Origin of the sequence: Arthrobacter sp. Edens01, assembly GCF_001307035.1 — a bacterium.
In the GTDB taxonomy this organism is placed as follows: Bacteria; Actinomycetota; Actinomycetes; order Actinomycetales; family Micrococcaceae; genus Arthrobacter_B.
In genome coordinates this window covers 79664-195006 of the sequence record NZ_LKIU01000005.1, presented here as the reverse complement: position 1 = coordinate 195006, position 115343 = coordinate 79664, and the positions used below count along the sequence as shown (strand labels likewise).

The following is a 115343-nucleotide window of genomic DNA, read 5'->3' as shown; positions in this document are numbered from 1 at the left end:
ACACTGCGCAGGAGGCTGTCGCCGGCGCCGAGACCCCCTACGCCCAGGCGCTGGCCCTGCAGTCCTATCTGCGCGGCGCCCAGTTTGACTACTCCCTCGAGGCCCCGGTCGAGGGCGGCTACGACGGCAATGGCATCGACGTCCTGGCGAGGTTCCTTGAACAGCGCTCGGGGTACTGCATCCACTTCGCGTCGGCCATGGCTGTGATGGCCCGCGAGGTAGGGATCCCCAGCCGCATGGGGCTGGGCTACGCGCCCGGCCGGGCAACGGGCGAGACTATCGAGTCGGAAGACGGCACCGAACTCAACGAGTTCGCGGTGGATGCGCGGGACGCGCATGCCTGGCCCGAGCTCTATTTCGAAGGCGTGGGCTGGGTCCGGTTCGAACCCACCCCGTCCCGCGGCGTGGTGCCGGCCTACGCCGTCCAACGGCAGCAGAACGCCGCCTCCGCGGCACAGGCCGACGCCGATCCGCGTGAACTGCAGAATCCCCTGCCCGCTGTGCCGCCGGCGGCTTCACCCGCACCGGGTTCGCAAACCGAGGCGCTGAACCCGGAAGAGACCGCCGGGGCACCGTGGGCCGGCGTCGGAATCGGTGTGCTGGTGGCCGCAGCGGCTGTGCTGGCGCCGTGGGCGGTACGGCGCCGCCGGAGCTCCCTGCGTCGGCTGGAGAGTACCCGTTCAGGCAGCGCGGCACCGGCGTGGGCGGAGGTCACTGATCTGGCCCAGGACTTTGGTTACCGTGCCCGTACGGCTGACAGCCCCCGCTCCTACTCAGACCGCCTTGCCGTCCAGGCTGCCTTCCCGCCGCCCGCTGCGGCTGCGCTGGCCCGTCTGCGGGCCGCTTATGAGACCGAAGCGTACGCCGGCCCTGCCTCCCCTGATCGGAATGGTCCTGGCCGGAACCCCGCAGACTGGGCGGACGTGGACACGCTCCACCGCGCCCTGCGATCCTCTGTGTCCACCGGAGTCCGGCTGCGTGCCCGGTTTTTCCCGGCTTCATTCCTGCCCTCTTCGCGGAGGCAGGCCGACGCCGCATCACCGGCAGCTTAAAGCAGCGGGTCCCGTGCAGGGAGACTGTGCTCCCCGGACGGGACCCGCTGTCAGCTATGCAGTTACGCTGTGGGGTCAGCGATGCCGATGTACTGCGTGTACAGGTACTCTTCGATGCCTTCGTCGCCGCCTTCACGGCCCAGGCCGGACTGCTTGACGCCGCCGAACGGAGCGGCCGCGTTGGAAACGACGCCGGCGTTCAGGCCCAGCATGCCAGTCTCGAGCTTTTCGCCGATCCGCAGGCCGCGGTTCAGGTCTTCGGTGAAGACGTAGGCGATCAGACCGTATTCAGAGGCGTTGGCCAGTTTCACGGCCTCCGCTTCGGTGGAGAAGGTAATTACGGGAGCCACGGGCCCGAAGATCTCTTCCTTCAGGATCCGGGCGCCTGCGGGAACGTTCTTCAACACGGTGGGAGCGTAGAAGTAGCCCGGACCATCCACCGGTGAGCCGCCAACAACGGCGGTGGCACCGGCGTCGATCGCGTCTTCGACGAGGGAGTGCACCTTGTCACGGGACTTGGCATCGATCAGCGGGCCGATCTTGGATTCGTCTTCGGTGCCGCGTGCGGTGGTCATGGCGCTGACCTTGGCAGCGAACTTCTCGGAGAACTCGTCCGCAATGTCCTCGTGGACAATGAAGCGGTTCGCAGCCGTGCAGGCCTCGCCCATGTTGCGCAGCTTCGCGGCCATGGCGCCCTCAACGGCCTTGTCGATGTCCGCATCTTCGAAGACGAGGAACGGGGCGTTGCCGCCCAGTTCCATGGAAGTACGCAGGACCTTGTCTGCGGCGTCCCGGATGAGGCCCTGGCCCACGGGTGTGGAACCGGTGAAGGAAACCTTGCGCAGTCGGTCATCCTGCATGATCGGACCTGTGACTTCGCCTGCCTTCGTGGTCGAGACGACGTTCAGGACGCCAGCGGGGAGGCCGGCTTCCATCATGACGGCTGCGAACAGCTGCGAGGTCAGCGGAGTGAGCTTCGCCGGCTTGAGCACCATGGTGCAGCCTGCGGCGACCGCGGGAGCGATCTTGCGGGTGGCCATGGCCAGCGGGAAGTTCCACGGCGTGATCAGCAGGCAGGGACCAACCGGCTTCTTGGTGACCATGATGCGGGATTTGCCGTCCGGAGCAGTTCCGTAGCGGCCGGTTACGCGGACAGCTTCTTCCGAGAACCAGCGCAGGAACTCGGCACCGTAGGCCACTTCGCCGCGGGCTTCGGCCAGTGGCTTGCCCATTTCCAGCGTCATCAGCAGTGCGAAGTCCTCCGCACGGGCGGTGACAAGCTCGAACGCACGGCGCAGGATTTCGCCGCGGACACGCGGCGGGGTGGCTGCCCAGGACTCCTGGGCTGCGGCGGCTGCGTCCATGGCAGCGGCGCCGTCTTCTGTGCTCGCGTCGGCGATGCTCAGCAGGACCTTGCCTGTTGCCGGATCCTCGACTTCGAAGGTCTTGCCGCCGGCGGCCTCGCGCCACTCTCCGTCGATCAGCAGTCCGGTGGGAACCTGCGCCAGCAGTTCGGCTTCGCGTTCAGCGCTAACAGCCATGGGTGTGCCTCCAAAGTGTGCGGGTTTTCCGGATCACAATCAGCCCGGTGCTGAATTCACCGTAAAGGCAGCGCCGACCAGTGTAAATGCACCGCTGCACAATGACATGCACCATCCCCTGTGCACTTGGCCAGGGCCCGCGAAAGCTACTTGCTGCCGCGGGCCGCGAGGACTGCAGCGTAAAGCTCCCGCTTGCTGATGCGGGCGTCACTGGCCACTGTTGCTACGGCGTCCTTCAGGCGGGAGCCCTGCGCGATCAGCTCGTTGACAGCGCCAACGTGGTCTTCCGGAGCCTCCGGAGCCGCTTCGCCGGCACCTCCGACCACCACGGCAATCTCGCCGCGCACTTCGCTTGCCTCAGCCCATTCCAGCAGCTCGCGCAGCGGCGCACGCAGCACCTGTTCATGCAGCTTGGTGAGTTCACGGGCGACGGCGGCTGGCCGGTCCCCTCCGAACGCCGTGTCCAATGCACGGAGCATCGCTTCAAGCCGGTGCGGGGCTTCGAAGAAGACCATCGTGCGCTGTTCCCCCGCCAGCTCAGACAGCCGTGATGCCCGTTCGCCGGACTTGCGGGGAAGGAACCCCTCAAAGCAGAAACGGTCCGTTGGCAGGCCGGAAAGGGCCAGGGCCGTCAGGACGGCCGAGGGTCCGGGCGCTGCCGTCACGGCGATGCCCTCTGCGGCTGCCGCCTCAACCAGCCGGTACCCGGGGTCCGAGACCGAAGGCATGCCGGCATCGGTGACCATCAGCAGGGTGGCTCCGCCGCGCACCAGTTCCAGCAGTTCCGGGGTGCGGGACTGTTCGTTGTGTTCGTGGTAGCTCATGATCCGGCCGGTGGTGCTGATCTTCAGCGCACTGACCAGGCGGTGCAGCCGCCGGGTGTCTTCGGCAGCAATGACATCGGCGTGCTGCAGCAGGTCAATCAGGCGGACCGTCGCGTCACCCATGTTCCCGATGGGCGTCGCCGCCAGAACGATCTGCCCTGCTCCGGCCCCCCGCCCCGAGTCCGCGCGGTCAGCACTGGTGGGTTCCGGGGAGTCGTTATTGCTGAAGTTCACCCTTCAACCCTACGCGACAGGCTATAGAGTTGAGCGCGTGACCGTGTCCCTGCCTTCTGCCCCGGCCCCCGAGAGGGCAGCCCGGGTTCAGGCACCGGCACAGGCTTTCACCGAACAGTCCCTTCGTGAGCGGCTCCTGGGTGCCGCACTTCCGTCGCGCTACTGGGCCTGGGGCGCGGCACTCGGTGCGGCCCTGCTGGCCGGCGTCCTGCGCTTTGTCCGGCTGGATGAGCCGGGCACTCTGGTCTTCGACGAAACCTATTACGTCAAGGACGCCTATTCCTATCTGGTCTCCGGCTATGAACGGGCCTGGCCCGACGGCGCCAACGAATCCTTCACCTCCGGCCGGCAGGACGTACTGCTGGAAGGCCCCGAATATGTAGTGCATCCTCCGGTGGGCAAATGGATGATCGCCTTCGGCATGGCCCTGTTTGGCAGCGATTCAAGCTTCGGCTGGCGGTTTTCAGCGGCCCTGACCGGCACCCTGACAGTCCTCCTGCTGGCGCTGATCGCCTACCGGTTGTTTAAGTCGCCGCTGCTTGGCGGAGTGGCCGGGCTGCTGCTCGCCGTCGACGGTCACCATCTTGTCCTCTCCCGCACCTCCCTGCTGGATATCTTCCTGACGTTCTGGCTGCTGGCTGCCTTCGGTGCCCTGCTGCTGGACCGCGACGACGGCAGACGCAGACTGGCGCGGAAGCTGGCCCGGCCCCCGGGCAGCATCCCCGATGCAGCGGTGCTGCGGACCGGCCCATGGCTGCTTTGGCGGCCCTGGCGGCTCGTTGCGGCAGTTTGCCTGGGGCTTGCAGTCGGCACCAAATGGTCGGCACTGGCCTTTGTGGCCGTCTTCGGCCTGATGACTGTGCTCTGGGACGTCAGCGCCCGGCGGACCGCGGGAATCCGGAACTGGCCCGCAGGGCTGCTCAAGGACGGCGTCCCTGCCTTCTTCACCCTCATTCCGCTGGCAGCATGCACTTATGTGGCCACCTGGACCGGCTGGCTTGTCTCCAGCGGGGGCTACGGGAGGCAATGGGCGGAATCCAACCCGGCAGGGGCGCTGGGCTGGGTCCCGGATCCCCTCCGGTCACTGGCCGAATACCACCGCAGCGCCTACAGCTTCCACAATTCGCTGAGCTCGGAACACAACTATGAGGCCAGTGCCTGGACCTGGCTGTTCCTGGGCCGCCCTACGTCCTTCTTCTATGAGAGTCCGGACGGCGCCGTCTGCGGCGCGGACACCTGCACCTCCGCCATCACGTCTGTGGGCAACCCCCTGATCTGGTGGGCTGCTCTGCTCTGCCTGGGTGTGCTGCTGGCCTACTGGCTGGGCCGCCGGGACTGGCGTGCCGGCGCGGTACTGTCCGGCATTGCTGCCGGCTACCTCCCATGGTTCGCTTTTCCGGACCGGACCATGTTCTACTTCTATGCCGTCTCTTTCCTGCCGTTCCTGGTCCTGGCGCTGACTTTCACCCTGGGCCTCGTTCTGGGCCGGGCAGCTGATCCACCGCTGCGGAGGCGTCGCGGGGCACTTATCACAGCGCTGTTCCTGCTGGCTGTGGTTCTTGTCTCGGCTTTCTTCTATCCAGTCTGGACGGCGGAAATCATCCCCTATTCTGATTGGCGGCTCCGCATCTGGATGCCGAGCTGGATCTAGGTCTCAACGCAATGTGCTCGCACAGAAAGGGAGGTCCCGTGCGCGAATCCTCCACCGGATTATTCGTGGAGCTCCCGGAAGACTCCAATATCACCGATCTGCTTCTGGCTACGGCTGCCCGGACCCCGGATCTGGCGCTGTATGCCAGGAAGAACGGTGCCGAATGGGAAGACGTACGCGCGGCCGATTTCCTGGCGCAGGTCACCGAGACCGCCAAGGGCCTCATCGCCCAGGGCGTCCGTCCCGGTGACACCGTCGCGGTTATGTCCGGAACCCGGTACGAATGGACCGTTGTGGATCTGGCCATCTGGTTCGCCGGTGCCGTGACGGTTCCCATTTACGAGACGTCCTCCCCCAGCCAGGTCCAGTGGATCCTGTCCGACTCCGGCGCGCGGATCGTCTTCGCCGGTGACGGGAACAAGGCCGCCGTTGTTGCTGCCGGTGCTGCGGCTGCCGAGCGTTCGGTGCAGGTCTGGATGCTCACGGGCGGAAACAGCACCGATTCGCTTTCGGCTCTGGCGGCCTCCGGTACCGGAGTAACGGATGCGGAACTCGAAGCGGTCCGTTCCTCCCGGCGCCTGAGCGACACCGCGTCCCTGGTCTACACCTCCGGGACCACCGGCAGGCCCAAGGGATGCGGCATCACCCATGGCAACTTCGCCCTGTTCGCCGTCAATGTCATTGAGCTGCTGCCGGAAATGCTGAAACGCCCGGGTGCCCGGACACTCATGTTCCTGCCCCTGGCCCATGTCCTGGCCCGCGCAGTGCAGGTTGGCTGCCTCGCCGCCGGAGTGACGGTGGGCCACAGCTCCGGAGCCGCTGCCCTGGCCGAGGATATGCGTACCTTCCGGCCGACGTTCCTGCTCGCGGTGCCGCGGGTCTTCGAGAAAATCTATGCCGGAGCCGAAGAGAAGGCCCAGGCCGCAGGAAAGGGCAAGCTGTTTGAGTCTGCCGCTGCCACTGCCGTTGCGTACTCGCGCGCACTGGACAGTGAAGCGCGCGGCGGCCGCGGCCCGTCCCTGGCCCTGAGGCTGCGCCACACTGCCTTCGACCGCCTCCTGTATCCCAAGGTCCGCGCCGCTTTCGGCGGACAGATGGACATTGCCATTTCCGGAGCCAGTCCGCTGAGCCCCCAGCTCTCACACTTCTTCCGGGGTGCCGGGATAGCCGTCCTGGAAGGCTACGGCCTGACGGAAACCACCGCCCCGGCATCGGTGAACACAATTCCCCTCACCCGTGTGGGTTCCGTGGGCCTGCCGATGCCGGGCAACGCAGTCCGCATCGCGGAGGACGGAGAAGTCCTGGTCAGCGGTGTCGGAGTCTTCAGCGGTTATCACCGCAATCCCGACGCCACGGCTGCCGCTTTCAGCGGTGAGTGGTTCCACACCGGGGACATCGGGGAGCTCGACGGCGACGGGTTCCTCACCATCACGGGCCGCAAGAAGGACCTTCTGGTCACGGCGGGCGGCAAGAACGTTGCCCCCGGCCCGCTGGAGGAGAAAGTCCGGGAACACCGGCTGGTCTCCCAGGTTGTGGTGGTCGGTGAAGGCCGCCCGTTCGTGGGTGCCCTGGTAACCCTCGACGACGAGGCTCTGGCCGCGTGGTCGCGTGAAAACGGCGTCGACCCGGCTAAGACCCCGCCGGCGGACCACCCCCTGGTCCTGGCCCAGGTCCAGGAAGCCGTTGATGCCGCCAACGCGACGGTGTCCCGCGCCGAACAGATCCGCCGGTTCACCGTCCTGCCGCAGGACTTCTCCCTGGCAGGAGGACACGTCACGGCCACCCTGAAGCTCCGGCGCCAGGCTGTCATCGCCGATTTCAGCGCTGAGGTGGAGAAGCTCTACACGAAGTAGCACCCCCGCCCAAAACAGGCAGGGCCTGTATTCGGTCGAATACAGGCCCTGCTTGTTTTGTGTCTTGTACTGGTTGTTTGTGTCTTGTACTCGGCAGTTTTGCGCTGCGCCGGCTAGATCCCCTCGAGTGACTCGAGGTATCGGCGCCGGGCCTCTTCGCGCGCCAGGCGGGAACGCTCCCGGCGTTTCCTGGTGGGCCAGGTAAAGATCATGACCAGCACACACACCAGCAGCACAATGCCTGCAATGGCGCCTCCGGCGTCCATCCAGAACTGTGCCGGGAAAAGCCGGATCAGCGTGTCATCGAGCCGGAAGGTCCAGTTGCCCTGCGAGAAGAAGATGGTGTGCACCATGGTGAAGAACTCTTCCCAGGCCAGCACAGCGGCCACGAGCAGTCCTGCGATGAGCGCCAGCGTGGCGACGGCGCCGGCAAACAGCGCACGGCGGATGCCGCCCGGGCAGCGGCGGGCCAGGTACACCCCGCCTGCAAGGCTGAGCAGGGCCATGCCCAGCGCTGTGACAAAAGCGATGGTCAGCACGGTCTTGACGTCGGCCATGTGGGAGACCTCGCTGGCGAGGTACAGCGGATCGCCGTCGGGCGTTACAAGGTCGCCCAGGTACCGCGGTGAGGCGAAGTTCAGCAGGTAATCCACGGCGTAGGAGCCGTACGTCAGGCGGTCCTCGGAGCTGAAACCGAAGCTGTCCACCGGGAAACCGGGCCGGTTGTACTCAACCCAGAGGAAGAGCGGGGTAGCGACGGCACGGATGGCTGCGGCAAGGAGCATGACCGGGAAGAAGACGGCGATAGCCACCTGGATAACCCTGCCCAAAACCGGCTTGGCTGTGGCAGCGCGTTCCCGCTCGGCACTGCGGCGTGCAGCTTCCTCAGTCGAAATGGCGGGATCCTCTGCAACCGGGTCCGCGGCAGGGGCTTTCGGCGCGGCAGCTTCAGCGGCGTCGCCGGGACCGTACCACGGGCCTCCCGCTGCCTCTGTGGGATGCGGGGCTGGCTGAGTGTGTTCTGCTTCCGGTTCCGGCGTGCTCCCGACGGCGTCAGACTTATCCTCGCCCTTGAACCGGTTGAGGTCCGGCATGGTGCTTGCCGCCCGCATGGGCAGGGTGCTGCGCTGCGGAAGGGACGGATGTCCGCCGGGGACTTCGTCGCGTTTGGAGCCGGGTTTGGCTGCGGTGGCTCCTTCGCCCGTGCCGGTCTCGGCAAGTGGCTCGGGCTCAGCTGCCCGCCGGCGGGCACCGGCGTCGGCCATATCCTTGCCCGCGGCGGCCATGCCGCCGGCTGAGCCTTCTGCACCTTCCAAATCACCGGCTACCGGCTTTCCGGCCGCTTCTTCAGCCGGAGCTTCGGAACCGGCCGCGGCTTTGGATTGGTCCGGAGCTTCGGAACCGGCCGCGGCTTTGGAATCTTCCGGGGCAGCGCCGGCCAGGCCTGCGAACTCCGCATCCCAGTCGTCGTGCTGGGCCGGATCCTGGGGGCCGCCGGTCGTGGCGGCGGCATGGCTGCCGCTGACTATCGTCTCGCTGGCGTCGGACGGGCCTGTGCCGCGCCCGTCCGGCGTCTCGCCCGTGGAGGCGCCTTCCGTGGTGGGGTCATGGTCCTGGCTTGCCACTGCTTCGTCTCTCATCCCAATCCTGTTTGAAGTCACCGGGTGTGGTGGGGGTGTGTCCGGTTTCGTCCTTCATAGACACTACCGGCCACCGGTCCCTGAGCCGAAGGAGTACCCGGCGAGTCCTGCCAACTGCTTTCTGTTCGCCAGGCGCCCTAGGCTGACCGGACGGTGGCTTCGCCGGCGTCCCGGGCCAGCAGGTCGCCCCGGTGGCCGGCCTGGTAGGCGCGTTTTCCCAGGATCAGCGTGTACGCCCAGTACGCGGCAAGGACCAGTGCACCGATGCTGATGCGCAGCCAGGCGGGCAGTGCGCTGGGGGTCACGAAACCCTCCACGAGTCCCGAGATGAACAGGACCACCACCAGGCCCAGGGCCACCGTCATCAGAGACCGGCCCTCCTGGGCCAGTGCCGAGATCCTGGTGCGCGGCCCGGGGGCAATCATGGCCCAGAAGATCTGCAGGCCGGCGGCGGCAGCGATGAAGATGGCCGTCAGCTCCATAAAGCCATGCGGAAGGATGTAGGTGAAGAACACACCCAGCTGGTCAAAGGACGCCATGGTTCCCGCGGCGGTGCCCACCCCTACGGCGTTTTGGTACAGGATGTAGGGTCCCCAGATGCCGGTGACGCCGAAGGCCACCGCCTGAAGCGCAATCCAGGCGTTGTTGGTCCACACCATGCCGGCAAAGGACGCCGCAGGGTTCTCGGAGTAGTAGCTGACGAAGTCGGATTCAACGTACTGGCGCAGCTGGGCGTCGGTGCCCATGGCGGCCAGCACGCCGGGGGTATTCACCACCCAGAGCGCGCTCAGGACCGTGACGAGGATGAACACGGCTCCAATCACCACGGTCATGATCCGGACACGGTAGAACGCAGCCGGAAGTGAATAGACGAAGAAGCCGGCCAGGTCCTCGAAGAAGTTCGAACGGGCACCGGTGAACCTTGTCCTGGCCCGGGACAACCGCATTGAAAGGGCGGCAGAAAGCGCACCTTCCGGCGCCACGGAGCGGATCACGGACAGGTGTGTGGAGGCACGCTGATATAGCTGAAGCAACTCATCTGCTTCGGCTCCGCTGAGGCGGCGCCGGGCAATCAGTTCATCAAGCCGCTTCCAGTCCTGGCTGTGTACGGCGGCGAAGGCATCCAAGTCCACGCTTCCACCCTAACCGGAGCGGCCGCTGCTGGTGGGTGCCTGGCCGGCCGCGGCGTCGTCCGGTGCGCATGGGTAAAGTGGGTCCGGACAGATGCAGGGTGGTACCGGAGCGGGAGCAGGACAGGCATGAGCACGGTAGTGACTGGTGAGGCCGTTGTCCTGGAGCTGCGCCCTGCGTCGTTTGCGGCCCGTGCGCTGAGCGTCCTGATCGACGTCGTTTCGCAGGTCCTGGTGCTGCTTCTACTGTTTTTCCTGGTACTCGGCAATGCCTTGGAGGGCGCACTGGATCCGGCGCTGAGCCGGGCGCTGCTGCTGGTTTCCGTGGTGCTCCTGATCCTGGTGATCCCGGTGACCGTGGAGACGCTGACCCGCGGCAAGTCGCTGGGCAGGTGGATCATGGGCCTGCGGATCGTGCGGGACGACGGCGGCGCGATTCGGTTCCGGCAGGCCTTCACGCGTGGAATCCTGGCCGTGCTGGAAATCTACATGCTGGCTGGTTCGCTGGCTTTTGTGGTTGCCGTCTTCAATGAGAAGTCCAAGCGGCTGGGTGACATGCTGGCCGGAACGTATGCCATGCGGGAACGGGTCAAGGCTCCGCCTCCCCCAACGGTTTCAATGCCAGCGGAGCTGGAGCCGTGGGCCGGCCTGGCAGACATTGGACGCCTGCCCGACCCGCTGTCCCGCCGGGTCTCGCGCTTCCTGGCCCAGTCCGGACGGATGGCTCCCCAGGCCCGCGCCTCAATGGCTGCTTCCCTGGCTACCGAGGTCTCCGCCTTTGTTTCCCCGCCGCCTCCTGCCGGCACCCTCCCAGAAACCTATCTGCGCGCCGTCGTCTCCCAGCGGAGGGAACGCGACTACGTCCGCCTGAGCACCCAGCACCGGCGGACCGACCAGCTGGGACAGCGGCTGCACCGCCTGCCGTTCACCGATGAAGGCTAGGCCCGGCGGCCGCCAGCCCCGGCCCGGCAGGACAAACCCCTAAACAAAACAGCCGCGCCGTCTCCCTGCAGGGAGACGGCGCGGCTGTTTCGGTCTTAGTACCGGTAGTGGTCCGGCTTATACGGCCCGGCCACGTCCACACCGAGGTACTCGGCCTGGCTCTTGGTCAGTTCGCTCAGCTCGACGCCGAGTGCGCCCAGATGCAGGCGGGCAACCTTCTCGTCCAGGATCTTGGGCAGCACGTACACCTGGTTGGCATACTCCGGCGTTCCGTCTTCCTTGTTCTGCCCGTATTTGGTGAACAGCTCAATCTGCGCGATGGTCTGGTTCGCGAAGGAGTTGGACATAACGAAGGAGGGGTGGCCGGTGGCGTTGCCCAGGTTCAGCAGTCGGCCCTCGGAGAGCACAATGATGCTGCGCTGGGTGTCCTTGCCTTCGTCGAAGATCCATTCGTGGACCTGCGGCTTGATTTCAACCTTGCGGATCCCCGGCACACGGGCAAGGCCTGCCATGTCGATCTCGTTGTCGAAGTGGCCAACGTTGCCGACGATCGCCTGGTGCTTCATCTGTGCCATGTGGGAGGCCATGATGATGTCCTTGTTCCCGGTGGTGGTGATGAAGATGTCTCCCTGGCCCACCACTGATTCCAGGCGGGCAACCTGGTAGCCGTCCATCGCCGCCTGCAGCGCGCAGATCGGGTCGATCTCCGTGACGATCACCCGTGCACCCTGGCCGCGGAGAGCTTCGGCTGCGCCCTTGCCCACGTCACCGTAGCCGCAGACGACGGCGACCTTGCCGCCAATCAGTGTGTCCGTGGCACGATTCAGGCCGTCGGGCAGCGAGTGGCGGATGCCGTACTTGTTGTCGAACTTGGACTTGGTGACCGAGTCGTTCACGTTGATCGCGGGGAAGAGCAGCTGGCCGTCTGCGGCAAGCTGGTAGAGCCGGAGCACGCCCGTGGTGGTCTCCTCGGTGACGCCGCGGATGCCCTTGGCGATTTCGGTCCACTTCCCCGGCGCCTCGGCCAGTGACCGGCGAAGGGTGTCCAGGATGACCGTGTACTCGTAGGCGTAGTCCGGGTCGTCTTCATCCGGGTTTGCCGGGACAGCACCTGCAGCCTCAAATTCAACGCCCTTGTGCAGCAGCAGGGTGGCGTCTCCGCCGTCGTCCAGGATCATGTTCGGTCCGCCGGAGCCTTCGGGCCAGGTGAGGATCTGCTCTGCAGTCCACCAGTATTCCTCGAGGGTTTCGTTCTTCCAGGCGAAGACGGGCACACCCTGCGGGTCCTCAGGGGTACCTGAGCCCACCACAACGGCGGCGGCGGCTTCGTCCTGTGTGGAGAAAATGTTGCAGGAAGCCCACCGGACCTCAGCGCCGAGCGCGGTCAGCGTCTCGATCAGAACAGCGGTCTGCACCGTCATGTGCAGGGAACCGGCAATGCGGGCACCGGCGAGGGGCTGGCTGGGACCGAACTCCCGCCGCAGTGCCATAAGCCCGGGCATCTCGTGCTCAGCCAGGCGGATCTGGTGGCGGCCGGCTTCGGCCAGGGACAGGTCAGCTACTTTGAAGTCGATGCTCACTGGATTTGGATCCTCAGTTCGGTGTGTTCTCGGCCGTGGTCCCTGCAGCCGGCAGCAGCACCGGAATGCCTTCCTCAATGGCGTAGCGCACCGGCTTGCCATCGGGGCCCGGAGCAGAGGAAACGAGTTCGTTTCCCTCCTGCAAGAGGCGGGAGTGGGTCTGCGGGCAGCGCAGGGTGTCCAAAAGATCTGCGGTCAGGTTAGCCATGGCTACGGCACTTCCTTGCGAAACGGTTGACGGGTCAGGCCGCGGTTCGTCCCCGGCTGATTCCTCCAGCCTATAGCGTGCGAAGCCGTGAGCCGCAGGTCAGCTGGGTTCGCTGACTTCTTCGCGCAGCACGCGCAGGTGGGAACGGCGGCTGCCGGCCAGGTCTGCGGGTGGTTCCAGGGCGTGTTTCCCGCTGCGCCGGGCGGGTTCTTCGGCAGGGGCCTGTTCCTCGGCTTCCCGCACGGCGTCCACCAGGGCGGAGAGCTCATCGGGGCCGGGGCTGCGGGGAAGCGTGCCGAGATCCAGGCGGAGGACTTCCCATCCGCGGGGAGCGGTAAGCCGCTGGGCGTGCAGCTCGCACAAATCGTAACAATGCGGTTCGGCGTAGGTGGCCAGCGGGCCGAGTACGGCGGTGGAATCGGCGTAAACGTACGTCAAAGTAGCGACGGCGGCCTGCCGGCACGCTGAACGTGAACAAAGACGTAAGGATCCCACGGAGCAATACTCTACCCCGCTGCCCTCTCCTCCCACCGCAGCCACGCCGGGGCCCTTGGCGACCTGCGGGACGGGCTCCCCGTGGCGGACGGTGCGGGCTAGAGTAGGTGCCATGCCTCCAGGATCTTCCTATCGGATAAGGCTCGACGGCGGGTCCGGCGCAGGTGAGCCGGACCCTGCTGCAGCGCGCCCCTTCCGCAGGCGACGGCGCAACCGGCACGGACGCGGACTGCGCGGAGAACTGCTGCCGGCACACCTGGCAGGTTCCCGGACGCGGGCCGAGCGGTTCGATGACTGGGTCATGGAATCTGCTCAGCGGCTGGAAAGGCTGTGGGGAGAGGACATCCAGTCTTACCAGTTCGTTGTGCAGGAGATCCCGGACGGGCTGGAAGACCTGGTCCGGCGCGGCGGCAACGTTCCCCTCGCAGCCTCGGCTCCGGGCAACGGCCCCAAGCCCCCCGTCATCACCATCTACCGGCGACCCGTTGAGTCAACGGCCCGGGGATTGGTTCCGGTAAACGAACTCATCCACGACGTCGTGGTAGAACAGCTGGCGTCCCTCATGGGACTGGATCCGGAGTCGATCGACCCTACTTACGGCCGTTTCCGCCCGCTCTAGCGCATTTGTGCCGGGGCTGCGGCTAGTAACCGATGCCAACCTGGACCGAGCGGGTTCCGGATGCCCCGTCCGGAAGCGGCAGCACAGAGATGCCGGGGCCTTCGCCGGTCACCAGCTGGGCACCGTAAACAGCTTCTCCGGCGGCACTCACCAGCACGGCTGCGAGCTCTCCCTTGCCGATGTCCCCGCGCTGCAGCGTGAGCGTCCGGCCCTCGGGGACCTGCACGGTCCTGGCTTCCTGGATTGTCCCGTTCATTCCTATTCCGCGGACACTGACCTCTGCAGCCCCGTCCGGGGCGGTGAAGACCAGCGAGGAATCTCCCCCGGGAACGGCCACCGCCAGGTGTTCACTTCCCAGTCTGGTATCCGCGGAGGCCACAGCGAGTTCCACACGTTCGCCCGGTTCGGTGCCCCGGCTGAACACAGCCGCAGCTGCAACAGCCACGTCGGCTGAGAGGTCCAGGGAATAGGTTCCTTCGGGCAGCTCTGCCAGCGGGATCTTCCCGACTGTCCCTGCCGGAACGCTGAAGATTCCCCCGCCGGGGAGCTCCACCTCTCCCTTGGGGCCAAAGACCCGCAGGTGAACCGATGCGTCCGAGGTTCCTGGAACCGCAACATTCAGCACCGGCGAAACAGAGCTGTAGCCGTCCTGCTCCGCGAGTTTGCGTGTGTCCTCAGCCTTCTGGAGCGCGACGCCGGTGATCACCTGGCGCGGGGACGGCGCGGCGGTCGGTTCGATAATTTCGACGCCGCCGGCGGTGAGTCCCCGGAGAATTGTCTGTTCGATGAAGGCGCTGACCGGGCCGCCGGAGCTGCGCACACGCACGGCCGCGGATTCCTGGTTCGAGGCCAGGCCCGCCAGGATGATGGACCGGGTCTCACCGGGCGCAACCACGATTCCGCGGCTGCCGCCGGTCTCCACCCGGCCGTCGGCTCCGTAGATCTCCAGGTCCACGGTTGCAGCCGTGCCGGACGGATTGTTGAGCCGCAGGACGGCCGTTGCACCGACAGTCGTCCTGGCCCCAACGAGCCACATGTCATTAGCCGGTGTCTGGCAGTTCGCGGCAGCCAGCCCGGCCAGATCGCCGTCGTTCGCGGTGTAGCCCATAACCGCATTGGCGGTCGCCTGCTGCCCGCCGCTGGGGGCAGCTTCGAAGGCCGTCACTTTGGTAACCGCTTGTTTGGCCAGGACCCCGGCGAGGCGCGCTCCTGCGAGCGGTACGTCGGCTCCGGGTTCCAGGGCCGCAACGGACTCCCCTCCCCCAAGGACGGAGAGTTCCGCAGCAGGCAGCGCTGCTCCGGTTCCGCCCACCACGGCGGTGGTAACGGCGGTGGCTGCTGATTCCGAAACCGGGCTGAACTCGGCGTCGGTTCCGTCACCGCTACCGGAAAGGAGACGCAGGGGTTCGGGACATACTCCGGTGAGGACTCCGGCCGGCACTTCTGTCCGCGGAGGCGGCACAGACAGGTCCGAACGCTCCGGAGCCGCAATGGCGGACGCGGCTACGAGCCCTCCGGCGACGCCGAGCAGCACAGTGCCGGAGAAAACGGTGTAAGCCGCCTTCCGGCCGGCGGACCGGCGGATCCGGTTACCGGCACGCGTGGCCTCGTTGGCTTCGGCCATCAGCGCACTCCTTCAGACGAGTTCTTGGCGGCAGGCACGCCCGGGGTTCCGGACTTACTCTCCGACGAGGCCCGGGACCGGGTCCGGCCGCGGGATGGCTTGTCCCGGCGTGCCCGGGCCCCGGTGCGTCCGTCCCTGGTCAGGGCAGGTTCAGTCTTCGTTTTGCCGGTGCCTGAGCCCGGGTCCTTGTCCGGTTCACCGTCATGGTTCCCGGCGGGAGCCGGTGAACGGACCGGCCCCTGCCTGCCCGGGAGCCGGATGATGCCGGAGCGGGCCGGCGTCGGGATGGCCAGGAGGAGCGTCAGGCCGAACACGACAACCTGCACGATCCCGGTCCAGGGTCCCCAGGCGCTGCCATAGCTGACCGTGACGTTCCCGCCCTCGGGCGGAAGGTCGAAAGCCTGTGCCCAGCCGTCGGTCGCCGGGCTGAGCCGGTTCCCGTTCAGGCTGGCCTGCCAGCCGGTATCGGCACGCTCAGCCAGGACGAGGCGCCGCCCTTCGGGGCCCTCCGGGATCTCCGCGTCAACGCCGGAAGCCCGGGACGGAACCAGCGCCAGCGTCCGGCCATCCCCGTCCACGATCCGTACGCGGGCTGTCTGCCCCTCAACCGTTTCGGTTCCCTGATCGTCGAGTGCACCGGTGACCCTCCACAGCCAGCCGGACCCGGTTTCGCCCACAGCGGTCAGGCCCGGAACAGCGTCCAGCCGGTCCGCCAGCAGTTCGGCCGCGGTGTCCGAGGACTGCAGGACTACGAATCCAACGCCCAGGCGGGCCAGGTCCTCCCGCGGGTCGACCCCTGTGCCTGCAGTAATCACGGCAACAGCGTTCCGGAGCGCTGCGGTGGCTTCGTCGTCAGCACCCAGTGTCTCGCTTCCGGGCTCACCCTGGACCGATCGGGCGGCATAGGCGGCGTTCAGGCCGTCAAGGGTGCTGCCGCCCGAGCGCATAAGGGTCGCCGTTACATCATCTTCGGGACCAGCGGAGAGGACCAGCGAACGGGTCTGGTCGGGGCTGTTGCCCCGGTCTGCGGCCGTAGCCGGAAGAACACGGGGTTCCGTGGCGCGCACGGCGAGCTGCCGGCCGGGCTGCGCTCCCCCGCTTCCCTCAGCCGTTGCTGCCCCGGTTGCCTGCGGAATCGTCCAGGCAGCCAGGCTCGCAGCGGGGCCTGCTCCCAGCAGGACCGCGAGGGTCACGACGGCGGCGGTAACCGGCCGGCGCTGCTGGCCTGAGTCCGATGTGCGTGCAGAAAGAAGTGTGTCCAGCGCCGGCAGGGCGGCACATACCAGTGCAAACACGGCCGCGGACACCAGCGGGCCGGGGAACGGAGTCACCAGTGCTGCTGCTGCGCTGCCGGTAGCCAGGTAACCCGAAGCTGCGGCAAGGGCCAGCGCGGCGATGGCAATGAGCCAGGCCAGGCGCGCTGTTCCGCTGCGCCGGGAAAGGAACAGGCCGGCTGCTGAAAGAGCCACCAGCGGGCCGCCGACGATCACGGCCAGGACCAGTGCCCACGGTCCGCCTGCCGGGAGGAAATCCAGCCCGGCAACGGGATCACTGATTCCGAAGGCTGACGGGTAGCCGAGCAGCTGCTGCCACAGGGCTGCCGGTTCAAAGGCCAGCGGTACGCCCGGGTCAGCGGCAACGGCACGGAGGTTTTGGGATGCAGAGAGCACCACGGGAAGCAGCAGTGCCGCGGGTGCCAGCAACGACCACCAGAGGGTGCGCGCGCGGGTTCCCATCCGAAGTGACAGGACCAGGACCAGCAGCACGCCCAGGACCAGCAGCGCAGGGGCGCTGGCGGTGAGCACGGCGAGGAGCAAACCCGCTGCAGCGGCGGCGGTCCAGCTGGGGACACCGTGCACGCCGGGTTTGCGAGGTGCGTTCGAGGGGTCTGTGGCCGCCCGTTCCGCGGAGGCAGGTGCTCCGGCGCCGACAGCGCGTGCCATGGCCAGCACCGTCAGCGGCAGCACCACATGGGCTATCAGCGCGCCGAGGCGTCCTTCGCCCAGGGAGACCTGGAGCGCAGGCAGCGAGCCCCAGACCATGGCTGCCCAGAACCGGGGGCCTTGCCGCCGGGTAAGCGCACCCGAGGCGAACCACGCTGCAAGTCCCGCCAGAGGCATCGCCAGGAGGACCAGCACCACCACCGCAGCGTTGGCATTTCCAAAACCGGCGGCACCGAGCAGCCACAGAACGTAGTCGAAGGGGTCTCCATGTCCGGGATATCCGGCGCCCACCTCAGCCCACCAGCCAGTGGCGCTGGCCCAGACTTCGCCAAGCGTGCCGGATACGGGCAGCAGTGCCCCTCCGGTCAATGCAGGCGCTCCGACGAGCCGGTGGAGCCCGGCCAGGGACGCGGCTGCCAGAATCAGGGCGGCGGCCAGCGCTCCGGCACCGGACCATGTCCGCCCGGGACCGGAAAGGGCTGTGAAATCGTCGTGGGAGTCGCCGCTTGGCTCATAGGAGGGTCCGGAGGACGGCACGTCGGTCCGGTAGGCGTTAGCCGCGGCATCGGATTCGTGGACCGAGCGGCGGTGCTCTCGAACCTCACGGGGACTGGTGACCAGCCCGCGGACTGTGCTGCGCGGGAGCTTCCGGGTAGCCGCAGCCCGGCGGCGGGACCGGTAGAGGTCCACCGGCCGAAGCACGGCAGCGATGCTCGAGACCAGCGAACCCGCGGCGTAGCCCGGATCCTTGGCGAGCATGCCGAGGAAGAACCTGCCGAAACCGCCCAGCACGGCGCCCAGCGCCAGGAACGGCACCTGCCATCCGGGGGCATGTTTCAGGCGCAGGAAGACTTCGGCCTTCCGCGCGGCCCGTGCGGTGGCCGCGGAGTTGGGGCGGCTTCCGGCGTGCCTGATTCGCGCGGACGGCACCACCACCACCCTGTGGCCCGCAAGCCGGTTGCGCCAGCAAAGGTCAATGTCGTCGCCGGTGCCGGGAAGCGCGGGGTCGAATCCGCCCAGGGCGTCCCAGGCATCGCGGCGAATCAGCATGCCCGCCGAGTTGACCGCGAAGATGTCGCTGCGGGAGTCGTACTGGCCCTGGTCCAGCTCGTCGACGTCGATCATGGTCAGCCGTTCAGCCCAGCGGCTCACGGAGACTCCAACGTCAATCAGTTTGCGCGGGTTCTCCCATTCGACCTGCTTGGTGCCGGCTACCGTCACCGAGGGTGCAAGCTCAACGGCGCGGAGAAGCTGGGCCAGAGCCTCCGGATCCGGAGCGGAATCGTCGTGGAGCAGCCAGAGCCATTCCTGGGCCGCTTCGTCCGGCTCAGTGCGGCGGGGCAGCTGCTCGAGGCCGGCCTTGACCGCGGCACCAAATCCGGAGCGGGCGGGCGCACCGGTAACAGGGCTTCCCACCGGAAGGCCCAGCTGCAGCAGGGATGCGGAGGCGTCGGTGGAACCCGCGTCAACGCCGACGCAGAAGTCCGCCGGACGAGTCTGTGCCGCCAGTGCGGAGAGTGTTTCGGGGAGGTACTCGGCGCCGTTGTGTGCGACCACAACGGCAATAACTCGGACGTGCGAAAGAATTAGACTGCCTGCTTTCGAAGCCGCCGGCGTTCCCGCTCGGACAGTCCGCCCCAGATACCGAACCGCTCGTCATTGGCGAGTGCGTATTCGAGGCACTGGGAGCGTACGGTGCATGCTGCGCAGACCTTCTTCGCATCGCGGGTGGAGCCGCCCTTCTCCGGGAAGAACGCTTCCGGGTCGGTCTGGGCGCAGAGGGCGTCGGCCTGCCAGCCGAGTTCACTCTCGTCTGCGTAGCCGTCTCCGATCCCGGGCAGTCCGATCCAGACGGGACGCTGCTCGGACTCGGCGGGGGCAGGGAACAGCGAAACCGGAGGATCAAGGAGTTCGTCCCCGCGCTGCTCCTCGCCGCCGGCAAGGGCTTCATGCGCTGCAAGGAAGGCGGTAGCCGCATCTTCCAGGCTCCCTGCGCCTTCCCGGAAGCGGTCCGCAGCTTCGGGATCAGCGGGATCGACGTACCAGTCACCGGGCACACCGCGCGAGCCGTAGCTCTTGGAGGCCTGCGCCTGGATGTCCGGCCGGCCCTGCTTCTTCTCTGCTTGCCCCATGGAGTCCTCCCGGTGTAAATGCTCCAGCAGCGGATATCTGGCTTCACACAGGCGACAATCAGCCTGCTGTGAACGCATGTAGGTCATGGTTTGCTGGAACAAATCCGTTCCCTAATTACACGCGTGTAATACGGTCACGTCAAGCTGTTTCGGCATCCTATAGAGTCGGAACCGTTCCACGGCGCCGCGCCACGCCGTGAATTTTGCTCCCGACGCGCCGGCGTTGCCCGCCAAGGCACGATCCATTTCCAAGCGAAAGCGAATTCCATGACGGAAAACCCAGTTCCCAACATACTGTCCACGCTGCGCAGCGAGCAGGCAACCTCGCCTGCCCTGATCTGGTACGGTCCCGGGTCCGAACGGGTCGAGCTCTCAGGCAAGGTGCTGGACAACTGGGTTGCCAAGACTTCCAACTATCTGACCGAAGAACTTGATGCCGAACCGGGAACCATAGTGCAGCTGGATCTTCCAGCGCACTGGAAAACCCTGGTGTGGGCCCTGGCCGTCTGGCAGTCCGGCTGCACACTTGCCCTATCGGCTGTGCCGGGGGTGGATGTAAGGGTAACGGCCGAAAACCCTGAGCCGCAGGGCGCAGAGCTGGTTGCGGCAGTAGCGCTGCCGGCACTTGCGATGGCGTGGCCTGGTGCGCTGCCCGCCGGGACGAGCGACTACTCCGCCGAGGTCCGATCCTTCGCTGACACCTGGGCAGGGCCGCTCTACCGCAGCGAACCGGCGCAGCCCGTGGCGGGGGACGCCGGGGTCCTTGGGTTCGGTCTTGATGCCGGGGAGGCACCGGAGACCGGACGGCAGGTTGTGCTGCTCCCGGCTGAAGCAGGAACTGCGGGGATCCTGGCGAAGGCGCTTTCGGTCTGGGCAGGCGGCGGGGCGGTTGTACTCACCGGAGACGGGGTGGAGCCCACTGAGCGGATGCTGCAGGCAGAAAGGGTTACTGCCCGGCTTGAGGCCTGACCGGTTTCGCCGGGGCCTCCCCCGCAGCGGGTTCCGGGACGGCCGTATGCGCCGGGTCCACGGTGAGCTCCATGGCACGTTCGTCAGCTTCAGCCTCGCTGGCTGAGTTGTTGAAGACCCAGTACCGGTAGGCAAAGAACCGGACCACGGTGGCCACACCGATGCCTATGACACCGGCCATGAACAGAGTTCCGTTGTCCGTGATACCCATCGGATAGCGGGCAATCCAGGTGAAGCCGGTGGAAATGACGATCCCGATGCCGTTGATGAGGATGAACTGCCCGAATTCGCGGGCCACGTTCGACTGCCTGCGGTGGCGGAAGGTCCACCACCGGTTTGCAACCCAGGAAAAGAGGGTAGCGATGGTGGCGCCCGCGAAACGTGCCTTGGCCGGGCTTCCTTCCATGACCGAGTGCATGAAGATCCAGGTCAGGCCGTTGTCCACCACAAAAGCGACGGCACCTACAGTGCCGAACTTGGCTACCTCGCGCCAAAAGGCAGACGCCAGTCCCCTGAGCCAGGAAATAAATGTTCTGATCATGACCCTCCGCGGCCAATCGTGTACGCACGGGGATCCCCGCCGGACGAAGTCGCTGCCGCGCGATGGCGCGGCAGAAAGAACCTACTTTACCTGCCAATCTTGGGAATTACCCCGGGGGCGGCCGCTTCCGCGGGCGACACACGGCAGGAAGTTCCCGCGGTTTCGGTAACCTGTACTCGTGAGATTTCCTATTATCGGCGTTGTCGGCGGCGGCCAGCTGGCCCGGATGATGGCCCCGGCGGCCACCGAACTCGGGTTCGAGCTGCGTGTCCTGGCAGAAAACCCGGACGTATCCGCAGTTTCAGCCGTAGCCCACGCCGCAGTCGGCGACTACACCGACTATGAGACGCTGCTCGCGTTTGCCCGCGGCGTGGACGTGCTGACCTTTGACCACGAGCATGTACCCGGTGAGCACCTCAAGGCGCTTCAAGCTGAGGGCATTAACGTGCAGCCGGGCCCTGATGCCCTCCTGCACGCCCAGGACAAGCTGGTCATGCGCGCTGCCGTCGATCGCCTGGGCCTGCCGAACCCCCGCTGGGCGGCTGTGGCTTCGGTCGCCGACCTCGTTGATTTTGGCAAGGCGGCCGGCTGGCCCGTGGTCCTGAAAACGCCGCGCGGCGGCTACGACGGCAAGGGCGTGCGCATTATTGACGACGCCGAAGCTGCCGCCGCCGCTGCCGACTGGTTCACCGGTTCCCCGCTGCTGGCCGAAGAGAAGGTCCCCTTCACGCGCGAGCTCTCCGCTTTGGTCGCCAGGACTCCTGCGGGCGAGTCCGTGGCGTGGCCGGTGGTGCACTCAATCCAGGTGGACGGTGTCTGTGACGAGGTAATCGCCCCGGCACAGGACCTCGCTCCCGAAACTGCATCGGCCGCAGCCGATGCAGCACTGCGAATCGCCGCCGAACTAGGGGTCACCGGCGTTATGGCTGCGGAGCTCTTCGAAACCCCGGGCCGCGGGCCTGGTTTCCTCATCAATGAACTGGCCATGCGCCCCCACAACTCGGGGCACTGGACCATGGACGGATCCGTCACCGGGCAGTTCGAGCAGCACCTCCGCGCAGTTCTGGGACTGCCGCTTGGCGGCACGGGCGTGCTGGGAGGCGTTGTGGTCATGAAGAACTTCCTTGGCGCTGACAACACTGATCTTTACCGCGGCACCCGGCTGGCAATGGCTGCTGAACCCAGCGCCAAGGTCCATAATTACGGCAAGGCAGTACGCCCGGGGCGCAAGGTCGGCCACGTCAACGTCGTCGGAACGGACACGGCAGACCTGCCGGCCGTCCGGCGCAGTGCCGAACGCGCAGCAGCGATCATCCGCGATGGCCGCGAACCTAATGAGGAGAAGGCATGAGCACTGCCAAAACGCCGCTGGTCGGAATCGTGATGGGTTCCGATTCGGACTGGCCCGTCATGGACGCAGCCGCAGCAGCACTGGCCGAGTTCGGCATCCCCTACGAGGCCGACGTTGTCTCAGCCCACCGCATGCCCGCCGAGATGATTTCGTACGGCCAGGAGGCCCACCGCCGCGGACTCCGTGTGATCATTGCCGGCGCGGGCGGGGCTGCGCATCTGCCCGGCATGCTTGCCTCAGTGACCCCGCTGCCTGTCATCGGGGTTCCCGTTCCGCTCAAGTACCTGGACGGCATGGATTCGCTGCTTTCGATCGTGCAGATGCCGGCCGGCGTTCCGGTAGCAACAGTGTCTATTGGAGGCGCCCGCAATGCCGGCCTGCTCGCCGTGCGCATGCTTGCTGCCGGCACCGATCCCCTTGCCGCGGGCCTGCAGCAGAAACTGATCGACTTCGCGGGCGAACTGCGCCAGACCGCCATGGCCAAGGGCGCCCGGCTGCGCACTTCGGTACCGGAAAGCGCATAGGCCCCGGATGAGCAGGACAGCGGCTTCAGCAGCGGGTTCCGTGTACACCGACCCGGTCCGCTACCCCCAGTCCGCATCGCCGCGGCTGCGCAACAGGCGCGCTTTCCTGCTGCTCTTCCTAACCCTGGTACTGCCCGGGTCAGCACAGATTGTGGCTGGGGACCGGCGGCTGGGCCGCACGGCCCTGCGCGTTACTTTCCTGGTCTGGGCGGCAGTCATTGCCGTGGCTGTCCTGGCGCTGACCAACAGGATCCTGCTGGTGAATATCTTCACCAACAACTGGGGCTCCTTCCTGATCATGGCAGTCCTGGCCCTGCTGGCCGTGGGCTGGGCGCTGCTTTTCCTCAACACTTTCCGCATCATCCGCCCGCCCCTGCTGGAACGGAACGTGCGTCCGGCAGTGGCAGCCGCCATGGTCGTGCTGATGGCACTCACCAGCGGCGGGCTGGGTTACGGAGCCTGGCTGCTGAACGTCAGCCGGCAGACCTTCGACAGCATCTTCGCTTCCGGGCCCGCCTTTGACCCGGTGGACGGCCGCTACAACTTCCTGCTCCTCGGCGGAGACGCCGGCGCCGACCGCACAGGCCTCCGGCCGGACAGCATGTCCGTGTTCAGCGTCGACGCGGACACCGGGCAGATCGTCACCTTTGGCCTTCCGCGGAACTTCCAGAACGCCCGGTTCACGCAGGACTCCCCGCTCTGGCAGGTCTTTCCCGACGGTTACAGCTGCGGCGACGAGTGCATCCTGAACAGCCTCTACCCCGTAGTGACCGAGCAGTACCCGGACCTTTACCCGGGTTCGGAGGATCCTGGAGCGGAAGCAATGATGGATGCCGCCGGCGGCATCCTGGGGCTTGAAATCCAGTCCTATGTGATCGTGGACATGGAGGGCTTCTCCTCCCTGATTGATGCCATGGGCGGCGTGAAGATCGACGTCGGAGGATGGGTTCCCATCACCGCCGCTGAAATCCCGGGCACCAACCGGCACTATCCGCCGGACGGATGGATTGCCCCCGGCCTGCAGACCATGGACGGCTACACGGCGCTTTGGTATGCCCGTTCGCGCGAGTTCGTCACTGACTACCACCGCATCGCCCGGCAGCAGTGTGTGCAGCAGGCGATGGTTGCACAGCTGGACCCGGCGACGCTGCTCACCCGTTTCCAGGCAATTGCCTCCGCCGGTGAGCAGGTAGTCCATACAGACATCCCGCAGGACCAGCTGGGCAGCTTTGTTGACCTCGCCCTGAAGTCCAAGAACCACGAGGTGGAACGGATGACCATCGGTCCTCCCGACTTCGGCACCGCAGCGGACAACTTTGTCACCTATCCCGACTTCGCCCTCATTCACGCCAGGGTGCAGGAAATGCTCGCCGAGACCGACGCCGCGGCCGAAGCCACAGCCGAGCAGGAGGCCCCGGCCCCCGTCGAGGACGGTGCAATCGGACAGGACAGCCCGGAGAACCCCGACAGCCAGCAGGCTCCCGCGGAACCTGAGGTCCCCGAGCCGGCGGCGCCGGCCCAGCCGGAAATCACCGAAGAGTATCTTCAGGAACTCGCCACTATTGGGGACACGGCTACGCTGAGCATGCTGCTGGACAACAACGGCGTCTGCAGCGCAGGCTGACCAGGACGACCTCCTCCAAAAGCTGCGGGCCCAGGTAACCGGTCCGCAGCTTGAACGGCACCGAAGAGAGAAACATGTACCTGCTTTCCGGCACCCTCCGCCCCTATGCCTGGGGATCCCGTACAGCCATGGCTGAGCTCTTCGGCCGCGACCCCAGCGGCGAACCGGAAGCCGAGCTCTGGTTCGGTGCCCACCCCGCAGCTCCCTCTCCCGTCCTCACCAAAGGCGGGGAGGCGGCCACCCTGGATGAGCTCATTGCCAGGGATCCGGAGCTGATGCTGGGCCGTGAAACGGTGGCAGTCCACGGCCCTGCCCTGCCGTTCCTTGCCAAGGTCCTCGCCGCCGGCTCGCCGCTCTCGCTCCAGGTTCATCCCACACGCGAACAGGCCGCGGCAGGATTCGCGGCCGAGGAGGCCGCCGGCGTCGACCGCTCTGCACCGGACCGGAACTACAAGGATGAGAACCACAAGCCGGAGATGATCTTCGCGCTCACTGATTTCGAGGCCCTCTGCGGTTTCCGGGAGCCGGACGATTCGGCCCGGCTGTTCCGCTCCGTGGCGCGGCTGGTGGACGCAGCCGGCCAGCCGGTACCCGCGCTCTTCAGCGAAACAGCCTCGGACCTCGAGTCCGGACGTCCGGAAGCCGAACGGCTGGAGGGGGTTTTCCGCCGCCTCATCAGCGGTGGTGACGACGTGCGTGAAGCGGTTGCGGCCGCCGCGGACGCAGTGCGCAGTCTCGACGCCGCGGAGAGATCCGAGCTGGACCCCGCAATCGCTGAGCTGGATGAACTTCACGGCTACTACCCCGGTGATCCCGGCGTGCTGATTTCCCTGCTGCTGAACAGGGCTTCCCTCTCCCCCGGCGAAGCGATCTACCTTCCCGCGGGAAACGTCCACGCCTACCTGCGCGGCCTGGGCGTAGAGGTCATGGCTTCCTCGGACAATGTGCTGCGCGGCGGCCTGACGCCCAAGCACATTGACCTGCCTGAGCTGCTGAAAACCATCGACTTCCAGGCGCTGGGCGTCCCCCGCCTTCAGGCACAGCGCACAGGCCTGGGCCAGGAAATCTACCGTCCGCCGTTCTCAGAGTTCTCACTGCAGCGCCTTGAACTCGCACAAAGCGCGGAGCCCGGCAGCATGTCAGCCGCGGATGTGCCCCTGCTGCAGAACGGGCCCACCCTCGTCATGGCACTGCGCGGCTCGCTGGTGCTGGACTCCCCAAAACAGGATCTCATCCTCAATCCGGGCGACTGCGCATTTATCGGCGCCGATGAGGCGCCGGTGATCGCCAAACTCGCGTCCCACTCAGCCCAGCACGACGACGGCGCGCTGGCTTTCGCCGTTACTGCCGGTTCGCTTGCCCCGGCAGCGGATCCGGACGCGCCGACCCTGCAGCTTTAGCGCGTCTCCCAGCCGGGCGGTTACGCCCGGCCGGGAGACGCGGCGGCCGGGATACGCGGCGGCCGGGATGTGCCGGAGCTGGAATCTACCGGCCCAGCCGTTCCCGGACACCGGCAACAGCTCCGCGAACCTTGCGCAGCGCCGTCTTGGCCAGCGGGAGGGCGGAGTTGTACAGCGGATAGAGCGGGGAGAGCGGCTTGTCCCAGGTTCCTGCCAGCAGGTCCTCGTGCTGGGCCCAGCCCATCTTGAACTTGGATACCCCGTCGTTGAGCAGGCCGTTGAAGTCGTAGCGGGTAATACCGCGTTCCTTCATCTCGCGGATGGCCAGCCACTTCAGCGCGTAATTGGCGCGCAGGCGTTCGCCTTCCTCGCTCATGCCGCCGTACAGTTCGAATGCGGTGAAGCCGCTGGCCGAAAGCCAGAGGAAAGCCACCACGTCATCGCCCTTGAAGGCTGCGTAGACGGGCGAATCAGCACCGAGGTTGTCGAAGATGTCCAGGTAGTAGCCGTCTTCGTGGATACCGAAGCCGGCCCGCTCAGCGGTCTGCTTGTACACCGCCAGGCACTGCGGGATTTCTTCCCGGCGCACCGCGCGGTACTCCAGCGCTTCCCTGCCGGATTTCCGGATGTACTGGCGGTGCTTCTTGCTCATCGCGGCCAGCAGATCCTCCTCGCTGAGGCGAAGGTCCAGGATCAGCGTGCGCGGGATCAGGATGGTGTTCGTGCTCTGCCGGAAACCGGCGGCGGGGAGCAGGCCGGCAGCGTCGGAGGAAGCTTCCCAGTCCGGTTCGGTGGTCAGCGCCACGGCATGATGCTTGTCCCTGGCATAGCCGGCGACGGCGTCAAGCAGCTGCGTTTCGCGTCCGGGTTCCCCCTGCGGCCCGCGCGGGATGTACGCCAGTGCGCGGAACGGGAAAGGCAGGCGCCGGAGAAGCAGCTGCGCCGTTCCAACCACCTGCCCGCCGTCGGAAAGCAGGAGCCGCTCCGCGCTCCAGCCGTGTTCCGCCTTGGTCTTGCCCCAGCCCCACAGCTGCTGCGGGTGCCCGTTGAACTGGTTAACGAAGCCGTTCCAGCGGGACGGATCGGTGCAGGGAGTAACGCTCAATGTCATATCAACTAGCCTACGTGGAAGCCGGCACCGCCTCCGAACGCACGGGATCTCGCACGGATGTTATAGAGCCGAAACCCACGGACCGGAAAATACCCGGGAAATTAGTAAGCAGGCTTTGTTACGCTCGAATATGGCTACTTCGACTCCCAACACATCCAGTCATTCGCCTGCGGATCCGGCGGTCGCGGGTTCCTATCAGCGCAGCGACCTGGCCCGGCAGCTGACGGTCACAGTCTCCTTCATCGTCTGCATCATCGGATCGGTGATCGGCGTCGGGGTCTTCGGCGGCACCCGCATCGCCGAAGCCGCCGGCGGGGCGCTGAGCGCTGACGCCACCTACCTTGCCCCTGCCAGCCCGGCGTTCTCCATCTGGTCCGTGATCTACACCGGCCTGGGCGCCTACACCATTTACCAGTGGTTCCCCTCCCAGCGGGCTACGCCCCGCCAGCGCAGCCTGGGCTGGCTGGTGGCCGCGTCCCTGATCCTGAACGCGGCCTGGATCCTGAGTGTGCAGGCAGGATCCGTCCCCCTCTCCGTTGTGGTGATCGCGGCACTGCTGGTGGTTCTGGCGATCATTTTCAAGCGCTACTCCCGCAGCCGTCCGGACAGCCTGCTGGGCGCCGTCGTTGTGGACGGCACGCTGGGGCTGTACCTCGGCTGGGTCTGCGTGGCGATCTGCGCCAACATTGCTTCAGCACTGACCTCCGGCGGTTTCAACGGATTCGGCCTGGACCCGGTTATCTGGGCCTTCATTGTGCTGGCCGCAGCGGCAGCCGTGGGTGTTGGGCTGGCCCTCTACGGCCGAGGACGCCTTGCTCCCGCGGCGGCTCTGGCCTGGGGCCTGTCCTGGATCGCTGTTTCCCGGGTAAACGGCGAACTGCTCTCCACTCCCACCGCAGTCGCGGCGGCAGCGGCAGCCGCCATCGTAGTGATCGCGACGGCCGGCGCTCGAGTGGCAGCAATCCGCCGGGGCTGAGCCGTGGCTGATCACTGATAACTCCGGGCAGGAGGCAAACGAAAGGGAGGGTCCGGATGCCGGACCCTCCCTTTGCTTATGCCTTAGGGGCGAATTCCCGCCTAGCGAAGCCGGGCGTAGGACTCCCACTTGTGTGACTGGTGCTCGCCGTCAACCATGCGGATGGTCCCGGACTTGGAACGCATCACGATGGACTGGGTGAGCACCCGGTCCTTCTTGTAGCGGACGCCGCGCACCAGGTCGCCGTCGGTGATGCCGGTAGCTGCGAAGTAGCAGTTGTCGCTGGTAACCAGGTCGTTGGTGGAGAGCACCCGGTCCAGGTCGTGGCCGGCGTCGATGGCCTTCTGCTTTTCCTCGTCCGAGGTCGGCCACAGGCGGCCCTGGATGACTCCGCCAAGGGTCTTGACCGCGCAGGCGGTGATAATGCCCTCAGGCGTGCCGCCAATACCCATCAGGGCGTCGACGTCGGTACCCTCGCGGGCTGCTGCAATGCCGCCGGCGACGTCGCCGTCCATCAGCATCCGGGTACGCGCACCGGCATCGCGGATTTCCTGGACCAGCGGCTTGTGCCGGTCGCGCTCAAGGATCATGACGTTGAGCTGGTTGATCTTCTTGCCCTTGGCCTTGGCGATCAGGTGCAGGTTCTGCTTGACCGGCAGGCGGAGGTCCACCATGTCTGCGGCTTCGGGCCCGGTGACCAGCTTCTCCATGTAGAACACTGCGGAGGGATCGAACATGGTTCCGCGTTCGGCGACTGCCAGTACGGCCAGGGCATTGTTGATACCCAGGGCGGTCAGGCGGGTGCCGTCGATCGGGTCCACTGCCACGTCGCAGAGCGCCCCGGTTCCGTCGCCAACGTGCTCGCCGTTGTAAAGCATGGGCGCTTCATCCTTCTCGCCCTCACCGATGACCACAACGCCGTTGAAGTGGACGGTGGAGATCAGCGAACGCATGGCGTCCACTGCCGCGCCGTCAGCGGCGTTCTTGTCGCCGAAGCCAACCCAGTGTCCGCCTGCAATGGCGGCGGCTTCAGTTACGCGGACAAGTTCCAGCGCGAGGTTGCGGTCCGGCTCGTCGTCGCCGACTGCCAGCGCGGGTGAAAGAGTTGAATACTGGGCACCTTGGGACACGTCTAACCTCATCTTTGAAATTCGGGCAGAACTCTCCGGAACTGGGTCCCGAACAGTACGCCGCCTGCTGTTCCTTGATCTGATCATAGTCGCCAAGTGGCCGGCGCCACTGCTGGCACCGGGCAATTTGGAATTCACAGGGCCCCATGCGCCGCCGGTGTCCCGTTGTGCGCGAATAGGACTTGCCGCCCCGGATAGGCGATCATGGAAGAGTGAGTGAGCAGCAGCAGCCCGAAGAGCCCGTTACCCCTACCCTGACCGCAAAGCAGGCCAAGCGCGCCAACGCGACGGTCATTGGAATGCTTATCGCCACCGGAATCACGCTGGCGATCGTACTGGTGCCGGTGCTGCTGAACCCGTACCAGAAGATGCAGCCGCGCAACGTGGATGTCCAGGCAATTGCCTCGGAAGCAGCCGACGACGCCGGGTACCCGCCGCTGGCTCCGGATCTGCCCGAGGGCTGGACCGCCAATTACGCCCGCTGGGATTCCGGCGTCAACACCGGAGTCCCGACCTGGGAAGTGGGATATCTCACTCCGGACACCCAGTTCATCCGGCTGACCCAGACCAATACAGCCAACCCCACATGGATCTCCCAGACCACCAAGGATTCACTGGTGGCAGGTGAGCGCACCGCAGGCGGTGCCACCTGGCAGCTGCGGGACAGCGCCAACGGAGAAGGCCACCTAGTCACCGAGGTCAACGGCATGACCGTGATCCTCAGTTCCGAAGCGGACCTGGCAACTGTGGACGAACTGGCCGAAGCAGTGCTGGCCGACATCAATACCCAGCAGCAGTAGCAGGGACTCCCGCCGCGGGTGGAACTCCGGCGGTAACACAAGCAGTGCAGGAACGGTTCGGCTCCCAATGCGCCGTATTCTTGAACAGTGACCGAATTGAACAGCCCCCTTACTGCTCCCCTGACGCCGGCCGAAGCATGGCAGCGGCTCCGAGAAGGAAACGAGCGTTTTGTCTCCGGCGCTTCACGGCATCCAAACCAGGATGCCCCGCGCCGCAGTTCCCTGGTCAACGAGCAGAATCCCTTCGCGGTCATATTTGGCTGCTCGGACTCCCGGCTGGCCGCTGAAATCATCTTCGACCTTGGGCTGGGCGACGTTTTTGTGGTCCGCACCGCCGGGCAGGTCACCGACGACGCCGTCCTGGGCTCGCTCGAGTACAGCGTCGGCGTCCTGGGCGTTCCGCTGATCGTAATCCTGGGCCATGACAGCTGCGGTGCGGTGACGGCCGCCAAGCACACGGTGGACACCGGTTCAATGCCGTCGGGCTACGTGCGCAACCTGGTTGAGCGGATTACCCCGTCCGTCCTCGCTGCGCGCCGGAACGGCCTCGAGGATGTCAACGACATGGTTGTGGAGCACACGCGGCAGACAGCTGAGCGCCTGGTGGAAAGTTCGCGCCTGATTTCCGACGCCGTCGCTTCCGGGTCGACCGCCGTCGTCGGGCTCTCCTACCGGCTGGCTGAAGGCCGGGCGGACCTGGTGTCCAGCATCGGCCAGCTGGAAGCCGGCGCTCCGGACCTCGCAGCCGGATAGCAGGGCCAGGCTGCCCGCCCCAATCCGACACGCGTTTCAGCGCCGGCGGGCGCGCCGACTAGGCTGGTAGCCATGACTTCCAACTCCGCTGAATACCGCATTGAACATGACACGATGGGTGAGGTCCGCGTCCCGGTAAACGCCCTTTACCGCGCCCAGACCCAGCGCGCCGTCGAGAACTTCCCGATCTCCGGCAAGCCGCTGGATGACGCGCACATCGAAGCCCTGGCCCGCATCAAGAAGGCTGCCGCAACCGCCAACGCAGAACTGGGAGTGCTCGACGACGAGCGCGCCAAGGCGATCGCTGCTGCTGCTGACGAAGTGGCAGCAGGCAAGCACAACGGCCAGTTCCCGATCGACGTGTTCCAGACCGGTTCCGGCACGTCCTCGAACATGAACACCAACGAGGTCCTGGCGGAGCTCGCCACCCGTGCCCTGAAGGCTGCCGGCAGCGAGACCTCTGTTCACCCGAACGACCACGTCAACGCCTCGCAGTCCTCGAACGACGTCTTCCCGACCTCCGTGCATGTTGCCGCCACCTCCGCCCTGATCAACAACCTGATCCCGGCACTGGAGCACCTGGCTGCCTCCCTGGAGCGCAAGGCCGAAGAGTTCAAGGACGTCGTCAAGTCCGGCCGCACGCACCTCATGGACGCCACCCCGGTGACCCTGGGCCAGGAATTCGGCGGCTACGCCGCACAGGTCCGCTACGGCATCGAGCGCATCCAGGCCTCCCTGCCCCGCGTTGCCGAGGTTCCCCTGGGCGGCACCGCCGTCGGCACCGGCATCAACACCCCGGCCGGCTTCCCGCAGCGTGTGATCGAACTGCTCGCTGCCGACACCGGCCTGCCGCTGACCGAAGCCCGGGACCACTTCGAATCCCAGGCCAACCGCGACGCCCTCGTTGAGGTCTCCGGCATGCTGCGCACCATTGCAGTGTCCTTCTCCAAGATCGCCAACGACCTGCGCTGGATGGGCTCCGGCCCCAACACCGGCCTGGGCGAAATTGCCATCCCCGACCTGCAGCCGGGCTCCTCGATCATGCCGGGCAAGGTCAACCCGGTCATCTCCGAGGCCGTTATGCAGGTTGCCGCACAGGTTGTGGGCAACGACGCCGCCATCGCCTGGGCCGGTACGTTCGGCTACTTCGAGCTGAATGTCGGCATCCCCGTCATCGCCTCGAACCTGCTCGAGTCCATCCGCCTGCTGGCCAACTCCTCCGTGATCATGGCGGACAAGATGATCGACGGCATCGAAGCCAACGTGGAGCGTGCCCGCTACCTCGCCGAGGCCTCCCCTTCGATCGTTACTCCGCTGAACAAGTACATCGGCTACGAGAACGCCGCCAAGATCGCCAAGTTCGCGGTCAAGGAAGGCAAGACCATCCGCCAGGCCGTCGTCGAACTCGGTTTCGTCGAGCGCGGCGAGGTCACCGAGGAACAGCTCGACGCCGCTCTGGACGTCCTCTCCATGACCAAGCCCCCGCAGGCTTAGTCTTTCGGATTCAATGAGGGGCCGCCGGGTTGCCGGCGGCCCCTTTTTGCTGCCAGTTTTTACGGCATCGATGACCTGTTTGCACTAAGCTCCGCAGCGTGCAAAAGTTTACTTCGTGAAGAATAGTGCAGCTTTTGACGGCGGGCTCCGGGAGCGCAAACGGGCTGCCACCCACAGTGCCATCACCAGCGCAGCACGGGCCCTCACCGCCGAACACGGGCTGGCAGGCTTCACGGTGGAGGAACTGTGCGACCAGGTGGGCATTTCCCGCCGCACCTTTTTCAACTATTTCCCGGCCAAGGAAGACGCCGTACTTGGTGCCCCCGCCACCCTGCCAGAGGAACTTACCGGTCCGTTTGTCGCCGCGGGGTCCGCGGATCACGGACTTACACCAACCCTGCTCCAGGACCTGGTGGACCTCTCCGTGGCCTACATGGAGTCGATGGCCGTTTCCCGGGCAGAGCTTGCCCAGCTCAAGGACGCACTGTCCACCGAACCGCGGCTCGTCCTGAAACTTATGCAGGGCACGCGGGAAGCGGACGAGCGCCTGCGCGGGCTTATTGCCCGGCGCGAGCACCTTGATCCCGGCGATCCCCAGGTCACTGCAGTCGCCACCGTCTTTTCCGCACTCATCCAGCGGGCCGGACCGGAGTTCTTCGATCCGGAGAACAAGCTCAGCTACCGGGCGGTGCTCACCTCCGCCGTCGAGTCAGCCCGTGCCGCGTTCTCTTCCTTCTCTCCCGTCACTTCCAGCAAGGACCAGTCATGACCACCACCGCCGCGCGCTCCTCCGGACCGCTGCTGCTGACCCAGAAACGCATCTGGATCATTTTCTCCGCCCTCATTGCGGGCATGCTCCTCTCCAGCCTGGACCAAACCATCGTCTCGACGGCCATGCCGACCATCGTCGGTGAACTCGGCGGCGTAGAGCACCAGACCTGGATCACCACCGCCTACCTGCTTGCCACGACCATCGTGATGCCGATCTACGGCAAATTCGGTGACGTGCTGGGCCGGCGCAACCTCTTCCTCTTTGCCATTGCACTGTTTACCCTCGCATCGGTCGGCTGTGCCTTTGCCACCGACTTCTGGATGTTCGTGCTCTTCCGCGCCATTCAGGGCCTGGGCGGCGGCGGCCTGATGATCCTCTCCCAGGCGATCATCGCGGACATTGTTCCGGCCAATGAACGCGGCAAGTACATGGGCCCGCTGGGCGGCATCTTCGGCCTCTCCGCTGTGGCCGGTCCGCTGCTGGGCGGCTTCTTCGTGGACCACATGACCTGGCAGTGGGCGTTCTACATCAACATCCCCATCGGCATTGCGGCCTTCCTGATCGCGTTCTTCACCCTGACCCTGCCCACCAAGAAAGCAGAAAAGCGGATCGACCTTCCCGGCGTCGTCCTGCTCTCCATCGCCACCACCTGCCTGATCTTCTTCACCGACTTTGGCGGAGACGCCGACCGCGGCTGGACCGACCCGCTGACGCTGGCGTTCGGGGCAGGCCTGCTGACAGCTGCCTTCGCCTTCGTGCTGGCCGAGCGCCGGGCCGAAGACCCGATCATTCCGCTGAGCCTGTTCAGGAACCCCATCTTCGTGAACAGCACCGCAATCGGCTTCACCCTCGGCATGGGCATGTTCGCTGCCCTGGCCTTCCTGCCCACCTTCCTGCAGATGTCCACCGGCACCTCCGCGGCCGAATCCGGCCTGCTGATGCTGCCCATGATGGTGGGCATGATGGGCACGTCCATCTGGTCCGGACTGGCCATCACCAAGACCGGCAGGTACAAGAAGTACCCGATCTCCGGCGGCATCCTGGTCCTCGCTGCGCTGCTCTGGATGACCGCCCTCACCGCAGAGACTCCGGTCTGGGTGATCTGCTCCCAGCTCTTCGTCTTCGGTGCCGGCCTTGGCCTGATCATGCAGGTGGTTGTCCTGGTGGTGCAGAACTCCGTGCCGGTGGACCAGATTGGTACGGCAACCTCATCCAACAACTACTTCCGCGAAGTCGGCGCCTCACTGGGTGTGGCCATCTTCGGAGCCATGTTCACCACCCGCCTCTCCGAGAACCTCATGGGTGTCTTCGAAGGTGCCGGGTTCGATGCCGCTGCCGCCGGTGAAGCGACTGCCACACTGCAGCCCGCCGCGATGGCAGCCCTGCCCGAGCCCGTCCGCGACGGAATCGTCAACGCCTACGCCGAGTCACTGGCACCTGTCTTCTGGTACCTGGTGCCGTTCCTTGCACTGGCCCTGATCCTCGCCTTCTTCCTCAAGGAGATTCCGCTCTCCGACGTTGCCGGCATGGTGGCACGCGGTGAGGCCATCGGCGGCGAGGAGGCAAATCGCCTCGAAGCCGAGCGCCTGGCCGGGCAGCAGGGATCGTCCGTGGAAGGCGGACCCGGTGCCGGTGAGGCGGATGCAGCCCGCCCCGGTGCCGTGGCCTCTGACGAGGACCCCATGCCTGACCAGCGGCCCTAACAGGGGCTCCAACAGGCGCCCGGGCTAAGGAACGCCCGGCAGGAGGGTGCACCGCCGGCAGGTGGTGCACCCTCCTGCCTTATCCAGGCGTCGAAGACCCTAGACCTCGAAAACCGGCACACCGGTGGACGTGCGGGCCAGCTCGATGAGCATCCGGTGCCGGGCGTTCAGCTCCGGAAGCCCGTCCAGTGCGAACCAGCCCACCTCGGAGGACTCGTCGTCGTTCACCCGCGCGGTACCGGAAACCCAGGCGCACCGGAACGCCAGGTTCAGGAACTGGCAGCGGTCCTGGTTGGGAAACATGATCGGGTCAGTGGTGCCCACGTGGATGAGGTGCTCGAGCTTCGCCCGCACACCGGTCTCCTCTTCGACCTCCCGCAGCAGGCCGGGACCGGGCTCTTCTCCCGGTTCAAGAATGCCCGTGATGATGGTCCAGCGGCCGTTGTCCGCGCGGCGGCCCAGCAGCACTTCGCCTGCCGGATTGAAGACGACGGCGGCAACCCCGGGAAGCCACAGCAGGTCGTGGCCCACTTTTTCGCGCAGGGAAAGGATGAAGTCTGGTGTGGGCATGGCACTACTCTAGGCCAGGGACCGCGAGCGCCAGGGCCGTTCCTGCGAGCATAAACGGGCCAAAGGGGATACGGGTCTTGCCGGTCCCCTTCCCGGTCAGGACCAGCCCCAGCCCCCACAGGCCACCCAGCACGAACCCCGCCGCTGCACCTGCCAGCACATGGCTCCACCCCGCAAAACCGAGATAAAGGCCCAGCACACCGGCAAGCTTGACGTCTCCCAGCCCCAGCCCGGACGGCGACAGGACCCGCAGCAGGAAGTAACCGGCGAGCAGCAGGAATCCGCCGCCCGCCATACCGGCCAGGCGCCCGGCGTCGCCGCCTACCAGGGCCGCGGATCCCAGCAGCACCGCGGCGGCAGGATAGGCAGGCAGCACCAGGCGGTCCGGCAGCCGCCTGCTTTGGATGTCCGTCCGCGCCAGTTTCCAGGCCAGCACGGCAAAGTAGCCAAGTGCCACCAGCACCAGCCACGCGGCCAGACGGGATTGGTCCCAGTACTCCCCCACGATCCCCCACATGCGCCCTACGGTACGCCACGGGTTGTCCCGGCGTACCGCAGGGCACGGTGCCTGTGGACGAACTAGCCGATCGCGCCCTCTTCCAGGAGATCCGTTACCAGCGCGGCGATTGGGGAGCGTTCGGAGCGTGTGAGCGTCATGTGGCCGAAGAGCGGATGGCCCTTAAGCGTCTCCACAACGGCAGCAATCCCGTCATGCCTGCCCACCCGCAGGTTGTCCCGCTGCGCGACGTCGTGCGTCAGGACAACCTTGGAGTTCTGCCCGATCCGGGAGAGGACCGTAAGAAGCACGTTCTTTTCAAGCGACTGCGCTTCATCCACAATGACGAATGAATCATGCAGTGACCGTCCCCTGATGTGGGTCAGCGGCAGCACCTCGAGCATCCCGCGGTCCAGGACTTCCTCCACGACTTCCTTGGAAACCAGCGCCTCCAGCGTGTCGAACACTGCCTGGCCCCACGGCCCCATCTTGTCCGCTTCGCTGCCGGGAAGGTAGCCCAGCTCCTGGCCGCCGACGGCGTAGAGCGGCCGGAAGACCACCACCTTCCGGTGCTCCCTGCGCTCCAGGACGGCCTCGAGTCCGGCGCACAGGGCCAGGGCGGATTTACCTGTCCCGGCGCGTCCGCCGAGCGAGACAATCCCGACCTCCGGGTCCATCAGCATGTCGATTGCCAGCCGCTGTTCGGCCGAGCGTCCGTGCAGCCCAAAGACATCCCGGTCCCCGCGCACCAGCCGGACCTGTTTGTCCGCACCCAGGCGTCCGAGCGCCGAGGAGCGTCCGGCCAGCAGCACCAGCCCGGTGTTGACCGGCAGTTCGGCCGCTTCAGGAACGAACACGGGCTGGTGGTCGTACAGGGAACTGACGTCGGCGTCGCCCACCTCCAGCTCCACCATCCCGGTCCAGCCCGTGTCCCGGACCAGCTCGTTGCGGTATTCATCGGCGGTCAGCCCCACTGCAGCGGCCTTCACACGCAGGGGCAAATCCTTGGACACCACGGTGATGGTCCGGCCTTCGTCGGCGAGGTTCCGGGCCACTGCGAGGATACGGTTGTCATTCTCGGATCCCCGGATGCCCAGCGGCAGCACCTCGAGCGAAACATGGTTCAGCTCCACCCGCAGTGTCCCGCCGGCATCGCCGATCGGCACCGGCTTATCCAGACCGCCGTGCTGGACCCTCAGGTCGTCGAGCAGGCGCAGGGCCGCCCTGGCGAAGTAGCCCAGCTCCGGGTCACTGCGCTTGCTTTCGAGTTCGCTGATGACCACCAGCGGCAGGATCACTTCATGTTCGGCGAAGCGCAGGATTGCCTTCGGATCGGAGAGCAGGACGGAAGTGTCCAGCACGAACCCCTGAGGTTTCCCGGAGGTACCGGTATGTGCTGGCACGGATTTCTTGGTTACGGCCACTTAGAACTCCAGTCAGGGACCGAAGGCCCCGAATAGCTAGAAGTGTGGTTGTCCGCAGTCCGGCGCGGGGTGCCGGACTGCGGCCTCCCTGCGAGCACACAGTGTGTGAGCATCCGGCCTCCGGTTCCATCAGCATGGGGCTGATCGATACGTACAAGCTACGCCCGAGCCTGCGTTGCAGGACACAGGGACACGACGGTGTTTGGATTGTTCACACACTATTTACGGGCCCGTTCGACGGCGGTGTGCCCTTCAGCCGTTCACATGGCCCGGGTGCCCCCATGAGGCGGCGGCCGCGGACAGCAGCGCGACGATGGCCGGCCCAAGTGCGGCCAGGCCCAGCAGCAGATAGCCGGCACCTCCACAGAGTGAGCCAAGGGTCAGGGCACACCACAGCAGGAGGTACCGGTGCCAGCCGTTACCCCGCTCACCGAACAGCGCTGCCGTGACTTTCTGGCCGAGTTTGACCAGGGTCCCGGTCATGTACGTAATGCCGATTGAAACCTCGCCGCCGCGTTCGAAGACGGCATTGAGCAGCCCCATGGAAGCCGCCAGCGCCGGTGCCAGGACTCCTTCGGCGCCCGGCACAGCCGTGCTGGCCCAGGCAGCGCCCAAAACCGCGCCGGACAGGAGGCAGATGGCTGGGCGCCGGTGCCGGGAAAGGGTGCGGCGCAGTGTGGATGCCGCAACGACGCCGATGAAGAAAGCCGCAATCAGTCCAAAGGCCTGCAGGAAGCCGCTCAGCGAAGCGTCGGCAACCGAGGCCCCTGCCCGCGTTGAATTGCCCGTCATGAAGGAAACGAAGTACCCGCCCAGGTGAAGGAAACCAACTGCGTCCACATAGCCGGCCGTCCAGGCCAGGCCGGAGGCCAGGGCAATTTCCGAGCGGGTGTGCGTCAGCATGGGACTTCGAGCCGGCTAGGATCCGAACCGGCGCTGGCGGCTGGCGTAGTCCCGCAGGGCCCGCAGGAAGTCGACCCGGCGGAAGTCGGGCCACAGGGCCTCGCAGAAATAGAACTCGCTGTAGGCGCTCTGCCACATGAGGAAGCCGGACAGCCGCTGCTCTCCGGACGTTCGAATCACCAGTTCCGGATCCGGCTGGCCCCGGGTGTAGAGGTACTCGGAGATCTGGGCATCGCAGAGTTCGCTGGTGATTTCCTCTATCGCCTTGCCCTGGGCGTGGGCATCGCGCAGGAGTTCCTTCACCGCATCGACAATCTCCCGGCGGCCTCCGTAGCCAATGGCCACGTTTACATGCAGTCCCGTTGCCGACGCCGTTGCCTCACCCAGGCGTGCAAGCTGTCCGGAGAGTTCCGGCGGAAGGATGTCCAGGGCACCGACCGGCTGGACCTGCAGGTCCCCCTTTTCGCCCAGGCGGTCGAGTGTGTTGGCGATGATCCCCAGGAGGGGCTCAAGCTCATCGGGGTCCCGGTTGAGGTTGTCCGTGGACAGCATGTAGAGCGTCACTACGCGGACACCCAGTTCCTCGCACCAGCCCAGGAACTCCAGGATTTTGTCGGCCCCGGCCTGGTGTCCGTCCGAGGTCGGTGCCCCTGCCAGCTTGGCCCAGCGGCGGTTGCCGTCCACCATCACACCGATGTGCTCGGGGATCCGGTCGTTCACCAGGCTGCGCCGCAGCCGGCGTTCGTAATAGGCGTAAACCACACCGGGAAACCGCACGGGTGACTCACCTGCCTTTAATGGAAACGGGGTTCCGCGGAACGCTGGAACTTCTCACCACAAGGCTACCGCGCAGCAGCGCAGCTCCCGTGCAGATCGTTCACCGAGCCGCGCTTACCCGCGGGTAACTTACCGGGTCGTAAGTTAGGATTGCAGCATGAATTCTTCCCGAGTACCGGCACAGCGGGACCCTGAATCCCGCCAGCAGCCGGGGCCGCTGGAATCCGCTGTGGAGACCGCGGCCGACATCCTGGACATCAAGCCCCGCCTGCGCGGCTGGCTCCATGCCGGAGCTGCACCGCTGGCCCTGGCCGCCGGTATAGTCCTGGTGGTCCTGGCCCCAACCACCGGCACCCGGATCGCCTCCGCCGTGTACGCCCTCACCGGAATCCTCCTGTTTGGCGTCTCAGCGGTGTACCACCGCGGCAACTGGAGCCCCAGGGTCAAGACAGTCCTGAAGCGGCTGGACCACACCAACATCATGCTGGTCATCGCCGGTTCCTACACTCCCCTGGCCTGGTCGCTGCTGCCCCGGGACAGGGCGATTGTGCTGCTGGTCATTATCTGGAGCGGTGCCCTGGCAGGAATCGCGTTCCGCCTGCTTTGGCTGCACGCGCCCCGCTGGCTGTATACCCCCGTCTACATCGCCCTGGGCTGCGCGGCTGTTTTCTATATCCCGGAGTTCTGGTCCGTGAACATGCCTGCAGCGGTCCTGGTGATCGCCGGCGGCGTCGCCTACATTGCCGGCGCCGTCATCTACGCGATGAAGCGTCCGAATCCGTCAGTGGACTGGTTTGGCTTCCATGAGATCTTCCATGCCTTCACGCTGGCCGGCTTCACCTGCCACTTCATCGCCATCATGCTGGCCGTACTGTCCGTCCCGGCTTAGTCCGCCTGGCCTGCCGCCAGTTCGGCACGCAGCTCGTCCGCTGTTGCCACCGGGCGGCGGCACACCATCCCGCGGCATACGTAGGCAAGAGCAGGTTCGTCCGTCTCACGGCCCTCAAGCAGCGGAACACCGCCGGCCGGGCCATGGGCGATAACCAGTCCTGGCCCCCCGGCCCCGCGGGCGGCGGCCAGCAGGCGGGCCACAGCCCCCGGGTCCGTTCCCGTGACGGCGAGTTCCCGCGGCCCGTCCAGGATGGACTGCTGGACGGACATGGCCCAGCCAACGGCCTGGGGAATAGCGGGAGCCGCACGCTGGACGTGCGCCACCAGGGCCTCAGCCAGTTCCCGGTGCCGCCCAGGGCCGCCGTAGGACGCTGAAGTCAGCAGCACGCCGGCAAAGAGCGCCGTGCCGCTGGGCACCGCGTCGTCCAGGGGGTTGGCAGCTGACTGCCCGCCCTGGGCCTGCCTGATCTGTTCCGGTTCGAGCGCGGTGTCCGAGAGCCCGTCCGGGCCCAGGAAACGTTCGACGGCGGTGGCTGTGAGCTGCTGTGCGTCCCGGTGCCAGCGTGGATCGCCGGTTGCCGCGTACAGCGCGAAGAGCCCCTCCGCTGCCCCGGCATAGTCCTCCAGCAGTCCCTCGATACCCTGTGCTGCGCCTTCGTTGGAGACCCGGCGGAGGATCCGCCCGTCCCAGTGCACATCCATGAGGTAGCCTGCGGCAGCCTCTGCGGCAGGGAGCATCCAGTCCTCGGGCATTCCGGCGTCGGCCAGGGCAAGCGCCGCGTCGGCCAGCGCAGCGACGGCCAGCCCGTTCCAGCCGGCAACCACTTTCCCGTCCCGTTCCGGTTGCGGCCGGTGGGAACGGACAGCTGCCAGACGGCTTCTCGCGGCTTCCCAGACCGCGGCCTGGGCTTCGTCCGGAACGGATTTGAGCCGCAGGGTGCTGCCCGTCAGACGGTGGGAGGCACCGTCGTCGGCATCAACATCAAGCAGATCCAGCGCCGGCGAACCTGCGCCCAGAATGTCGCTGAGCTCTGCCCGGGTAAAGACGTAGGTTGCCCCTTCTACACGGTGCCCGTCCACCATCGTGTCGGCGTCCAGTGAGGACGCGAAGGCGCCGCCGGGCACGCCCAGCTCATCGGCCATCCACCGGGCGGTTTCCCTCGTGACCCGCAGTGCCAGTGCCTGCAGGTCGCCGTCGGCTTCCTGCCGGGAAAAGTGTGCGTAGACGCGCAGGAGCTGGACGTTGTCGTAGAGCATCTTTTCGAAGTGCGGCACCTGCCAGCGCCTGTCCACCGTGTAACGGGCGAACCCTCCGCCAACCTGGTCATACAGTCCGCCCAGGGCCATCACGGTGAGCGTGCGCCTGGCCAGCGCTGCTGCTGTTTCCGCAGTGGGCGCACCGCTGCGGGCGTGGGCGAGCAGGAACCTCAGCAGCGGGGACGGCGGGAACTTCGGGGCACCGCCAAACCCCCCGTACTCGGTGTCCTCGGCCGCGGCAAGGGCCGTGACGGCAGCCTCGAGTGCTTCCGCGGCGCCGCTCCCTGCACCGGGTGCCGGATGCACCGCGGAGAGGTCCCCGAGCAGGTTCCGGTTGGCGACCTGGTTCGAGGCGAGGTGGGCCGCTATCTGGGCGGCGCTTTGTTCTACCTCGCTGCGCCGGTCCCGCCATGCGGACGCTACCGCCTCCAGCACCTGGCGGAAGGACGGTGTTCCCTGCAGCTGCCGGGGCGGGAAATAGGTGCCGGCAAAGTACGGCCGGCCGTCGGGAAGGGTGAAGACGCTCATGGGCCACCCGCCCTGGCCGGTCAGCGCCTGTGTTGCCGCCATATAGGCGGAGTCGACGTCGGGCCGCTCCTCGCGGTCCACTTTGATGCTGACAAAGTCCCGGTTGAGGATCTGCGCGGTTTCCGGGTCCTCAAAGGACTCATGTGCCATGACATGGCACCAGTGGCAGGCCGCATAGCCCACCGAAACAAAAACGGGAACATCCCGGCGGCGGGCTTCGTCGAATGCCTCGTCGCCAAAGGGCCACCAGTCAACCGGATTTCCGGCATGCTGGCGCAGGTAAGCGGAGGCCTGGTCCTTCAAGCGCTCCGCCATGTCTTATCCCGCCGGGTTGGTGCCGGAGGGCCTGGGCGCCGGGTCGGGAGCCGCCTCGGTTTCGGCAGCGTCAAGCGCTGCATCTTCGGTGGCTTCGTCGGCTGCTTCGTCTCCGTCGCGCCGGATCGGAATGCCAGTGCCCTCGCCGTCGAACTCTCCCGCCATGCGGGAACGGTAACGGACCCGGCGGATCCGCTTCACCATGTCACGGATCAGGAAGACCACGCACAGCGCCAGGAACAGGGTTGCCAGGAAGCCCAGCAGGCCAGGGGTGATGTCACCTTCCTCGAGGCCGGGCTTCAGGTCCCCCTCGATGGGTGAGGTGACAGTCAGGGGCAGGCTGTACAGCAGGTTCACAAAGTTTCTCTCTCTTGGCAGAAGGCGGCGCACTCAGGCGCCGGATCTACCCTCTATCGTATGCCAGCGAAGAGGTCGGTTTCAGGTACCTGCGCCGGTACGCGGGATTCAATCAGCGAATAGTCTTCCCACGGCCAGACCTGGCTCTGCATGTCCGTGCTGACCGCAAAGAAGAAACCTTCAGGATCCACCTGCGTGCGGTGGGCCTTCAGCGCGGCGTCGCGCACCGGGAAGTACCCGCCGCAGTCCACCTGTGTGGTGGTGGGGTGCACCGGTGCGGGAGGCTGGTGGCCTTCGGTGTCCGCTTCAAGCCAGGCTGCCAGCCGCTCGGCGTAGGGCGATTCCAGCCCGGCCTCAATCAACGCCTCGTGCAGGGCGCGGAAGCGTTCCGGATTGAATCCGCGGTCATAGTAGAGCTTCAGCGGCTCCCAGGGGTCCCCGGTGCCGGGGTACTTTTCGGCGTCGCCGGCACTGTGGAACGCCTCCACAGCGACCTTGTGCGCCATGATGTGGTCCGGGTGGGGATAGCCGCCGTTTTCGTCATAGCTGATGATCACGTGCGGGCGGAATTCACGTACCAGCTTCACAAGCGGAGCTGCGGCCGTCTCGAGGGGACGCAGGGCGAAGCAGCCGGCTGGAAGGTCCGGCAGCGGGTCACCTTCGGGCAGGCCGGAGTCCATGAACCCCAGCCAGCGGTGCTCGATGCCCAGGGCGGCCTGGGATGCTGCCATTTCAGTCCGGCGCAGGCCTGCCAGGTCCCGCTTGGCTGCGGGAATGCCTGCGGCCGCAGGGTTGAGCACGTCGCCGCGTTCCCCTCCGGTGCAGGTGGCTACCATCACGCGGACTCCCTCAGCGGCATACTTCGCCATGGTCGCAGCACCCTTGCTGGCCTCGTCGTCGGGGTGGGCATGAACGGCCAGCAGGCGCAGTTCGCCGGGCACGGAACTCGTTTCGGTGGACAACGCGGTTACTCCTGACAGCCGGCGGAAAGCGCCGACGAGAATGTTCGATAAAATGAAACGGTGAGCACTGAGGAGAATACTGCCGGCACACCGGCTCCCGAGCGCCCCGCGGACGGTTTGTCATCCACGACAAGATTAGCCAATCGCTACGGTGCCCCCAAGCCAGGCCTCAGCCGCCGCGCCAAGATCATCCTTGGGTCCCTCGCCGGAGCCGCAGCGGTCGGTGCAGTGGTGTACATGGCCGTCCCGTCCGGAACAGGGACCCTGACTTCGAAGGACGTCGGGTTCACCATCCCGGATGCGACTACCGCCGTCGTCGATTTTAATGTCACCAAACCTGTTGACACCACCGTTGACTGCGCTGTTCAGGTCCTGAACGAAAGCTATGCAGTGGTGGGTTGGAAGACCGTCCGGATTCCTCCGGCGGAGACCCAAACCGTGTCCTTGAGCACCACGGTCCGGACCGACTCTCTTGGGGTCACCGGCGGTGTCAACGCGTGCTGGATCGTTGAGCCGGAGTCCTGATCCTGCCTAGCTGCGCTAAACGCTTGCAGAGAAACCCTGCCGCGCGTCTTGGGTTTGTGCCGGTCCCTGATTAGTATGGAGGCTACGTTACGCCCCGCCCAGGTGATCACCGGATCAAAATCCGAGCCAACCGGTCACCGTCCGGCGGGGTCTTTGCTTGTCAGGCCATCCGGCCCCAGGCAATTTCAGCCAAGCCGAATCTGTGTTCATGAATTCGGATGTCACATAAGGAGAGACCCGTGTCTACCAACAGCGCATCTGTCGCCTGGCTCACGCAAGAGTCTTACGACCGCCTGAAGGCGGAGCTGGAACACCTTTCCGGCCCCGGCCGGAGCGAGATCGTTGCACGAATCGAGCAGGCACGGTCCGAAGGCGACCTGAAGGAGAACGGCGGCTACCACGCGGCCAAGGAGGAACAGGGCAAGGCTGAGGCCCGTATCCGCCAGCTGACGCAGCTGCTCGAAAACGCGCACGTCGGCGAAGCTCCCGCTGATGACGGAGTCGTCGAACCGGGAATGCTCGTGGAAGCCAGGATTGCCGGCGACCTGGAGCGGTTCCTGCTGGGAAGCCGCGAAATCGCCGGGGACAGCGACATTGACGTCTACAGCGAAAAGTCGCCCCTGGGCTCGGCCATCTCCGGTCTGCGTGCAGGTGAATCCACCTCGTACACGGCTCCGAACGGCAAGAGCATCTCCGTTGAGATCGTTTCAGCCACCCCGTACGCCGGGTAACCAGCCATAAGTGTGGTTTAGGAGCGGGTCCGCCTGATGGCGGGCCCGCTCCTGTTTTCCGGGCCGTTTCCGCGGCGGCGCAGCAGGATCGCTGCGGCCACTCCGCCGGCGGCGCCGAACAGGTGGGACTGCCAGGACACGCCCGCTGCGGTGGGCAGGACGCCCCAGAGCAGGGAGCCGTAGATCAGGAACAGCACGCCGCCCAGAAGGATCTGCATCAGGTCCCGGTTGTAGAAGCCGCGGACCATCAGGTAGGCGAACAGCCCAAACACGACGCCGGATACGCCGATGGTCAGTCCCCCGCCAAAAATCCACACGCCGATGCCGGAGGCAAGCCAGCAGATCGCCAGCACAGCGGCGAACCGCCGCAGGCCTTCGAGCAGCACCAGGAATGCGAACGCCAGCAGCGGCAGCGAGTTGCTGATCAGGTGGCCGGTTCCGGCGTGCAGGAGCGGGGCAAACGCAATTCCGTCCAGTCCCTGCAGCTGGCGCGGAATAATGCCCAGGCCGGGAAGCAGCGTGGCCTGGAACGGCAGGGTCAGGAAGTAGATGATCCACAGGCAGGCGGTGAAGCCGGCCGCAACAACCAGTGCGCTCTTTGCCCGCTGCCTCATGGCTTATCCGTGCAGGACTACGGGGTGGAAGCCTTCGGCACGGAGGTTCTGCAGCACCTTTTCACAGTGATCGTGCCCCTTGGTCTCCATGTTGATGGTGATGGCAACATCTCCCATGCTGATCGATCCTCCAACCCTGGTGTGGTCCACCCCGGTGACGTTGGCATCCGATTCGGCGATGATCCGCGAAATCGTGGCCAGCGAGCCCGGACGGTCATCCAGCAGCATCCGCACTACCAGGTAGCGCCCTGCGGCTGCGAGGCCGCGCTGGATTACCTTCAGCATAAGCATCGGGTCGATGTTTCCGCCCGAGAGGATCACTGCAGTGTTGCCCGGGTTCTCGATTTTCCCGTCCAGCAGTGCCGCCACGCCCACCGCACCGGCGGGTTCGACCACAAGCTTGGCCCGTTCCAGCAGGAAAATCAGTGCCCGTGCCAGCGAGTCTTCGCTGACCGTGACAACGTCGTCCACCAGTTCCTTGATGATGGAGAACGGCAGCTGGCCCGGCCGGCCGACGGCAATGCCGTCAGCAATCGTGGAGACCTTGCTCAGCGGCACCAGGGCGTCAGCAGCAAGGGAGGGCGGGTAGGCTGCGGCGTTCTCGGCCTGGACGCCAATGATGCGCACTTCCCGGCCCAGCTCCCTGGCACGTTCCTTGATGGCGACGGCGACGCCGGCGAGCAGGCCTCCCCCGCCCACGCCCATCAGCACGGTGTCCAGCTCCGGGATCTGGTCCAGCAGTTCCAGGCCAAGCGTTCCCTGCCCGGCGACGATGTCCACATTGTCAAAGGGGTGGACAAAGACGGCACCGGTTTCATCCGCGAAGCGCTGCGCCTCCGCCAGGGCCTCATCCACGTTGTGGCCGTGGAGAACCACTTCCGCGCCGTGGCCCTGGGTGGCGGCCAGCTTGGGCAGTGCCACACCCAGGGGCATGAAGATCCGGGCCTTGATTCCCAGCCGGGCAGCCGCGACGGCCACGCCCTGGGCATGGTTTCCAGCCGAAGCCGCCACTACGCCGCGGGCCTTCTGCTCCTCGCTCAGTTTGGCCATCCGCACGTAGGCGCCCCGGACCTTGAAGGAACCGGCCCGCTGCAGGTTCTCGCACTTGAGGTAGACGTTGGACCCGGTGAGCCGGCCCAGTGCCCTGGACTGCTCAATGGGAGTGTGTGCAATTACCCCGTCCAGCAGCTTCGCAGCTGCCTGGATGTCGTCAAGGGTTACTGGCAGGTGGGGCAGATCGGTCAACGTAGGTTCTCTTCTGTGGTGTCGGTGTCGCCGTCCGGGCCTGCGCCCGTACGGATGGTTTCAAGGTCTTCGGCATCGTCCCCGTCATCCGGGTCCGGCGGCGGGGCGCCCGGCGGACCGAACTCGCTGTCCCGGCTGAGCATCGGGTCCTGTTCCCATTTCCTTCCGGCTATATACCGGACGGTCGCGTTCAGGATTGCCATCAGCGGAACAGCGAACAGTGCCCCGGCAATACCTGCCACCAGGGTGCCGCCGGTGACGCCCAGGATCACCGCGAGTGGATGCAGGGAGACGGCCTTGCCCATGATGAGGGGCTGGAGAATGTGGGATTCGATCTGCTGGACCGCCAGGACGATTCCGAGCATGACGACGGCGTTGATCCAGCCGTTGGCGACAAGCGCCAGCAGCACCGCGATCCCGCCCGTGACAAAGGCGCCAATGAGCGGAATGAAGGAGCCCAGGAACACCAGGACGGAGAGCGGCAGGGCCAGCGGCACACCGATGATCGCAGCGCCGCCGCCGATACCGACGGCGTCGATGAAGGCCACCACCAGCTGCACCCGGACGTAGTTGGTCATGGACTCCCAGCCGCGGATGCCGGCGCCAAAGGCTGCGGCCCGGGCACGCTGGGGCATCAGCCCTACGGTGAAGCGCCAGATCCTGCGCCCATCGAGCAGGAAAAAGACCAGGGCGAACAGTGCCAGCAGGACGCCCGCGGCGAAATGCCCGGCGCTGGTGCCAACGCTGACTGCGCCGGAGAGGATGCTGGCGGAATTGTTCTGAAGCGCGGAGGTGGCTTCGTTGAGGAGGCTGTCGATCTGGGTGGAGGTCACCCGGAGCGGGCCGTCAGCCAGCCAGCCCTGGACCTGGTCGAAGCCGCTGATGACCTCGTCCCACAGGTCGCGGAAGCCCAGTGCAAGCTGTCTGCCGACCAGGGTCAGTGCAGCGACAATCAGGCCGAGGAAAGAGACGATTGTGACGGCGACGGCCAGTCCGGACGGCACCTTGTTCCGGCGGAGCCAGGAGCTGACCGGAGCGAGCAGCCCGGCCAGCAGGGCAGCGACCATCAGCGGAATGATCAGCAGGGAGAAGTGTCCCAGCAGCCACACCAGTCCGCCGCCGACCACCAGGACGATTCCCAGCCGCCAGGCCCAGGAGGCGCTCACCCTCAGGGCATAGGGAACGTCATCGCCGGCCCGGCTGGATCGTACCGCAGCTGCCTGCATCGCTTTGGGCGCGGCGACCTTACGGGCATGTGGTCTCATGGCCTCATCTTTCCATATTCTGCTGGTCGTTCCCTGACCTTTACGCCGCTCGGTAACCTGCCGGCCAAGGACATTAGAGGTCCGCGAGGATGCCCCATTCGGCGCCGAACTTCCCGCCCGGTTCGAGCCAGCGAAGCCCTTCCCCTGAATTGAAGCAGTCCGCCGGCGCGGTCATGGGTTCAAGGGCCACGGCACAGCTCCGGCCGGGGAACTTGTCAGTGACGAAGACGTGCACATATTCGAAGCCGGGCTCCGCCCAAAGCTGCACGCTGCGGCCGTCTGCCGCCGTGAGGACGTGCCGGTAGGCACCGTCCCGCACAGTGAGGCCGGTAAAGGCTGCATCCAGGTCCAGTCCGCCCACCCGTTTCCCGGAACTCAGGTCGTCAGCGCCTTCAGCGGGCACGCGTCCGTTCGGAATCATTGCCCCATCCGTAGTCAGCTTCTCCGCGGCGTCGACCCGGAGGACCAGGTCCTCGCTGGGCACCTCGCCGAGGCGAAGGAACGGGTGTGCTCCGAGCGCGAAGGGTGCCCTTCGGGCGGAGAGGTTGGCCAGTTCCTGGCGCACCCGCAGTCCGCCGTCATTGTCCAGGCTGTAACGGACCTCGTGCACAAGGTGGAAGGGATAGCCGTGCTGCGGAAAAATCTCCGCTGCCAGGGTTACCGAGGCCGCAGAGCTTTCCCGCGCGGTATACCCGGTGTTCCTCAGCAGCCCGTGGATGGCATTGCCTAGCTGGGGCTCGGTGATATCGAGCTGCTGTTTGGTGCCGTCCAGGGTCCACTGCCCGCCGGCAATCCGGTTTGCCCACGGTGCCAGCAGAATGCCCGAAGCCGACGGCGGGATACTGCTGTCAGGGTAGGTCTCAACGAGTTCGGTCCCGCCCACCGTGTAGCTGCGCAGGGCTCCACCCAGCGAAGCGATGACGGCGGAAGAGTTCCCACGTGAGAGGCGGTATTGCCGCCCGGTTGCCGGCATGGCCGCGTCCTTGGTCCCAGAAGTCATCCTCTAAGCGTAGACCCGGGATGCCTCCGGCTGGGCGGCCGCCGCTGTCATTCCTCGAAGTGTGTACTGACCCGGTCGCTGACCGCGGCTACCACTCCGGCTGCGACCGTCCGGATCTTGATGTTCCGCGTGTTGGAGACACTGCGGAGGATCTCTACGGCCGCCTCCTGGCTGCAGCTGTTCTGCGCCATGATGATCCCCACCGCTATGTCCACCACTGTCCGGGATTCAAGTGCCGCCTGCAGGTTGTGTGCCCGGTTCATGTGGTTGTCTATCCGAAGGGCCAGGCGCAGCGTGCGGGACGCTTCCGCCGCTGTCCGCTCCACCAGCCGCAGTACCCGGGGCTGGAACAGATGCGGCCTTGGCGAGAAGGCGCACAGCGCTCCGCGTGCCGTCCCCTCCAGGCTCAGCGGCACGGACGCAAGGGACCGGATACCTTCCGCTGCGGCGGCGCCCGGGAAACCATGCCAGCGCCGCTCGTTCCAGGCATCCGTTACCACCACGGATTCTCCGCCGGAGAGGCCAACGGCACCGGGTCCCTCCGGGGCGAAGACAGCCTTTGCCATTCGGGCAGTGCGGGCATCACTGTGGGCCTCGGCACGGGTCCGCCTGGGACGGTCAATGAGGATCGAACAGCCCAGCACCTGGCTCGCGCCAAGGAGGGTGACCGCCACTACGGCCAGCTCGGACAAATACGGCTGCAGTTCCTCCGCGCCCAGTAAAAGGTCCTGGAAGACGGCAGCTGGCTCGGGATGTACCTCGGTCACAATTCCCCCTAGATCTGTGAAAGCACGATGCTACGGGTGGTCCGTGAATGGCATAAGGGGGCACGGCTTAAAGAACGGCGGGACCGCAGCTTCGCAGCTGCGGTCCCGCCTGTGGCTACGGGCCCGGGGCCCATGCCGTTTTGTCCCTAGTCGTCGCCGCGCAGGATGGCGAGGATACGGATGATTTCCACGTAGAGCCAGACCAGCGTTACGGTCAGGCCGAAGGCTGCAGTCCAGGAGTAACGCTGCGGCGCACCGGCCTTGACGCCCTGCTCGATGGAGGTGAAGTCCATGATCAGGGAGAAGGCCGCGAGGCCGACTGCCAGGAGGCCAATGATGACGCCCAGCGGGATACCGGCGATTTGGAAGCCCCGCACGCCCCACGGATCGTCAACGACACCGAAGAGCATGAGGCCCACGTTCACCAGGGAAAAGACCGCGTAGCCGATCAGGGCGATCATGAAGAAGCGCATCGCCTTCGGCGTGGCACGTACCTTGCCGCTCTTGAACAGGAGCAGGGTCACGGCGAACACAGAGAGCGTGCCCACTACGGCCTGCAGGCCGATGCCCGGGTACAGCGCATCCAGGATCTGGGTCAGTGCGCCGAGGAACATGCCTTCGAGCACCGCGTATCCCAGGATGAGCGCCGGAACCGGCTCGCGCTTGAACGAGTTGACGAGGCCCAGGACGAAGCCGCCGAGCGCGCCCACGATCATGAGCAGGCCGGCCGCGCCGGGAAGCACGAACACGGGGATCGCAGCACCGAGGAGGACAACTGCCAGGCAGCCAAGGGTCTTCATGATGACGTCGTCATACGTCATCCGTCCGGTCTCGCGCGGGCCGGCCGCCGGTGCTGAGTAGAGGTTCTGCAGATCCTGCGGGCTCATTGGATCCTGACCCGCAAAGGGGCCGCCTGCAGGAACGGTGGGCGCTCCGCCGCGGGTCTGGGAACGGAAATTCTTTCCGTTGAAAACCGGGTTGCCGCCTAGTGCCATGAAAGTGTCCTCCGTCTTGGGGGGCTTGGTTTAAAGTTCAGCCTACCAATGGGAACGTTCGGGCGGGGCGGATGATTCCGCTCGGGCCCATGGGTTTGGTAACGGTTTGGTACCCAGGGGGCCCAAATCCGCCTCCGGACTTCCATAATGAAGCACCCGGCGGAGTCGTTACCTGATCGCGACACAACCTCGCACATTGTGTCACCCCACCGAAACAAACGCCGGGTAGCATGATCACCATTCGTGACGGACATCACAAGGTCACATATAAAATGCGCCGACACCCGGCGCATATATACCCCCGGCGGAGGTAATTCACTTTGGGAAGAATATCGGCACTCGCCCGGTATATGGGGATGCTCGTGGCGGTGGCTGGCATATTTGCCGGCCTGCTGCTTGCCGCCCCAGCCGTGCATGCAACGACAGCTCCACCCCCGGCGTCGGAATCCCCGGCACCGGAGAGCAGTACCGAAGCAACAGCGCAGGACTCCGGCAGTGCAGGAGAGGGCGAAGTGACCGACGGCGCGGAGTACCAGGACCGAATCAGCGGCGTCCTGCGGAACGCCGGCTCCCCGGTTTCGGGCGTGAGAATCAAGGCGAGCGCCAACGGCTACGAAGCCGAAACGGAAACCGCCGAGAACGGATCCTGGTCCATCGGAGTTCCCGAGCAGGGCGCTTATGAGGTTGAGCTGGATGAGTCCTCCCTGCCCGAAGGCGTAGCCCTGGCCGAGGGCCAGCAGAACCCGCGCACCGTGACTTTCGCCGGAACCTCGAACATCACCACTCTCTTTCTCCTGGGTGAAGGCATTGTGCTCCAGGGGGACAGCTTCGGCACCAAGCTCATCGAACGTGCCGTTGCAGGCCTGAGCTTCGGGCTGCTGCTGGCGCTCAGCGCCGTCGGGCTTTCCCTGATCTTCGGCACCACGGGGCTGACCAACTTCGCCCACGGTGAGATGGTCACCTTCGGAGCCGTGCTGGCCTTTGGTTTCGCCTCGCTGGGCCTGCCCCTGTGGCTGGCACTGATACTGGCGGTGGTCGGCGGCGCCGGCCTTGGCTATGTGCAGGACGCGGGGCTTTGGAAACCGCTGCGGATGCGTGGAACCGGACTGGTCCCCATGATGATCGTGAGCATCGGCCTGGCACTTGCCCTCCGCTACACCATCCTCTTCTTCTTCGGCGGGGCAACGCAGCAGCTCCCTAACTCGCAGAGTCCCATGCTGGAGCTGGGACCTATCTCGATCTCGCGGAACAACCTGGTATCCCTGGCAGTTTCGCTGGTCGTCATCCTGATCGTGGCTGCCCTCCTGCTGCGGACCCGGATCGGCAAGGCCACCCGCGCAGTCGCGGACAATCCGCCGCTGGCAGCGGCCTCGGGCATCGATGTCGACCGCGTGATCCGCATTGTCTGGATGGCTGGCGGCGCACTGGCCGCCCTGGGCGGCATCCTGTGGGCGTACTACAGGCCGGGTGTCTCCTTCAACATGGGCCAGCAGATTCTCCTGCTGATCTTCGCCTCCGTGACCCTGGGCGGACTCGGCACGGTCTTCGGTGCCTTGATCGGCTCAATCATTGTGGGACTCTTCGTGGAAATCTCCACGCTCTGGCTCGAGGCGGACCTGAAGTACGTCGGCGCGCTGCTCATCATGATTCTCGTCCTCCTGGTTCGGCCGCAGGGTATCCTCGGCCGCCGAGAGCGCATAGGTTAGGGGCCTCGACATGGACTTTGGAAACATCCTGCTGGGTGCAGTCAACGAATTCTTCACACCCACTACTGCGGCCTATGCACTGGCAGCCCTCGGGCTCGCCGTGCACTTCGGCTACACCGGCCTGTTGAACTTCGGCCAGGCCGGCTTCATGGCGATCGGAGCCTACGGCTTCGCCATACCTACGCTGAGCTTCAACGCTCCGCTGCCGGTGGCGCTGCTGATTGCAATGCTCGCCTCCGTGGCCTTCGCTGTGATTCTCGGGCTGCCAACCCTCCGCCTCAGGGCGGACTACCTGGCAATCGTCACGATCGCCGCGGCGGAAATCGTCCGGTACATCGTCACCACCAACGGCCTCACCGAGGTAACCGGTTCAGCAAACGGCCTGGCTGCCTTCGAAGGCGGGTTCTATTCGCTCAACCCGTTCGCACCCGGGGTCTACAATCTGGGCCCGTTTAGCCTTAACGAACGCGACCTGTGGATCCGCGTGGTCGCGTGGACCGTCGTCGCGCTGGCCTGTGTGGTCATCTGGCTGCTGGTCCGCAGCCCCTGGGGCCGTGTGGTCAAGGGCATCCGCGAGGATGAGAACGCGGTGCGGTCCCTCGGCAAGAACGTCTATGCCTACAAGATGCAGGCACTGATCATCGGCGGCATGCTTGGTTCGCTGGCCGGCATCATCTTCACCCTCCCCCGCGGAGCGGTGCAGCCGGCCAACTACGGCACCGAGCTGACGTTCTTCCTGTACACGGCGCTGCTGCTGGGCGGTATGTCCACTGTGCTTGGCCCGGTGATCGGCGCCATGATCTTCTGGGCAGTTCTCTCCCTGACCCAGGGCCTGCTCTACGGGGCCATTGAATCCGGAGCCATCACGTTCCTGAACACTACCCAGGCCGGGCAGCTGCGCTACATCCTTGTTGGTGTGGCACTGATGCTGCTGATGATCTTCCGGCCGCAGGGCGTGCTGGGCAATAAGAAGGAGCTGTCATTCGCATGAGCCATCAAGCACAAAGCCCGCAGCCGGGGCGCCGGCCCGGAGCCCACGCTGCTGAACCGGCACCGGAAACAGCTGTTGAGAGCGTTCCTTCCAGCCACGAAGAGAGCTGGGCCGCGAACAAGTACATGACCGACGACCGGCCGATTGCAGCAGATACGGCTGCTCCCGGCTGCAGGAAACGGGATCCAATCCTGATCGCCTCCAATGTGACGCGCACCTACGGCGGAATCAACGCCGTCGACGTCGAGCATGTGGAGATCCCGCGCAACAAGATCACAGCGCTCATCGGCCCGAACGGTGCCGGCAAGACCACGCTGTTCAATCTCCTCACGGGCTTCGATACTCCGCAGTCCGGAGAATGGAGGTTCGAAGACCGTGACCTGGCAGGCGTTTCTGCCTACAAGGTGGCTCGTCTGGGCATGGTCCGGACGTTCCAGCTCACCAAGGTAATGGGCAAGCTGACGGTACTGGAGAACATGCGGCTGGGTGCCAATGAGCAGCCGGGTGAAGCGCTGCGGCGGGCACTGTTCCGTCCGCTGTGGAAGAAGCGTGAAAACGAAATTACTGAACAGGCCGATGCCCTTCTGGCCAAGTTCAAGCTGGATACCAAGCGCAGTGACTACGCGGCGTCGCTTTCCGGCGGCCAGCGCAAGCTCCTGGAAATGGCCCGGGCACTGATGGTCAATCCGAAGCTGGTCATGCTCGACGAACCGATGGCTGGCGTCAACCCCGCGCTGACCCAGTCCCTGCTGGACCACATCAAGAACCTGAAGGCCGAGGGCATGACCGTCCTGTTCGTGGAACACGACATGCATATGGTGCGGCACATCGCCGACTGGGTGATCGTGATGGCCGAGGGCAAGGTTGTGGCCGAAGGTCCCCCGGGCGAGGTGATGAAGGACCAGGCGGTGATCGATGCGTACCTTGGTGCCCACCACGACGTCGATCTCGGCGACTCCGAGGGCTTCGAGAAGCTCGAGGCGGTTCTGGAGAAGGATCCGGAATCAGATATTCAGGGCGGCGAGAGCCTTGCCCCCGTGATCATCGAAGAACGTAAGGACACGGCATGACCGCTGAGAATTTTGAGGGCGACTCGGTCGTCAAGGTCACCGATCTGGTGGCCGGCTACATCCCCGGCGTGAACATCCTCAACGGCTGTTCGATTGAGGCCCGCCGGGGCGAACTGATCGGCATCATCGGTCCCAACGGCGCGGGCAAGTCAACGCTGCTCAAGGCCATGTTCGGGCTGGTCAAGGTCCATTCCGGCACCGTCATGGTGCGCGGCCAGGACCTTACCGGCCTGAAGGCCAACAAGCTGGTGACCCGTGGCGTGGGATTCGTTCCGCAGAACAACAACGTGTTCTCCACGCTCACCATTGAAGAGAACCTGCAGATGGGGCTCTACCAGCAGCCAAAGCACTTCAAGGAACGCTTCGAGTTCGTGGCGGACCTCTTTCCGGAGCTCAAGAAGCGCCGCAGCCAGCGCGCAGGTTCCCTGTCCGGCGGTGAGCGCCAGATGGTGGCCATGGGCCGGGCCCTGATGATGGAACCGGCTGTGCTGCTGCTGGATGAGCCTTCGGCAGGCCTCTCCCCCGTGAAGCAGGACGAGACCTTCCTGCGCGTCCATGAGATCAACCGGGCGGGTGTCTCGGTGATCATGGTGGAGCAGAACGCCCGCCGCTGCCTGCAGATCTGCGACCGCGCCTACGTCCTGGACCAGGGCAAGGACGCGTACACCGGGACCGGGCGTGAGCTGATGAAGGATCCCAAGGTCATCCAGCTGTACCTGGGCACACTCGCCGATACGGCGTAACTGTCCCGGGGCTTCCCCGCGCTGGCCGAACAGGTGCCGTCCGGATTCCGATCCGGACGGCACTGGCTTTTAAGCGGCGGGCGGCAGTTTCTAAGCGCCGAGCGACGGCGCCGCCTGTCACCGGCCGGCGCCGTTTAGCGGTGTGCTCGAAGGGGTCCGTGCAGGGACACCCGGCTGCGCCCCCGCACCCGTAGAGCGCCCCGCACCCGTAAGGCGCCCCGCGCACGCGGGAACGATAATCCATGTGCTCGGGGCTCAGCGATGCAGCAGGGACTCGTCAGCCGGGCCCGGGTTCTGCAGCCGCAGGCAGTCCGATGCCCTGGCAACACCAAAGGGCCCCTGCCATGGCGGGGGCCCTTCGAGTGGTGCGGTGGTGATGAGGAGCGGTTAGAGCTTGCCCACCTCGGAGCGGCTCGGAACCGGCTTGTTGTCGGCGTCGAACTGGTAGATACCGATGAAGGCTTCGGTCGGGTCACCGTTTTCATCAAAGGTGATCGGTCCGGAGTAGCCGTCGTAGTCGATGTCTCCGCCTTCACGCAGGATGGTCACGCAGCCTGCGTAGTCGAAGCACTTCTCGCCGTCGCTGGAGACTCCCTGCAGTTCCGCGGCCATTGCTGCGCCGTCGGTGCTGCCGGCTGCCTCAGCGGCCAGGGCCAGCAAGGTCACTGCATCGTAGCTTTCACCGGCGTAGGCCCAGTCCTTCAGGGCCGGGTCGATTTCCAGCAGCGCGTTCTTGAAGTTCTCCGAAGCGAACGGACCGGGGATTGTTCCCTGGGCGCCTTCGAGTGTTCCGGCTTCAAGATCGCCGCTGTAGTCGGAGGTGTTGCCGTCAACGAAGAAGATCTGCGACGGGTCAACGCCCTTGCCGGTCAGCAGCGGTGCGATGCTCTTGGCCTGGTCGAAGCTGATCACCACAATGGCATCCGGGTTGGCGCTGGTAACGGCGTCGACCTGGCTGCTGAACTGGGAATCGCCTTCGTTGAACATCGGCTCAGCAACAACCTGGCCGCCCGCGGCCTCTACGGAGCTCTTGATGTTCTGCTGCAGGCCGGTGCCGTAGGCGTCGTTAAGGACGATCATGCCGACGGTCTGGGCACCGCACTCCATGATGTAGTTGCCCAGGGTGCGGCCCTGGAGTACATCGGAGGGAGCAGTACGCCAGTAGAGTCCGTTGTCGTCCCAGTCAGTGAAGTCCGGGGACGTGTTGGCCGGGGAGAACTGAATCACGCCGGCGCCGGTGATCTGGTTGATGACCGTCTTGGAGACACCCGAGGAAGCGGCACCGATGACGGCGCTGACGTCCTGTCCGAGCAGGTCCGTCACGGACTGCGTGGCGATGTCGGTGGTGGTGTCTCCGGAGTCCCGGTGGACAATCTCAATGGGCTGTCCCAGGACGCCGCCGGCGTCGTTGACTTCCTGCGCGGCCAGATCCACGCCGGCAATTTCCGGCGGGCCGAGGAAGGCAAGTGCGCCGGTGGTCGGCAGCAGGGTGCCGAGCTTGAGCGGGGCGTCCGTGGTTCCGGTGGAGGCCGGAACCGCTGAGGCGTCGCCCTTCTCTCCGGGGTCCTCGCCTGTGCCGCCTTGGCTGGGCGGGCAGGCCAGGACCGAACTGTTAGCTGCGGGCGAAGAAGAATCCTCGGACGGTGAGGAGTCGGTTCCGGAGTCGCCGCCGCTGGCGCAGGCTGAAGCGAAGAGGGCTATGCCCACGCCCAGTGCTGCCATCTTTGCTGCGCGGCCGTACCCGTCCCCGAGGCCAAGCGGCCCGGTCTTGCGAAGTGCAGTCATGTAGTTTTTCTCCCCGATCGAAAGGCGGGTGCCTTTGATGCTGTTATCAGGTGTTCCTGATTAGAAGAAAAGCTAGTTGAATAATGTGTCGAAGATAAGAGGTTCCGGTTACAGCCTTGTAACACTCGTCACACCTCTGTGACCAGTGTTGCAGGATGCGCAGAAGCATGCTTTCGAACCGCTCACTTTGTACCCCAGGTGGGACTCGAACCCACAACACACAGATTTTAAGTCCGCTGCCTCTGCCATTGGGCTACTGGGGCCCGCGCACACCAACGACGGCGGCAAGCCGGGTTCGAAGCGCATAGACCAGCCTACTTGAGCGGCGCACAAGCACAGAAACTGCCCAGCGCCCAGCCCGTCAAAGAGCCTGCTTAAACCGCCAGCGGCGGCCGCCGGAGATATCCGGTCGGCCGCCGCTGTATGGCAGTTTCGCTGGTGTTACTTTGCAGCAGGCTTCTTGGCCGGCGTTGCAGCCTCCACGAATGCCTGGCGCGGGTTCTTCAGGTGCAGCAGCTGCGTGAAGTCGCGGCCGAACCAGAAGTTGGCAGCCCAACCGGAGACCACGCGGAATTTGCGCTCGAACATCGGCATGGCCATGCCGTGGTAGCCGCGGTGGGCCAGCCAGGCCGGAAGGCCCTTCATGCCGAAGCCCATGATGTTCGCAACACCCTTGTACTGGCCCATACCGGCAACTGCACCGAGGTTCTTGTGGCGGTATTCCTCCACCTGGCCGATGCCGTAGCGGTCAGCGAGCAGGTTCTTGGCGAGGCGCTTGGCCTGGCGGACAGCGTGCTGTGCGTTCGGAACGCAGAACCCGCCGACGCCGCCGCCGGTGAGGTCGGGAACAGCAGACACGTCGCCGGCAGCCCAGGCACCTTCGAGGGGGCCGTCGTCGCCGGTGATCCGCAGTTCGGCGTTGGCGCGGACACGGCCGCGGTCGTCGATCGGGAAGTCGGTGGCACGGACCATGGGGTTGGCCTGCACACCGGCAGTCCAGATGAGCGTGTCAGCTTCGAATTCGCCGGCCGGGGACTTGTCAGCCATGTTGATCAGCTTCAGCAGGCCGCCTTCGGCGCTGGCCAGCGAGGTGTTCAGCAGGACTTCAATGCCGCGCTCACGCATGGAGGAGACAACCCACTCGGCCTGGTCCGGCTTAACCTCGGGCATAACGCGGCCCATGGCTTCGATCATGACGAAGCGCAGGTCTTCCCGCTTCAGGCGGTTGTTCTCGCGCACGGCGCCGCGGGCCATGTCTTCGATTTCGGTGATGGTCTCGATGCCGGCGAAGCCGCCGCCGACGACGACGAAGGTCAGTGCGCGGGCACGTGCAGCCTGGTCGGTCATCAGGGAAGCTGTCTCGATGCGCTCGAGTACCTTGTTCCGCATTTCAACGGCTTCTTCAATGGTCTTCATGCCGATGCCGACCTCTGCGAGGCCCGGGATCGGGAAGGTGCGGGTAACCGAACCGGCGGACACGACGACGTCGCGGTAGCTCAGTTCGAAGGGGGCGCCGCCGTCTGCGGGCTCCACCGTTGCGGTGTGCGTAGCGTGGTTGATGCCCACTACCTTGCCGGAGATCAGCTCGGTGTCCTTCAGGTGCATCCGGTGTGAAACAACGGCGTTGCGCGCGTTGATGGTTCCGGCTGCGACCTCGGGGAGGAAGGGCTGGTAGGTCATGTACGGCAGCGGATCCACCACCGTAACGATCCCGCCGTTGGCCTTAACCTGCTTTTGGAGGTTCTTGGCTACGTACAGACCGACGTAGCCACCGCCAACCACCAGAACGCGGGGACGATCAGAGAATTGTGTTTGCGATGCCATAGGCAACATCGTACCTGACTTGTGAAAGTCTTCACTAAGTCACGCAATCTAAATGTCTTTGATTTCACGGCCGAGGTTGACGCAGCCCGGGGCGGGGCGCCGGCACGTCACATATCGTCCCCGCCTAGGGCTGCGGAGCCCGCTCGAGTTCCTCGTCAGCAGCGGTTTCCGGACCCGCGGTTTCAGCATCTTCGGTTTGGGCGGAACGCCTGACACGGCGTACGGCAAATGCCCCGCCCGCGCCCACAAGCAGAATCAGTCCCCCGAACCCAAACACCAGCATCGCCGGAAGCGGATCGTCCCCGGTGCGGGGATCGGCAGCTTCGGGCACCTGCGGTTCCGGGATATCCGGAAGGGACTGTCCCGGTGCAGGAGCGATGGTTTCGCTGGCCGGAGTTTCTCCGCGGCGGTGGATGCGGATCCATTCTTCGATGGTGCCAAGCGGGTTGCCCGCGACCGCCGGGACATCGGCGTTCAGCGCAGCGTTGGCATCCAGGATTCCGTAGCCGTACAGGGTGTCCCGCCCGGGGGCCCCGCTGTCCCTGGCCGTGGTGATGATCCGGTTAATGACCTGCGCAGCAGTGAGTTCCGGATAGGCAGACCGGATCAGTGCCGCGACGCCGGATACCAGCGGTGCAGCGCCGGAGGTGCCGGACCATCTGGCATAGCGTGAGGCGTCGCCCTCGGGCAGTCCGCCCAGGAGCTCTTCCGCGGGAGCCGCAACTCCAATGCTGATGCCTTCCGAGGATGAGTCCCAGCTGGCGCGGCCGTCACGGTCCAGCCCGGCGACAGTCAGGACTCCGGGAATCGTGGCGGGTGCGCCAACCTGCGTCATCCCGACTCCGCGGTTCCCGGCTGCAGCCACAACCACGACGTCGTTCTGTTCCGCGTACAGGAAGGCTTCGTCCCAGCTCTCGGGCCAGGAAGTCGAAGATGAGCCGAGGGACATGTTGATGACCTTGGCGCCGCTGTCCACAGCCCACCGCACGGCGTTGGGCAGCTGCTCGTCAATCGGGATGCCGCCGGGGTTCGCCTCGCCGATCCAGGCTGACACGGCCAGCAGTTCGGCTTTGGGCGCTACGCCGATGATGCCGTCCGGCCCGTTTCCGGGGCCGTCGTACTCCTTGGCGTCCTTGTCCTTATCCTTGGCATCCTTGGCGTCTTCGTCCTTGGAGTCCTTATCTTCGCTTTCGGCGGTGTGGCCCCGGCCGGCCAGCAGTGTGGCGACCAGGGTTCCGTGTGAAGGGTTGACGCCGATTCCCCGGGTACCCGCGGGGTCCCCGGCACCGGAGACGTCGGTGCCGCCGGTTACTGCGCCTGCCAGGTCCGGATGGGTGGAGTCGATGCCGGTGTCGATAACCGCCACCTTGACACCTTCGCCCTGTGACTTCTTCCAGGCTTCGGTAATGCCGTAGTCGCCGAGCCAGTATTCCCGCTCCCGCCACTCGTCGGCATGGGCTGCCGCCGGTGCAGAAAGCTGGAAGAGCATCACGGCTGTGAGTGAGAAGGCACCGGCGACGGCGGCACGTTTGAACGCGGCGCCCTTCCGGCGCCACTTTGCTTCCGGGCTCACCGCAGCGTGCTCAGGGCTATGCCGTCAAGGATGTCGTGCTCCGAGGTGACGGCGGTTTCCACGCGTCCGTCGGTCAGCTCCGACATCCGGTCCACGATCGTCTGCCAGATCAGCGCGCCTGCACCGATCACGTCCACGCGTCCGGGATGCATGTACGGCAGTGCTGCGCGCTCGCTCCGGCTCATGTGGATCAGGGACGACGACGCGTGGTCCACCGCTTCAACGCTCAGTTCGGTGCCGTGGATGGCTTCGGAGGAGTACTCCGGCAGTTTCAGCGCGTGTGCTGTAACTGTGGTGATGGTTCCGGCAACGCCTACCAGCTGGTCAGCAGTGGCCAGCGGAACAGTCTGGAGGACCTGGGCAATCATGTCCAGGATGTCCCCGCGGGCCATCGCGATTTCTGCATCGGTGGGGGGATCGGAAACCAGGTGGCGCTCAGTGAACCGGACACAGCCCATGTCTGTGCTCCTGGCGGCCAGGACCTCGGAGTCGATGCCCAGGACGAACTCAGTCGAGCCGCCGCCCAGATCCACCACAAGCGTGCGCGCACCCTTGTCACCGGCCAGGACGCTGGAGGCTCCCGCGAAGGAAAGCCCTGCTTCTTCATCCCCGGAGATGACCTCCGGTTCCACGCCCAGCCGGGCACGGATGCCCTTGGTGAAGTCTTTGCGGTTCTCGGCGTCACGGGTGGCCGATGTCGCAACGAAGCGGACCTTCTCTGCCCCGTGTTCCTTGATCAGCGCAGCGTATTCGTCAGTGGCTTCGAATGTCCGTTCCAGCGCGGCGTCGGACAGGCGCCCGGTGGCGTCCACGCCCTCCCCCAGGCGGACAATGCGCATCAGCCGTACGACGTCGGTGAGGCGGGTTACGCCGTTCTCCGTCCGTGCGTCGGCGATCAGGAGGCGGATCGAATTGGTGCCGCAGTCCACGGCGGCCACCCGGACGGTGTCGCCTGCAGTGCCTTCTGCGTTCTCTTCCATGGTGCCCTCCTGCTCGCGCGCCTGCTGTTCCTCAGCCTGCAGCGCCGCACGCCGGGCAGCCCTTTTCCGGTCCAGTTCCTCTGCCGAGAGGCCCTGGGTCTTCGTGTGGCGGCTCAGGTCACGGTCGGGTGCAGGACTGTTTGTGTCCCATGCGCCCTCACAATAGCAGCGGTCGCGGGTCCACCACTCGGCAATTGCATCCAGGGCTTCGTCTCCCAGCGGGTTGACCCCGGGGCCGGCGGCGAGGGAGTGTCCCACCAGGACGTGAAGGCATTTCACGCGGGTGGGCATACCTCCGGCAGAAACGCCATCGATCTCGGGGACAGGGCCCGTACCCGTGCGCTCACCTATTTCGTTGCGTACCTGAAGGTAGGCTTCGTGCGCCTGCCGGTAGCGTTCGGCCAGTTCGGGGTCCTGCTCGAGGCGGGCGGTCATCTCTGCCATGAGCCCGGCGGCTTCGAGCCGGGAGACGGCAGCAGTGATGACCGGGTGCGTCAGGTAGTACGTGGTCGGGAACGGAATTCCGTTTCCGAGCCGCGGCGCGGTGGTGGCGACCAGCGGGTTGCCGCAGACGCAGCGGGCGCCGATTTCGACGACGTCGCGGACCGGCCGTCCGAGCTGGCGGCTCAGGGTCTCCAGGTCTTCCTGGGTCGGGGTGAGCTGCTCTGGGGTCATGCCGGAGGGTCCTTCCTGGGGCCCGTAACGGACCCGAACTGATGATGTCTCAATGCACCAGCCTACTGTGCCCCGGAGCAGGGTTAAGGTGCTGTGGCGGACCGCACTACTGAATCCCAGAGCGCGTCAACCCATTCAAGGTCGGCGGGACCGTCGGCGGCGGCCTCTTCCTCGACGTCGTTTACGCCGTTTTCACCCTTTACCAGGTACCGGGTTTCACCGGGCATCACGAGGAAGATGCGCTCCCTGGCCTGCGCCTTGATGTAAGCGGGGTCTTCCCAGCGGTCCAGCGTCTGTTCAAGTTCCTGGCCAGTCTTCTGCTCTTCGGCTATCTCCGCTTCCAGTGCCGCAATCTCGGAGCGCTGCTGCAGGAACGTCCGGACGGAAGGCGCGAGCAGCACAGTGATCACCACCATCACGATGCCCAGGGCAAGCAGCCGTCCGGAGAATGACTTGGCGGGGACAGGCTTGAGCGCCGGTTCGGTACGGGGTTTACCTTCGGCGGATTCTGCCTGGGGAACATCCCTGCGGATTTCTGCCGCGAGCTCCTGCCGGGCCGCCGCCCGGGCAGCCGACGGATCTGCCGGCTTCGCAGGCTTTGCCGGTTTGGTTTTGGCCGGCCTGGCGCTTTTGCCGCCGCCGGCAGGCCTCGGCTGGGAGGGCTTGCGGCCTGCATGGCCGGTCCCCGCCGTGTCAGATCCACCCGTGTCAGATCCGGTCTTGGCAGATCCCGTCTTGCCGGATTCTGGCTTACCGTCTACTGGCTTACGGGACCCTGTGGGCTGCAGCCGGGCGCCCCTGGCCTGCGGTTCTTCCGTACCCGGGTGGCTGGATGCCGGCCTGGTGTCCGGGGCGCTGGAAGCACGCCGTTGTGTCCCGCCGGGCAGGCCTGAGGGTTTGGGGACCTTCGGGCGACGGGTGGACATGCTGCTCCTCATCTGGCTGGTTCATCGGCGCCGGCGGCCGTGCTTACGCCCTGCGGCGGAAACAGCACCGGTGGGCACCCTCTTAGTCGAGGGTACCCACCGGCGGCGGAGTTGCTAGGCCGTGAAACGCGGGAAAGCGCTGCGGCCTGCGTAGCGTGCGGCGTCGTCGAGCTCTTCTTCGATGCGCAGCAGCTGGTTGTACTTCGCGACGCGCTCGGAGCGGGCCGGGGCACCGGTCTTGATCTGGCCGGCATTGGTGGCAACGCAGATGTCGGCGATGGTGGTGTCCTCGGTTTCACCGGAACGGTGCGAGGTGATGGTGGTGTAGCCGGCACGCTGGGCCATGGTGATGGCGTCCAGGGTTTCGGACAGGGTGCCGATCTGGTTGACCTTCACCAGCAGGGAGTTGGCGGCGTTCTGCTTGATGCCGGTCTCCAGGCGGGCCGGGTTGGTGACGAACAGGTCGTCGCCAACCAGCTGGACCTTGTCGCCGAGGCGGGCGGTCAGTGCACTCCAGCCATCCCAGTCGTTCTCATCCAGCGGATCCTCGATGGAAACCAGCGGGTAGTCGCGCACCAGTTCCTCGTAGTACGCGGACATTTCCTCGGCGCTGCGGTTCTGGCCTTCGAAGACGTACGCGCCGTCCTTGAAGAACTCGGAGGAGGCAACGTCCAGGGCCAGGGCAATGTCGCGGCCGGGCTCGTAGCCCGCACGCTGGATCGCTTCCAGGATCAGGTCAAGGGCTGCGCGGTTGGAGGGCAGGTTCGGGGCGAAGCCGCCCTCGTCGCCGAGGCCGGTGGAGAGACCCTGTTCCTTCAGCACGGACTTGAGGTTGTGGTACACCTCGACGCCCCAGCGCAGGCCCTCCGAGTAGGTTTCGGCGCCCAGGGGAACGATCATGAATTCCTGGATGTCGACGTCGGAGTCTGCGTGCGAGCCGCCGTTGAGGATGTTCATCAGCGGGACCGGCAGGATGTGTGCGTTCGGGCCGCCCAGGTAACGGTAGAGCGGCAGGGCAGCGGATTCCGCGGCTGCGCGGGCGACTGCGAGGGAGACGCCCAGGATGGCGTTGGCGCCCAGCCCGGACTTGTTCTCGGTGCCGTCCAGGTCGATCATGGCCTGGTCGATGGCGCGCTGGTCAGCGGCGTCGAAGCCGAGCAGGGCGGGCTGGATCTGGTCGATCACTGCCTCGACTGCCTGGAGCACACCCTTGCCCTGGTAGCGGTCCTTCTCCCCGTCACGGCGTTCATTGGCCTCAAAGGCTCCGGTGGAAGCACCGGAGGGCACAGCGGCCCGGCCGAAGGTGTCGTCGTCGAGCAGTACCTCGACCTCTACGGTCGGATTTCCGCGGGAATCGAGGATCTCGCGGGCGTGAATGGCATCAATGATGGCCATGGGAATGCTCCTGTTCATTGGAACTTGGGTTGGTAACTACAGCCAGGCCTATGACGGGGACCACGCTGTCTGCTCCAAGCCTAGTGGAATCCGGCTTCGGAGTAAGGACTAACGCCGTCAATCGGCAGTACCGGGGCCTTGTGCCGTAAAACGGCGCACCGCTCCGCGCAGGGCTGCTTCCGGGTCGATGCCCCGTTCAGCAGCCTGGCGCACAGCTTCGAAGAGCAGGTCCCCCAGCTCATCCCGACCCTCGAATGCCGGCAGCGTTTCCGGCTTCGCCGGGACCGGCACGCCTGCCCGGCGGGCCCGCTCCTGTGTCTTGGCGGCAAGCGCCAGCGCAGGAAGGGACGCGGGAATGCCTTCGAACGGGTTGCTGCGCCGGGGGTTTTCGGTCTTCTTGGCGGCGTCCCAGGCCCGCTCGATCTCCGCTGTGTCCTCGGTGGTGTCCTCGGTCAGCGATCCGTCCGGACGGAATACATGGGGGTTGCGCCGGATCATTTTCCCGGTGAGACCGGAAACGACGTCATTGATCGAGAAGTTGCCGGTCTCTTCCTGGAGCCGCGCGTGCAGCAGCACCTGAAAGAGCAGGTCCCCCAGCTCGCCGCTGAGCTCACGGGAGTCTTCGGCGCCGGTATGGCCTGCTTCGACCGCCTCGATCACCTCGTAGCTTTCCTCCAGCAGGTATTCGAGGAGGGATTCGTGGGTGAGGGCACGTGTCCAGGGGCAGCGTTCGCGCAGCTGCGCAACGACCTGGGCCAGACGGACAAACGCCGGGCCCAGGTCACTGCTACCGGGCTGGGGATTAGCCACGTGCGTTGTTGAACCCATCGGTGATGTACTCGGCCAGCACAGCACGCTCTTCCAGCGGCAGGAACGCTGCGTTGGCGGCGTTGAGCGTCAGTTCCAGCAGGTCGTCCAGGTCGTAGCCGAAGGTCTCTACCAGCAGTTCCAGCTCATCGGTGAGGCTGACGCCGCTCATCAGCCGGTTGTCGGTGTTCACGGTCACCACGAAGCCGGTCTGGAAGAGCAGGTCGATCGGGTGGGACTCAATGTCGCCGCCGAAGGACTCCACTGCTCCGGTCTGCAGGTTCGAGGACGGGCAGATTTCAAGGGCGATGCCCCGGTCGCGGACCCAGGCGGCAACGTCGCCCAGGGTGACCATGCCTACGGAAGTGTCTTCGCCGGCGTCGGGCGCTTCTTCGTCTTCGAAGTCAACCTCAATGTCCTCGGCAATCCGCACGCCGTGGCCCAGGCGCAGCGCGCGGCCGTGGACCAGGGCATCGCTGATGCTCTCAACGCCGGCAGCTTCGCCGGCATGGACGGTGACGGGGAACATCTGCTCGGCGAGGTAGGTGAACGCGTCCTTGAAACGCGAGGGCGGGAATCCGTCTTCGGCTCCGGCAATGTCGAAGCCCACGGCTCCGCGGTCACGGTGCCGGACGGCGAGTTCGGCGATTTCCATACCGCGGTCGCCGTGGCGCATGGCGGTGATCAGCTGGCCCACCTGGATCAGGCGGCCGTTGGCTTCGGCGTCAGCAACGCCTGCCTCCAGTCCTGCCTGCACTGCCTCTACTGCTTCGTCCAGGGTGAGGCCGCCGGCAAGGTGCTGCTCCGGCGCCCAGCGGATTTCTGCGTAGACCACGCCGTCTTCAACGAGGTCCTCAACGAACTCGCGGGCAACCCGGCTCAGGCCTTCGCGCGTCTGCATGACTGCGATGGTGTGGTCGAAGGTCTCAAGATAGCGCACGAGCGAACCGGAGTTTGCGGACTCACGGAACCACTCCCCCAGCGCTACGGGATCGGTGGAGGGCAGCGTATGGCCCACGGTCTCGGCAAGTTCCACGATCGTGGACGGGCGAAGGCCGCCGTCAAGGTGGTCGTGCAGCGAAACCTTGGGCAGGACGCGGACGTCGAAGCTGGAAAGGGCAGCGGGATTCGTTATCGGCTCAGTCACATGCCAACTCTACGTGAGGCCTAGCCGGAGCGCTTAAGGCTCCGAGTCGACCCGTTCCTCGAGCGGCAGGCGGGTGCGGATGGGAGTTGGTCCGCGCAGTTTTGCGATGATCCGGTCGATGATCAAGCCCAGGACCAGTGCAACAGCGATAGCCACTACGACGGCGAGCAGGTGGTTCTCCTTGAACCAGGCGCCGGCCAGGGCCCCAATAGCTACGGAGTAGGCGGCCCAGAGCAGGGCAGACATGCCCGTCAGTGCCACGAACATCCGCCGCGGGAACCTTGTAGCCCCGGCGGTCAGGTTGACCACGACCCTGCCTACCGGAATGAACCGGGCAATCAGGATCAGGGACACGGCACGCTTCTCGAGTTCACGCCCGGCCCAGACGAATCCGCGCTGCATCCGTGGTCCGCGCATCCACCGGTACCGGTCAGTGCGGAGCGTCCGTCCCAGGGCATAGGCAATGTTGTCGCCCACGAATGCGCCCGCCGCGGCCGAAAGGAAGATCAGCCAGGCGTTCGGGCCTCCGTCCAGGAAGACCAGTGCCGCGAGGCCAACCACCAGGGATTCACTGGGGATAGGAGGAAAGAACCCGTCCAGCAGGCAGCAGGCGAAGAGCACCAGGTAAACCCATGGGGCGCCTGAATACGTCAGGACGAAGTTGTTGATGGTGTCCATTACGGCGTTTAGGACGTCCAATGGGCGGCACTCCTCGGGTCGGTATCAGTAACTACAACGATGCCACCTCCGTATGAGTGCCCGGCACCCGGAATGTCCCCGGGAACACCCTGAGTGAGCCCTCGGGCGACCCTGAGTGCCCCTTCCGGCCCACCCGCCGGACCAAACAGAACTGCCCGCATGAAAGCTCATGCGGGCAGTTCTGTTCTGTTTCTGCGAAAGGTAAGCCCCGGCTAGCTGATCCGGTCAATGATCAGCGGCTGGATTGCCGTGGCCTCCGGGGAAATCACGGCGGCGCCTTCCAATGCTTCCTTGGCGCGGTCGAACTTCTCCGGGGTATCGGTCAGCAGCGTCATCAGCGGCTGGCCGGCCTTGACTGTGTCTCCCGGCTTGGCGTGCAGGCGCACGCCCGCGCCCGCCTGCACGGCGTCTTCCTTCCGCGCCCGTCCGGCGCCGAGGCGCCAGGCTGCGACGCCAACGGAAAGGGCATCCAGCTCAGTGAGCACACCGTCGGCGGAGGCCACGATGGTCTCCGCTTCCTTCGCCACCGGCAGCTCGGCCTCGGGATCTCCGCCCTGGGCGGAAATCATCCGCCGCCACACGTCCATCGCACGGCCGTCCTTCAGGGCTGCCGCGGGATCGGCGTCGGGCCGGCCCGCCGCGGCGAGCATCTCCTTGGCCAGGGCCACGGTCAGCTCCACGACGTCGGATGGACCGCCGCCGGCGAGCACCTCCACGGACTCCTGGACCTCGATCGCATTTCCGGCGGTCAGGCCCAGCGGGGTGGACATGTTCGTGAGGAACGCCACAGTGTTCACGCCTGCGTCTTTACCAAGTGTGACCATGGTCCGGGCCAGCTCGCGGGCGTCGTCCACGTTCTTCATAAACGCGCCGGAGCCCACCTTCACGTCCAGGACCAGCGAGCCGGTCCCCTCCGCAATCTTCTTGCTCATGATCGAGGAGGCAATCAGCGGAATCGCTTCCACCGTGGCGGTCACGTCGCGCAGGGCGTAGAGCTTCTTGTCTGCCGGAGCCAGGCCTGCCCCGGCAGCGCAGATAACTGCTCCGACGTCGGCGAGCTGCGCCATCATCTCATCGTTGCTGAGCGCAGCACGCCAGCCGGGAATGGCCTCGAGCTTGTCCAGGGTGCCGCCGGTGTGGCCCAGACCGCGCCCGGAGAGCTGCGGCACGGCGACCCCGAAAACGGCAACCAGCGGTGCCAGCGGCAGGGTGATCTTGTCCCCCACACCGCCGGTGGAGTGCTTGTCGGACGTGGGCTTACCCAGGGAGGAGAAGTCCATCCGCTCGCCGGAGGCGATCATCGCAGCGGTCCAGCGGGAGATTTCCTCCCGGTTCATGCCGTTGAGCAGGATCGCCATGTTCAGGGCGGCCATCTGCTCGTCGGCAATCACGCCGCGGGTATAGGCGTCGATCGTCCAGTCGATCTGCTCCGGGCTCAGTGTGCCGCGGTCCCGCTTCACGCGGATGATGTCAACGGTGTCAAAACGCTCGCTCATTTGCCTGCCTGTCCTTCCAGGTGCTGCGGTCCGAAAGCATCGGGCAGCACTTCGTCCATGGTCCGGATTCCGCTGACGGTCAGCAGCTGCATGCCCGGTGCCCGGAATTCGTAGAGCAGCTGGCGGCAGCGCCCGCACGGCATGAGGATTTCGCCCTCACCGTCCACGCAGGTGAAGGCGACCAGGTGTCCGCCGCCGGTCATGTTCAGCTGGCTGATCATGGAGCACTCGGCGCACAGGGTCAGTCCGTAGCTGGCGTTCTCGATGTTGCAGCCGGAGACAATCCGGCCGTCGTCGGTCAGTGCGGCTGCTCCCACGGGGTACCGGGAGTAGGGAACGTAGGCGTGGGCCATGGCAGCCCTGGCCGCGTCCTGCAAAGCGTCCCAGTCGATTTCGTGCGCAGGGGTAACTGCGTTCATCTTCTGTCCTTTTTTGTCCTGGTCGGGAAGGGGATCAGCTCTTGATGTATGGAATGCCGCTGGCTGCCGGCCCGCGGGACTTACCTACTACACCGGCGACGGCGAAGATGGTCACCACGTAGGGCAGCATGGCCAGGAACTGGTTCGGCACCGGGGTGCCGAGCAGGCTGAGCACGGACTGCAGGTTGGACGCGAAGCCGAACAGCAGTGCTGCGAACAGCGCACCAATCGGGTTCCAGCGGCCCAGGATGAGCGCTGCGAGGGCAATGTAGCCCTGGCCGGATGTCATGTCCCGGTTGAAGGAGGACACTGCGACCAGGGTGAAGAACGCGCCGCCGACGCCGGCAACGGCACCGGCTAGCAGGACGTTCCAGAACCGCATGCGGTTCACATTGATGCCCACGGTGTCCGCGGCCTTCGGGTGCTCGCCCACGGCACGGGTACGCAGGCCCCACTTGGTGTGGAAGAGCCCGAAGTAGATCGCGGCCACGGCGATGTACATCAGGTAGCCGATCACCGACTGGTCAAACAGGATCGGGCCCAGGATCGGAATGTCAGAGAGCAGCGGGATAGCGATCTTGTCCAGGCGCGGGGGCGAGTTCCACTTCGCCGAGTCCGCGCTGAGCACGGTGGAGAAGAGGAATCCGGTCAGGCCGGAGACCAGCACGTTCAGCACGACGCCGACGATCACCTGGTTCACGATGTATTTGATGCTGAACACGGCAAGCACGAGAGAAACCAGCACACCGGCGATGGCCGCTGCGAACAGGCCCACGAAGGCGTTGCCGGACAGGGAACCCGCCACGGCTGCGGCGAAGGCGCCGAAGAGCAGCTGCCCTTCGATGGCAATGTTGACGACGCCGGAGCGTTCACACAGCACGCCCGAGAGCGAGCCGAAGATCAGCGGGAACGCCAGCGTGAACGATCCTGCCAGCAGGCCGTACAGAGCCACGCTGGGGCTGCGGGCGCTGCCCACCGCCCAGGTCAGGAAAGCGGCAATGAAGAACACCGCGAAGATGGCGATCAGCCATCCCGGCACATGCTGGTAGCGGTTGACCAGGATGAAGGCGTAGGCGGCGGAGGCCAGCAGCACAACGCTGGCGATCCAGCCCAGGACGGGCGCTGACACCACGATGTTGGGCAGCTGGATGGCTGCGTCGGCGTCCGTCAGGCGGAACGTCACCTCGCTGGACGGCGAGCCCAGTCCGAACATGATGAAGCCAAGGATTGCCAGGACACCCAGGATCACCGGAGTTTTCCAGCTGCGGATGGCTTTCACATCTGCCGGCTGGCCCTTGGAGGCGAGAGTTGTTGCGGTGCTCATGCTGCTCCTTGCGCTGCATCGGCTTTTTTGGTGGTGCGCTTGCCGGAGGTCTTGAACGCTCCGGGCGGCGGAATCCGGAACAGGGACCGGACCAGCGGAGGTGCGGCGATGAACAGGACGATCAGCGACTGGACAACCAGCACAATGTCGATGTTGGTTCCGGTGCTGGTCTGCATGGTGACGCCGCCTGCGCGGAACGCACCGAAGAGCAGACCGGCTGCGAAGGTTCCCCAGGGTGAGGAGCGGCCCAGCAGCGCCACGGTGATGGCGTCAAAGCCGAAGCTGGCAGCGACACCGGAGGTGAGTACCTTTTCGGTACCCGATACCTGCGCCACGCCGGCCAGGCCGGCCAGTGCACCGGCGATGAGCATCACGATGACGTAGCCCTTGGTGGTGTTGATGCCGGCGTTGCGGGCAGCCGCGGGGTTGGCGCCGACTGCGCGGAGCTCAAAGCCAACTGTGGACCGGTTCAGCAGCCACCAGATGAACACCGTGGCGGCAATCGCCATGATGAATCCCCAGTGCAGGCGGAACCCGGAGCCGAACAGCGGCGGGAACATGGCAGTTTCATCCAGCTGCGGGCTGATCGGGTTGGTGGAACCCGGGCGCTGGAATCCGGGCGTGGTGAGCAGGAATAGCACCAGCTGGATCGCGATGTAGTTCAGCATGATCGTGACGATCACTTCATGCGCGCCGGTCCGTGCCTTCAGCAGGCCGGCAATGCCGCCCCAGAGCGCACCGCCGACAGCACCGGCAATAATCACGATCAGCAGGTGCAGGCCCACGGGCAGGTGCCAGCTGAAGCCGACCCAGGCTGCCAGTGTGGCGCCGATCAGGATCTGGCCCTGCGCACCGATGTTGAACAGGCCGGCGCGGAAAGCGAGGGCGACGCCGAGGCCGGCACAGATCAGCGGGGTCGCCACTGTCAGGGTCTGGGTCAGCGGGTAGATCATCCGGGAGAAGGTGTCGGCCTCGAAGTTGAAGACCGAGCCCTGGAAGAGGGCCACGTAGGCACCCGATGCCGCGGACCAGGCAGCGCCCAGCATGTCCCCGGGCTTGTTGAAGAAGTAGCCCGCGGCGTCCGCGACCTCTTCGTCTGTCAGGGCAATGAGCAGCCCGCCGACAACCAGGGCCATCAGCACGGACAGCACTGAAACCAGCGCGTTGCCGGTGACGATGCGGCGCAGCACGGACTCGTTGCCGGTTTCCGGGTGGAGTTCGGATTCCGGCACGGGTACGGCCGGCGGCGGAAGTGCCCCGCCTGCGGTTTCGGCAGCGGACAGCAGCCGCGTTTCGTCAGCGGCCGCTTCCTCTTTCCGGTGGGCTGGATCGCCCTGCTGCCTGTTTGCTTCCTCCGGGCTCACTGCGCCCCTCCCTCGTTCTCGCTCTGGTGCGAAAGTGCATCTTCAGCGCTCATGCCGGCCATCATCAGGCCCAGCACATCGCGCGAGGTGTTGCCCGGGACAATGCCCATGACCCTGCCGCTGTACAGCACGGCTATCCGGTCTGCCAGTTCCAGGACCTCGTCCAGTTCCGTGGACACGATCATCACCGGGGTTCCGCCGTCGCGTTCTGCAACGATCCGCCTGTGCAGGAACTCAATGGAGCCGACGTCGACGCCGCGGGTGGGCTGCGAGGCAATGAACAGGGACAGGGGCCGGGACAGTTCCCGGGCCATAACGACCTTCTGCTGGTTGCCGCCGGACAGGGTGCCGGCTGCGGCTTCGGCCGACTGCGTGCGGATGTCGAACTCGTCAATCTTCTCCGCGGCGTTGGCTGCAACCACGGCCGGACGCATGGACAGGCCCTTGGCGAACGGCGTCTTGTTGTAGCGGTTCAGGACCAGGTTCTCCGCGACGGTGAACGTACCCACGAGCCCGTCCACACTGCGGTCTTCGGGCACAAAGCCCACACCTGCGTCGATGATCTGGGCCACGCGCTTCCCGATCAGTTCTTCGCCGTCGAGCTTGATCGATCCCGTGACGTGTTCCTGCAGGCCCATGATGGCCTCAGTCAGTTCAGTCTGGCCGTTGCCCTGGACACCGGCGACGGCGAGGATCTCGCCCTTGGCGATTTCGAAGCTGATGTGGTCCACAACGGCCTGGCCGGTGTCGGAGAGCACCACCAGGTCGCGGACCTGGAAGGTGGCCTCGCCGAGCTTGGCCGGTTCCTTCTGCAGGTTCAGGCTGACCGAACGGCCCACCATCATGGAAGCAAGCTCAGTGGTCGAAGCACTCGGCGGTGCATCTCCCACCACCTTGCCGCGGCGGATCACGGTAATGACGTCGGAGACGGCCTTGACCTCGCGCAGCTTGTGGGAGATGAAGACGACGGATTTGCCGTCGTCACACAGCTGGCGCATGATCGCCAGCAGCTCATCGGTCTCCCTTGGAGTCAGCACGGCAGTGGGCTCATCCAGGATCAGGACTTCAGCGTCCCGGATCAGGGCCTTGATGATTTCCACCCGCTGCTGCACGCCAACCGGAAGATCTTCCACGACGGCGTCGGGATCGACGTCGAACCCGTACTGTTCGGAGATCTGCCGGATGCGTGCCCGTGTGGTCTCAAGGTTCAGGGATCCGCCGGCGCGGGTCGTTTCGTTGCCCAGCGCCACGTTCTCCGCAACGGTGAACACGGGAACCAGCATGAAGTGCTGGTGCACCATGCCGATTCCTGCTGCCATGGCATCACCGGGACCTGAGAAGACAACGGGTTTGCCGTTGATCAGGATTTGGCCCTCTGTGGGTTCGTAGAGGCCGTACAGGACGTTCATCAGCGTTGACTTGCCCGCCCCGTTCTCCCCGAGAAGGCTGTGCACCTGTCCCGGTTCGATCACCAGGTCTATGTGGTCGTTGGCTACCAGAGTGCCGAAGCGCTTAGTGATGCCTTTGAGTTCGAGTTTCACAACCCCAACCAATCTGTTTGTGTCTGAGTGTTTGGGTACTCCCAAAGGAAGATTACCCGGAACAGAACGAACCGCCGTCCGCCCGGTGGTAGTGCATCCGGACGGACGACGGTTCAGGGTTGCTGCTTGCCCTGCTTACTTGGGGCTGGCAGCGGATTCTACGGTGATTTCACCGGAGATGATCTTGGCCTTGATCTCATCCACGGCGGTCTTCACGTCGGCCGGAACAGCGTCTTCCTGGTCGTGGTACGGAGCCAGGGTTACGCCGCCGTTCTCCAGGGTGCCGATGTACGGGCTGGCGTCGAAGTTGCCGTCGACGTCCTCGGAGATAACTTCTTCAACGGCTTCGCCCATGAGCTTCATGACGGAGGTCAGGATGTATTCCTTGCCGTTGCCTGCGGTCTCAAAGCCATCGGAGTCAACCCAGATGACCTTGTTGGTGCCGCCGCCGGCATTCGCCTCTACAACAGCGTCGAGGGTGCCGGTGCCAACCGGACCGGCGACCGGCATGATGATGTCGGCGCCTTCGTTGATGAAGTTTTCAGTAGTGGTCTTGCCTGCACCGGTGTCGGTGAAGTTGCCGATGAAGGAACCGGTCTGGTCAGCCTTGTTCCAGCCCAGGACCTCGACGTTGGCGCCGTTCTCTTCGTTGTAGTAGGCAACGCCGTCGGCGAAGCCGTCCATGAAGATGGTGACGGTGGGGATGTTGATGCCGCCGTAGGTGGCAACCTTGCCGGTCTCGGACGTGCCTGCAGCTACGTAGCCGGCCAGGAATGCAGCCTGGGCCGTGTCGTAGATGATGGGCTTGACGTTGTCCAGCTCAATGGAGTTGTCATCGATGATGGCGAAGTGGCTCTCCGGGTTCGCCTCGGCCACTTCCTGGGTTGCATCGGCCAGGAGGAAGCCGACGGTGACGGTGATGTTGCAGCCGTTCTGGACAACCATGGAGTCCAGGTTCGGGCCGAAGTCGGTCTCGGACTGGGACTCAGCGGTCTTGATCTCGATGCCCAGATCGGTTTCCGCGGCCTTCAGGCCTTCGAAGCCGGACTGGTTGAACGAGCGGTCATCGAATCCGCCGGAGTCCGAAACCATGCAGGCCAGGAAGTCGCCGTTGGCGCTTGCCTCACCGCTGGATGCGGAATCTTCTTCCGGGGCGGCACCGCAGCCGGCCAGCAGAAGCGCCGATGCGCCCAGCATGGCGGCGGATACACCGGCATTGCGCTTGAAGCCGCGCGGGAAATTCTTCAATGTTCCTCCAGAAAAGAAATGGGTTCCACCGCATGATGTCTGCCGCGTGGCCCTCCGGACGGGTGGGCCTTTCGCTCAGGCGCGTGTGGTGCGCGCTCCTTCCCTCATGGAGCGCAGCAGACCTAACCTTAGTGGCACGGAGCACTATCCATGGCACAAACAGGTGACCTAGGGAACATTGTTTACATGTTGTTATCAATACCGGCCGGTAGGCGCGTCTTAATGGGGTAGTGGAGTCAGCGCCGCAGACCGCGCGCAGCACGGAGCGCTGCGGCCGCCATAACCGAAACGCCGCAGCTGATCGCCAGCTCGTCCGGGTTGTAATCCCCCCGGTGCAGGTCGAAGGTCTCCCCGCCCGGCGTGCGGGTTCCCAGACGCATCATTGCTCCGGGGATGGCCTGGGTCATCCAGGCAAAGTCCTCCCCGCCCATGGACTGCGGCGTGAGGACTACGGACTCCTCCCCCAGCTCCGCGCGGGCCGAGGCCTCAATGAGTCCGGTCTCGGCTTCAGAGTTGATGACGGGAGGAACGCCCCGGGTATGTTCAAGTGCCACTTTCACGCCGTAGGGCGCAGCGACTTCCCGCACCACGTCATCGAGCAGCTCACCGGCGGCGTGCCATGCCTCGGCATCGAGGCAGCGCATCGTTCCCGCCATAAAACCGTGGCCCGGAATCGCGTTGGGTGCGGATCCGGCGTGGATCTGTCCCCAGACCACTGAGACGCCGCTGCGGACATCAATCCGGCGGGAGAGGATGGCCGGAACGCTGACGGCAATCTGGCTCAGGGCAAAGACGAGGTCCTGGGTCAGGTGCGGCCGGGAGGTGTGCCCGCCCTGCCCGGAGAGTTCAATCCGGATGGTGTCCGAGGCGGAGGTAATCGCACCGATGCGGGTGCCTACCTGTCCGACGTCGACGCGCGGGTCACAGTGCAGCGCAAGGATCCGCGGGACGCCGGAAAGGACACCCTGCTCGATCACCGACAGTGCACCGCCGGGCATCACTTCTTCGGCCGGCTGGAAAATTACCCGGATCCGTCCGCCAAGTGTTCCCTCGGCGTCGAGCCTGGCCAGTACCCGGGCCGCGCCAAGCATGACGGTGGTGTGGATGTCGTGGCCGCACGAGTGCGCGATCCCGGTGTTCACCGAGGCGTAGGGCAGGCCGGTTTCTTCCAGGACGGGCAGTGCGTCGATGTCTGCGCGCAGCGCCAGCGCGATGGGGCCGTCGCCAATGTCCACGTACGCGCCGGTGTTTTCAAGCCGCTTGGGCTGGAGACCGGCCGCTTCGAGCGCCTCAACGATCCGGTCGGTGGTGCGGAATTCCTTGTGGGAGAGCTCAGGGTGGGAGTGCAGGTCCCGCCGGAAGTCAATCAGCTCACCCAAAATGGGAGCAACACTGCCCCGTATAGAAGGTACCGGTGAGCTGCTAAGTGGGGTTGTCTGCACGTATTCAAGGTTAGCCAACCTCAGCTTGCTTGCGGGAACTGGATGACTTTAAGACTTCCCACATCCCGATTGCGTGACGAAGGACGCTCAACGGGATCCCTTATAAACTGGGTTCCCTTATATAGGGAACCCAGCCGGCTGCACGCGTCCTGCGGCGGCCCTCGGCAACGCGGTACGGCCTAAAGGACGTCCGTGTCCCCGCTGGCTTTGAGGTGCTCCACGGCCTTCTTGACTTCCTGGGCGTGATCCTTTGTGGTGACGAGCAGGGCGTCGGGGGTGTCGACAATCACTACATCCTCGATGCCAATCAGTGCAATCACGCGTTTGGTATCGGACACAACGATCCCCGAGGCGTCCTCGGAATAGACCCGGGCACCCTCCCCCATCACGGTCAGTTCACTGTTCTCGGCCGCGGGGTTAAGCCGTCCAATCGCGGCGAAGTCCCCGACGTCGTCCCAGCTGAAGATGCCCGGGATCATGGCGACGTCGCCGGCCGCGGCAGCGGGCTCCGCAACTGCGTAGTCAATGGCGATCTTCGGGAGGGTCGGCCAGACCCGCAGCACAACCTCCCGGCGGTTCTCAGTGTCCCAGGCGTCTGCGATCTCCATGAGGCCGGCGTGCAGCTCCGGCTCGTTGGCCTGCAGGTGCTTCAGCATCAGTGCCACAGGTGCCACGAACATACCGGCGTTCCAGCTGTAGTTGCCGCTGCGCAGGTAACCCCGGGCGGTGTCTTCGGAAGGCTTCTCCACAAACTCGAGGACTGCGTGTGCACTCGGGGCGCCGTCGACCTCCAGCGCCTCACCTGCCTTGATATAGCCAAAGCCGGTGGAGGGATGCGTCGGGTGGATGCCAATGGTGACGATGTAGCCCTGTGCCGCGGTGTGGATCGCCTCACGCACGGTCTCCTGGAACACTTCCACCGGAGTAATCACCTGGTCGGCGGCGAAGGACCCCATGATGATCGACGGATCACGCCGGTAGAGGATCGCGGCAGCCAGGCCAATGGCGGCTCCGGAGTCCTTCGGCTCGGACTCCAGCACAAGGTTCTCATGCTGGATTTCAGGCAGCTGCGCCAGGACGGCTGTCCGGTGCAGCTGGCCCGTCACCACCATCACCCGGTCATCGCTCAGCGGCGCCAGGCGGTCGTAGGTGGCGCGGATAAGCGTGGACCCGGAACCTGTCAGGTCGTGCAGGAACTTGGGGGCGGCGGCACGCGAGAGCGGCCACAGCCGGGTCCCCACTCCACCGGCCGGGATCACGCCGTAGAAGCGTTCGAATATTTCGGCGTTCGAAGCCGGACCCGGGTTCACATTTGCAGTTTCAGTACTCATCAGTGCCAAGGTTAGCTGAGAGATACCCGTGGCCGGGGTGCAGACACGGGCCCGGCACCGCCGCCGGAAGCCTGCAGTGTAAGCCAGGTCACACAATAGGGGAACCTAAATTGATCCCGCTGCAACCGGGACCTAGATTATGCTTGAGCTTATAAGTGCTCTCGCATCGGCGTCATCACTGCGTGGAACACGCGCTAGCGCCGCTGCGATGCAGGGAGGAAAATTCAGTGTCGAAGTTACCAGCAGGCACGCTTTACCGCGGCCGCGAAGGCCAGTGGTCATGGGTGGCCCATCGAATTACTGGCGTGGTGATCTTCTTCTTCCTTTTGGTCCATGTTCTGGATACCTCGCTGGTGCGCGTGTCACCCGAGGCCTACAACGTGGTCATCGGAGCGTACAAGAACCCCATCATGGGCCTCGGTGAGCTCGGCCTCGTAGCCGCCATCGTGTTCCACGCCTTCAACGGCCTCCGGGTGATTCTTATCGACTTCTGGAAGAAGGGGCCCAAGTACCAGCGCCAGATGCTCTGGGGCGTGGTCGGCCTCTGGGTCGTGACCATGATCGGCTTCTCCATCCGCCACCTTCCCATCGTCTTCGGGGGTCACTAAGCCATGAGCACTCCTTCAGTTGAGGCCCCCCGGGCCGGACGCATCTCCCCCAAGTACACCCGCAGCGGGCCGGGCAAGGGCAACTTCGAGATGATTGCATGGCTGTTCATGCGCATCTCCGGCGCACTGCTCGTCATCCTGATCTTTACGCACCTCTTCGTGAACCTCATGGTTGGCGACGGCATCCACGCCGTCGACTTCGGTTTCGTAGCCGGCAAGTGGGCTTCCCCGCTCTGGCAGGTCTGGGACCTGGTCATGCTGTGGCTCGCAATGCTGCACGGCACCAACGGTGTCCGCACGATCATCAATGACTACGCGGACAAGAACTCAACCCGCATGTGGCTCAAGACGGTCCTTTACGCGGCCACCGTCGTCATCATCGTCCTTGGCACCCTGGTGATCTTCACCTTCGATCCCTGCCCTGCCAACGCCACCCTGGACCAGCTGCCGTCCTTCTGCCCCGCTCCTTAGCCCGGCAGGCACCGCAGCACTCCCTTAGAGCTACACACAGTTTCAACAGAAAGAGCATCTGGTATGCAGGTCCATAAGTACGACGTCGTCATTGTCGGCGCCGGCGGCGCCGGTATGCGTGCCGCCATTGAATCCGGACAGCGCGCGCGGACGGCGGTACTGACCAAGCTGTACCCCACGCGTTCCCACACCGGGGCCGCTCAGGGCGGCATGTGCGCAGCACTGGCCAACGTAGAAGAAGACAACTGGGAATGGCACACCTTTGACACCGTCAAGGGCGGCGACTACCTGGTAGACCAGGATGCCGCCGAGGTCATGGCAAAGGAAGCCATCGACGCCGTGCTGGACCTGGAAAAGATGGGCCTGCCCTTCAACCGCACGCCCGAAGGCCGCATTGACCAGCGCCGTTTCGGCGGTCACACCCGTGACCACGGCAAGGCTCCGGTCCGCCGCGCCTGCTACGCCGCTGACCGCACCGGCCACATGATCCTCCAGACGCTCTACCAAAACTGCGTCAAGCACAACGTTGAGTTCTACAACGAGTACTACGTCCTGGATCTCCTGACCGTGCAGGACAGCTTCGGCCAGAAGCGCGTTGCCGGCGTCGTCTCCTACGACCTCGCTACCGGTGAACTGCACGTGTTCCAGGCGAAGTCCGTGGTCTTCGCCTCCGGCGGTGCAGGCAAGGTCTTCAAGACCACTTCCAACGCCCACACCCTGACCGGCGACGGCATGGGCATTGCCTTCCGCAAGGGAATCCCCCTGGAAGACATGGAGTTCATCCAGTTCCACCCGACCGGCCTCGCCGGCCTGGGCATCCTGCTTTCCGAAGCTGCCCGCGGCGAAGGCGCGATCCTGCGCAACTCCGAGGGTGAGCGCTTCATGGAGCGCTACGCACCAACCATCAAGGACCTCGCTCCGCGTGACATCGTTGCCCGTTCCATGGCCAACGAAGTCCGTGAAGGCCGCGGCTGCGGCCCGAACAAGGATTACGTCCTCCTGGACCTGACGCACCTGGAACCGGCTCACATCGATGCCAAGCTCCCGGACATCACCGAGTTCGCCCGCACCTACCTTGGTGTTGAGCCGTACACCGAACCGGTTCCCGTGTTCCCGACGGCGCACTACGTCATGGGCGGCATCCCCACCAACATCAAGGCGGAGGTGCTGCAGGACAACGACACCGTCATCCCCGGCCTCTACGCTGCCGGTGAGGTTGCCTGCGTCTCCGTCCACGGTTCCAACCGCCTTGGCACCAACTCGCTGCTGGACATCAACGTCTTCGGCAAGCGTGCCGGCATCTACGCCGCCGAGTACGCCCTCCAGGCTGACTTCGTCGACCTGCCGGAGGATCCGGAAGCAGACACCATTGCCCTGCTGGACACGGTGCGCAACTCCGAAGGCACCGAGCGCGTTGCCGAGATCCGCCGCGACCTGCAGAACACCATGGATGCCAACATGCAGGTGTTCCGCACGGCCGAGACGATCAACAAGACGCTCTCCGACATTGCGGACCTGGAAGAGCGCTACAAGAAGATCAACGTCCAGGACAAGGGCAAGCGCTTCAACCTTGACCTGCTGGAAGCCGTTGAACTCGGCTTCCTGCTGGAACTGGCAAAGGTCATGTCGGTCGCAGCCCTTCACCGCGAGGAATCGCGCGGAGGGCACTTCCGCGAGGACTTCCCGGACCGCGATGACGAGAAGTTCATGCTGCACTCCATGGCCTACAAGGTCGACGAGGCAGAAAACGCCGAGCACACGGCAGGCATCCGGCTCGATACCAAGCCGGTCATTTTCACGCGCTACGAGCCGATGGTGAGGAAGTACTAATGACAACGGAAGTCGCTGAGCCGGCCTCGAAGATCGATCTGGCTGAATCAAGCGCCAGTGAAATCCCCTCCTTCGACATCACGCTGAAGGTGCGCCGCTACAACCCCGAGATCTCCGACGAAGCCCACTGGGATGAGTGGACGCTGACCATGTACGGCACGGACCGTGTGCTGGACGCCCTGCACAAGGTCAAGTGGGAGCACGACGGCACTGTCTCCTTCCGCCGTTCCTGCGCCCACGGTGTCTGCGGTTCTGATGCAATGCGCATCAACGGCCGTAACCGCCTGGCCTGCAAGACCCTGCTGAAGGACCTGGACACGTCCAAGCCGATCCTCGTCGAGCCCATCAAGGGCCTGCCGGTGGAGAAGGACCTGATCGTGGACATGGAGCCGTTCTTCCAGTCCTACCGCGAGATCATGCCCTTCCTGATCTCCAAGGGCCACGAGCCCACCAAGGAGCGCCTGCAGTCCGCTGAGGACCGCGAGCGTTTCGACGACACCACCAAGTGCATCCTCTGCGCTGCGTGCACGTCCTCGTGCCCGGTGTTCTGGACTGACGGACAGTACTTCGGTCCTGCAGCAATCGTGAACGCGCACCGCTTCATCTTCGATTCCCGTGACGATGCAGGTGACATGCGTCTGGAAATCCTGAACGACAAGGAAGGCGTGTGGCGCTGCCGCACCACCTTCAACTGCTCGGAAGCATGCCCCCGCGGCATCCAGGTCACCAAGGCCATCTCCGAGGTCAAGCAGGCCATCCTGAACCGCTCCATCTAGTTCAGGGCCCAACCCGCTTTCGAAGGCGGAGGAACCGATCCGGTTCCTCCGCCTTTTGCGTACCCGGAGCAGGCCGTTCCCGCTCAGGGGCCCAGCCGGGCAGCAGATAGGGTTGGGACCATGCCAGAGTTTGAATCAGTTTCCTTTCCCGGTGTCAACGGCACCACCCTGGCCGGCACCCTGGATGTGCCGGACGGCGACCCCCTGGGCTGGGCCGTGTTCTGCCATGGGTTCGCGCTGGGCAAGAACAGTGCTGCCGCCTCACGCATCTCAAAGGCGCTGGCAGAGCGGGGCATCGGAGTGCTTCGCTACGACGCCGCCGGGCTGGGCCGTTCGACCGGCTCCTGGGAAGACGGATCATTCACCACCAAGGTCACCGACCTGCACAATGCAATGGACTTCCTGCGTTCCTCGGGCCGTCCGGCAACCTTGCTGATTGGCCACTCGCTGGGCGGGGCTGCTGCCCTGGCAGCAGCGGCCAGCGAAGACTCACTGGCGGCCCTGGTAACGATAGGCGCCCCGTTCCGGCCCTCCCACGTGGCCCACCTGTTCGAGGACGAACTGGAGACCATTGCTGCCCAGGGAGAGGCAGACGTCGAGCTGGGCGGACGCACGCTGACGATCCGCCAGGAACTGGTCGAGGACCTCAACGGTCACGACCTTCGGGAATGCATCAAGTCCCTGGACCTGCCGCTGCTGGTGATGCACTCCCCCACCGACGAGACAGTGGGAATCGACAATGCCTCGGAGATCTTCAACGCCGCACGGCATCCGCGCAGTTTCGTCTCCCTGGAAGGCTCCAGCCACCTGATGCCGGACAGGGAACAGACCACCCGTGCAGCGGAAATCATCGCAGCATGGTCCGGAATCTACCTGCGGCAGGCCCGGGAGCAGGTTCCCTAGCCCTTTAGCGCCATTTCCTCACGCAGGACCCACAGACCGTGCGGATCGTGTTCAAACACGCCGATCCGGTCCACGGTGAAGCTCGCTTGGTAATCCCGCAGGGTGTCCACGGCATTGTCCATGCTGGCTTCCGAGACGTCGTGGGCCACGGTTACGTGCGGGTGATACGGGTACGGGATCTGGTGGTCCAGCGGCCCCGACTGCAGCTGTTCATGCAGCTGCGCGCACTCAGAGAAACCGTCCTCAACCTGCACGTACACCACTGGTGTGACCGGCCGGAAGGATGCCGCACCGCGCAGGGTGACAGTGAAGGGCGCCTGGGCGGAAGTCACCTCCCGCACATGCTGCAGGGCGGAGTCCCAGTCCGGAGCCGGCGTGGTGGTGACCAGGGTGATGTGCGCCGGGATGACGGAGGCCATCGGGTCACCGAATGAAGCGCGTGCACGCCGCAGCTCCGACGCCATGGGCTCTGGAACGGGGATCACAATCCCCACCCAGCAAGGACTTTCGGGCATCCGGCCACCGCCGCCGCGGGCTGCGCCGGTTGAGGTCTGGACGGTGGAGTTCGTGTAGCCCATGGATGCTTAGCGGGCGGTTGAACCCAGTGGAAGGAAACCGATCTTCTCGTACACATCGGCAAGTGTAGCCGACGCCGTCTCCCGCGCTTTCAGCGCTCCCTTTGCCAGCAGCCGGTCCAGCTCTGCCGGATCATCCAGCAGCGCCAGGGCCCGCTCGCGGATAGGACGGATGTGCTCGGTAACAACTTCTGCCAGGTCAACCTTCAGGTGTCCGTACATCTTGCCTTCGTACTCCTTCACCAGTGTGTCGATGCTTCGGCCGCTGATCAGTGAGTAGATGGAGAGCAGGTTGGAGATGCCCGGCTTGGTGTCCCGCTCGAACCGGATCTCCGTGCCGTCGTCAGTCACGGCGGACTTGATGCGCTTGGCAATCACCTTGTCCGGATCCAGCAGGTTAATCAGGCCTGCCGGAGATTCAGCTGACTTCGACATCTTTGCCGCAGGGTTCTGCAGGTCGTAGATCTTTGCGGATTCCTTCTGGATAAACGCTTCAGGAACCGTAAACGTGTCTCCGTAGCGGGTGTTGAACCGCTTGGCCAGGTCCCGGCTGAGCTCAACATGCTGGCGCTGGTCCTCGCCCACGGGCACACCGTGGGGCTGGTACAGCAGGATGTCCGCAACCTGCAGGATGGGGTAGGTGAACAGGCCTACGCTGGCGGCGTCAGCTCCGAAGCGCTGCTGCTTGTCCTTGAACTGCGTCATCCGCGACGCTTCGCCGAAACCCGTGAGGCAGTTGAGCACCCACGCCAGCTGGGCGTGTTCGGGAACCTGGGACTGGACGAACAGGGTGGCGTTGTCCACGTCCACGCCGCCGGCAATGTACTGGGCTGCGGTGACGCGGGTGCGCTGGCGCAGGTCCGCCGGGTCCTGCGGCACCGTGATGGCGTGCAGGTCGGGGATGAAGAAGTACGCGTCGTACTGCTCCTGCAGGCGCACCCAGTTCACCAGGGCACCAAGGTAATTGCCCAGGTGGAGGGAATCCGCGGAGGGCTGCATTCCGGAGAGAATGCGCTGGCGGGCGGGGGTCTGCGTCATGATCTTTTTGCCTCAGAACTTGTAATCGACAACCACGGGGGCGTGGTCACTGAAACGGGAGTCGTACGTGGCTGCGCGGTCGACGACGGCGCTGACGGCACGTTCGGCGAGGGCGGGAGTGGCCATGTGGTAATCGATGCGCCAACCGGCGTCGTTATCGAATGCCTGGCCTCGCCAGGACCACCAGGTGTATGGGCCGGGCACCTCACCGGCGAGTTTGCGGGCCACGTCGACGTAGCCGATCTCGTCGCTGAAGAACCGGTCGAAGTAGGCACGTTCCTCGGGCAGGAAACCGGCGCGCTTTACATTGCCCTTCCAGTTCTTGATATCCAGCGTGGTGTGGCCGACGTTCAGGTCTCCAACGATCAGGGCGTAGTCGCTGGTAGCGGCAAGGACAGGCAGCCGGGCGGCCATGACGTCCAGGAACCGGTACTTGTCCTCCTGCTTGGGAGTTCCGGCCTCACCGGAATGCACGTAGGCGCTGACCACGGTGAGGATCTTCTCCTCGCCCTCCACGGTTACCTTGAAGTCAGCTTCGACCCAGCGGCCGGACAGGGCGAAGTAATCCTCGCCAATGTGTTCGCGGACGGCAACGGGTTCGGAGCGGGAAACGATGGCAACGCCGGCGCGGCCCTTGGCCTCAGCCTCGGCATGCAGGATGTGCCAGTCGCTGCCCAGCAGTTCCCGGACAATTGCGTCCGGAGCCCGCACTTCCTGCAGGCACAGGATGTCCACGCCGCGTTCGGCCAGCCAGTCGGCCATGCCCCGCTTGTAGGCGGCACGGATGCCGTTGACGTTGACGGTTGCGATCCTCAAGGCGGAAGATCCCGCTGCCGGTTCCGTTCCGGACTCCCCTGTCGATGCCATGCTCACGCGAAATACCTTACCCCTCAGTAGCTGTGTGCCCGGACGGCGCTGCACAGCGCTGTCCGGTGCCGTGCCCTAGTCGACTACGGTGCCCTCAACCGGGCCGCCCTCGTCTTTCTTCATCATGCCGCGGGCATTGTGCGCGGTGATCTCTATGGTCTCGATCGCGCGGGAAACCTGGCCGGCGTCGGTGCCGAGGTTGTCGCGGATCACCTTGGACTGCACCTGGATGATCTTGAAGCTGTGATCCAGCTTCTGGTCCCGGATGAGGGTGGCCTCATCCATGACCTCCACGGACGGAGCTCCGCCGGCGGCGCGGTTCAGTGAATCCTGAGCCTGGGCCAGTTTGGCTCCGGCCTTGCGGGCGGCGCCGCGGATGCTGAAGACAACAAAGGCGAACAGCAGCAGCCAGCCCAGGGAGATGATCACCACCAGCCAGCCAACGACGTCGTTCTCATTGGCGGCGAAGAGCACGGCAACAATGAACACGAAGACCATTACGGTGGTCCCGATCGTGGCCATCTGGCGGCTGATTCCCCGGCCGGGATTAGTTGCTGACGGCGTCTTGCCGTTACGGATCGACTGCATGGCCCCATTCTCTCAAATTTTCAGGGCGTATCTTTCCGTCTTACCCCCTCGGCGAAACGAGATGACAGTTACGGCCCTTTTGAGGCCTGAAAAGAGCCGTAACTGTCATCTCGATGGGGGAAGGGGGCAGGGGTTGCCGGAGCGCGGCTGCGGCTGGAAGGGTGGGCCGATGGACATTGTGCTGCTGGAGGGGGACATTACAACGCGGAATGTTGATGCTGTGGTCAACGCCGCCAACTCATCGCTGCTGGGTGGAGGCGGGGTGGACGGAGCAATCCACCGGGCGGCCGGACCGGAACTGCTTCAGGCCTGCCGCGCGCTCCGCCGGACCGATTATCCGGACGGCCTCCCGGTGGGCCAGGCCGCTGCCACGGAGGGGTTCAACCTTCCGGCCCGCTGGGTTATCCACACCGTGGGTCCCAATGCACTGGCTGGGGAGACCGACCCGGAGCTGCTGCGGCAGGCGTTCACCAATAGCCTTGACGTGGCCTTGCAGCTGGGCGCGTCGACGGTGGCTTTCCCTGCGATCAGCGCCGGCGTTTATGGCTGGGACGCGGACGACGTCGCGCGCACCGCGGTTCAGGCGGTCCGGAACCATCCCGGAACGGGCATCGAGAGGGTGGAGTTCGTCCTCTTCAGCGAACCGGTGGCGCAGGCATTCCGTACCGCGCTTGAATCCCGGGACTAGCCGTAGTGAGACAGCGCAACTAGCCGCCGAACGGGTTCCAGGACGCTCCGGGGAACAGTCCTGCCAGCCCCGCGCGAAGCAGCAGGAACCCGACGATTCCCACGATCCAGAGCACCGCTTCCCCGGAGGCCTTCGAGACCCAGGCACGCAAGCGCTCCAGCGGGCCGTCCAGGCGCCTGCCGAGCAGCCACCGGGACAGCAGCAGCAGTGCCGCCGGCAGCAGCATGACCAGGCAGTACAGCACCAGGATGCCCGCTGATGCGCTCCAGCCAACACCGGAGGCAGTGAGGAGCCCGACGGCGGCCAGGTACGGGAGCATGGTTGGCAGCTCCAGCACCCCGGCAAGCAGTGCCAGCCCCAGCAGCCCTCCCCGGGTGTCCAGAGCCTTTCCGATCCGTGACTGCCATCGGTGTTCTGTCGCCTGCGAGCGCTGCAGTGCGGCTGACGTTGGTGTGCCATGCGCCGAAGCGGAGGTGCCGGGTGCAGTGCTGCCCGGAAGATCGCTGCCAGCTTGTCCGCCGGTCACGCTGCCCGGAACAGCGTGTGCTGCGCCCGCTGCCCGAAGGTCGCCGGCGGCTGGTGCAGCCCCAGCGGCCGTCGCAGTGGCCGCCGCCCGGTTCCTGCCGGTGTCCTTGAAGGACCACACCAGCATGCCGGCACCGGCCACGAGCATGACGACCTGCACGGCGGGCAGTTCAAGAACCGCTCCGATACCCCCGCCGAGCATCCGTCCCAGTCCGGCTGCTCCCGAGAGAAGGAGCAGTCCCACGAGGAAGTAGAACAGCCCGACGGCGCCCAGATAGGTGGCTACCTTGCCCGTGGTGCGGCCTGCGTCCCGGCGCATCAATAACCAGAGCGGGATCACCAGGGTGCCGATGCTGGTGCTGTCTACCAGGGCCAGCACACCGAGCTGCAGAACGGTTTCCAAAGTCATAAACCCAGCCTCCCGGTTTCACTGTCCGCGCGAATCCGGCGTTGGTTGGACGCGGCGTCGTCCTTTAGTGCCATGCCGCTTCAACCTACTTGGCGGAAGGCAAAGCCGAGGTCAGGATGGAGACATGAACTTCTCCCCCGGTCCGGATGCCCCGGCCCGCCGGATCCGGCGCGAAGACATCCTGCTTGCTCCCGGATACGCCGCGCTGGCGTGGCTGCTGCACTCACTGGACCTGACCGCCACCGGGAACCCGGCAGTCCCGTCGCTGGAACCCTGGTGGCCCGTTCTCACTGTGGTCGGCTGCGGAGCCGTCCTGCTCCGCCGGCGCCATACCGCCGTTATGGTGGCTGTCTGCGGCACCATGGCAGTTGCTCTGGTCCTGGCAAACAGCAGCGCCGGGCTGTTCCTCGCCTTCGAAGCCGTCTTCTCCCTGGTCCTCTTCGGCTCGGACCGGGCGGCCAGGCGGGCTGAGGTCAGCGTCCTTGCCCTGTGCCTGGCCTCAGGTACAGCCGTATGGTCATTGACCGGGGACCTGCGCGACGCCGTCACGGTCATCCTGCTGACCGGCATGGTGCTGCTGCTCCCGGCGGAATGGGCCTCCAATCTCCGCAAAGCGGCCCAGCTGGCCGAGAGTGAGGGTGCGAGGGCCGCCGCGATCCGCGCAGCTGCCAGGGACCAGGAACGCCTGGCAGCCCGGGAACAAGAACTGGCGCTGGCCGCTGAACGCCAGGACATGGCCCGGGAGCTTCACGACGTCCTCTCCTCCCGCCTTTCCGCCATTGCCCTGCAGTCCGGGGCGGCGCTGCGCGCTCCGGCAGGCAGCACCCTGCACGCCGAGGTACTGGCCCATGCCCGCCGGGAAAGTGTCCAGGGACTGGAAGAGCTCAACGGTATGATCCGCACACTGAGCAGCGGCGTTCCCCGGCCCCTTGCCGGAAGTGTCAGGGACCTCGACGCCGTAGTCGACGGCCACCGTTCAGCAGGCCTGCAGATCACGTGGAACAACCTTCTGGATCCGGATAAGGCGCTCCCCGGACCCGTGCAGGCAGCGGTATACCGGATCGCCGTAGAGGCACTGGTGAATGCTGCCCGCCACGCCGAGGGTGCGCGGGTCGATATGAGCCTGGAGCCTGTTCCCGGCGGTGTCCGGCTGGTGGTGGAGGACGACGGCGGCACAGCAGGGCGGGCGGTGTCGGTCCCCGGAACGGGCACCGGACTGCCCAGCATGCTGGCTCGGGCCGAACAGCTGGGAGGCCAGGCCTGGGCAGGCCCGACAACACAGGCAGGCCCGGTGACGCAGGCAGGCCTGACAACACAGTCAGGCCTGGCGGCACAGTCAGGCCCTGCAGCCCAGTTCGATCCGGCGGACGGAACCGGCTGGCGGGTGGAGGCGTTCCTTCCCGACGGCAGCCAGGAGGCCCCGGCCGAAGACGTTCAATGTGATCCAGCACCTGCCAACACCCGGGTCAGCCAGCGCACAATGATGCCAGGGAACGTCTTCCGGGGGAACGTCGCATGAGCACGGACATCACGGTTTTGCTCGCGGATGATCACGCCGCGATCCGTCTCGGCATGCGCATGGTCCTGGAAACCGAGCCCGGCTTCCAGGTGGTGGGCGAAGCGGCCGACGGCGCCACAGCCCTCTCCATGGCCCGGACCCTTCGCCCGGATGTGGTGCTGATGGACCTGCGTATGCCCGTGGTGGACGGGGTGCAGGCCACCGGGGAGATTGTTGGCGCCGGACTGGCAAAAGTCGTTGCCCTCACCACGTTCGACCACGACTCCTATCTGTTCGGAGTTCTCTCAGCAGGAGCCTCGGGTTTCCTGCTGAAAACTGCAGAGCCGGTGGAAATCACGACGGCGCTGCGCCGGGTCCACGACGGCGGCACGGTGATTGCCCCGGAAGTTGCCGGCCGGCTGGTGACGGCGTTCGTGGCCGGACGGGAACGTGCAGCCCAGCAGACCCCGGCGTCTCCCGCTGCCCCTGCGCCGGAACTCGAGCTGACGGCCCGGGAAGAGGAAGTCCTGGATTGTCTGGCCGAGGGCCTTAGCAACGTGCGGATTGCCAGGAAACTGGGAATCTCCGAAACCACCGTCAAGACCCATGTTTCCCGGGTGCTCAGCAAGCTCGGTGTTGAATCCCGGCTGCAGGCCGCCCTCGTGGCCCGGGTTCGGGCCTCCTGAGACTGGAGCCCTCCCCCGGCACGGCCGCTGGTTCGCGGTGCCCGGCTACTTCTGGAACAGAGCCTCCAGGCGCCGGGTGGTCACGATCAGTCCGATCGCGATCATCACCACGAAGTACAGCAGGTGCCCCGCCGTGGCTATGCTAAACGCTCCGGCACTGATCTGGCGCAGCATCTCCACGCCGTGCCACAGCGGCAGCGCCTGGATGATCCACTGCACTGCCTGCGGGTACACGCTCAGCGGGTAGAAAGTAGCGGAGAACAGGAACATCGGCAGCATGACGAAGTTGACCCAGTCCAGCTGCTGGAAAGTCTTCATGTAGCTGGTGATCGCCATGCCGAAGGACGCAAACCCAAACGCGACCACTACCGCTGCGGGGATCATCAGGAGCGCAACCGGAGAGGTCACCAGCCCCATGGCCGCCATGACGGCGGTAAAGCCGGTGGCGTACATGGCCCCGCGCAGCAGCGCCAGCAGGATCTCCCCAAGGGCGACGTCGAGCGGCCCCAGTGAGGTGGCCAGCATCCCCTCATAAAGCTTGGCGTAGTTCAGTTTGAAGAACACGTTCATGGTGGAGTCGTAGACGGCACCGTTCATGGCCGAAACGGCCAGCAGCGCGGGAGCAATGTACGCTGCGTAGCTGATCTGCTCCCCGCCGGGACCGGTGACGGTGCCGATGAGGGCGCCCAGGCCGATTCCCATGGCGATCAGGTACAGGACCGGTTCGACGAACCCGCTGATCATGATGGACCAGTTGGTTCCCCACGTCGCTTTGAGTCCGCGGGCAAAGACAGCCCGGATGTTCCGGGCGTAGAGCGATCCCAGGAACCGGCTGCCTGCCTGTCCCGGTGAGTTTGAATCGACGGCGTCCTGCGCTGACAGGGTTCCGCCGCTGCGCTGTCCGGTGCTCATTTGCCCAGCCTCCTGGTGAAGGTCCGCCGTGCCAGCAGCCATCCCCCGGCGGCGAGCACCAGCAGGTAGGCCACATGCACCACGGTCAGGGCTGCGGGCTCGGCAAGTCCGTAGCTGAAAAGACGGCCAAGTTCAGTGGCATGCCAGAGAGGCGAAATCCAGCCAATCCAGCGGATGATCATCGGCAGCGTATCCAGCGGGAAGAACGTGCCGGAGAACAGGAACAGCGGCATAACAATAAAGCGCTGGACCATGGCGAACTGGCCGCGGTCTTCGGTGATGGAGGCACTGTAGGCCATCAGCGGGAGGCCGAACGCCAATCCGCCCAGGATGGCGGTGAAGATCATCAGCCAGGCTGTTGCCGGGTTGCCCGCCGCGCCGAACAGCAGCAGGAAGGCGAAGTACGCACCGCAGGTGATGAGCAGGCGGACTCCCAGTCCAAGCACGTGCCCGTCCACGAGCTGGCCGCTGCTTAGCGGCGAGGCGTTGGGGCCGTAGTACGTCCGGCGCCATTTGAATCCGGACATCACGGTGTAGGTGTTTTCTTCGCTGGAGACCATGATCGCCGCCGTCGCCAGCAGTGCCGGCGCCACGAACATCAGGTACGAGACAGAGTTCCCGTTTCCGGTTTCGAATGCTGCGTTAGTGCCGGTGTCCACCAGGGAGGCCAGTCCAATGCCCATTCCAAACAGGTACACAAGCGGGGTTCCGACGGCGGTGACCAGCACCGTAACGCCGTAACCGCGCATCCGGCGCAGCCAGTGCTCCGCATAGTAGACCGCGCCGAAGCGACGGGCCCGGCTGGCTGTTTGTTCAGGTGTGAGCGGAGAGCGCAGCCCGAGCACTGCGTGGGTGCGCTGCTCAGTCAACGAGGCTCCTTCCGGTGAGCCGGAGGAACACGTCCTCCAGCGAGGAGCGCCGCACCAGCGAGGTGATGGGCCGCAGGCCCCTGGCGCTGACCGCTTCCAGCGCCGCTTCGCCGTCGTTGGCGTAGATCAGCACCCTGTCCGGCAGCGTCTCGATCCGCTCTCCGATGCCTTCGAGTTCGGCCGCGACCGTGGTGTTCCGTTCCGACCCGAAGCGCAGTTCCACCACTTCGCGGGATGAATGTGTGCGGATCAGGGCGGACGGGGAACCTTCGGCCATGATGGTGCCTTTGTCCACCACAATCAGGCGGTCGCAAAGCTGTTCTGCCTCGTCCATGTAGTGGGTGGTGAGGATCAGCGTCACGCCGGCTTCCTTGAGCCGGAACAGACGGTCCCAGAGGATGTGGCGGGCCTGCGGGTCCAGGCCGGTGGTCGGTTCATCCAGGAGCAGGATCTGCGGATCGCTGATGAGCGAGCGTGCAATGGTCAGCCGGCGCTTCATACCCCCGGAGAGGTCGTCCACGCGTGCCTTGGCCTTGTCAGTGAGCTGTGCGAATTCGAGGAGTTCGTCTGCCTTGGGCTGCAGGTAGCTCTTGGGCAGCCCGAAGTAGCGCCCATAGGCAAGCAGGTTGTCACGGACACGGAGTTCCTCATCCAGGTTGTCCTGCTGCGGGACCACTCCCAGGTGCGCCCGGACTTCCGGGCCGTTGGTGTTCGGGTCAAGGCCCATGATCGCCAAGTCACCGGAGGTTCTCCGGGAGACACCGCCGATCATCTTCATGGTGGTGGACTTGCCGGCGCCGTTGGGCCCAAGAAGTCCGAAGGACTCCCCCGCCGGTACTTCGAAGCTGATTCCGTCAACGGCGGTGAAGTCGCCGTAGGACTTAGTGAGGTTCGACGCGGCAATTACCGGTCCCTGGAAGCCGCGCACGGCGGGAGTTTTGGAGGTTGTGATCTGCGGCACCCGGCAATCATAGTGCAGGGTGCCCGGGGACACACGCAGGCCCGCCCTCCATTGCGGGAGGACGGGCCTGCGGCAGCGTTTCGCTAAGGAGTCTCGGCACGGACCGTTGCTGCCCTCGGAGCCTTCTATGGCCTTTCGATGGTGTCCGTAAGCGGTTTATTGGCTTCACGCAGCCGTTCCTCCGCCGGACTCAGCGGCTCGTCCGACTCATCCTCTGCGTCCTCGTCCTGTGCATCTGCGTCCTTACCCTCCGTGCCCTTCGCCTTCGTGTCCTTGTCCGGAGTGCCCTTCCCGTTCGTGTCCTTGTCCGGAGTGCCCCCATTCCGGGTGTCCTGCGGGAGGTCAACGTAGTCATCTGCGGATTCAGCCGGCGGCGTGGGAGTCGCTGCGAGCGTCAGTTCCGCCCGCGTCACCGCAGAGTCGTTCCAGTACGCGCCCATTCGGTGCTTCGCCGTAAAGGTGTAGGTGAGAGTGTGGGTACCCTCAGCGATGCCCTCAACGGGCAATGTGATGTCGCCGTCGGTCGTACCGGTGGCGATAGGCTCGCCGTCGAGTTCGAGCGTGTACGTGCCGTCGACCGGGCTGCCGCCAAGGATGCTGTCCTGCGCGATCCCGCGCACTTCGAATGGCGAGCCTGCAGCCACTTCCGCGGGCCCGTATAGGACGGCGTCCACCTGAAGCGGGATGGTGACCTTCACGGTGCTGTCAGCCCTCTGCAGACCCCAGCAGGTGAAATCCAGGTTGGGGCATGCTTCCTCCAGCACGGTGAGCTGCGGTGCATCGGAATTGATCCAGCTCATGCCGGCCCCGCCGCCGCTGCCGGCACCAAAGCCCAGGCGCTTCTTGCCCGCGCCTCCCGCCGTACCGCTGGCAGGGTAGCCGCCGCCTCCGGCACCGCCGCCTCCGCCGGAGGTCATGAAGCCGGCACTCTTGCCGTTCTCCCCCTCCTTGCCGTAGCGCGCGAATGAGGGATTGTCCTCCGCGTTCTTCCCGGGGTTGCCGGCATGCTTGCCCCAGCCCCACCCGGGTTGCTCGCCGGTCGCTGCGTCGCCGCCTGCCCCGCCGAAGTCCACGTCAATGTTGAAGGGGCGGAAATCGCGGTCGCCGCCGTGACCACCACCTCCTCCGCCGCCCCCTGCTACCGCAAGCAGTTCACCGTTGAGCTTCAACGCGGAGGCGCCGCCTCCGCCGTTGCCGACACTCCCACTCCTGCTCTTGTCGCCGCCCTTGCCGCCGTCGACGAAGCCCTGACCGGCCGTGCGGAACACGTCGCCCGATTGCCCTGCGTACAGTGTCAGGGTGTCCCCGGGGGTGACGGCAAGCTGCAGCAGGTAGCTCTGACCACGGCCACCGGGTTGTGAGCAGTTGACGCAGCCGCCGTCGCCCCCGCGGAGGGCAACGAGCACATCTGTCACCACTCCGGGGACCACCCAGTCGCTGCCTTTGGGATCACTGAAGGTGAACTCGTGCTCGAGCAACGGGGCGGCCTGTGCTGCGGCCGGAGCGGTGAGGGTCATACCCGTGGCGATGAGTGCGCACGCCACCGCGGCAGCGGCGGCGCGGCGAGCCATGCGCGAAGGAAGCCTAAATTTGGACATAGTCCATTTATAACTTGGACTCAGTCCATTATCTATCCGTGACGCGCCACGCCAACGGCTGGTCCCCGAGCGACTTAAGATCCCAGGGAGCGGAACCCGACGCGCCGTGCGTCCGGTTCCGCTCCATGTTTCGTACGGTGTGTGTGCTACGCGGCCGGTAGGATTCCTACACTGCGTTCCGCAGCTTCAACCACGTTGGCCAGCAGCATGGCGCGGGTCATGGGCCCCACACCGCCGGGGTTCGGCGACATCCAGGAAGCGACGCTCATGGCATCCTTTTCGACGTCGCCGCTCAGGGTGGTCTTGCCGGATTCAGGATCCGTGACGCGGGTGACGCCGACGTCCAGGACGATTGCGCCGGGCTTGAGCTCGGCGGCCTTGACCATTCCCGGGAAGCCGGCGGCAGCCACTACAACGTCGGCATCCGCGAGCAGCTCGGGCAGGTTGACGGTGCCGGTGTGGGCGAGGGTGACCGTGGCATTGATCTGGCGGCGGGTCAGCAGCAGCCCCAGCGGCCGGCCAACTGTGACGCCCCGGCCGATCACCAGCACGTTCTTGCCGGTCAGGACCAGACCGTTCCGGACCAGCAGCTGCACGATCCCGTGCGGGGTACACGGCAGCGGCGAGGTCATCGGATCGGAAACATTGAGCACCAGCCGGCCCAGGTTCACCGGGTGGAGCCCGTCGGCATCCTTCTCCGGCGCGATGCGCTCCAGGATCGCGTTGGTGTCCAGGTGCTTGGGCAGCGGGAGCTGGACGATGTAGCCGGTGACTGCCGGATCCTCGTTCAGCTCATCGATGGCCTTTTCCAGCTCTTCCTGGGTGATGTCTTCCGGCAGGTCGCGGCGGATCGAGTTGATCCCCACCTGCGCGCAGTCCTTGTGCTTGCCGCCTACGTAGGAGTGGCTGGCCGGGTCGTCGCCTACCAGGACGGTGGCAAGCCCGGGGGTAATGCCGTGCTCGTCTTTAAGGACCTGGATACGGCCTGCCAGCTCGGTCTTGATTTCCTTCGCGGCCTTGATCCCGTCCAGGATCTGGGCCGTTGCGGGCGCCTGGGCTGTTTCAGCGTTATCCACGGCGCCTTCCATGTTCGTGCCTTTTTCCACGTTTACCATTCCTCCTGGCCCGGGTAGAGCGGGAAGTCCTCGGCCAGCGCGGTGACGCGGCGGCGGAGGGCATCGGTGTCCGGCGCGGGCTTCAGTGCCGCGGCGATGATTTCTGCGACCTCGGTGAATTCTTTCGCGCCGAAGCCGCGGGTGGCGAGGGCAGGAGTGCCGATGCGCAGGCCGGAGGTAACCATCGGCGGGCGCGGGTCGAACGGAATCGAGTTGCGGTTCACGGTAATGCCCACAGAGTGCAGCAGGTCTTCGGCCTGCTTGCCGTCCAGCTCCGAGTTCCGCAGGTCCACCAGGATCAGGTGGACATCGGTGCCGCCGGTGAGCACGGAAACTCCGTGTTCAGCTACATCAGCGGCGGTCAGGCGGTCGGCAATGATGCGCGCGCCTTCGAGCACGCGTTCCTGCCGCTCCCGGAATTCTTCGGAGCCGGCAACCTTGAACGCCACTGCCTTGGCAGCGATGACGTGCATGAGGGGACCGCCCTGCTGTCCCGGGAAGACGCTGGAGTTGATCTTCTTGCCGAATTCTTCCTTGGCCAGGATCATTCCGGAACGCGGACCGGCGAGGGTCTTGTGCACGGTGGAGGTCACGACGTCGGAGTACGGCACCGGGCTCGGGTGCAGGCCTGCTGCCACCAGGCCGGCGAAGTGGGCCATGTCCGTCCACAGGTAGGCGCCAACCTCGTCGGCGATCGAGCGGAAGGCCGCGAAGTCCAGCTGGCGGGGGTACGCGGACCAGCCGGCGATGATGACCTGGGGCTTTTCGGCGAGCGCCTGTTCGCGGACCTTGTCCATGTCCACGCGGTAGGTGTGCTCGTCCACGCCGTAGGCTGCGACTTCATACAGCTTTCCTGAGAAGTTCAGCTTCATGCCGTGGGTGAGGTGGCCGCCGTGTGCCAGGTTCAGGCCCATGATCTTGTCCCCGGGCTTGATCAGCGCGGCCAGGGCGGCAGCGTTTGCCTGTGCTCCGGAGTGGGGCTGCACGTTGGCGAACTCGGCACCGAACAGGGCCTTGACCCGCTCGATCGCCAGGTTCTCGGCAACATCAACCTGTTCACAGCCGCCGTAGTAGCGGCGTCCGGGGTAGCCCTCGGCGTACTTGTTGGTCAGGACGGAGCCCTGCGCTTCAAGGACGGCACGCGGCGCGAAGTTCTCTGATGCGATCATTTCCAGCGTATTGCGCTGGCGGGCCAGTTCCCCGTTGAGGACGGCTGCAATCTCCGGGTCGACCTCGGAGAGGGGAGCATTGGTGACGGGCTGGGTGGATAGTCTCACGTGGATCTCCTGGGAAAGGGTGTTCTATAGGTCAGGCTACCTGCCGGGCACCCCCGGGTTCCGGGCATGACAAACAGATGACGACGTGACCATGGCCCAGGCGTGCGATCCGTGGTTTGACTTGCTTGTGCCGCTTCCTGGTGGTTACCCACCCAACGCCAGTTGCGACGCTTACATCTTAGCCCGCAGTGAGCTCTTCCCACTCGAACCCGGTAACGTTCCCCGCTTCCCAATCCGACCGGAGACAGCCGTAGGTCACTTCTGCCAGGCGGCGCCCGTTTTCCAGCGGCCATTGTTCACGCAGGTGCGCTTCCTTCACGAAGCCGGAGCGCAGGAGCGTCTTGCGCATTGCAATGTTGTCCTCGCGCATTCGTCCGGCGAACCGGCGCAGGTTCGGATAAGTCCGGAACACCTCGTCGGTGAGGGCCCTCAGGACCGGAACGCCCTTGCCTTCCCCGCGGTGCTCCTCCACAAGGCGAAGGTCGAAGTAGGCGCATTCTTCACCGAGGTCCTCGAGGATCACCAGGCCCAGGCGGTGGTTGCCCCCGAAGACCCAGAAGGTGCGGACGCCGTCGGATTCAAATCTGCCTTCCAGCAGCAGCCTGCGCACCAGCTCTTCCGACGGTGCGGTGATGCGGTGGAACGGGAAGGCGTTGGTGGTCAGGAACTTGACCAGCTCTTCTTCGTCCTTATCCATGAGCGGGGCGAAAGTAACGTCCATTCACCCAGCCTAGGCCGTTGGACGCCGGGCGGTAACCTTGGGAAGGTGAGAGAAAATGCCTCCGCCGGGCTGCCGGCGTCCCCCGTTTCCACCACACCGGCCACCGACTCCGCTGCGGGTGTACCCGCCGAAGGTTCGGCGGCAGTGTCCAGCCCCTACACGCTGACCCTTTCCTGCGCCGACCGTCCGGGGATTGTCCATGCGGTCTCCGGCGCCCTCGCCGGGGTGGGCGGGAACATCACCGAGTCCCAGCAGTACGGCAGCCCGGATTCGGGCACCTTCTTTATGCGTGTGGATTTCACGGCGCCGGGCGGCTATGACGATGTCCGCGCACGGATTTCCGTTGTCGCCGAACAGTTCGGCATGGACTGGGAACTGCACCGCGCCGGGGTTCCGGTACGCACCCTGATCATGGCTTCCAAGGACGGGCACTGCCTCAACGACCTGCTTTTCCAGCAGCGCGCGGGCGACCTTCCCATTGAAATTCCCGCAATCGTTTCCAACCACCGGGACCTGGCCGGCCTCGCAGAGTTCTACGGGGTGCCGTTCCACCACATTCCGGTCACCCCGGACACCAAGCAGGAAGCCGAGGACCGGCTGCGTGCCCTGATGGCTGAACTGGACATTGAGCTGGTGGTACTGGCCCGCTACATGCAGATCCTCAGCAATGAGCTGTGCCAGGACCTCTCCGGCCGGGCGATCAACATCCACCATTCGTTCCTGCCGTCCTTCAAGGGTGCCCGCCCCTACCACCAGGCACACGCCCGCGGCGTAAAGCTGATCGGGGCAACGGCCCACTACGTCACCTCGGATCTGGACGAGGGCCCGATCATCGAGCAGGAAGTCATCCGGGTGGATCACTCCCGGACTGCCTCGCGCCTTGCTGCCCTTGGCGCCGGGGTGGAGGGCCGCACGCTTTCCAAGGCAGTGCAGTGGCACGCTGAACACCGCGTGCTTCTGGACGGCCGCCGGACAATCGTTTTCAACTAGGCAGTTCAATCCGCCAGACGGGTCAATCAGCCCAGCGGGGCCGGCGGCGGGCGGGCACCACGGTCAGCCTGCCAGCCGCCGCATCCCGTTAGAGTTGTCGCATGGCTCACATCGTTACGCTCCGCGGCAAGACGCCCGTCACCGACCCCTCCGTCTTCCTGGCCCCAACCGCGTCGCTGATTGGCGACGTCGAACTGGGCCCGGGTGCCAGCGCCTTTTACGGCGTCTGCGTGCGCGGGGATTCAAACTCGATCCGGGTCGGGGCAGGAACCAACCTGCAGGACAACGTGGTGCTGCACGCTGATCCGGGCTTCCCCACCAGTGTCGGTGAACGGGTCAGCGTTGGACACAACGCCGTCGTACACGGGTGCACCGTGGAGGATGACTGTCTGGTGGGCATGAGTGCCACCATCATGAACGGTGCGGTGATCGGCGCAGGTTCGCTCGTGGCAGCAGGTGCCCTGGTACTCGAGGGGACTCAGGTCCCGCCCCGCTCCCTGGTGGCCGGTGTACCGGCCAAGGTGCGGCGCACCCTGACGGATGAGGAATTCGCGTCGGTCCAGCGCAACGCCGCCCATTATCTGGAGATGGCAGCAGAGCACCGCGAGGCTCTGGCCGGGCGCTGACCTTTTGCCTGCAAGCGGGCGAATACTCCCCCGGCGGATTCAATTCGTTCCGCCGGGAATATAGCTTGTGTTCATTTCTTGACGACAAGCATTTCATATAGGACGCTGAACTTTATGTCTGCCGAATCACCCTCGACGATGAGGGCACTGCCCGCCGGCCGCCGGCGCACCAAACCCGGCTCCCAGTCTGCGCTCCGGGCCCGCAACCAGCTGCGCATCCAGGAGGCCCTGCTGGCCGCCGGACCGCAGACCCAGGCAGAGCTTTCGCGTTCCACCGGCCTTTCCAGCGCTACGGTGTCCAACATTGTCCGGCAGCTGTCTGAGGCCGGACTTGTCATGACTGAACCCACCACCAGCTCCGGCCGCCGTGCCCTGTCAGTGCGGCTGAACGACAACGGAGCGGTCGCAGCCGGGATTGACATCGGCCGCCGCCACGTGCGCGTGGTGCTGGCAACACTCGGCTACCGGATCATCGGTGAGGATGCGATCTCCCTTCCCGCCGGCCACAGTGCCGACGAGGGCATGGACGCCGCGGCCGAGCTCTTTGATTCAGTCCTCCGGGACGCCGGTGTGGACCGTGACCGAGTACTGGGCGCCGGCGTCGGAATCCCCGGCCCGATTGACCGCCGCAGCGGCACCGTGGTCCGCGGCGCGATCCTGCCTGAGTGGGTGGGCATCAACATGCGTGAGGACCTTGCCGGACGGCTGCGGGTGCCCATCCACATCGACAACGATGCAAACCTTGGTGCCCTGGCGCAGGTGACCTGGGGGCCGCACGGCGGCTGTGAGAACCTCATCTTCGTGAAGGTGGCCACGGGCATCGGTGCCGGGCTGGTCATCAACGGATCCCTGTTCTACGGACACGTGGGAATCACCGGGGAAATCGGCCACGCCACCATCTCTGACCAGGGACTCATCTGCCGGTGCGGCAACCGGGGCTGTCTGGAGACCGTAGCCTCTATTGCCACCATGATCGACCTGCTCAGCAGGGCAGCCGCAGAGCCGGTCACCACCGCTGACATCATCCGGCAGGCCTCTGCCGGAGATCCGGCGACACTTAGGGTGGTGGACGACGCGGGGATGGCAGTGGGCCGCGCGATGGCCGGAATCGCCAACGCACTGAACCCCGAAGTGATTGTGGTCGGAGGTTCCCTCACCGGTCTCGGTGACGCTTTCCTGAACCCGATCGAGCGCGGACTGCTCCGCCACGCCGTACCCCTGATCGGCGAAACGACCACCGTAACGATGTCTTCACTTGGCGACCGCGCCGAAGCGCTCGGCGCAGCTGCCCTGGTGCTGGCCCAGGCCGATGCGGTGCTCTGACCTGCCGGTTCTTCAAGCAGTCTATTTATTTAGAATCTATGTTTTTTCATGAAGTTTCGACGCTTGTGTTCAAGACTTGACGACAAGTACGGATTACGAGTTTACTTCTCTATCGACCCTCATTTTGGGTTTTGGCACGACAAAGAAGTCACAACGGGAGGCACTTATGCGAGCAGCAGTCGCAGCTCGGGCAACTGGAGCGCTCAGCGCCCAGTGCCCCTACGGCAGGGAAATCACACATGCCGCATAACCACACCATCCTGGAAATGCGTTCCATCACCAAGGAATTTCCCGGCGTCAAGGCGCTTTCAGAGGTCTCCATTACCGTAAAGGCGGGCGAGATCCACGCCATTTGCGGTGAAAACGGGGCCGGCAAATCCACCCTCATGAAGGTTCTCTCCGGGGTCTACCCGTACGGGACCTACACGGGCGAGATCATCTACCAGGGCGAGGAAGTCCAGTTCAAGGACATCCGTTCCTCCGAAGCCGCAGGCATTGTCATCATCCACCAGGAACTGGCACTGATCCCGGAGCTCTCCATCGCGGAGAACATCTTCCTGGGCAACGAACCCCGCCGGTTCGGCATCATCGACTGGGACAAGGCGAACCTCGAAGCTTCCGAGCTCATGGCCCGCGTAGGCCTGGACGAGGATCCCACCACGCCCATCAAGGACATCGGCGTCGGCAAGCAGCAGCTGGTGGAAATCGCCAAGGCCCTGAGCAAGCGGGTTAAGCTGCTCATCCTCGACGAGCCGACGGCTGCGCTGAATGAGACGGATTCCCAGCACCTGCTGGACCTGATGGCAGGGCTTCGTTCCAAGGGCATCAGCTGCATCATGATCTCCCACAAGCTCAACGAAATTGAGCAGATCGCGGATTCGATCACCATCATCCGCGACGGCAAGTCCATCGAGACCATCGACGTCGCAGCTGACGGCGCGGACGAAGACCGCATCATCAAGGGCATGGTCGGCCGGTCGCTGGAATCCCGCTTCCCCGACCACACCCCCAGCATCGGCGAGGTGTTCTTCGAGGTCCGGGACTGGACCGTGGGGCACCCCACGGTGGCGGACCGCCGGGTCTGCAAGGGCTCCAATTTCCACGTCCGCCGCGGCGAGATTGTGGGCTTTGCCGGACTTATGGGCGCCGGGCGCACCGAACTTGCACGTTCGCTGTTCGGCCGGTCCTACGGAAACTTCATCAGCGGCCAGATCATCAAGGACGGCAAGGAAATCGTCCTCAAGACCGTTCCGCAGGCAATCAACCACGGCTTGGCCTACGTTACTGAGGACCGCAAGACGCTGGGGCTGAACCTGCTCGATGACATCAAGGCCACCACCGTCGCCTCAAACCTGAAGAAAATCACCAGGGGCGTCGTCGTCGACAAGGACGAAGAATACCGTTACGCCGAGGAATACCGCCGCAGCCTGCGGACCAAGGCTCCCACGGTGGATGAAGGCGTTTCCAAGCTCTCCGGCGGCAACCAGCAAAAGGTTGTCCTGGCCAAGTGGATGTTCACCGACCCGGACCTGCTGATCCTGGATGAGCCCACCCGCGGCATCGACGTCGGCGCGAAGTACGAGATCTACGGGATCATCCAGCAGCTCGCCAACCAGGGCAAAGGCGTGATCGTGATTTCTTCCGAGCTCCCCGAACTCCTTGGTCTCTCCGACCGCATCTACACCATTTTCGAAGGCGCCATCACCGGCGAGGTTGCCAAGGCTGAAGCCAGCCAGGAAAACCTCATGAGGCTCATGACCTCCGCCGGCAAGCAAACCTCCGACTACGCCACTCAAGGACCCCTCTCATGAAAGCAGTCAAACAGCTCCTGAGCGGCAACGGCCGCCAGTTCGGCATGATCTTCGCCCTCGTCGTCCTGATCGGCCTCTTCCAGTGGCTGACCGGCGGCAAGACCCTGACGCCCACGAACATGATCAACCTGTTCAACGGCAACTCCTACATCCTGATCCTGGCCGTTGGCATGGTCTTCGTGATCATTGCCGGGCACATCGACCTCTCGGTCGGTTCCGTGGCGGCCTTCACCGGAATCCTGGTGGCCCTGGCCATGCGGGACTGGGGCATTCCCTGGTGGGGCGGCATCCTGCTCGGCCTGGTCATCGGTGCCGCCATCGGAGCCTGGCAGGGCTTCTGGGTGGCATATGTGGGAATTCCGGCGTTCATCGTGACGCTGGCCGGCATGCTGATCTTCCGGGGCGCCAACCAGTGGGTCGGCAAGTCCAACACCGTTCCCGTACCGCAGGAATTCCAGTTCATTGGTGCCGGCTACCTGCCTGAAGTTGGCCCCAACACGGGCTTCAACAACCTGACCCTCCTGCTGGGCCTGCTCCTCGCCGCCTTCGTAGTCGTGGGCGAGCTGCGCCGCCGCGCCAAGACTGTGAAGATTGGCTCCGTCAATCCCCCGGCCTGGGTCGCTGTGACCAAGACCGGCCTGCTGGTTGCTGCCATCCTCTACGCAACGTACCTGTTCTCCACCGGCCGTCCGGGCACCTCCTTCCCGGTCTCGGGCATCATTTTGGCCATCCTGGTGATCCTGTACGTGTTCATCTCCACGAAGACCGTGATCGGCCGCCATGTCTACGCGGTGGGCGGCAACCTGCACGCCGCTGAGCTCTCCGGCGTGCAGAGCAAGAAGGTCAACTTCCTGGTCATGATGAACATGTCCATCCTGGCCGCGCTGGCCGGAATGATCTTCGTTGCCCGCTCCACCGCCTCCGGTCCCTTCGACGGCACCGGCTGGGAACTGGACGCAATTGCGGCCGTGTTCATCGGCGGCGCCGCGGTGTCCGGCGGTGTCGGCACCGTGGTTGGCTCGATCGTCGGCGGCCTGGTCATGGCAGTCCTGAACAACGGCCTGCAGCTCCTGGGTATTGGCGCCGACCTGACCTCGATCATCAAGGGCCTGGTCCTGCTGATCGCCGTCGCACTGGACGTCTACAACAAGAGCCAGGGCAAGCCGTCCATCATCGGCATGATGATGAAGAACTTCGGTTCCAAGGACAAGCTGACCGTTCCGGCTCCCGTGAACCCCAAGCCTGAAATGCCCACCGGCACCAAGTCCACCATCGGAACGGATGCCTAAGCCCCACCGGGCCCATTAATCCGCACCACGAAATACCACCGCTCCACCAATCAAGAGAAGGAACACCATGCGCAAGTTCGCAAAGTCATTTGCCGTCGTCGCCACGGTGGCAGCACTGTCGCTGTCCGCCTGCGGCCGTGCCGACGAGTCCACTTCCGGCGAAGCAGCCGGTTTCGAAGAAGGTTCGGCAATCGGCGTCGCGCTGCCCCAGAAGACCTCGGAAAACTGGGTCCTCGCAGAAGGCCTGTTCAACGACGGCCTGAAGGAAGCCGGCTATGAGCCGCAGGTCCAGTTCGCCAACGGCGGCGTCTCCGAGCAGCAGAACCAGATCAGCTCCATGATCACCAACGGTGTCAAGGTCCTGGTTGTCGGTGCCATCGACGGCGCCCAGCTCGGTTCCCAGCTGCAGGAAGCCAAGGATGCCGGCATCACCGTCATCGCCTATGACCGCCTGCTGACCAACACCGAGAACGTCGACTACTACGTCGCCTACGACAACTTCCAGGTCGGCCAGCTGCAGGGCCAGGCCCTGCTGGATGGAATGAAGGCCAACAAGCCCGAAGGCCCGTGGAACATCGAACTGTTCGCCGGATCCCCCGATGATGCCAACGCACAGGTCTTCTTCGACGGCGCAATGGACGTACTGAAGCCGGAAATCGAAGCCGGCAACCTGAACGTTGTTTCCGGCCAGACCGAATTCAACCAGGCTGTTACCCAGGGCTGGAAGGCCGAGAACGCCCAGAAGCGCATGGACACCCTGCTCTCGGGTTCCTACGGTTCGGAAGAGCTGGACGGCGTCCTCTCCCCCAATGACACCCTGGCCCGCGCCATCCTGACCTCCGTTGCAGCTGCCGGCAAGCCGGTTCCGGTTGTCACCGGCCAGGACTCCGAGGTTGAATCCGTGAAGTCCATCATGGAAGGCGTCCAGTACTCCACCATCAACAAGGACACCCGTGCCCTGGTGAACCACACCATCGACATGGTCAAGGGTCTCGGTGCCGGCGAAGAGCTGGAAATCAACGACGACGAGTCCTACGACAACGGCGTGAAGGTTGTTCCGGCATACCTGCTGGAACCGCAGATCGTCACCAAGGACAACGCTGCCGAGGCTTACGCCAACGATCCGACTCTGGCCGAACTGGTCAAGTAGTCCACAGCGCTGACGCGTACGGCCCGGGCTGTCTTCTTTGCGGAAGGCAGCCCGGGCTTTTCCGTGCCGCACAATCAATCAAACCGTCGGCAGGTGAGCCTTGGGACTGGGCAGTTTACGGCCCGGACAATAAGGTAGTTCTATTGCCGAGACACTAGCTGGCCAAGCCACTGACCGAGAGCCGAGGAATATGAGCGCCCCGCAGTTTATTCGCACACCGCCGTGCGTCCTTCAAGGAGCTCCCAGCCCGGTACAGGCCACCGGCCGTACCCTGCGGTGGGGAGTGGTTGCCACCGGCCGTATCGCGGCCCGGGTCACTGAAGACATCGCCCGGCTCGAGGACGCCGTCCTGCAAGCCGTCAGCTCACGTTCCGAGGTCACTGCGGTGGAATTCGCTGACCGGTTCGGCTTCGCGACCAGCTACTGCGACGACGAGCTCCGGGGCCCGGGGTACACACAGCTCTTCGCCGATCCGGAGGTTGACGTTGTCTACATTGCGTCTCCGCATGCCCAGCATTACGAGCTGACCCGCGAGGCTCTCGAGGCCGGCAAGCATGTGCTCTGCGAAAAGTCGATCACCATCAATGCTGCGGAAATGGCGGACCTGATGGAGGTCGCTTCCCGGCGCGGAGTATTCCTGATGGAGGCCGTCTGGAGCCGCTTCCTGCCCTGCATCAACCGGCTCTGGGAGATCCTCTCCAGCGGGGAGCTGGGCCAGATCCACTGGGTCCAGGCCGATCTTGGCTTCCCGGCTCCGTATGACCCCGCCAGCAGGCTGTGGGACCCGGCTGCCGGCGGCGGCGCACTGCTGGACCTTACGATCTACCCGCTGACCATGGCTGTGGGTGCGCTCGGGTTCCCGCAGCGGATCCAGGCCACCGGGTCTTTGAACGGCGACGGTGTTGATACGCAGAACGCCATTACCCTGGGCTACGATTCGGGTGCTCTGGCCCAGCTCACCTCCTCCCTGCTCTCTTCAGGTCCGCGCACGGCGACCATCTCCGGGTCGGAAGGCTGGATCCGCACGGGAGCTCCCCTGCACAATCCCGTGGAACTGCACATCCAGCAGCACATGGGTCCCTCCCGTGTGGAGCGTTTCCAGCAGGTGGGCAACGGGTACACCTATGAGCTTCGGGAAGTAACCCGCTGCATCCAGGAAGGCCTGACGGAGAGCCCGACCATGCCGTGGGACGATTCGCTGCAGACCATGCAGCTCTTCGACGAAGTCCGGGCACAGCTGGGCGTCCGGTATCCGAATGACGACCGCAGGCTCGCTTCGCTGGAGCCGCTCAGCAAACTCTCGGACTCCGTTTAGTCCCGCGCAGGATCGGTTAGTCCGGCGCAGGATCGGCAACTCATTTCGCAACCAAGTGTGAAGGGGCGCCGCGTCCCGCCCGCCGGCTGCCGGGCTGCGCCGTCGGGGTGCGCCGTGGGGTCGCGCCGTCGGGGTGCGACGGCGGGCCGCGCCGTCGGGGTGCGCCGTCGGGGTGCGCCGTCGGGGTGCAAGATAGGCTGCACGGTCCGGAACTGGACGTTCCGGAGCGTGCAGCCACTTTTCTAAATGCGGCCCTTCCAAACGCTATACACAGCCACTGTGCCGTGGTTACCTTCATCCATGGGAACAGAGGTCAATGCCAGGTCTTTCACGCGAGAAGAGCGGACCCGGTACCGGGCGCGCCTGCTGGAGAATCTCGACCGTTTTGCGGGTTTTCTGGGAACTGCTGAGTTCGCGGACACCGGCAGCATCGGCGTCGAACTAGAACTCAACCTGACCAATGACGACTTCTCCCCTGCCCTCCGGAACTCCTCAGTGCTTGATGAGATTGCAGATCCGGCGTTCCAAACGGAAATGGGTGCCTTCAACATCGAGATGAACCACCCTGCCCTGTCCATCGGAGGGCGGGGGCTGCTAGATCTGGAGGAAAGCCTGCGCCGGCAGCTCAACCGGGCCGATGAACTGGCTGCAAAGGCCGAAGCGAATATCCTGATGGTCGGTATTCTTCCCACGCTCACCAATTCAGTGCTCGACGGCGATGCCTGGATCAGCGCCGGGGCGCGCTACGCAGCCTTGAACACCTCCGTACTTCAGGCCCGCGGTGAGGACGTGTACCTGTCGCTGAACGGACTTGAATCCCTGACGCAGTATGCCAAGAACATAGCCCCGGAAGCCGCCTGCACCTCCCTGCAGCTTCATCTGGAGGTGAGCCCGGCAGAATTCGCACCGGCCTGGAACGCCGCGCAGCTCATCGCCGGCCCGCAGGTGGCCCTGGCAGCCAACTCACCCATTTTCCTTGAGCACGTGCTGTGGCAGGAGACCCGGATTGAACTGTTCAAGCAGGCTATAGACACCCGTCCGCCGGAGATGCGCAACCAGGGTGTCAGGCCACGCGTTTGGTTTGGCGAACGGTGGATCACCTCGATCTTCGACCTCTTCGAGGAGAACGTCCGCTACTTCCCCGCGCTGCTGCCCGAACTGTCCGCAGCCAGCTCCGGTTCCACGGAAGCGGGGGCACCGCTGCTGCCCGAACTCCGGCTGCACAACGGCACCGTGTACCGCTGGAACCGGCCCATCTACGATCCCGGAGCCGACACTCCGAACCTGCGGCTGGAAAACCGGGTGCTCCCCGCCGGGCCCACGGTGCTGGATGTGACCGCAAACGCTGCGTTCTTCTACGGACTGGTCCAGAAACTGCGGACCGCGGACCGTCCGCTGTGGACCCGGACCGCTTTCAAGACCGCCGCGGACAATTTCCTGGCCTGCTCCCGGCTGGGACTGGATGCATCCGTGTACTGGCCCGGCATTGGCGACATCCCGGTGGCGGAGCTGGTGGTACGGCATCTGGTGCCCATGGCTGCTGAGGGGCTGCGCGAGCTCGCTGTTGAGGACGCGCTGATCGAGCGCTACCTGACGGTGATCCGGGAGAGGGCCCGGACAGAGCAGAACGGTTCTGCGTGGCAGATCTCGGTCCTGGGAAAGCTGGAAGCCGAGGGATACGACAGGGCTTCTGCACTGGCTGAGATGACCCGTCGTTACTGGCACCATATGCACAGCAATGAACCCGTTCATCTCTGGCCAGTGGACTAAACGTGCCGCGGCCTGCGGGGAAATCGATCTTCCTCAAACGCCGCCGTTTTCGGTGGTGACCTCTAGCACTCGCAAATGCCGACTGCTAATCTTGAACCATTCTTGAGCGTACAAGACTCAAGTTGTCGACCCTTCGTTATTCCTGTCAGTGAAGAACACATCCACCCGTCCTGGCGGGACGGGTGAAAAGGAGTTGATGAGAATGGCCATGAAATTCGATCCTTTCCGCGAACTGGACCGCATGGCAGGCGCCCTTCTGGATCCCCGGCAGCGGCTGCGGCTGATGCCGATCGATCTTTACCGTGAAGGCGACCACTACATCCTGAATGCAGACCTGCCTGGTATTGATCCGGGATCGGTCGACGTTGATGTGGACGGCCAGCTGCTCACGATTCGGGCTGAGCGAACCATCCATGTGCCGGAGGGGGCCACCTGGCTGACCCGCGAGCGTGAATCCGGCACGTTCCTGCGCCAGCTGAATCTTGGCCAGGGCATCAATATTGAAGGCATTTCGGCCAAGTACGAGAACGGCGTCCTGAGCGTCTTCATCCCCGTCAGCGAACGGTCAAAGCCGCGCAAGATCCAGGTTTCCTCCTCCTACACGGGTGACAGCAATGTCATCAGCGGAGAATCCGAGACGGTCAGCTCCTCGGTCTCCGGATCCAGTTCCGGCTCCAGCGGGTCCGGCAGCGGCTCGGGATCCGGCATGGGCGGTTCCGGGAGTTCCGGCGGCTCCGGTAGTTCCGGCGGCTTTGGTTCATCGGGCAGCGGCTCAGGCGGCTTGGGTTCCGGATCCTCAGGTTCAGGCGGTATGGACTCAGGCTCCGGGAGCTCGGGTTCCTAGTCCTCAACCCGCTCCTGACGTGCCACAGTGAGCTCGCAGGCAGTGCAGTGAGCTCACGAGGCGCCTGAGTGAGTACGCCGGTCGGACCGGGTTAGGCGGCTTTAATACTCCAAGCGAGCTCTGCGGGCGAAGGAGTTTCGTTGCCGCCGTTCGGGCCCGCCCGGCCCGCCCGGCGGGCCCGGAACGCCCTCACCAAAAGAGCAGCCAGCCCCGGTCCTTTCCGGACCGGGGCTGGCTGCTGTTTACTGCGCTATAGCTTGGGTCTTAGCCCAGGCGCACCTTGAGGTTCTCGTCCAGTGCGGCGAGGAACTCTTCGGTGGTCAGGTACGGCTGGTCGGGTCCGACCAGCAGCGCCAGGTCCTTGGTCATCTTTCCGGATTCGACAGTCTTGACGACGACGTCTTCAAGGGTCTGCGCGAAGTTGATGACCTCGGGGGTGTTGTCCAGCTTGCCGCGGTGCATCAGGCCACGGGTCCACGCGAAGATCGAAGCGATCGGGTTGGTGGAGGTGGGCTTGCCCTGCTGGTGCTGGCGGTAGTGACGGGTCACGGTACCGTGTGCAGCTTCGGCCTCAACGGTCTTGCCGTCCGGGGTCATCAGCACGGAGGTCATAAGACCCAGCGAGCCGAAGCCCTGGGCAACCGTGTCCGACTGGACGTCGCCGTCGTAGTTCTTGCAGGCCCAGACGTAGCCGCCTTCCCACTTCATTGCGGAGGCAACCATGTCATCGATCAGGCGGTGCTCGTAGGTGAGGCCGGCCGCTTCGAACTGGTCCTTGAACTCGGCGTCGAAGACTTCCTGGAACAGATCCTTGAACTGGCCGTCGTAGGCCTTCAGGATCGTGTTCTTGGTGGAGAGGTACACCGGGTAGTTGCGCTGCAGGCCGTAGGCGAAGGATGCCCGCGCGAAGTCCTTGATGGACTCGTTGAAGTTGTACATGCCCATGGCCACGCCGCCCTCTTCGGGGTACGTAACAACGGTCTGCTTGATTTCTTCGCCGCCGTCAGCCGGGGTGTAGGTCAGGGTCAGGGTGCCGGCACCCGGAACCTTGAAGTTGGTGGCCTTGTACTGGTCGCCGTGGGCGTGGCGGCCAATGATGATCGGCTTGTTCCAGCCCGGAACCAGGCGCGGGATGTTGGAGATGATGATCGGTTCGCGGAAGACGACGCCGCCGAGGATGTTGCGGATAGTTCCGTTCGGGGAAACCCACATCTTCTTCAGGCCGAATTCTTCAACGCGGGCCTCATCGGGGGTGATGGTTGCGCACTTGACGCCCACGCCGTGTTCCTTGATGGCGTTGGCTGCGTCGATGGTGACCTGGTCGTCCGTGGCGTCACGGTTCTGGATCGAGAGGTCGTAGTACTTCAGGTCTACGTCCAGGTACGGGTTGATCAGGCGGTCCTTGATGAACTGCCAGATGATCCGCGTCATCTCGTCGCCGTCGAGCTCTACGACAGAGCCCACAACCTTGATTTTGTCAGCCACACGGTCTCCTTGTGGAATGGGGGTCCGGACATGGCTTTAGACATGCGGGGACCCGGCTTTTGGGTCTGGTTTCTGTGTCCAACTATGCCACAGCGCAGATGCGCTCCCTAAACCGCGGGCCGCATGCGGACATGATCCGTGCGGCCCGCGGCCGGGCGTGGCTGGAGTGTTCCTAGTGGAAGAAGTGTCGTGCGCCGGTGAAGTACATCGGCACACCTGCCGCATTGGCTGCGGCGATGACTTCTTCGTCGCGCACGGATCCGCCCGGCTGGACAACGGCGCGGACGCCGGCGTTCAGCAGGATCTCGAGCCCGTCGGCGAACGGGAAGAAAGCGTCCGACGCCGCTACGGCGCCCCGGGCGCGCTCGTCGTCTGAGCCTGCCAGCGTGTTGGCACGCTCGACGGCCAGCTTGCAGGAATCGACGCGGTTCACTTGGCCCATGCCCACGCCCACCGAGGCACCGTCGCGGGCCAGCAGGATCGCGTTGGACTTGGCTGCACGGACTGCCCGCCAGGCGAAAACAAGGTCCGCGAGGGTCTTCTCGTCCGCGGGCTCCCCCGCTGCCAGGGTCCAGTTCGCGGGATCGTCGCCTTCAGCCTCAACGGTGTCCGGCTGCTGCATCAGTACGCCGCCGGAAACCTGGCGGAACTCCAGCGGGTTGCGGCCGTAGCCGTCCGGCAGGGTGAGCAGGCGGATGTTTTTCTTGCGGGAGAGGATTTCCACGGCTTCCGGCTCGAAGTCCGGTGCGATGACAACCTCGGTGAAGATGTCCTTGACGGTCTCAGCCATGCCGGCGGTAACCGTGCGGTTGGCGGCGATGACTCCGCCGTAGGCAGAGACCGGGTCGCAGGCGTGCGCCTTCAGGTGGGCGTTGGCGATCGGGTCTGCAGCTCCCGGGGACGCTACTGCGACGCCGCACGGGTTGGCATGCTTCACGACGGCGACTGCCGGCTCATCGAAGTCGAAAGCGGCGCGCAGGGCGGCATCGGCGTCGACGTAGTTGTTGTAGGACATGGCCTTGCCGTGCAGCTGGTCTGCCTGGGCGACGCCGGGCATCGAGTCCTGGTCCGCATAGAGCGCGGCAGCCTGGTGCGGGTTTTCGCCGTAGCGCAGCACCTCGGAACGTTCCAGCGCCATGCCGGTATAGGCGGGCCAGGTGGCTCCTTCTTCGGTGCCGTCGCCGAACTGCGCGGCAGTCCACTTGGCTACGGCTGTGTCATAGGCGGCGGTGTGCGCGAACGCTTCGGCGGCCAGGCGGCGTCGGGCGTTTAGGTCAAAGCCGCCTTCAGCGGCGGCCGCGGTGACAGCGGAGTACTTGGCCGGGTCAACGACGACGGCGACAGAGGGGTGGTTCTTGGCGGCGGCACGGACCATGGAGGGCCCGCCGATGTCGATCTGCTCGACGACGTCGTCCTGCGCGGCCCCGGACTTCACGGTCTCCACGAACGGGTAAAGGTTCACGACCACCAGGTCAAAGGGTTCGATGCCGAGTTCATCCAGCTGGTCGCGGTGATCCTGGCGGCGGCGGTCGGCCAGAATGCCGGCGTGCACGCGCGGGTGGAGGGTTTTGACGCGGCCGTCAAGGCACTCGGCGAAGCCAGTGACTTCAGCAACCTCGGTAACTTCGACGCCGGCCGCGGCGATCTGCTTGGCGGTGGAGCCTGTGGAGACAATGCTGACACCTGCTGCGGAGAGGCCCTGAGCCAGTTCCGTCAGGCCGGTCTTGTCGTAGACCGAGATGAGGGCCCGGCGGATGGGTACACGGTCAAGGGGGGTGTTGCTCACGGGAAGTCACTCCAAGTGGGTATCGGCGAACGATGCACGCGGGCCATCGGCGGGCCCATGGTCGAGTTTATGCCTTGGCCCCTCCAGAGGGAGGTGCAGCGGGTAATACTCGGCGAACTCTGCGTCACCCTTTTTGACCCAGGCTTGCTGGTGGCTTAGCCAGCTTGAATTCCGGTACGTTACGCGCCGCGGATCCTTCCCACGGCCGGGCGTTGTAGAGTGTCCAGCAGTTAGTGCATTTTTGACTATAACTACCGGCGGAAGGCCCTCCCTCAATGACGACGACCCATTCCCTGCCCGCGGGCGACGAGGTGGTACAGAACCTGCCGTGGCGGTGGCGTGTCCAGGGCAGGATCTTTCTCATCGGCGGGCTGGGCTTTATGTTCGATGCCTGGGATGTCACCCTGAACGGCGTCCTGATCCCACTGCTCTCGGAAGAGTGGAACCTGGTTCCAGCGCAGGCTGCCTGGATTGGCACGGCAAACCTGCTGGGCATGGCGATCGGCGCGTTTTTGTGGGGCTCAATTGCTGATGCGATTGGACGCAAGCAGGCCTTTACCGCCACGCTGCTGATTTTCTCGATCTTCACGGTGGCCGGCGCCTTCGCTCCGGACATCGCCTGGTTCTGTGTCTTTAGGTTCCTGGCCGGCGTGGGGCTGGGCGGGTGCGTTCCGGTGGACTATGCCCTGGTTGGAGAGTTCACCCCGCGTAAACAGCGCGGCCGTGTCCTAACGGCCATGGACGGCTGGTGGCCCGTGGGGGCGGCACTGTGCGGCGTTACTTCAGCGGTCATCATGGCGACCGTCGCTGACTGGCGCTGGACCATGCTGGTTATGGTCCTCCCGGCACTGCTGGTCTTCTGGGTTCGGAGGTCCGTTCCGGAATCCCCGCTATTCCTGGTCCGTAAGGGACGGACGGAAGAAGCCCGCGCCGTTATCAATGATCTGATCCGGCGCACCGGTGGAACACAGACCGAATGGCGGCTCCCGGAGCCCGAGGCTGCGCAGAAGTTCTCCCTAAAGACCACGGGCAGCCAGCTTGCCGAGCTGTGGCGGTCCAATCCGAAGTCCACGGTGACAGCCTGGTCACTGTTTGTGACCATCCTGCTGGTCTACTACCTGGCCCTGCAGTGGATGCCGAAGATTCTCGTGGATGCGGGCTACGCCGAGTACAAGGCGTTCCTCACGACGTCGGGCATGGCGGCGGTGGGCCTGCTGGGTGTTGTTGCTGCGGCCCTGCTGGTGGAGCGGGTCGGCCGGAAGTGGCTGCTGGGCATTACAGGTCCTGCTGCCGCGGCGTCGCTGGTTGTGGTTGCCCTGGTGGTTGATGTTCCGGCTGCCGCAACGACATGGCTCTTGATCTACGGCTTTGTGGTGCAGGTGGCCATACCGGTGCTCTACACCTATGTTTCGGAGCTCTACCCGACCCGGCTGCGTGCCAGCGGATTTGGCTGGGCATCCACCGCATCGCGGGTTGGTGCAGGTTTCGGACCGCTGCTTTTTGTATCGGTGCTGTGGCCGTACCTCGGGCTGCCGCTTTCATTTGCCGTGGCCGGGCTGCTGGTGCTGGCTGCTGTGCTGTGGATGGCCAGGTTCTCGCCCGAGACTCGGGGTGCTGCACTGGACTAGGGTTCCCGGGGCCGTGGCTGAGCCGGGCGGCGGGTGCCTCGAAGCGGCTCCGGCGCCGGGCCGTCCGGATGCCGTATCAGAGTGCTGGGAGTCCTTCTTTGCTGATTTTGCTCAGGGTCTCGATCAGCAGCCGGCGTTCCTGCACCTTGATGCGCTCGTGCAGGGTCTCCTCGGTATCTCCATCGAGTACCTCTACCGCTGCCTGGGCCAGGATCGGACCGGTGTCCACTCCGGCGTCGGCAATATGCACCGTGCATCCGGTGACCTTCACTCCGTACGCGAGTGCGTCCCGCACGCCGTGGGCGCCTGGGAATGAAGGCAGCAGTGCGGGATGTGTATTGACGTAGCGTCCTTCGAACGTGTTGATGAAGTGCTCGTCAACAATCCGCATGAATCCGGAGGAGAGGACGACGTCGGGATCATACGAGGCGACTTTCTCGGTCAGCGCGCGGTTCCAGTCTGCTCGCACCGGGTAGTCCTTGAAGTTCACCACGAAGGTTTCATACCCGGCTGCGGCTGCACGCTCAATGCCGTAGGTTGCGTTTCTGTCCGCGCCAACCGCAGCAATTTCGACGTCGAGCTCCCCTGCCGCAACGGCGTCGAGCACTGCCTGGAGGTTGGAGCCGGTGCCTGAAACGAGAACAACAATTCGCATGTGTCAACCTTAGGTCGAAGCGTCGCCTAGGCTTAATCCATGAATAACGACGGCCCTGATGTACGCCCGCGACCGCCGTTTCCCCCGGCAACCCGCAAACCGGAGCCCACTGAGGCACAGTCCAAGGAAGCCCGGTCCTACATGTGGGTGTTTATCGCCCTGCTGCTGGGAATGCTGATCAGCTCAGATCTGGCCCTGCCTTGGAAGCTGCTGCCGCTCATCCTGGGTATTGCCGCCCTAGTGGTCGGAATCATGACTCTTGTGAAGGTTGTCCGGTTTGGCATGGGCGGATTCATGCGCATTGTGGTCTCCATGGGTATTGCCGCTACGGCGTTCATGACCATTGGTCTTGCGGCAATGGTTGCACTGTGGCCAATGACCGAGAAGTACGAGACCTGCATGCAGTCGGCGCTGACGGTGCAGGCCACGGAAACCTGCACCAAGGATTACCTGAGCTTCGGCGGGATGATCTCGCAGCCGTAGCTTGTCCGGTTCCGTGTGACCGGGGCTTTGCTTTCGGGGGCTCTGCAATCGGGGCTGCATGCTCAGAACCCTGGCCCCTTTCCCCGCCTACTCCGACAGCCTTCCACGTTTCCTGGCTAGTATCGGCGCATGACACCCGGTGAACGGCGGTTTATATGGTTCATCTGCGGTGGTTTCGGTGTCCTGTTTATCGGACTGCTTCTGCTGGTAACGAGCGGTGTCCTCGGGTATGTACTCGACCCTTAGTACCGGGAACTAGCTGTTCACCCCTGTTGCACCAACCGAAGGACGCCGTGTTTTCTCGCGCTCCAGCCATGGCCCTGCGGCATAGCCGATAACCGCTCCGACAGCCACTTCAGCTGCAACCCAGATTCCAGTCCAGAGCGGATCCGGTCCGATCTCCACGAACCTGCCGATGCCAAGGGATCCGCGGGCAATCAGGGCGATCGCGGCGGCCAGGAGTCCGGAGACAACACCGATTACAACCCCCAGACAAACCGTCGAGGCGGATGCCGTGAACCATCGGGCACGGATCTTGATGGAAAGCCATTCGTCAAAGTGGTTCTCTCCCTCACGCAGGAACCACCACCCGGCCAGGACTCCGGCGGCCACAGGGATGAGGAGAGCGGCATAGGCGAACTCGAGCTGCCCTGTGGGGAGGGCAGCCAGGACCGGGACAGCGGGCAGCGGCCCGACGGTTGTTTCCAGCGGGCTGATCATGCTTCCAGTTCCGATGCTGAAACCCGCGCCGGATGCCCACGCCAGGGTCCAGGCGACGAGATTCGGCAGGAGCCCAAGCTGTGCCACCGTGAGCACAATGCCGCCGATGATTCCGGCGTCGAGCTTTTCGTAGACAGTAACGATTTCCGCCCAGCTAATGGTCAGTGCCACCACTAGGAGGACTGCTGACAGCCCAACTGCAGCGGTAATCCCCACGACTCCAGCCCGGATAGCGGCCCAAAGATATGATCCTGCCCAGCGTGAGTGCTGGCTTGTCCGGGCAATCCAGTCGGTCAGGTCTACGCCAATGAGCCGGACCCATGAGCCGGCTTCCACCCTTGCACCAATGATCACCCCTAGTCCGGCCGAGATGAGGGGGATGAGGGCTCCGGCCACGAGGGAGATACTGACATCCTCATTTGCGGAGAAGTACGCTGCACATATTCCCAGAATGGCATATGTGCCGAGCGCTCCGAGCAGTGCCTGCCAGAGCTGGTCCGTGTAGGAGGCTCTGGCCAGCCGGCGTCCGGCTCGCCAGCAGAGGAAGAACGGGATCATTGTCAGGCCCAGCGGAATGAGGGAAAGCAGTCCCCCGGAGGGTTCAGGGCCGACCGTTCCTGCCGGGTAGCTCAGTGACAGCGGTACTCCGTGGAGTAGCAGCCAGGCTTGTCCGCTCAGGCGTGCCAGTGAGGCGTAGTCCCGGTCTGAAAACCCGTTGGTTGCCCACACTCCCGTGAGAGGCAGGATGACGACCAGGGCCGACAGCACTGCGGCCTGCCCCAGTTCGAACATTCCCTGCAGCCAGAGCGGCATGGGCAGCACACCCGGTTTCTTCGGGCGTTTCAAGAGTTTCATCGCTTTCTATCGTGCCATTCACCGCCGGTCCTGTTGCTGAGGGTGTGGGCGTGAGTCGAGGCTCGGCCTGAGCATTGCGCCCCGGAAAGGCGGTTGCCCCTGAGAGAGGACGTGGTGCCCTTGGTCTAGAACGCAGTTGCCCTTGCCTAGAAGGGAGGTGGATCGTCACTCGGTTGGTGGCTCTGTTCCAGGGGGTCTCGCCGCACAGGGGCTCGCTGCACCGAGTCTCGCCGCATTGGGTCTGCGCGCACAGAGTCTCGCCGCACTGGATCTGGCCCCACAACGTCCCGCCACACTGGCTCTCGCAGCATTGGGTCTGGCCCCACAGCGTCCCGCCGCTTTGGATCTGGCCCCACAACGTCCCGCCGCACTGGATCTGGCCCCACAACGTCCCGCCGCATTGGGGCTGGCCCCTGAGAGAGATAATCCAAAGCCGGATCGGTGACGTAGGTACGCCCGGTGGGTGAGCTCCACACCAAGGTTCCGGCTTCTGGTTGCCGGGCCTTCCAGTGGCCAAGGGTCTTGAACCTGTGGTGCTTGGGGCAGAGGTGTTCCAGGTTCCCATGATCGGTTGGTCCGCCGTGGGAGAAGGGCGTCGTGTGATCGATCTCCGCGTGGGTGACGTTCACTGAACAGCCAGGGAATCTGCACGTTCCATCCCGGGCCTGAAGCCAGCGTTTGAGCCCGGCAGGGATCCGCCGTGTTCGTCCAACGTTGAGGATTTCGCCCGTGTTTGGGTCTTGGAGCAGAGGCGTCCAGTGCAGTGCTTCGAGGATCATGGCGCGTGCGGTCTCGGCACTGACCGGTCCATACCCGTTCAGCTCCGCCGGATGCTCGTCTACGCCGGCGAGAGTGTCTGCGCTGATGAGGACCATAACTTCGGTGCGGACCCGGGAGCGTTTTTGGTTCCGGTGCCGTTCGGCCCGTCTCGGACGTTTACGGGCACTGGTCGCGGTGCCGGTCTCGGTCTGAGC

The 115343-nt window shown here is 65.0% G+C and carries 101 protein-coding genes, 1 tRNA gene and 3 pseudogenes (1 of these 105 cut by a window edge); 42 read left to right on the top strand and 63 right to left on the bottom strand.

What is annotated here, in order from left to right:
* A protein-coding gene (locus AO716_RS07150) for a transglutaminaseTgpA domain-containing protein (RefSeq protein ID WP_082413407.1) crosses the window boundary here: on the top strand, positions 1 to 1052 show its final stretch. The gene continues 1321 nt to the left of window position 1, outside the view; 1052 of the gene's 2373 nt are visible here — the last part of the coding sequence; the start codon falls outside the window, past its left edge; the stop codon is at positions 1050 to 1052.
* 62 nt (positions 1053 to 1114) lie between these two features.
* Here the strand turns inward: AO716_RS07150 and AO716_RS07145 are convergent, their stop codons facing one another.
* A complete protein-coding gene (locus AO716_RS07145; protein WP_055240263.1) occupies positions 1115 to 2593 on the bottom strand; it encodes an NAD-dependent succinate-semialdehyde dehydrogenase in 1479 nt (492 codons plus the stop codon).
* A gap of 146 nt (positions 2594 to 2739) precedes the next feature.
* Positions 2740 to 3570: a 16S rRNA (cytidine(1402)-2'-O)-methyltransferase gene (gene rsmI / locus AO716_RS07140; protein ID WP_055241966.1), complete on the bottom strand. Its 831-nt coding sequence runs from the start codon at positions 3568 to 3570 to the stop codon at positions 2740 to 2742.
* A 118-nt stretch (positions 3571 to 3688) separates the two neighbouring features.
* Here rsmI and AO716_RS07135 point away from each other — a divergent pair, with 118 nt between their 5' ends.
* Both AO716_RS07135 and AO716_RS07130 read left to right on the top strand, forming a co-directional pair.
* Positions 3689 to 5302 (top strand): dolichyl-phosphate-mannose--protein mannosyltransferase, encoded by a 1614-nt coding sequence (locus AO716_RS07135; RefSeq protein WP_055240262.1) that lies wholly within the window; start codon positions 3689 to 3691, stop codon positions 5300 to 5302.
* A 38-nt stretch (positions 5303 to 5340) separates the two neighbouring features.
* Positions 5341 to 7155, top strand: coding sequence for an AMP-dependent synthetase/ligase (locus tag AO716_RS07130; protein ID WP_055240261.1), 1815 nt, complete (start codon positions 5341 to 5343; stop codon positions 7153 to 7155).
* A gap of 113 nt (positions 7156 to 7268) precedes the next feature.
* Here the strand turns inward: AO716_RS07130 and AO716_RS07125 are convergent, their stop codons facing one another.
* Both AO716_RS07125 and AO716_RS07120 read right to left on the bottom strand, forming a co-directional pair.
* A complete protein-coding gene (locus tag AO716_RS07125) occupies positions 7269 to 8795 on the bottom strand; it encodes a DUF1461 domain-containing protein (RefSeq protein WP_055240260.1) in 1527 nt (508 codons plus the stop codon).
* A 137-nt stretch (positions 8796 to 8932) separates the two neighbouring features.
* Positions 8933 to 9928: a stage II sporulation protein M gene (locus tag AO716_RS07120; protein WP_200907603.1), complete on the bottom strand. Its 996-nt coding sequence runs from the start codon at positions 9926 to 9928 to the stop codon at positions 8933 to 8935.
* Positions 9929 to 10054: 126 nt separating this feature from the next.
* On the opposite strand from AO716_RS07120, the gene AO716_RS07115 reads away from it, so the two are divergent.
* On the top strand, positions 10055 to 10867 hold the full coding sequence (locus AO716_RS07115; protein ID WP_055240258.1) for an RDD family protein: 813 nt from the start codon (positions 10055 to 10057) through the stop codon (positions 10865 to 10867).
* A gap of 95 nt (positions 10868 to 10962) precedes the next feature.
* Here the strand turns inward: AO716_RS07115 and ahcY are convergent, their stop codons facing one another.
* The 3 genes from ahcY to AO716_RS07100 all read right to left on the bottom strand — a co-directional run bounded on the left by ahcY (position 10963) and on the right by AO716_RS07100 (position 13150).
* Positions 10963 to 12447, bottom strand: coding sequence for an adenosylhomocysteinase (gene ahcY / locus AO716_RS07110; protein WP_055240257.1), 1485 nt, complete (start codon positions 12445 to 12447; stop codon positions 10963 to 10965).
* Positions 12448 to 12460: 13 nt separating this feature from the next.
* Complete coding sequence (locus AO716_RS07105) at positions 12461 to 12655, bottom strand: Trm112 family protein (RefSeq protein ID WP_055240256.1); 195 nt, start codon at positions 12653 to 12655, stop codon at positions 12461 to 12463.
* A gap of 99 nt (positions 12656 to 12754) precedes the next feature.
* Positions 12755 to 13150: a DUF3499 domain-containing protein gene (locus tag AO716_RS07100; protein ID WP_055241964.1), complete on the bottom strand. Its 396-nt coding sequence runs from the start codon at positions 13148 to 13150 to the stop codon at positions 12755 to 12757.
* Between the two features lie 112 nt (positions 13151 to 13262).
* Between AO716_RS07100 and AO716_RS07095 the strand changes: the two genes are divergently transcribed.
* Complete coding sequence (locus AO716_RS07095; RefSeq protein ID WP_082413404.1) at positions 13263 to 13769, top strand: metallopeptidase family protein; 507 nt, start codon at positions 13263 to 13265, stop codon at positions 13767 to 13769.
* A gap of 22 nt (positions 13770 to 13791) precedes the next feature.
* Here the strand turns inward: AO716_RS07095 and AO716_RS07090 are convergent, their stop codons facing one another.
* Genes AO716_RS07090 through AO716_RS17720 form a run of 3 tightly spaced genes read right to left on the bottom strand, consistent with a single transcriptional unit; the run spans position 13792 to position 19468 of the window.
* Positions 13792 to 15393, bottom strand: a complete 1602-nt coding sequence (locus AO716_RS07090) for a DUF5719 family protein (protein WP_055240255.1) — start codon at positions 15391 to 15393, stop codon at positions 13792 to 13794.
* Positions 15393 to 18893 (bottom strand): glycosyltransferase family 2 protein, encoded by a 3501-nt coding sequence (locus AO716_RS07085; RefSeq protein ID WP_082413403.1) that lies wholly within the window; start codon positions 18891 to 18893, stop codon positions 15393 to 15395. Before AO716_RS07085 ends, AO716_RS07090 begins: the two co-directional genes overlap by 1 nt.
* 29 nt (positions 18894 to 18922) lie before the next feature.
* Entirely contained in the window at positions 18923 to 19468 is a 546-nt protein-coding gene (locus tag AO716_RS17720) for a WhiB family transcriptional regulator (protein ID WP_082413402.1), read from the bottom strand.
* 267 nt (positions 19469 to 19735) lie between these two features.
* Between AO716_RS17720 and AO716_RS07075 the strand changes: the two genes are divergently transcribed.
* On the top strand, positions 19736 to 20437 hold the full coding sequence (locus AO716_RS07075) for a TIGR03089 family protein (protein WP_055240254.1): 702 nt from the start codon (positions 19736 to 19738) through the stop codon (positions 20435 to 20437).
* Here the strand turns inward: AO716_RS07075 and AO716_RS07070 are convergent.
* Positions 20415 to 20978, bottom strand: a complete 564-nt coding sequence (locus AO716_RS07070) for a GtrA family protein (protein ID WP_082413401.1) — start codon at positions 20976 to 20978, stop codon at positions 20415 to 20417. The genes AO716_RS07075 and AO716_RS07070 overlap by 23 nt on opposite strands.
* 178 nt (positions 20979 to 21156) lie before the next feature.
* Here AO716_RS07070 and AO716_RS07065 point away from each other — a divergent pair, with 178 nt between their 5' ends.
* From AO716_RS07065 to manA, 4 genes are all read left to right on the top strand, one after another.
* On the top strand, positions 21157 to 22329 hold the full coding sequence (locus tag AO716_RS07065) for a 5-(carboxyamino)imidazole ribonucleotide synthase (protein WP_082413400.1): 1173 nt from the start codon (positions 21157 to 21159) through the stop codon (positions 22327 to 22329).
* Positions 22326 to 22853 (top strand): 5-(carboxyamino)imidazole ribonucleotide mutase, encoded by a 528-nt coding sequence (purE, locus tag AO716_RS07060; protein ID WP_055240253.1) that lies wholly within the window; start codon positions 22326 to 22328, stop codon positions 22851 to 22853. The genes AO716_RS07065 and purE overlap by 4 nt, the downstream gene beginning before the upstream one ends.
* A gap of 7 nt (positions 22854 to 22860) precedes the next feature.
* Positions 22861 to 24477: an LCP family protein gene (locus AO716_RS07055; RefSeq protein ID WP_055240252.1), complete on the top strand. Its 1617-nt coding sequence runs from the start codon at positions 22861 to 22863 to the stop codon at positions 24475 to 24477.
* Positions 24478 to 24551: 74 nt separating this feature from the next.
* Complete coding sequence (manA, locus tag AO716_RS07050) at positions 24552 to 25877, top strand: mannose-6-phosphate isomerase, class I (RefSeq protein ID WP_055240251.1); 1326 nt, start codon at positions 24552 to 24554, stop codon at positions 25875 to 25877.
* A gap of 85 nt (positions 25878 to 25962) precedes the next feature.
* Here manA and AO716_RS07045 read toward each other — a convergent pair whose 3' ends face one another.
* Positions 25963 to 26988: a lipid II:glycine glycyltransferase FemX gene (locus AO716_RS07045; protein ID WP_055240250.1), complete on the bottom strand. Its 1026-nt coding sequence runs from the start codon at positions 26986 to 26988 to the stop codon at positions 25963 to 25965.
* 130 nt (positions 26989 to 27118) lie between these two features.
* On the opposite strand from AO716_RS07045, the gene AO716_RS07040 reads away from it, so the two are divergent.
* Positions 27119 to 27964, top strand: a complete 846-nt coding sequence (locus AO716_RS07040) for a tryptophan-rich sensory protein (RefSeq protein WP_229780284.1) — start codon at positions 27119 to 27121, stop codon at positions 27962 to 27964.
* A 101-nt stretch (positions 27965 to 28065) separates the two neighbouring features.
* On the opposite strand, the gene glpX is transcribed toward AO716_RS07040, so the two are convergent.
* Positions 28066 to 29106, bottom strand: coding sequence for a class II fructose-bisphosphatase (glpX, locus tag AO716_RS07035; RefSeq protein WP_055240249.1), 1041 nt, complete (start codon positions 29104 to 29106; stop codon positions 28066 to 28068).
* Positions 29107 to 29306: 200 nt separating this feature from the next.
* On the opposite strand from glpX, the gene AO716_RS07030 reads away from it, so the two are divergent.
* The 5 genes from AO716_RS07030 (at position 29307) to AO716_RS07010 (ending at position 34616) form a co-directional block, all read left to right on the top strand.
* On the top strand, positions 29307 to 29894 hold the full coding sequence (locus AO716_RS07030; RefSeq protein WP_055240248.1) for a DUF4245 domain-containing protein: 588 nt from the start codon (positions 29307 to 29309) through the stop codon (positions 29892 to 29894).
* A gap of 96 nt (positions 29895 to 29990) precedes the next feature.
* Positions 29991 to 30647, top strand: coding sequence for a carbonic anhydrase (locus tag AO716_RS07025; protein WP_055241953.1), 657 nt, complete (start codon positions 29991 to 29993; stop codon positions 30645 to 30647).
* A gap of 72 nt (positions 30648 to 30719) precedes the next feature.
* A complete protein-coding gene (locus tag AO716_RS07020) occupies positions 30720 to 32141 on the top strand; it encodes a class II fumarate hydratase (protein ID WP_055240247.1) in 1422 nt (473 codons plus the stop codon).
* A gap of 115 nt (positions 32142 to 32256) precedes the next feature.
* The gene (locus tag AO716_RS07015; protein ID WP_055240246.1) at positions 32257 to 32910 is read left to right on the top strand and encodes a TetR/AcrR family transcriptional regulator; all 654 of its coding nucleotides are present in this window, start codon (positions 32257 to 32259) and stop codon (positions 32908 to 32910) included.
* Positions 32907 to 34616, top strand: a complete 1710-nt coding sequence (locus AO716_RS07010) for an MDR family MFS transporter (protein ID WP_055240245.1) — start codon at positions 32907 to 32909, stop codon at positions 34614 to 34616. The genes AO716_RS07015 and AO716_RS07010 overlap by 4 nt, the downstream gene beginning before the upstream one ends.
* Positions 34617 to 34715: 99 nt before the next feature.
* Here the strand turns inward: AO716_RS07010 and AO716_RS07005 are convergent, their stop codons facing one another.
* The 5 genes from AO716_RS07005 to AO716_RS06985 form a co-directional block, all read right to left on the bottom strand.
* A complete protein-coding gene (locus AO716_RS07005; protein WP_055240244.1) occupies positions 34716 to 35186 on the bottom strand; it encodes an NUDIX hydrolase in 471 nt (156 codons plus the stop codon).
* 4 nt (positions 35187 to 35190) lie between these two features.
* Positions 35191 to 35703, bottom strand: coding sequence for an A24 family peptidase (locus AO716_RS07000; RefSeq protein WP_055240243.1), 513 nt, complete (start codon positions 35701 to 35703; stop codon positions 35191 to 35193).
* Positions 35704 to 35765: 62 nt separating this feature from the next.
* On the bottom strand, positions 35766 to 37106 hold the full coding sequence (locus AO716_RS06995; protein WP_082413399.1) for a PhoH family protein: 1341 nt from the start codon (positions 37104 to 37106) through the stop codon (positions 35766 to 35768).
* Positions 37107 to 37358: 252 nt separating this feature from the next.
* Positions 37359 to 38009 (bottom strand): YoaK family protein, encoded by a 651-nt coding sequence (locus tag AO716_RS06990; protein WP_055240242.1) that lies wholly within the window; start codon positions 38007 to 38009, stop codon positions 37359 to 37361.
* 15 nt (positions 38010 to 38024) lie between these two features.
* Positions 38025 to 38786: an isoprenyl transferase gene (locus AO716_RS06985; RefSeq protein ID WP_055240241.1), complete on the bottom strand. Its 762-nt coding sequence runs from the start codon at positions 38784 to 38786 to the stop codon at positions 38025 to 38027.
* A gap of 157 nt (positions 38787 to 38943) precedes the next feature.
* Here AO716_RS06985 and trhA point away from each other — a divergent pair, with 157 nt between their 5' ends.
* A complete protein-coding gene (gene trhA, locus AO716_RS06980) occupies positions 38944 to 39675 on the top strand; it encodes a PAQR family membrane homeostasis protein TrhA (protein WP_082413398.1) in 732 nt (243 codons plus the stop codon).
* On the opposite strand, the gene AO716_RS06975 is transcribed toward trhA, so the two are convergent.
* The 3 genes from AO716_RS06975 to mca are packed head-to-tail and all read right to left on the bottom strand — an operon-like array spanning position 39672 to position 43096.
* Positions 39672 to 41777 carry a thioredoxin domain-containing protein gene (locus AO716_RS06975; RefSeq protein ID WP_055240240.1) on the bottom strand — a complete coding sequence of 702 codons (2106 nt, stop codon included), beginning with the start codon at positions 41775 to 41777 and terminating at the stop codon, positions 39672 to 39674. The two genes, trhA and AO716_RS06975, sit on opposite strands and share 4 nt — an antisense overlap.
* Positions 41778 to 41780: 3 nt before the next feature.
* Entirely contained in the window at positions 41781 to 42134 is a 354-nt protein-coding gene (locus tag AO716_RS06970; RefSeq protein ID WP_055240239.1) for a hypothetical protein, read from the bottom strand.
* 53 nt (positions 42135 to 42187) lie between these two features.
* On the bottom strand, positions 42188 to 43096 hold the full coding sequence (gene mca, locus AO716_RS06965; protein ID WP_055240238.1) for a mycothiol conjugate amidase Mca: 909 nt from the start codon (positions 43094 to 43096) through the stop codon (positions 42188 to 42190).
* A 60-nt stretch (positions 43097 to 43156) separates the two neighbouring features.
* Between mca and AO716_RS06960 the strand changes: the two genes are divergently transcribed.
* Positions 43157 to 43621: a DUF4307 domain-containing protein gene (locus tag AO716_RS06960; protein WP_235472026.1), complete on the top strand. Its 465-nt coding sequence runs from the start codon at positions 43157 to 43159 to the stop codon at positions 43619 to 43621.
* A gap of 239 nt (positions 43622 to 43860) precedes the next feature.
* Complete coding sequence (greA, locus tag AO716_RS06955) at positions 43861 to 44352, top strand: transcription elongation factor GreA (RefSeq protein ID WP_235472025.1); 492 nt, start codon at positions 43861 to 43863, stop codon at positions 44350 to 44352.
* Between the two features lie 17 nt (positions 44353 to 44369).
* Here the strand turns inward: greA and AO716_RS06950 are convergent, their stop codons facing one another.
* The 6 genes from AO716_RS06950 to AO716_RS06925 all read right to left on the bottom strand — a co-directional run bounded on the left by AO716_RS06950 (position 44370) and on the right by AO716_RS06925 (position 50238).
* The gene (locus AO716_RS06950) at positions 44370 to 44966 is read right to left on the bottom strand and encodes a rhomboid family intramembrane serine protease (protein ID WP_055240235.1); all 597 of its coding nucleotides are present in this window, start codon (positions 44964 to 44966) and stop codon (positions 44370 to 44372) included.
* Positions 44967 to 44969: 3 nt separating this feature from the next.
* Entirely contained in the window at positions 44970 to 46211 is a 1242-nt protein-coding gene (gene ilvA / locus AO716_RS06945; RefSeq protein ID WP_055240234.1) for a threonine ammonia-lyase, read from the bottom strand.
* Positions 46208 to 47476, bottom strand: coding sequence for an AI-2E family transporter (locus tag AO716_RS06940; protein ID WP_082413397.1), 1269 nt, complete (start codon positions 47474 to 47476; stop codon positions 46208 to 46210). Before AO716_RS06940 ends, ilvA begins: the two co-directional genes overlap by 4 nt.
* A 73-nt stretch (positions 47477 to 47549) precedes the next feature.
* Positions 47550 to 48476, bottom strand: coding sequence for an aldose 1-epimerase family protein (locus AO716_RS06935; RefSeq protein ID WP_055240232.1), 927 nt, complete (start codon positions 48474 to 48476; stop codon positions 47550 to 47552).
* Positions 48477 to 48523: 47 nt separating this feature from the next.
* Positions 48524 to 49243, bottom strand: a complete 720-nt coding sequence (locus tag AO716_RS06930) for a GAF and ANTAR domain-containing protein (protein ID WP_055240231.1) — start codon at positions 49241 to 49243, stop codon at positions 48524 to 48526.
* A 146-nt stretch (positions 49244 to 49389) separates the two neighbouring features.
* Complete coding sequence (locus AO716_RS06925; RefSeq protein WP_055240230.1) at positions 49390 to 50238, bottom strand: Bax inhibitor-1/YccA family membrane protein; 849 nt, start codon at positions 50236 to 50238, stop codon at positions 49390 to 49392.
* 350 nt (positions 50239 to 50588) lie between these two features.
* Here AO716_RS06925 and AO716_RS06920 point away from each other — a divergent pair, with 350 nt between their 5' ends.
* The 4 genes from AO716_RS06920 to AO716_RS06905 all read left to right on the top strand — a co-directional run bounded on the left by AO716_RS06920 (position 50589) and on the right by AO716_RS06905 (position 54748).
* A complete protein-coding gene (locus tag AO716_RS06920) occupies positions 50589 to 51944 on the top strand; it encodes a branched-chain amino acid ABC transporter permease (protein WP_055240229.1) in 1356 nt (451 codons plus the stop codon).
* A gap of 10 nt (positions 51945 to 51954) precedes the next feature.
* Positions 51955 to 52935 carry a branched-chain amino acid ABC transporter permease gene (locus tag AO716_RS06915; RefSeq protein ID WP_055240228.1) on the top strand — a complete coding sequence of 327 codons (981 nt, stop codon included), beginning with the start codon at positions 51955 to 51957 and terminating at the stop codon, positions 52933 to 52935.
* A gap of 125 nt (positions 52936 to 53060) precedes the next feature.
* Positions 53061 to 54005, top strand: a complete 945-nt coding sequence (locus tag AO716_RS06910) for an ABC transporter ATP-binding protein (protein ID WP_055241947.1) — start codon at positions 53061 to 53063, stop codon at positions 54003 to 54005.
* Positions 54002 to 54748 (top strand): ABC transporter ATP-binding protein, encoded by a 747-nt coding sequence (locus tag AO716_RS06905; protein WP_055240227.1) that lies wholly within the window; start codon positions 54002 to 54004, stop codon positions 54746 to 54748. Before AO716_RS06910 ends, AO716_RS06905 begins: the two co-directional genes overlap by 4 nt.
* A gap of 387 nt (positions 54749 to 55135) precedes the next feature.
* Here the strand turns inward: AO716_RS06905 and AO716_RS06900 are convergent, their stop codons facing one another.
* The 19 genes and pseudogenes from AO716_RS06900 to AO716_RS06815 all read right to left on the bottom strand — a co-directional run bounded on the left by AO716_RS06900 (position 55136) and on the right by AO716_RS06815 (position 76724).
* The gene (locus AO716_RS06900; RefSeq protein WP_055240226.1) at positions 55136 to 56533 is read right to left on the bottom strand and encodes an ABC transporter substrate-binding protein; all 1398 of its coding nucleotides are present in this window, start codon (positions 56531 to 56533) and stop codon (positions 55136 to 55138) included.
* 190 nt (positions 56534 to 56723) lie between these two features.
* Positions 56724 to 56796, bottom strand: a tRNA-Leu gene (locus tag AO716_RS06895).
* Between the two features lie 178 nt (positions 56797 to 56974).
* Positions 56975 to 58357, bottom strand: coding sequence for an NAD(P)/FAD-dependent oxidoreductase (locus AO716_RS06890; protein ID WP_055240225.1), 1383 nt, complete (start codon positions 58355 to 58357; stop codon positions 56975 to 56977).
* A gap of 124 nt (positions 58358 to 58481) precedes the next feature.
* Positions 58482 to 59930, bottom strand: a complete 1449-nt coding sequence (locus AO716_RS06885) for a S8 family serine peptidase (protein WP_055240224.1) — start codon at positions 59928 to 59930, stop codon at positions 58482 to 58484.
* Positions 59927 to 60985 (bottom strand): exopolyphosphatase, encoded by a 1059-nt coding sequence (locus AO716_RS17715; RefSeq protein ID WP_414826583.1) that lies wholly within the window; start codon positions 60983 to 60985, stop codon positions 59927 to 59929. The genes AO716_RS06885 and AO716_RS17715 overlap by 4 nt, the downstream gene beginning before the upstream one ends.
* An 8-nt stretch (positions 60986 to 60993) precedes the next feature.
* Positions 60994 to 61585 (bottom strand): annotated as a pseudogene (locus AO716_RS17710) (DUF501 domain-containing protein); the annotation flags it as partial.
* Between the two features lie 83 nt (positions 61586 to 61668).
* Positions 61669 to 62511, bottom strand: a complete 843-nt coding sequence (locus tag AO716_RS17705; RefSeq protein ID WP_235472024.1) for an FtsB family cell division protein — start codon at positions 62509 to 62511, stop codon at positions 61669 to 61671.
* A gap of 114 nt (positions 62512 to 62625) precedes the next feature.
* Entirely contained in the window at positions 62626 to 63906 is a 1281-nt protein-coding gene (gene eno, locus AO716_RS06870) for a phosphopyruvate hydratase (protein ID WP_055240222.1), read from the bottom strand.
* 117 nt (positions 63907 to 64023) lie between these two features.
* Positions 64024 to 64716, bottom strand: a complete 693-nt coding sequence (locus tag AO716_RS06865) for a MazG nucleotide pyrophosphohydrolase domain-containing protein (protein ID WP_235472023.1) — start codon at positions 64714 to 64716, stop codon at positions 64024 to 64026.
* Positions 64709 to 65860: an adenosine deaminase gene (locus tag AO716_RS06860; protein WP_055240220.1), complete on the bottom strand. Its 1152-nt coding sequence runs from the start codon at positions 65858 to 65860 to the stop codon at positions 64709 to 64711. Before AO716_RS06860 ends, AO716_RS06865 begins: the two co-directional genes overlap by 8 nt.
* A gap of 33 nt (positions 65861 to 65893) precedes the next feature.
* Positions 65894 to 66538 (bottom strand): DedA family protein, encoded by a 645-nt coding sequence (locus tag AO716_RS06855; RefSeq protein ID WP_055240219.1) that lies wholly within the window; start codon positions 66536 to 66538, stop codon positions 65894 to 65896.
* Positions 66539 to 66771: 233 nt separating this feature from the next.
* Positions 66772 to 68055 carry a thymidine phosphorylase gene (locus tag AO716_RS06850; RefSeq protein ID WP_055240218.1) on the bottom strand — a complete coding sequence of 428 codons (1284 nt, stop codon included), beginning with the start codon at positions 68053 to 68055 and terminating at the stop codon, positions 66772 to 66774.
* Positions 68052 to 68486 (bottom strand): annotated as a pseudogene (locus tag AO716_RS06845) (cytidine deaminase); the annotation flags it as partial. The gene AO716_RS06850 and the pseudogene AO716_RS06845, both read right to left, overlap by 4 nt.
* 22 nt (positions 68487 to 68508) lie before the next feature.
* A complete protein-coding gene (locus AO716_RS06840) occupies positions 68509 to 69798 on the bottom strand; it encodes an ABC transporter permease (protein WP_055240216.1) in 1290 nt (429 codons plus the stop codon).
* Positions 69795 to 71162: an ABC transporter permease gene (locus AO716_RS06835; RefSeq protein WP_055240215.1), complete on the bottom strand. Its 1368-nt coding sequence runs from the start codon at positions 71160 to 71162 to the stop codon at positions 69795 to 69797. Before AO716_RS06835 ends, AO716_RS06840 begins: the two co-directional genes overlap by 4 nt.
* A complete protein-coding gene (locus AO716_RS06830) occupies positions 71159 to 72703 on the bottom strand; it encodes an ABC transporter ATP-binding protein (protein WP_055240214.1) in 1545 nt (514 codons plus the stop codon). The genes AO716_RS06835 and AO716_RS06830 overlap by 4 nt, the downstream gene beginning before the upstream one ends.
* Positions 72704 to 72838: 135 nt before the next feature.
* Positions 72839 to 73951 carry a BMP family protein gene (locus AO716_RS06825; RefSeq protein WP_404321434.1) on the bottom strand — a complete coding sequence of 371 codons (1113 nt, stop codon included), beginning with the start codon at positions 73949 to 73951 and terminating at the stop codon, positions 72839 to 72841.
* Positions 73952 to 74187: 236 nt separating this feature from the next.
* The gene (locus AO716_RS06820) at positions 74188 to 75333 is read right to left on the bottom strand and encodes an amidohydrolase (protein WP_404322170.1); all 1146 of its coding nucleotides are present in this window, start codon (positions 75331 to 75333) and stop codon (positions 74188 to 74190) included.
* Between the two features lie 239 nt (positions 75334 to 75572).
* Positions 75573 to 76724: a mannose-1-phosphate guanylyltransferase gene (locus tag AO716_RS06815; RefSeq protein ID WP_055240213.1), complete on the bottom strand. Its 1152-nt coding sequence runs from the start codon at positions 76722 to 76724 to the stop codon at positions 75573 to 75575.
* A gap of 227 nt (positions 76725 to 76951) precedes the next feature.
* Between AO716_RS06815 and sdhC the strand changes: the two genes are divergently transcribed.
* The 5 genes from sdhC (at position 76952) to AO716_RS06790 (ending at position 81312) form a co-directional block, all read left to right on the top strand.
* Positions 76952 to 77332: a succinate dehydrogenase, cytochrome b556 subunit gene (gene sdhC / locus AO716_RS06810; protein ID WP_055240212.1), complete on the top strand. Its 381-nt coding sequence runs from the start codon at positions 76952 to 76954 to the stop codon at positions 77330 to 77332.
* A 3-nt stretch (positions 77333 to 77335) separates the two neighbouring features.
* A complete protein-coding gene (locus AO716_RS06805) occupies positions 77336 to 77803 on the top strand; it encodes a succinate dehydrogenase hydrophobic membrane anchor subunit (protein WP_055240211.1) in 468 nt (155 codons plus the stop codon).
* A gap of 63 nt (positions 77804 to 77866) precedes the next feature.
* Entirely contained in the window at positions 77867 to 79633 is a 1767-nt protein-coding gene (gene sdhA, locus AO716_RS06800; RefSeq protein WP_055240210.1) for a succinate dehydrogenase flavoprotein subunit, read from the top strand.
* Positions 79633 to 80409, top strand: a complete 777-nt coding sequence (locus tag AO716_RS06795) for a succinate dehydrogenase iron-sulfur subunit (protein WP_055240209.1) — start codon at positions 79633 to 79635, stop codon at positions 80407 to 80409. The genes sdhA and AO716_RS06795 overlap by 1 nt, the downstream gene beginning before the upstream one ends.
* Before the next feature lie 120 nt (positions 80410 to 80529).
* A complete protein-coding gene (locus AO716_RS06790; RefSeq protein WP_055240208.1) occupies positions 80530 to 81312 on the top strand; it encodes an alpha/beta hydrolase in 783 nt (260 codons plus the stop codon).
* On the opposite strand, the gene AO716_RS06785 is transcribed toward AO716_RS06790, so the two are convergent.
* From AO716_RS06785 to AO716_RS06770, 4 genes are all read right to left on the bottom strand, one after another.
* The gene (locus AO716_RS06785) at positions 81309 to 81797 is read right to left on the bottom strand and encodes a 2'-5' RNA ligase family protein (protein ID WP_235472022.1); all 489 of its coding nucleotides are present in this window, start codon (positions 81795 to 81797) and stop codon (positions 81309 to 81311) included. The two genes, AO716_RS06790 and AO716_RS06785, sit on opposite strands and share 4 nt — an antisense overlap.
* 99 nt (positions 81798 to 81896) lie before the next feature.
* Complete coding sequence (gene trpS, locus AO716_RS06780; RefSeq protein ID WP_055240207.1) at positions 81897 to 82925, bottom strand: tryptophan--tRNA ligase; 1029 nt, start codon at positions 82923 to 82925, stop codon at positions 81897 to 81899.
* Between the two features lie 12 nt (positions 82926 to 82937).
* On the bottom strand, positions 82938 to 83792 hold the full coding sequence (locus AO716_RS06775; RefSeq protein WP_055241939.1) for an exodeoxyribonuclease III: 855 nt from the start codon (positions 83790 to 83792) through the stop codon (positions 82938 to 82940).
* A gap of 75 nt (positions 83793 to 83867) precedes the next feature.
* Positions 83868 to 84380 carry a hypothetical protein gene (locus tag AO716_RS06770; RefSeq protein WP_055240206.1) on the bottom strand — a complete coding sequence of 171 codons (513 nt, stop codon included), beginning with the start codon at positions 84378 to 84380 and terminating at the stop codon, positions 83868 to 83870.
* A 169-nt stretch (positions 84381 to 84549) separates the two neighbouring features.
* Between AO716_RS06770 and AO716_RS06765 the strand changes: the two genes are divergently transcribed.
* Positions 84550 to 85068 carry an O-acetyl-ADP-ribose deacetylase gene (locus AO716_RS06765; RefSeq protein WP_055240205.1) on the top strand — a complete coding sequence of 173 codons (519 nt, stop codon included), beginning with the start codon at positions 84550 to 84552 and terminating at the stop codon, positions 85066 to 85068.
* Between the two features lie 19 nt (positions 85069 to 85087).
* Here AO716_RS06765 and AO716_RS06760 read toward each other — a convergent pair whose 3' ends face one another.
* Positions 85088 to 86002: a GAP family protein gene (locus tag AO716_RS06760; protein WP_055240204.1), complete on the bottom strand. Its 915-nt coding sequence runs from the start codon at positions 86000 to 86002 to the stop codon at positions 85088 to 85090.
* Positions 86003 to 86126: 124 nt separating this feature from the next.
* Here AO716_RS06760 and AO716_RS06755 point away from each other — a divergent pair, with 124 nt between their 5' ends.
* Entirely contained in the window at positions 86127 to 87521 is a 1395-nt protein-coding gene (locus tag AO716_RS06755) for a sensor histidine kinase (protein ID WP_055240203.1), read from the top strand.
* On the top strand, positions 87518 to 88186 hold the full coding sequence (locus tag AO716_RS06750) for a response regulator (RefSeq protein ID WP_055240202.1): 669 nt from the start codon (positions 87518 to 87520) through the stop codon (positions 88184 to 88186). Before AO716_RS06755 ends, AO716_RS06750 begins: the two co-directional genes overlap by 4 nt.
* Before the next feature lie 45 nt (positions 88187 to 88231).
* Here AO716_RS06750 and AO716_RS06745 read toward each other — a convergent pair whose 3' ends face one another.
* From AO716_RS06745 to AO716_RS17700, 7 genes are all read right to left on the bottom strand, one after another.
* A complete protein-coding gene (locus tag AO716_RS06745) occupies positions 88232 to 89098 on the bottom strand; it encodes an ABC transporter permease (RefSeq protein ID WP_235472021.1) in 867 nt (288 codons plus the stop codon).
* Positions 89095 to 89967 carry an ABC transporter permease gene (locus tag AO716_RS06740; protein WP_082413393.1) on the bottom strand — a complete coding sequence of 291 codons (873 nt, stop codon included), beginning with the start codon at positions 89965 to 89967 and terminating at the stop codon, positions 89095 to 89097. The genes AO716_RS06745 and AO716_RS06740 overlap by 4 nt, the downstream gene beginning before the upstream one ends.
* Positions 89960 to 90928, bottom strand: coding sequence for an ABC transporter ATP-binding protein (locus AO716_RS06735; RefSeq protein ID WP_055241934.1), 969 nt, complete (start codon positions 90926 to 90928; stop codon positions 89960 to 89962). Before AO716_RS06735 ends, AO716_RS06740 begins: the two co-directional genes overlap by 8 nt.
* Positions 90929 to 91053: 125 nt before the next feature.
* Positions 91054 to 92526, bottom strand: coding sequence for a glycine-rich protein (locus AO716_RS06730; protein ID WP_152969896.1), 1473 nt, complete (start codon positions 92524 to 92526; stop codon positions 91054 to 91056).
* Positions 92527 to 92672: 146 nt separating this feature from the next.
* Positions 92673 to 93614 carry a bifunctional methylenetetrahydrofolate dehydrogenase/methenyltetrahydrofolate cyclohydrolase gene (locus tag AO716_RS06725; protein ID WP_055241932.1) on the bottom strand — a complete coding sequence of 314 codons (942 nt, stop codon included), beginning with the start codon at positions 93612 to 93614 and terminating at the stop codon, positions 92673 to 92675.
* Between the two features lie 20 nt (positions 93615 to 93634).
* Positions 93635 to 94918: a serine hydroxymethyltransferase gene (gene glyA / locus AO716_RS06720; RefSeq protein ID WP_414826577.1), complete on the bottom strand. Its 1284-nt coding sequence runs from the start codon at positions 94916 to 94918 to the stop codon at positions 93635 to 93637.
* A 178-nt stretch (positions 94919 to 95096) separates the two neighbouring features.
* Complete coding sequence (locus AO716_RS17700) at positions 95097 to 95639, bottom strand: GNAT family N-acetyltransferase (RefSeq protein WP_055240199.1); 543 nt, start codon at positions 95637 to 95639, stop codon at positions 95097 to 95099.
* A gap of 144 nt (positions 95640 to 95783) precedes the next feature.
* Between AO716_RS17700 and purU the strand changes: the two genes are divergently transcribed.
* From purU to AO716_RS17535, 9 genes and pseudogenes are all read left to right on the top strand, one after another.
* Positions 95784 to 96629: a formyltetrahydrofolate deformylase gene (gene purU, locus AO716_RS17695; RefSeq protein ID WP_055241929.1), complete on the top strand. Its 846-nt coding sequence runs from the start codon at positions 95784 to 95786 to the stop codon at positions 96627 to 96629.
* Positions 96630 to 96730: 101 nt separating this feature from the next.
* Positions 96731 to 97255: a gamma carbonic anhydrase family protein gene (locus AO716_RS06705; RefSeq protein WP_055240198.1), complete on the top strand. Its 525-nt coding sequence runs from the start codon at positions 96731 to 96733 to the stop codon at positions 97253 to 97255.
* Positions 97256 to 97369: 114 nt separating this feature from the next.
* A complete protein-coding gene (locus AO716_RS06700) occupies positions 97370 to 98578 on the top strand; it encodes an ROK family transcriptional regulator (RefSeq protein WP_055240197.1) in 1209 nt (402 codons plus the stop codon).
* A gap of 239 nt (positions 98579 to 98817) precedes the next feature.
* Positions 98818 to 100389, top strand: a complete 1572-nt coding sequence (mmsA, locus tag AO716_RS06695) for a multiple monosaccharide ABC transporter ATP-binding protein (protein ID WP_055240196.1) — start codon at positions 98818 to 98820, stop codon at positions 100387 to 100389.
* Complete coding sequence (gene mmsB, locus AO716_RS06690; RefSeq protein ID WP_055240195.1) at positions 100386 to 101678, top strand: multiple monosaccharide ABC transporter permease; 1293 nt, start codon at positions 100386 to 100388, stop codon at positions 101676 to 101678. Before mmsA ends, mmsB begins: the two co-directional genes overlap by 4 nt.
* 67 nt (positions 101679 to 101745) lie before the next feature.
* Complete coding sequence (locus tag AO716_RS06685; RefSeq protein ID WP_055240194.1) at positions 101746 to 102828, top strand: sugar-binding protein; 1083 nt, start codon at positions 101746 to 101748, stop codon at positions 102826 to 102828.
* Positions 102829 to 103018: 190 nt separating this feature from the next.
* Positions 103019 to 104143, top strand: coding sequence for a Gfo/Idh/MocA family protein (locus AO716_RS06680; protein ID WP_055240193.1), 1125 nt, complete (start codon positions 103019 to 103021; stop codon positions 104141 to 104143).
* A gap of 300 nt (positions 104144 to 104443) precedes the next feature.
* Positions 104444 to 105913: a hypothetical protein gene (locus AO716_RS06675; protein ID WP_055240192.1), complete on the top strand. Its 1470-nt coding sequence runs from the start codon at positions 104444 to 104446 to the stop codon at positions 105911 to 105913.
* Between the two features lie 202 nt (positions 105914 to 106115).
* Positions 106116 to 106508 (top strand): annotated as a pseudogene (locus AO716_RS17535) (Hsp20/alpha crystallin family protein); the annotation flags it as partial.
* Positions 106509 to 107021: 513 nt separating this feature from the next.
* On the opposite strand, the gene AO716_RS06665 reads toward AO716_RS17535, so the two are convergent.
* Positions 107022 to 108242, bottom strand: a complete 1221-nt coding sequence (locus tag AO716_RS06665) for an NADP-dependent isocitrate dehydrogenase (RefSeq protein ID WP_082413390.1) — start codon at positions 108240 to 108242, stop codon at positions 107022 to 107024.
* 172 nt (positions 108243 to 108414) lie between these two features.
* Positions 108415 to 110028, bottom strand: coding sequence for a bifunctional phosphoribosylaminoimidazolecarboxamide formyltransferase/IMP cyclohydrolase (purH, locus tag AO716_RS06660; RefSeq protein ID WP_055240191.1), 1614 nt, complete (start codon positions 110026 to 110028; stop codon positions 108415 to 108417).
* A 275-nt stretch (positions 110029 to 110303) separates the two neighbouring features.
* Here purH and AO716_RS06655 point away from each other — a divergent pair, with 275 nt between their 5' ends.
* Entirely contained in the window at positions 110304 to 111656 is a 1353-nt protein-coding gene (locus AO716_RS06655; protein WP_055240190.1) for an MFS transporter, read from the top strand.
* Between the two features lie 76 nt (positions 111657 to 111732).
* On the opposite strand, the gene purN is transcribed toward AO716_RS06655, so the two are convergent.
* Positions 111733 to 112311 carry a phosphoribosylglycinamide formyltransferase gene (gene purN, locus AO716_RS06650; RefSeq protein WP_055240189.1) on the bottom strand — a complete coding sequence of 193 codons (579 nt, stop codon included), beginning with the start codon at positions 112309 to 112311 and terminating at the stop codon, positions 111733 to 111735.
* A gap of 39 nt (positions 112312 to 112350) precedes the next feature.
* Here purN and AO716_RS06645 point away from each other — a divergent pair, with 39 nt between their 5' ends.
* Positions 112351 to 112794, top strand: a complete 444-nt coding sequence (locus tag AO716_RS06645) for a hypothetical protein (RefSeq protein ID WP_152969895.1) — start codon at positions 112351 to 112353, stop codon at positions 112792 to 112794.
* A 255-nt stretch (positions 112795 to 113049) separates the two neighbouring features.
* On the opposite strand, the gene AO716_RS06640 is transcribed toward AO716_RS06645, so the two are convergent.
* Positions 113050 to 114369 (bottom strand): DUF6350 family protein, encoded by a 1320-nt coding sequence (locus AO716_RS06640; protein WP_055240187.1) that lies wholly within the window; start codon positions 114367 to 114369, stop codon positions 113050 to 113052.
* Between the two features lie 146 nt (positions 114370 to 114515).
* Positions 114516 to 115148, bottom strand: coding sequence for an HNH endonuclease (locus AO716_RS17900; RefSeq protein WP_414826582.1), 633 nt, complete (start codon positions 115146 to 115148; stop codon positions 114516 to 114518).
* Between the last annotated feature and the right edge of the window lie 195 nt (positions 115149 to 115343).

What these genes read in the sequence shown, in the direction of transcription:
- AO716_RS07145 (WP_055240263.1), bottom strand. Translation starts at nt 2,593, where the DNA reads ATGGCTGTTAGCGCTGAACGCGAAGCCGAACTGCTGGCGCAGGTTCCC.
- AO716_RS07125 (WP_055240260.1), bottom strand. Translation starts at nt 8,795, where the DNA reads ATGAGAGACGAAGCAGTGGCAAGCCAGGACCATGACCCCACCACGGAA.
- AO716_RS07115 (WP_055240258.1), top strand. Translation starts at nt 10,055, where the DNA reads ATGAGCACGGTAGTGACTGGTGAGGCCGTTGTCCTGGAGCTGCGCCCT.
- AO716_RS07105 (WP_055240256.1), bottom strand. Translation starts at nt 12,655, where the DNA reads ATGGCTAACCTGACCGCAGATCTTTTGGACACCCTGCGCTGCCCGCAG.
- AO716_RS07095 (WP_082413404.1), top strand. Translation starts at nt 13,263, where the DNA reads ATGCCTCCAGGATCTTCCTATCGGATAAGGCTCGACGGCGGGTCCGGC.
- AO716_RS07090 (WP_055240255.1), bottom strand. Translation starts at nt 15,393, where the DNA reads ATGGCCGAAGCCAACGAGGCCACGCGTGCCGGTAACCGGATCCGCCGG.
- AO716_RS17720 (WP_082413402.1), bottom strand. Translation starts at nt 19,468, where the DNA reads ATGGGGCAAGCAGAGAAGAAGCAGGGCCGGCCGGACATCCAGGCGCAG.
- AO716_RS07075 (WP_055240254.1), top strand. Translation starts at nt 19,736, where the DNA reads ATGACGGAAAACCCAGTTCCCAACATACTGTCCACGCTGCGCAGCGAG.
- AO716_RS07070 (WP_082413401.1), bottom strand. Translation starts at nt 20,978, where the DNA reads ATGATCAGAACATTTATTTCCTGGCTCAGGGGACTGGCGTCTGCCTTT.
- purE (WP_055240253.1), top strand. Translation starts at nt 22,326, where the DNA reads ATGAGCACTGCCAAAACGCCGCTGGTCGGAATCGTGATGGGTTCCGAT.
- AO716_RS07055 (WP_055240252.1), top strand. Translation starts at nt 22,861, where the DNA reads ATGAGCAGGACAGCGGCTTCAGCAGCGGGTTCCGTGTACACCGACCCG.
- manA (WP_055240251.1), top strand. Translation starts at nt 24,552, where the DNA reads ATGTACCTGCTTTCCGGCACCCTCCGCCCCTATGCCTGGGGATCCCGT.
- AO716_RS07045 (WP_055240250.1), bottom strand. Translation starts at nt 26,988, where the DNA reads ATGACATTGAGCGTTACTCCCTGCACCGATCCGTCCCGCTGGAACGGC.
- AO716_RS07040 (WP_229780284.1), top strand. Translation starts at nt 27,119, where the DNA reads ATGGCTACTTCGACTCCCAACACATCCAGTCATTCGCCTGCGGATCCG.
- glpX (WP_055240249.1), bottom strand. Translation starts at nt 29,106, where the DNA reads ATGAGGTTAGACGTGTCCCAAGGTGCCCAGTATTCAACTCTTTCACCC.
- AO716_RS07020 (WP_055240247.1), top strand. Translation starts at nt 30,720, where the DNA reads ATGACTTCCAACTCCGCTGAATACCGCATTGAACATGACACGATGGGT.
- AO716_RS07010 (WP_055240245.1), top strand. Translation starts at nt 32,907, where the DNA reads ATGACCACCACCGCCGCGCGCTCCTCCGGACCGCTGCTGCTGACCCAG.
- AO716_RS07005 (WP_055240244.1), bottom strand. Translation starts at nt 35,186, where the DNA reads ATGCCCACACCAGACTTCATCCTTTCCCTGCGCGAAAAAGTGGGCCAC.
- AO716_RS07000 (WP_055240243.1), bottom strand. Translation starts at nt 35,703, where the DNA reads ATGTGGGGGATCGTGGGGGAGTACTGGGACCAATCCCGTCTGGCCGCG.
- AO716_RS06990 (WP_055240242.1), bottom strand. Translation starts at nt 38,009, where the DNA reads ATGCTGACGCACACCCGCTCGGAAATTGCCCTGGCCTCCGGCCTGGCC.
- trhA (WP_082413398.1), top strand. Translation starts at nt 38,944, where the DNA reads ATGAATTCTTCCCGAGTACCGGCACAGCGGGACCCTGAATCCCGCCAG.
- AO716_RS06975 (WP_055240240.1), bottom strand. Translation starts at nt 41,777, where the DNA reads ATGGCGGAGCGCTTGAAGGACCAGGCCTCCGCTTACCTGCGCCAGCAT.
- AO716_RS06950 (WP_055240235.1), bottom strand. Translation starts at nt 44,966, where the DNA reads ATGAGGCAGCGGGCAAAGAGCGCACTGGTTGTTGCGGCCGGCTTCACC.
- AO716_RS06940 (WP_082413397.1), bottom strand. Translation starts at nt 47,476, where the DNA reads ATGAGACCACATGCCCGTAAGGTCGCCGCGCCCAAAGCGATGCAGGCA.
- AO716_RS06935 (WP_055240232.1), bottom strand. Translation starts at nt 48,476, where the DNA reads ATGACTTCTGGGACCAAGGACGCGGCCATGCCGGCAACCGGGCGGCAA.
- AO716_RS06925 (WP_055240230.1), bottom strand. Translation starts at nt 50,238, where the DNA reads ATGGCACTAGGCGGCAACCCGGTTTTCAACGGAAAGAATTTCCGTTCC.
- AO716_RS06920 (WP_055240229.1), top strand. Translation starts at nt 50,589, where the DNA reads ATGGGGATGCTCGTGGCGGTGGCTGGCATATTTGCCGGCCTGCTGCTT.
- AO716_RS06915 (WP_055240228.1), top strand. Translation starts at nt 51,955, where the DNA reads ATGGACTTTGGAAACATCCTGCTGGGTGCAGTCAACGAATTCTTCACA.
- AO716_RS06910 (WP_055241947.1), top strand. Translation starts at nt 53,061, where the DNA reads ATGACCGACGACCGGCCGATTGCAGCAGATACGGCTGCTCCCGGCTGC.
- AO716_RS06905 (WP_055240227.1), top strand. Translation starts at nt 54,002, where the DNA reads ATGACCGCTGAGAATTTTGAGGGCGACTCGGTCGTCAAGGTCACCGAT.
- AO716_RS06900 (WP_055240226.1), bottom strand. Translation starts at nt 56,533, where the DNA reads ATGACTGCACTTCGCAAGACCGGGCCGCTTGGCCTCGGGGACGGGTAC.
- AO716_RS06890 (WP_055240225.1), bottom strand. Translation starts at nt 58,357, where the DNA reads ATGGCATCGCAAACACAATTCTCTGATCGTCCCCGCGTTCTGGTGGTT.
- AO716_RS17705 (WP_235472024.1), bottom strand. Translation starts at nt 62,511, where the DNA reads ATGTCCACCCGTCGCCCGAAGGTCCCCAAACCCTCAGGCCTGCCCGGC.
- eno (WP_055240222.1), bottom strand. Translation starts at nt 63,906, where the DNA reads ATGGCCATCATTGATGCCATTCACGCCCGCGAGATCCTCGATTCCCGC.
- AO716_RS06855 (WP_055240219.1), bottom strand. Translation starts at nt 66,538, where the DNA reads ATGGACACCATCAACAACTTCGTCCTGACGTATTCAGGCGCCCCATGG.
- AO716_RS06850 (WP_055240218.1), bottom strand. Translation starts at nt 68,055, where the DNA reads ATGAGCGAGCGTTTTGACACCGTTGACATCATCCGCGTGAAGCGGGAC.
- AO716_RS06840 (WP_055240216.1), bottom strand. Translation starts at nt 69,798, where the DNA reads ATGAGCACCGCAACAACTCTCGCCTCCAAGGGCCAGCCGGCAGATGTG.
- AO716_RS06815 (WP_055240213.1), bottom strand. Translation starts at nt 76,724, where the DNA reads ATGAGTACTGAAACTGCAAATGTGAACCCGGGTCCGGCTTCGAACGCC.
- AO716_RS06805 (WP_055240211.1), top strand. Translation starts at nt 77,336, where the DNA reads ATGAGCACTCCTTCAGTTGAGGCCCCCCGGGCCGGACGCATCTCCCCC.
- sdhA (WP_055240210.1), top strand. Translation starts at nt 77,867, where the DNA reads ATGCAGGTCCATAAGTACGACGTCGTCATTGTCGGCGCCGGCGGCGCC.
- AO716_RS06795 (WP_055240209.1), top strand. Translation starts at nt 79,633, where the DNA reads ATGACAACGGAAGTCGCTGAGCCGGCCTCGAAGATCGATCTGGCTGAA.
- AO716_RS06790 (WP_055240208.1), top strand. Translation starts at nt 80,530, where the DNA reads ATGCCAGAGTTTGAATCAGTTTCCTTTCCCGGTGTCAACGGCACCACC.
- trpS (WP_055240207.1), bottom strand. Translation starts at nt 82,925, where the DNA reads ATGACGCAGACCCCCGCCCGCCAGCGCATTCTCTCCGGAATGCAGCCC.
- AO716_RS06775 (WP_055241939.1), bottom strand. Translation starts at nt 83,792, where the DNA reads ATGGCATCGACAGGGGAGTCCGGAACGGAACCGGCAGCGGGATCTTCC.
- AO716_RS06770 (WP_055240206.1), bottom strand. Translation starts at nt 84,380, where the DNA reads ATGCAGTCGATCCGTAACGGCAAGACGCCGTCAGCAACTAATCCCGGC.
- AO716_RS06765 (WP_055240205.1), top strand. Translation starts at nt 84,550, where the DNA reads ATGGACATTGTGCTGCTGGAGGGGGACATTACAACGCGGAATGTTGAT.
- AO716_RS06760 (WP_055240204.1), bottom strand. Translation starts at nt 86,002, where the DNA reads ATGACTTTGGAAACCGTTCTGCAGCTCGGTGTGCTGGCCCTGGTAGAC.
- AO716_RS06755 (WP_055240203.1), top strand. Translation starts at nt 86,127, where the DNA reads ATGAACTTCTCCCCCGGTCCGGATGCCCCGGCCCGCCGGATCCGGCGC.
- AO716_RS06750 (WP_055240202.1), top strand. Translation starts at nt 87,518, where the DNA reads ATGAGCACGGACATCACGGTTTTGCTCGCGGATGATCACGCCGCGATC.
- AO716_RS06745 (WP_235472021.1), bottom strand. Translation starts at nt 89,098, where the DNA reads ATGAGCACCGGACAGCGCAGCGGCGGAACCCTGTCAGCGCAGGACGCC.
- AO716_RS06730 (WP_152969896.1), bottom strand. Translation starts at nt 92,526, where the DNA reads ATGTCCAAATTTAGGCTTCCTTCGCGCATGGCTCGCCGCGCCGCCGCT.
- AO716_RS06725 (WP_055241932.1), bottom strand. Translation starts at nt 93,614, where the DNA reads ATGGAAGGCGCCGTGGATAACGCTGAAACAGCCCAGGCGCCCGCAACG.
- AO716_RS17700 (WP_055240199.1), bottom strand. Translation starts at nt 95,639, where the DNA reads ATGGACGTTACTTTCGCCCCGCTCATGGATAAGGACGAAGAAGAGCTG.
- AO716_RS06705 (WP_055240198.1), top strand. Translation starts at nt 96,731, where the DNA reads ATGGCTCACATCGTTACGCTCCGCGGCAAGACGCCCGTCACCGACCCC.
- AO716_RS06700 (WP_055240197.1), top strand. Translation starts at nt 97,370, where the DNA reads ATGTCTGCCGAATCACCCTCGACGATGAGGGCACTGCCCGCCGGCCGC.
- mmsA (WP_055240196.1), top strand. Translation starts at nt 98,818, where the DNA reads ATGCCGCATAACCACACCATCCTGGAAATGCGTTCCATCACCAAGGAA.
- mmsB (WP_055240195.1), top strand. Translation starts at nt 100,386, where the DNA reads ATGAAAGCAGTCAAACAGCTCCTGAGCGGCAACGGCCGCCAGTTCGGC.
- AO716_RS06685 (WP_055240194.1), top strand. Translation starts at nt 101,746, where the DNA reads ATGCGCAAGTTCGCAAAGTCATTTGCCGTCGTCGCCACGGTGGCAGCA.
- AO716_RS06680 (WP_055240193.1), top strand. Translation starts at nt 103,019, where the DNA reads ATGAGCGCCCCGCAGTTTATTCGCACACCGCCGTGCGTCCTTCAAGGA.
- AO716_RS06675 (WP_055240192.1), top strand. Translation starts at nt 104,444, where the DNA reads ATGGGAACAGAGGTCAATGCCAGGTCTTTCACGCGAGAAGAGCGGACC.
- AO716_RS06655 (WP_055240190.1), top strand. Translation starts at nt 110,304, where the DNA reads ATGACGACGACCCATTCCCTGCCCGCGGGCGACGAGGTGGTACAGAAC.
- purN (WP_055240189.1), bottom strand. Translation starts at nt 112,311, where the DNA reads ATGCGAATTGTTGTTCTCGTTTCAGGCACCGGCTCCAACCTCCAGGCA.
- AO716_RS06645 (WP_152969895.1), top strand. Translation starts at nt 112,351, where the DNA reads ATGAATAACGACGGCCCTGATGTACGCCCGCGACCGCCGTTTCCCCCG.
- AO716_RS06640 (WP_055240187.1), bottom strand. Translation starts at nt 114,369, where the DNA reads ATGAAACTCTTGAAACGCCCGAAGAAACCGGGTGTGCTGCCCATGCCG.
- AO716_RS17900 (WP_414826582.1), bottom strand. Translation starts at nt 115,148, where the DNA reads ATGATCCTCGAAGCACTGCACTGGACGCCTCTGCTCCAAGACCCAAAC.